Consider the following 115343-nt stretch of genomic DNA (forward strand, 5'->3'; position numbering starts at 1 on the left):
AACCACATCTAATTCACTATCAATTATCCCATTTTTGCTTGTGTACTGATTGCTTTGTATTTGCTTAAGTATGCGCGAGTCTACAGGGTCTAGATCTTTACCTGTGCGGGTGAGATTAGCACCTACGTCTTGGTTTTCAATCAAGCTTGTCCATGTTTGCTGTGCAGTAAGTTGCGCATCGCCTAATTTATCTATTTCATTCTGATGAAAAGGCGACGTTGAAAGGGAACGAGTGATTACGTCTTTTTCTTTCTTTGAACCGGTTTTGGCGCTCTTAACATCTATGCCTTTACTGTTGTCCTCAGACATGTCGCTATAGCCCTTCATCACGTTTTCAGCAACATACAGTCGAGTGAGTGATTCCTTATCGTCCCATAATTGGAAAAACCATAGCTTTTTCGTAGCGGGGCCTGGGGCATAAATATTCCCAACCAGATTTGCGGTGCCGTTTTCGCCGCCATAAGCTGAGTTTTTTTGCCAGTTGGCAATAACGTTATTTTTGATATCAACGAATTCTTGCTGCTGTGGGTAAGGCGGGTTCAGTCGCCATCCGTTAATGCGCGGGTTTCTACTCGTATGATTGGCCAATATATTGCGCAAAAAGCTAGCATTACTGCCACCCCAAATGCCGCCATAGCCATGGCTACCTTTGTGATGACCCGCGTTGTTTAAACTCTCTGATAGTATGCTGTATTGCAGTGTAAAGCGTTGGTTATTGTAGAAAGAGCCTACCTCGTCTTTTGACCAACTTAGCGAACAATGATCGATAATGACATCAGTGGTATTTCTAACGGTTACTGCATCGCCTTCTTCACTGCCTTTCCCCGGCCTAAAGCGCATGTGTCGAATAATGACCTGATTAGCTTCAACGCTTGTTGATGCGCCAGAAATTACAATTCCGTGGGGAGATGTCTGTCCTGCAATGGTGACGTTGCCATGTTTTATTTCTAAATCCTTTTCTAGCGCTATCACGCCAGACACATTAAAGACAATCAGTCTGGGATAGTCTTGCGCAATAGCCCATCGCAATGTTCCCTCTTGTGGGCTTTTGGCATTATCAGACAAAGAGCTAACAACTAACACTTTTCCTTGGTTTCCACCTTGTGTGTATTTTCCGAACCCCAGCGCGCCTTCAAACGCCAATGATTGTGCGTGACAGTTAGACAAAGCGAGAAACGCGACGAAAGCGACAATCAGTTGAATTGGAATATGTTTCATTACTGCATGTCCTGCTCGTAAGGGTGGGCACCGGTGGTTGGAAGGCGGGCGATGTCTTTGAGTTTAGCGCTCCATGCTTGGAGTACCTTAACGTCGTGGATCATACCTTCTAACTCTATTGCTAAAATTGATACAAGCTCTCCATCTCGCATGAAGACTGGCACGGCAACAAGCGTTACGTTGCGCGGTGCGAAGTGGCTGACGGCATAGCCTCTGGTACACGTTGTTGCTCGTAATTTCGCGGCTTGTTGTTCATCAAAGTTTGCAGGGTGTGTGCTGTCGTTCATGTTTTGATACTTGGGATGGTAGGCCAACATGACATGACCCGCAGCAGATTCAAATAAGGGCAGTTTTGTCCCTGGCCTAATTGTTGTTATTTGCTTTTCTCTGGCATCTAAAACGTCAATTACAAACGCGCAGTAGTCGCCTAATGTGCAGATGATTGCGCTAGCGTTGGTTGCAGCTATAAGTTTCGAAAGCGCAGGTGCAGTGATTCTCTGAACGTATCTGCTGCGCGAGTTAGCGGCGCTAATTTCGTAAATGCGTGTGCCATAGAAGTATTTTGTACCACGCTTTTCGACTACCCGTTCGCTGGTTAATGTTCTAAGTAATCTAAATACTGATGTGCGGGGAAGTTTAAGCGCTGACTCAATTTCAGAGGCACTTAAACCCGAGCGAGACTCGGCGATGGCTTGACATAGCTGCAGCGCCTGCATAACACTGGGAATAACATACCTTTCCATCTTTTTGCGGTCCCGAAATCAAGATAATATTGCTCGATATTAACACGAATTAAACAAAATGCTACCGGTGGCATTTTAAATTGTTGATGATTTTTAAATCAATTACATTGAGAAAAGAGAGAAAACTGTCGTGCAACTCATCGCATCTATAAGAAGGTTAACGCTTTATCAACCGCATCCGGTAAGCGGTTTAATTTTGTATATTTAAAACAAAAAATTAACATGTGTAGGTGCTACCGAGGTGCAAGTTGAAGACTCAGCGAGCGAAAAAGTGAATAAATGCGTGACATCTGTACTAAGGGCGACGATAAATCTGTGGAAGCAGAGTCTTACCTTCTGAATGTTAATAAAATAGTCATTTGTGTCTGGTGCTTTAATTACTAGGTCTTTTCAGCCCGTCGATAGGTGGCTTGTACTTGTCCTTATTTGAGATTACTCTGCCACGCCTGCTTTCTCATTCTCATTTGAAGCAGCGTTAAACTTAGAGCATTGTTCTTGTAAGGCATTACATTCTATATGGCACCACGTTCTTTCGTTTTTTTAGACGAACTGAATTCTTCGATTAGACCCGCAATAAACTACACCAGTGGTGTAGGCGCTATGCTGTGGTTGGCTAATCTGGTGTTACTGCTGAACATTGCGCTAGTTATCAGTGGTACCTTGGCTGACTCGGCAGAATTTGTCAGTGCGTTTAATGAAAGTTTGGTTGTAGAGCCTTTTTTCATTGCACTGGCCAATCACACGCTTTCGCAATTTATTGTTCCCACTATTGCATTAGTGTTAGTTGGTCTCTTGGTTAAAGCCACGGCTATAGCAAAGGCGCAAATAACAAAACAGCGCCGACCTATTCCTTACCTTTGCCCTACATTCCCCCAGCCTTTTGTTCAGACGGTTGGCAGTAGAGCGCCCCCACTTTTTAGTTAAACGTCTCCGATTTGATTATCTAACGCCGAAAGCGTTGCGCAGTATGTGTGACAAAGCTTTACCGGTGTGTTTTTCGATGCTGTAACGCTGCCATTCTCTATTAAGCGGCCCAGTCATCGCCGTTTAACTTGTGGGTTATAGGAACTTGTTTTGTCTATTCGTAACCTTTTTACTTTAATTGTTGCTGGTGCAGGGCTGACGTTGGCCGGTTGCAGCGGTGGCGTGCTTGACCCTAAAGGGCAAGTGGGTATGGATGAAAAGAATCTGATTATTCTTTGCACCATCCTCATGCTGATTGTTGTTGTTCCCGTTATTTTTCTTACGCTTTACTTTGCGTGGAAGTATCGCGCTAGTCGCGATTTCGAAATTTATACCCCTAAATGGGCACATTCGACCAAAATAGAAGCGGTGGTGTGGTCCATTCCAATTCTCATTGTCGTGTCGTTGAGTGTGATCACCTGGCGCTCTACTCACGCACTCGACCCTTATGCACCGCTAGAAGGTCAAGGAGAGCATCTTACTGTCGAAGTAGTCTCGCTCAACTGGAAGTGGCTGTTTATTTATCCTGAACAAGGTATCGCAACGGTCAATGAATTGGTGTTTCCAGCCAATAAACCCGTTGCGTTTAAGATTACTTCTGAAAGCACCATGAATTCGTTTTTTATTCCTCAGCTAGGAAGCCAGATTTATTCCATGGCGGGAATGGAAACCAAGCTTCATCTTATTGCCGACGAGCCAGGTACGTACAAAGGCATTTCTTCAAATTACAGCGGTGCGGGATTCACTGGAATGAAGTTTAACGCTATTGCCACGCCTACCGAGGATGACTTCGAGGCGTGGGTTGCCAGCGTTAAGCAGTCGCAAACATCGTTAACGTCAGGTGCCTACGAGCAGCTTGCTGAGCCAAGCGAAAACAATCCGGTGACCTATTTCAGCAAAGTCGATGACGGTTTATTTCATAACATTGTTATGAAATACATGAAAGATCACGGCTCTATGGATTTCTACAACAAGCCGGAAAATGCCGCCATGGGCGAACATCACGCCATGCCTGAAATGCAACACAGCCATCACCAAGAGGATGCACAATAACCATGTCTTTATTAGGTAAATTATCTATTGAGGCCGTACCCTATCACGAGCCGATTATTATGGTGACACTTGCTGTTGTGGCAGTGGTGGGTGTGGTCATTGCCATGCTTATCACCAAGCACAAACAGTGGGGAACCCTATGGTTTGATTGGATAACGTCTGTCGACCACAAACGTCTTGGTATTATGTACATTGTGTTGGCTATGATCATGCTGCTGCGTGGCTTCGCCGACGCTATTATGATGCGTACTCAGCTTGCAATGGCAACCAATGGTGCGCCCGGGTATCTACCGCCAGAGCACTACGACCAAATCTTCACAGCCCATGGCGTTATCATGATTATCTTCATGGCGATGCCGTTTATGATTGGGTTGATGAATATCATTTTGCCACTACAAATTGGTGCTCGCGATGTGGCGTTTCCATTTTTAAATAACTTAAGTTTTTGGCTGACCGCAGGTGGCGCAATTCTAGTAAATGTGTCTTTGGGGTTAGGTGAATTCGCAAAAACAGGGTGGGTTGCTTATCCGCCGCTAGCCGGGTTGGAGTTTAGTCCCGGGGTTGGCGTCGACTATTACATATGGGCCCTGCAGATATCCGGGCTCGGTACGCTGCTAACCGCCGTAAACTTCTTAGTTACCGTGTTTAAAATGCGTGCGCCTGGCATGAAGTTAATGCAAATGCCTATTTTCACATGGACCTGTACGTGGGCAAACATTCTGATTGCTGCTTCGTTCCCTATTCTTACGGCTGTGCTAGCCATGCTAACCCTAGACCGCTACATGGACTTCCACTTCTTCACGAATGAAGCCGGCGGTAACTCAATGATGTATATCAACCTGTTCTGGGCGTGGGGACACCCTGAGGTTTATATTCTGGTACTGCCTGCATTTGGTATTTTTTCAGAAGTTATATCTACGTTTACCGCTAAGCGCCTGTTTGGCTACAAGTCGATGGTGTATGCGTCGGGTGCCATTGCCATTCTTGGTTTCATTGTTTGGCTGCACCACTTCTTTACCATGGGGTCGAGCGCCAATGTGAATGCCTTCTTCGGCATTATGACCATGGTTATTGCCGTACCCACGGGCGTGAAACTGTTTAACTGGCTATTCACCATGTATCGCGGTCGCTTAATATTGAGTGTGCCTGTACTGTGGACGTTAGGCTTTATGGTGACCTTCACCATTGGCGGCATGACAGGGGTGTTACTTGCTATTCCAGGTGCTGACTACGTACTTCATAATAGCTTGTTTCTCATTGCGCACTTTCACAACACCATTATTGGTGGTGCGGTATTTGGTTATCTGGCTGGCTTTGCATTTTGGTTCCCGAAAGCCATGGGCTTTAAGCTTGACGAAAGAACCGGAAAAGCAGCCTTTTGGTGCTGGCAAATTGGTTTCCTTTTGGCGTTCATGCCCCTATATGTGCTTGGCTTTTTGGGTATGACACGCCGCTTAAATCACACCGACAATCCTGACTGGAATATCTGGTTATACATTGCTGCATTTGGTGCGTTTGTTATAGCAATTGGTATTTTCTTCCAGCTACTTCAGCTGTTTGTAAGCTTCAAAAACAAAGAGAAGCTTAACGATACAACGGGCGATCCGTGGAATGGTCACACGCTAGAGTGGTCAACGGCGTCACCGCCTCAATTTTACAATTTTGCCAAGATTCCTCACATCAAAGACATTGATGCATGGACGGATATGAAGGAGCGCGGCGAGTCGTATCAACGCCCTGAAAAATACACACCTATTCATATGCCAAAAAATACTTCAGCCGGAGTTTTCATGAGCATGAGCTTTACCCTAATGGGCTTTGCGCTTATCTGGCATATTTGGTGGCTTGCTGTTGTCGGTTTAGTGGCAGGAATAGGAGTATTTATTAAGCGTTGCTATACCTCGGATGTTGATTACTACGTGCAGGTAGATGAAGTTGAACGAGTTGAAGCTACGCACTTAAGTGCCAATACAGTGGGAGGTCGCTCATGAGTACTATTGCAACATCAAGCGCCGCATCAATGCCGCATGAACACGCACACGAAGAACATCATGAAAACAACACCGTGTTTGGTTTCTGGTTGTATTTAATGACCGACTGTTTGTTGTTTGCTTCTTTCTTTGCCACCTATGCCGTGCTGTTTATGAATACGGCGGGCGGTGTGTCTGGCAAAGATATTTTCGAGCTCAACTTTGTTGCAGTTGAAACAGCCGCTCTGCTTTTAAGCAGCATTACCTTTGGCTTTGCCATGATATGTGCTCACCGACAAAACAAGTCAGGCGCCCTTGCTTGGCTGGCAGTGACATGGGCACTGGGTGCGTGTTTTATTGGTATGGAAGTGTACGAATTCCACCACCTTATTGAGCATGGCAACGGGCCGCAGCAAAGTGCGTTTTTAACGGCGTTTTTCTCGTTAGTGGGGCTGCACGGACTGCACGTTTCAGCGGGCCTTATTTGGATGACAATCATGTTTATTGAAGTAACCCGCCGAGGTTTAGGTGAGCAAACCGTTACTCGACTTAGTTGCTTAAGTCTGTTTTGGCACTTCCTGGATATCGTATGGATATGTGTATTTACCGTAGTGTATTTAATGGGGGCAATGTAATGGCGTTACACGATGCAAAATTAGCTTCAAATACGGACGGTCACGCTTCATCGACCCACAATAGTGATGACGCACATGGCGATGTGAAGTCTTATATTATTGGCTTCATTCTATCTGTGGTACTCACCGCTATTCCGTTCACTCTAGTGATGAATGGCGACCTATCTAAAGTTACCACGATTTGGAGCGTGGTAACTTTGGGCTTGGTTCAAATTTGGGTGCACCTTAAATACTTTTTGCACCTTAACTTTGTTACTGAAGAAGGCAGAGCCAATACGTTTTCATTCTTATTCAGTGCGCTTATTATTTTCATGGTGGTTGGGTTATCCGTTTGGATCATCTACGAATCAAACGCCATGATGATGTATTAGCAAATCTCGGTATATGCGTGGTCAAGCCTGACGATCATGTCAGGCTTTTCAATGTGATTACTTCATCGCGGTCAGTACGTTAAGCCCTCATGTTTCGTCCTCCTATGGGTGCAACCTATTTTGGGGGAAACATTGGGGCTTCTCAGTACACCTTGATACGCGTCTAAATGGGCGCGTTCTAAATTTGGATTTTACCCATGACCTCTACTTATAAACGTTACCTCTCAGTCACCAAGCCCGGCATTATTATGGGCAATGCTATTTCGGTAACGGGCGGTTTCTTGCTCGCGTCCCGTGGCGATATAGATTATTGGCTATTGCTCGCAACGCTCATCGGTTTATCGCTGGTGGTGGCTTCAGGTTGTGTCATTAATAACTGCATTGACCGAGATATCGACGGCAAAATGCAGCGCACGGCTAACCGGGTTACGGTAACAGGCGAGTTACCATTACTTACTGCGATGTTGCACGGTGCTGTGCTGGGTATTGCAGGGTTTGGCTTGTTAGCGCTTTACACCAACCTTACTGCCGTATTTTTTGCCGCTTTTGGCTACGTCATTTATGTGGGTGTTTACAGCCTGTATATGAAGCGAAATTCTGTGTATGGCACCTTCGTTGGCAGTTTGTCGGGGGCCGTTCCGCCCGTAGTCGGTTATTGCGCCGCGAGCGGTCAGTTTGATATGGCTGCAGCTATTTTGCTGGGTATGTTCAGCATTTGGCAAATGCCCCATTCTTATGCCATCGCTATCTTTAGATATAACGACTATAAGGCGGCTGGCATTCCAGTATTGCCTGTATCGCAAGGTATCGCGAAAGCAAAACGCCATATTGTTCTTCATATTGCGTTATTTGCTTTAGTTGTAATGCTGCTTCCACTTAGCGGTTATACAGGTATTGGCTTTTTAACAGTAGCTTTCGCAACAAGCCTTTGGTGGCTGTTGATGGCGCTGCGCGGATACAGACCCGACATCAACGTAGAAGGCTGGGCAAAACGTGTTTTTGGTTTCTCCATTGTGAATATAACGCTGTTATCCGTCGCTATGTCACTGGACTATCATACGTCAGTAACGAGTCTGTTTGCGCTCTCGTTCTAATTGACGTGTTTCGACTCACTCGACGAGGTTGGCTTGAAAGCTTCCAATGCAGTGTGCGTATAGCAACGCATTCACTTTGGGCAATCAAGGCGTGTAGATTGGGAGCATAGTCTGGCATAGACTGGGAATCAGGCCTGACTGAGTGCTTTTTGCCCTCTGTACAAGCGAATAATGGTGAAGCTATTTACTGCCAGTAACGTAGCTTCAAGCAGGGTGCCGCCAATAGAGCCGACAATGATATTGTTGGTTAGCCAACATATAGCGCCGCACAGCAACGCTAAACGCATGCGTATTCCCGACAAACAAAACAAGGCATAAGTGCCTATGCTCGTGCCCAAAATAGGGAATAAGTCGTACCAAACTTCGGCCAAATACAGCCCGGCTGCTAGCGATATTAATATAAATAGATAGGCCACTCTGCGGGAGCGGGTTTTAATTGAAATGCCTGTTCTTACCACTGAAAGCAAGGCACTTAAGCATGCGGTTACGGCACCAAGTAGCGCAAAATGCAGGGCGTGATTTAAATTCATCACCACCATCATTATTCGCAGGTGCTGATCATCACGCTGATAAAAGCACAAAATGCCAAGCGCAAAACTCAACATTCCTATCGCTTGGGCCAAGTCGAATTCTGGTATTATTAACATTTTATTCGCGCTAGTGGCTTATTTAACATTCCTACAACTAAAATCTATCTCAAATTGAGCTACTTCAGCTTTTGAGTAGCGAATAAGACAAACTTCTGAGTCCTAAAGCAATTAACAGGATTGGAATTAGCATAATAATACTCCCTCCTCCTGTTCTACTCTCTTGTATTCCACCGTTATTTGTAGAGCCTCCGCCCTGAGCTTCGGAAAGAGTAATCCGTAATGCACTAGAGTTTGAAGTGAGTCCATCGGAAACAGTAAAATTTATGTCTGCTTGGTTTTGAGTAAATGAGGCAGGAATATCGAGATAATAAACAGGTCGTGCAATACTGATATTCTCGTCGATAGATAAATCATCGCTTTGAACCCTCAAGTAGAGCTTATCTTTATTAACATCATTCACAGTGTAGTTAATGGTTAATCTGCTGCCTTTTGAAGCTGTGATAGTTGTATGTAACAAACCGATCGTAGGTGCAACATTCACGGGCAAAACTTTAACGCTCAGTTGCTTTCTAACTGTCTTTTCGTGGTCTTTAGCAATGAACGCAAAGCTGATAAATTGAGCAGTATCCACTTCTGGTACCGTGAAACTAAAACCATTATTCTGTGCCTCGGTTGTTACGTCTGGGCCCATGAATTGGCGATAACTGACGCTTGAGGAAGCACTTCCATTCAATAGATCCCATGATGCAAAAAGCTTGTCTCCAGCATTTGCGAGGGGGCTTGATATCGATAAATCTAGGGATAGGTTATTCGATGTCTGTTCTTCAGGGAGTAGATATTGGTCTGCAGGTTTTCCGATGCTGTAAAAGCTAAATGTTCCTTGTTGATAGTCGGGGTTTTCGAGAGGCAGAGAGGCATTTGTGGATACTAAGTATTCAGATAAAATACTGTCTAATTCTATTAATTTATCTGGCCTCTCATTCGCTAGATTACGGGCTTCTTCTACATCACTTGCAACGTTATAAAGGGCGTACCTATGTTCTTCCTTGTCACCGTAAAAAAATGTCTTTATTAGTTTCCAACCGTCGTATAAGACTGTAGCGGAAGGAGGTAACCAATCGGGAACGCGAGGCATTGTGGGATAATATGTGAAAATAGGTCTGGGCGATAAGGTGTCACCACGCAATATTGGGCGAATATCTTCACCATCAACAATATGTCCTTTCGGCATTTCTGCGTTTAACCCACTCAATAAAGTAGGATAAAAGTCAGCAGATTGGATAGGTTGATTGGATAAGGTGTTTGACTGAGTGAGGCCTGGCCATATTATGAATGTAGGTACGCGACTGCCACCATCATATTGCGTCGCCTTACCGCTGCGAAGAGGAAAGTTACTTGTTGGATGAATCTCGCCCAGTACATCATACATATTCCCCCCATTATCCGAGGTAAACACGATGATAGTATCATCTATAATTCCAACCTCTTCTAACGCGTCATATAAAATAGCGATAGCATCGTCGAAGTGTTTTACCATTCCTGCGTAAGTTGCACTTCGTTGGCTGTTAAAAGGGGAACGCTTGTTAATGAAGTGCTCCACAACATCCTGCTTGGCGTTAAAGGGAGCATGTACCGAAAATGGCCAGAAATTTACATAAAAAGGACCTCGACTGTGATTGTTTAAAATCCACTTTTTTGCCTCTTTAGCTAAACGGATATCTATATGTTCCTCTTCTGTTTCGGGCGTTAAATTCGGAGCGAAAGACCAAGGTGCAAGATAACCTCCGTAAGGGCCAGAGCCGCTGAAGTGCGGAATATCTATATCGAAACCATGTTCGAGAGGGCTATATGGCGAAGAGCCTAAATGCCATTTTCCAAAATGCGCCGTGTGATACCCCTCGTTCTTTAAAACCTTGACCAGAGTAGGAAGTGATGTGTCAAGACGAGTGGCTGTGAGGGGAACGGTTGATAATTGATTTCGGGGACCACTGCTACGTTCAGATGAAGTAAGCCTAACTGTAGGCGTCTCGATATTCGGATTTAAAATACCATGTCGAGCAGGTGTCTGGCCCGTGAGGATAGAAGCTCTAGTCGGGGAACATAATGGACTATTACTAAATGCCTGAGTAAATGTCATTCCTTTTTGTGCTAGAGCATCTATATTCGGCGTTTCGTAGAACTTATTATGTTGATAGATTGACGTGTCGTTCCAGCCCAAGTCGTCAGCGAGGATAAAAATCACATTTTTTGGCTGATCAGCCTCCGCCGCAAATGTGAGATGTAAAAAACAAAGTAATATTACAAGCTGGCGCATACCACTCCATTGATATAATAATGTTGAAACATCCAAGATGTGTCGCATTATACGGTATACTGCAATAATTAATACTTCAATATTGGAAGAGGCATGGCAACGGCATCCGCACTTCACATTTTGGTTAAAACAGAGAAAGAAGCGCTTTCTATTTTAGAGCAGCTTAAAAAGGGTAAGGATTTTGCGACATTAGCAAAGCGTCATTCTAAATGCCCGTCGGGCAAGCGTGGCGGCGATCTTGGTGAATTTCGTAGAGGCCAAATGGTAAAAGCCTTCGACGATGTGGTATTTAAAAAAGACGTGCTCAAAGTACACGGGCCGGTGAAGACCCGTTTCGGCTACCACCTTATTAAAACGCTTTATCGTAGTAATTAAAAACAGAGCCTTTTTAAACCAAAGTCGCTTAAAACCAAAGCCGCTATAGCCGAAGCAACTCCGGTCCATTCAACAAGCGTTTAAAGTATGTCCTAGCTAATTACCTTGTTAATTGCCGGGCTCCCACTTTTCACCGCATACTGAATTTTTGGTAAATATGGCGTACGGGCTGTTGGTGTCGTGCAGTGAATTGCGTAGCGCTGCGCCGTGATCTACCGTAATAAAAGCTGTGTCAGAGGCCTTACCTTGTTCATCCAGCATAAAGTAATCGCTGGAGTAGCTTGTTAGCATCATGCGATTGTCGTAACCCATATCGCTTAAGCGAACCCGGGTAATGGCTTTAAATTTAGCATCGGGGTTAGAAAGGCCTACGATTTTCTTAAAAAAGTAGCCTTTATCAGACTGCAGCTGGGAAAAACCATTTAACGTGTTTATCAGGGTTTTTAAATCTATTGCTTCGCGCTGCAGCATGAAGTCGTGCTGGATGACATTGCCATCTTTTCTAAGGCTGTCTTTCGACGGTGCTTTACCAGCAGTATAGGCCTGCTCTGCTTCCATTGAAGAAAGGTGCGCTTGCCCTTCCTCTGTATAGTGAATCAGTGCGCTCGTATTCATGTTTACGTAGTAGTCGCTGATCCCCGCAGGTACCACTTCAAATAGCATAACATCTGGGGTTACGGCGCCTCGCTCTTCGGGCGTTTGAGGGCCTTTAGCCACGCACTTGTCAGAAATGAAATAGTAATATTGGCCAGCTTCAATGGCGAAAGCTGTATTAGATAGCACCGCGCAGGTGGCCAGAAATAGTAGCCTGGAAGTGAGCTGCTTAATTGCCGTTAAAGTACTGCCTATTTGCATATCAAAGACGCCTTATTGTTTGATGCATTTATCTATCATACCAATGCATGCAGACTGATATAAGACGTCATTGTAAGGGGGAGTAGGTAAAAGCGCGAGTTAAGCTTTAGAACGCGCTTTGTGTTTAGTTTGTAGCTCAATAATGCTAAGTAATAACTTATGAGCAAACCCACCGTTAACGGGGGCGAAGGACAATAGTGTCGCTAGAGTAGTCTGTAGATATCTGTAAATTGTCGGCAAGGGCGGCAATAAGCGCGTCTACATCATTGGTGTTGAATAGCCCTGCTACTTGCATGTTAGCAAGCGCAGCATCACCTAAAACGACCGTTTTATCCGTATATCGGCTTACTTCTTCAATCACGTCAATTAATGGCTCGCCGCGAAATACAATCTTGCCCTCACGCCAGCTTAAATCATTCGCGATATCTTCATCTGACACGGTCTCAACGGTGCTGTTAGGCAAAGATAAAAGCGATTTTTCACCTTGAACTAACGTCAGTGGCTGAGCCTGCGGTTTAATAATTGGATCAATAATGCTTTCGCCATTCGCTTTGTTAAGTGTATAACTGGCGACTTCTACCACGCCTTCGGTAACTACCAGTTCAAGGTCGCCGCGGTGATATTGCACATTAAAAGCAGTACCAACCGCCTGTATGGCTTTACCGGCTGCAAGTACATTGAGCGGGCGGGATTTGTCTTTCGCCACTTCGATATGAAGCTCACCTTTGACAAGCTGAATAATCCGTGAGGTTTCAGTAAAAGCGATGTTCACTTGAGAGTTGGTATTAAGCCATAGTGTACTGCCGTCCTCTAAGCTAATGCTCTTGTGCTCGCCCGGTTTGGTCGAAGCTTGTAACGAGTAGCTTGCCATTTGTGCAACAGGTTCGGTTTGGTTAGACGGCGAGAATAAATTTAGCCCCTGATAACTTAACAGCCCGACCATTAAAATCGAGGCAGCAATGGCCAGCGGGCGCTTCCAATTCACGGTGTGGTTTGCTTTGTGTTTGACGCTAGGCTCAGGTGTATGAGGTACGATCTCAGCCAGTTCGCTAAGCACCGACATCTTGTCCCACAAGGCTACCATTTCGAGGAAGGTGTCTCGATGCAAAGGCGTTGCAAGCCATGTTTTTAACGCTTGCATTTCTTCGGCATCAAGCCCTTCGTCGAGTTTCACAAGCCATTCGCTGGCGGCATCAAGCACACGCTCATCGCTATTAAACTGTACAACATTGCTATTGGTGCCTGACTTAGCGTTTTTTGTTTCGTTTGTTGAACTATTCATGGGCGTCTCTCTTTACATCCGCCGTACTGTGTTGCCCACCACTTTGATAAGCATTCGGCCGTGTATGCGACGTCGTTTGTCGTCGCATAAACAAAGTGCATCTTTTTATCCCTTCAGCAATATGCTTTTCCACGGTTTTTTCGCTTATCTCTAATTCTTGGGCAATCTCTTTAAGAGAGTAGCCATACACTTTCTTCAATACAAATGCGCGCCTGCATTGCTTGGGAAGGGCGCGCACTGCGTCACAAAACAACTTAAACTCTTGCTGGGTGGCGTTGTTGTGAAATGTTTCATCTTCAACACCGCTAATTGCGCTTTCCAGTGCTGCCGCAACCTCTACGCTGTCGTCGACCATGCGTGTTTCTGCACGCTTCAAGTGATCGTAGGCCAAGTTTTTTGCGGTTTTAAATAAAAACGACTTGGGCTCTTTAATATGCTCGGTAGATTTCGCCTGACACAAGCGAACATACGTATCCTGCAGTATGTCATCTACTTCTTTAGGCGGCACAAGGCGCGATAGCATTTTGGCCATCGAGCCGCGCGCCGACATATAGGCATTATGTATGGCTGTTTCTATGGGCATATTGTTATTTTTTATCGTTGTTACTTACTAAGACGACAGCCACGCTATTTTCCCCCAGTATTTTCAACATTATCGCTCAAAAATTAAATTTGTTAATGGGTTGTATATAATGCGACGCTAGTTTAAAACAACACCAACAATAACGTGTAGGGTGACGCATACGCATCACACACTCTAATAATCAATAATAACAATAGCGTAAAACCGAATATGCCTGTGGCAAATGAACCATTCGACACAATAATCATGCTGCCTTTTAAGCCTAAAGCTTTAACGGTTGCACTGTGCATGATGTCGTTCGGCGCAAGTCACACTGTTATCGCACAGTCAGTGCTGCCCCACCAACAAGCAGAAGTGATTACACAGAATACATCGCCGCTCTCCGCAATAAATTTCGCTATTCCTGCACAAAGTGCAGACGAGGCAATCATCGCGTTTGCCAATCAAGCCGAGCTGACCGTAGTCTTTCCCTTCAACAAAGTCAGGCATATTTTTGCAAATGAAGTAAGTGGTAACTATACGCCACAAGTAGCAATAGAAAAGCTTTTGGCTGGTACAGGCCTGAGTGCTGATATTGTCGATAACACTCGAATAAAAATAGTGCCTGCTAGCGATAGTGATGAAAACAATCACTTGCTTGGTCGTCTTTTTAACGCCATTACCGCACAAGACGATAGCTTGGTAACCGTACCTGACGAGCAAGGTAGTTACGATATTGAATACATTGAAGTAAGGGGATTACGAGCGCGTGTTGCTCAATCGGTGGGGATTAAACGCAACGCGAACGTCATCATTGATACTATTCAGTCGGTGGATATGGGCAAGTTTCCCGATCAAAACCTCGCAGAAGCGCTGCAGCGTGTCTCTGGCGTATCTATCGACCGTGCAGAAGGTGAAGGTCAACTTGTTACAGTGAGGGGGTTTGGGCCGGAATTTAATCGGGTGTTATTAAACGGCAGGCCTATGGCAACCGATAAGCTCGGGCGCGAATTCAGCTTTGATACACTGGCCTCTGAGATTGTCAGCAGTGTTACCGTGCACAAACAAAGCCAGGCGACTATGCAGTCAGGTGGCATCGGCGCTACGATCGATGTTCACACCGCTAAACCTCTTTCTTTCAAGGGAATGCGGGCGGCTGGCAGCATCAAAATGCAGTACGATACTAACTCGCAACAATATGCGCCTTCTACCTCTGCTATGTTCAGCAACACTTATTTGAATAACTCGTTTGGCATTCTAGCCTCTTTTACTCAACACAAGCGTCAAGCGCGACTAGAAGAAGCGCAAATTGATGGTTGGTTGGTAAATACTAACGTACCTGAAAGTGAGCTTTCTGAAGACGTTTCTACTCTATATGTACCCAGGAATTACGATCAAAGAGTACGCTTTGACGATAGAACCCGTACGGGGTCTGCGCTCGTTTTACAATATCGACCTAACAACAAGCTTGAGCTTACGGCTGATTATCTGGGGTCAACATTTGATGTTGAAACCTCGGCAACCTCAATGGGACATTGGTTTACATCGAGCAACCTTGAAGATGTTACGGTGGATGAAAACGGCACGGCGGTGGCTTTTTCACAAAATAGCGGGCATGCCACCGACTTTCACGCGCGCACATTTAACCGTTCATCGACCTTGAGAAGCTTCGGTTTTGCAGCGAACTACATCGCAAGCGATAGCGTAATTGTTGATGCTGATCTGTCTTACTCAATGGCCAATGTCGATGACAACAATGGAGAGGGGAATTCTCTCTCGCTTATCGGTTATCTAAATCGCTCTTCATTCGATCATCGTCAGTCGAATATATTGCCCGCAATATCGGGCTTTGAACAAGCCAACCCCCGTCAGGTAAATGCCTTGGGGGAGCCGGTTGGCGTGTCCCATTACTTAGATCCAGCCAACGGCCGTTCCCACGTGATGTTGCGCAGAGGGTGGAGTATTGATGACGATATAGGGCAAGCAAAAATCAATGTAAGTGTGCTTGGGGATGAAAACTGGTTTAGCAAAATTGACGTTGGTGGAGCATTAACTCAGCGCGAAAAAGCCAACGAAAGAAGAGACAACGAAGCAGACGCAAGACACTGCAGTTTTTGCGGCTATTTTGATGCACCAGATATTCCCGATAGCTTCCAAACCATATTTGACGCAGGCGACGATTTTCTAGGCTCAATTAGCGGGCATGAGAACATACCTCATCAGTGGCTGCGCCACGACGGTGATACATTATTTCGTTACTTAGAAAACGCTGGGGATGTCAGTCTAGCCGCTGAAACACGGGGAAGCTCTTTCGCTGTTAAAGAAACAGTGTATGCGGGGTATATTCAAACCGCTATTGAGAAGGACTACGCGCCTTGGTTTATCGATGTGCATGCAGGGCTACGTGCTGAGTACACTGACGTAAAGGTAAGCGGTGTCGATGAGCAGTTATCGGCGTTAGTTATTTTAGACCAAACCGAACTGGGGCAAGAGTTTGGCGCCTCGGTAAATATTGATAAATCGTCAAGCTACACCAATCTTTTACCCAGCGTGAGCGTTAAAGCCAGCTGGTTAGATAGTTGGGTATTTCGCGCGGCTTATAATCACAGTATCACCCGCCCAACCTTAGAACAGATGGCACCAGGTGTAACTTACACCACCACGCGACAAGGTGGCGACCTGCGGGCGCGTATCGGAAACGCACAGCTATTGCCCTTTGAGGCAAAAAACATTGATTTGGCCATTGAGCATTACTACCAGGAAAATAGCTATATATCGGCAGGTTACTTTAGAAAAACGGTAGATAATTTCATTGTTAATGAAAGCAGTACACAAACCTTTAATAACGTGACTGACCCTAGCACCGGCACAGATCCAAATGCGGTTGACGATGCTGATGCGTTAGCACGATTTTCCGTAATATCTCCCAGCAACGGCGAGTCTGCAACGGTTGAAGGGGTCGAGATAGCAGTGCAGCATTTATTTGGCGAATCAGGGTGGGGAGTTCAGGCCAATGCGAGCTTTGTAGACAGCAACGCTGAATTAGACACCGCCAATATCCGTTCAACGTTCGCACTTACAGGGTTGTCGGGTGCCAAAAACATGGTGCTGTTTTATGAAAAAAATGCGCTGCAATGGCGGGTGGCCTGGAACCAGCGAGAAGGGTTCTTGCAATCGCTGAACCAAACCCAAAGCACCGAGCCTACTTTTGTTAGCCCCTACAAGCAGTGGGATATGAGCCTTTCATACCAATTTAGCCCGAGGGTTTCTGTATTTTTTGAAGGTATCAATATTACTAACGAAACCGTTCATAAGCGCGGCCGATTCAGCAATCATCTCTTGCTTGTGCAAGACGCGGGGGCGCGCTACGCCTTGGGTGTAAACGTCACGTATTAGTATACGGTCACACGCAATGTGCAAGCGCCTAGCATTTATGTTCCTTGTGTGTTCTTCTCCAGTGTTTCTATTTCTTTCCACAGTTTTTCTGATTGGGCGGTAAGCAATGAATAAGTCTTTATGTCACCGTTTCTTTGCGCGTGCATGGCTTTTTCAAGAAGGGCGTCATACTGCTTTCGCATTTTTTTGGTTGGATTGCTTTTAAAAAGTCCAAACATAGTGAAAGTCCTAAAAAGAGAGATAGCGAGAAAACGTTTGAACAGGAACTTTCGATCACCCATTTTCGTGAACAAACTTTCATAAACATTCATGGGAGAATACTTGAGTGAATAGCAGGCCACTTGGCTAAGTTGAGCTAAGTCTGGCCTGCACTTTGGTTACATTAGAACTGGTAAGTGACGTAGGCACTAATACTTCTGCCCGGCTCTGAGTAGCGCTGGTACCCATTACCGCTCACGCCGCCAAAGAAACCACCAGTACCGTCTCTTACGCTATTAAGTACTTCCCAGCGGTAATACTCTTTGTCTGTAAGGTTGTAGATCGCCGTGGTAAAGCGCAGGTTTTCAGTAATGTCGTAGTAGGCGAGCAGGTCGAAAACAGCATAGCCTGCAGGCGTATGCGATGGACCTGCGCCGTTGTTCAACGAGGTGTAGCTAAGTTGAGTACTTTCTTCTACCCCTTTACTCAAAATTGCGACAAGTTCTGCGCCCCAATCACCTTCATCAGATACGTAGCCTAGCCCAACTGTTGCGGTATCTGGCGATACGGTTTCTAAGTCGTCGCCCGCATTGTTAAAAGCAGATGCGGTGTCGTAGGTACCGTCCAATGCCGTATAAGCAAAACGACCTGATACATTATCGGTAAAATGGTAATTGGCCGTAACTTCAAAACCGTCAACAGTCAGTTCGCCCGTATTTTGTGGCTGCGTGAATACATCATCAGTATTCACTACGGTTTCACAACCGAAGCGACCGCACTGTACGGTAGTTACTTCAGTGCCATAAGGCGTTGAATAAGTCTCGTCTTGAATCATGTTAGTGTATTCAGTTCTAAACACCGACACGCTGACATTTCCGTTCTCGAAATCACCAATATAGGTGAGTTCAAAGTTAGTCGATTCTTGAGCATCGAGTTCACTGTTGGCAATACGATCAAGGTCAATAAACGTGTTACCAGTTATGATATCGGTGACTTCATCGCCTGAGTTTGTACCAAAATACAAGCTTTGGAGCGTAGGCGCTTGGTAGCCCTGAGCAATTCGAGCATTTATAGAGTGGCCTTTTACAAATTCGTAGGTAGCACCAATCTCTCCTACCACCGCACTAAATTCGCTGTCTGTGATACTTAACCCTGTGGGGTCTGAAAATGTGCTGTCTACAGTAGGCGTATATTCCGTAGAATCGTAGCGAAGTCCAAGGTTTACGCTTAATTGCTCGCTCAGTTCAACCGTGTCAGCTAGGTAGGCTGTAATTAACGCTTTTTCGGTTTCTGGAACGAAGCTTTGGTCGCGAATAGGGTAGCCGTCTAATATAGGCGAGTCCGCGGTTTGTCCAGCAAACCTGCGGTCAAACATCACCGCTTCAGCGTCCACCTGTTGAAAACTAAAACCATAAATAATCTCATGGTTAAATTCTCCGGTGATTGATTTGGCTAAATCAACATTGAAACTCAATGAGTCCTGGCTGAAATTGCGGTCTTCGGTACGCAATATAGCGTCGCCGTCTGCACTGCCGTAAAGAAAGCTGGTTACACCCGATGAAAACAGCTCTTGATAGTTCAATGTCACATCTATGCTGTCAGCAAACGCTAGGCCTAGGTTTTCGTTGTTAAAGAAAAGCCCAATTCGCTCGCGGTTATTTTCATCCGCTGAGGTGAAGTCAAAATAAGTGTCACTTTGGCGAGAAAGAGGTATGCCGTTCGTTTCTCTGTCTGTCTTTTCGTAAACAAAGCCTAGTTGCTGGTGCTCGGAAAAGTTATAAGCAAGTTTAAGTAAAACTGCATCGACTTGATTATCCATCGGGTCAGCCTGACCACGTGCTGAGCCAGAGATATTCTCACCATGGCTGTGGGCTTCTGTTTCACTACTGTCGCGCATTGTGTATTGCAATAGCGAGTCGAAGTTACCCGTTCTGTTAGCGACGGTGCCGTGTACTAGCCATTCGTCAGAGCGTGCATCAAAACCGGTTTTCAATTTAACGCCTGTGGCATCACCTGTGGCAGGTAAAAAGTCGCTCGCTTCATTGGTCACGTAGGTAACTGAGCCAGCGAGGGAGCCTGGTCCTTGCGCGACAGCGCTTGGGCCTTTAGTGATGTTGACGGCTTTTACGTGTTCCAATTCAATTTCGCCGCGGCTCGATCCATACATTCCATAAGCGGCAAATGAGCTTGGGTTTAGCGTTTCGCCTTGACCGACGCCATCTACAGTTACTGCTACAGCGTCTCCTTCCAAGCCGCGAATGTTGAAGCCATCGTTACCGAAACGGTTACCCGTATCATTAGTTTGTACCCCTGGGATATAGCGAGCGGTATCTTCAATATTTGTAATTGAGCGCTTTGACAGAGTTTGTGCATCCAGCACGGTTTCGACAGTCGTTGTCAGGGTTTCTTCACTTTTGGCCTTTGTAACTGCCAATTCTGATTGTTGAGCTAGGGCAGGAAGTGTTAGCGCACAGCCAAGCGAAATAGCTACCGTTGAGCGTTTAAATTTCATTGTTCTTTTCCAATTTTTAATAAAAGTGCAAATAATTAGTATTTCGTATCAACGCTAAGCCTCCTGTTTGCGTCGGTTGATATCATTTTTATTTTTCTTAAATCGCGCCTGTCAAAGCGATTTCTTGACACTTCGTGCGTCAAAAATCGATCGTAATACTATTGATAACAATTATCATTTGCAATAGTATGATTTCACTTTTACACAACTAGAAAATAAAAAACCATGAAAAAACACACGCTCATCAGTTTACCCTTGCTTATTGCAAGCTGCTTCAGTGGCGCTGCTCTAGCCCACGTGGCTTACCTAAAACCGCTTCAGTTTGAACCGGTTAGAGGCGGTAAAGTCACGCTGGATGCATCTTTTGCAGAACAATTTTTTGTACCAGAAGCGGCAATTACGAATGCATCGTTTGAAGTGGTTACCCCTAGCGGCAAGCTAGTGAGTGTGGAGAAGGTTGTCGATCTTTCTACCCGTAATGTTCTTGAGCACACTTTAGAGGAAGAAGGGACTTACCAGTTTTCAACCGGAAAACGCATGGGGGCAATTTTTCGCGTGTATGAAAAGGACGGTGAGCGTGGCTCTATGCGAGGTAATGAAAAGCCTCTACCTGAAGGTGCGATATTAAAAGAGCACTTTCAATCAGTTACGTTTGCAACAACGTACGTAACGAAGAAAGGGCCAAGTGAACAGGCGTTAGCGCCAAGAAACGACGGCTTAGAGATCGTGGCAATTAATCACCCTAACAGTTTGTTTGCCAACGAGAGTTTTAATTTCAAAGTTCTGTTTAACGGTAAGCCTGTTACCGATCATGAAATCTCGGTGTACCAAGGAAAAGATCAGTTCGCCGAAGAATCTGATGTAGAAAAATTAACGACAAATGCCAATGGGCAAGCGTCATTTACTCCTTCAGCACAAGATGTCTATTTGATGCAAGTAAGACTGCGTACCGACGCGCCTGATGGTGCAGACGTGCCCACTTATAGCTACACCACCACACTATCATTCGAAGCCTATTAATCATTGAGGGTACAAGGAGATAATTATGTTTAAAACAGTAAGTTTAGCCGTTGTATCTGCGCTTTGTATTAGCGCTTCGGCAGTAGCTGCACCACATAGCGCCAGCGGCATTATATTGACCTATGACTTAAACAAAGACGAGTCACTTCCATTAGAAGAGTTCGTTGATGCCAGACGCGCTCGCTTCAATGCGTCTGATACCAACAAAGACGGTGTACTTGATGAAAGTGAATATGTTTATGAGTGGGAAGGCAAAGTAGAAAAACGGTTAGCTGAAGACAGAAAAGCATCGGTAAAACAAACTCACATACGTTTCCATGCTGTTGACAGCAACGATGACGAGTTCATTACTATTGATGAAGTAAACGCGGTGGGTGAGCGAAGTTTCTCACGTATGGACAGTGATAATGATGGTGTAGTTGCACTGGGCGACCCTGAACCAGCGCCCCGTCGCTCGGCGTCACAGGAAAAAGACGACAAACCTGAGCTAGTACAGCGCCCTATGTTGCGCATGCCGACCAGCCACAATATTGAAGGCTTTGTCACCTTATACGACCAAAACGGTGACGAAAAGGTAACAAAAGAAGAGTTTCACGCCGTTCGCAAAGCGCAATTCCAGCGTACAGACGAAAACAGTGATGACAAGCTTACAGAGCAAGAATACGTGCTTGAGTTTGAAGACAGGCTGGATGCACAGATTGAGAAAACCCATGAAGGGCAAATTAAACAAACTTACGTTCGCTTTGAAGTTCTTGATACAGACGAGAATGGCAAAATGACATTTTCAGAGTACATGGTGTCTGGGTTTAATGCCTTTCATCGCTACGACACTAATGGTGATGGCTACTTAACGTTAGCTGATCCAGCGCCTGCGCCACGTCAGCAGGAGCAAAGTGACACCACCACTGCACAAGTCAGCGAATAATGGTTGGGCGTTTCCTTTTATATCTGGCGGTATTTACCGCCAGCTATGCTGTTAAGGCCGAGTTGTATGTGTTTCCTGTACCATCACCAGAAGCAACCTCCCACACGCTTAACACAGAAATAACCCTGTACGAAGAGCAGACACTTAGCGCCATTGAGCAAAAGAATATTGATCTACTGATTAAAGACACCTATCAAACGCTAGTTAAATCAAACGCAACGAGTGCGCTTAGCGAAATTAATCAACGTTACGAAGGTACACTTGTGGCGTGGCTGTACAGTGCCATTAAGCGGTGCGAGGATTGGTTTAATCGGACTGAAGGTAACATAAGCTGCCGCAACGGTGCGCTTTATGACTATTGGACCGAATATGTTCAAGGTAAGCATGGCCTTTCGCGTCGCGAAGTGAGACGTCTTGCTCGTGTGGCGCGCATTGCTGAGGTCAATTTTAATGACGATAACAGCGTGGCATTTGCGTCACCTATCCAGTGGGATTTATCCGAGTTCACAGCTTCTCTTGCCGTAGATCGCATTGCTCACTACCTGACATCAATTAATATTCGTTCTTACCACATTAGCGCGCAAGGGCTAGAAACCCACGCGTCGAACCAAGGTTTTAGTTGGCAGGGGACCGTGGCGCAAGAGGCTGTAATTCAAAATGGCCGCGCAACGGACGCTGTTAGTAATCCAAGCACCATCGCATACATCAGGCCGTGGCAACGCCCAGTACTTTCTACTTCAAAGCTGGCGTCTTTAGAAAAGGGCGTGTTAAGCCACAGTGACGGTTGGCCAAGCGCCAAGTTTCAAGCCATATCAGTGGCGGATAACGCATTTGAAGCCATGTTGTTAGCACACTTTTCGGCAACCAAAACAGCGCAGCAAGCCATGGAGTTAGTTAACGCGAACCCATCACTAGCGCTGAAGTTAATTGATGAAAATGGCAGGGTATTTACCAGCAACACCTATACAGCTCGCACGTCGGGTGAAAACAAGGCTGAAAAAAATGGCCACGCCATCTCAATTGATATCACCTTACCGCTATTTGACATTGCAGATTATCGCGGTCCTTACGTAAGCGTGTGGTTAAGCGACGAAAAGAACCGGCTAGTAAAAAGCTTGGCGCTTCGCGGCACCAGCGAAAGATGGCTAGGCGAGCTGCGCACATGGTGGCGAAGAGTGGGTCGGAAAAATGAAGGTTTAGTCGATGGGTTTGCCGGGGCTACAAAGAAAAACGCACCCTTGCACATAGAGTGGGATGGATTGGATGATTTTGGAAAAAGCGCAAACTCTTCGTCGTTAATACTTCACGTTGAAGTGGCTAGAGAACACGGCGGTCGAAGCTATGAGAAAATTCCATTTACCTTTGATAGCCTGACTTCACCAATAACCGTAACGGGCACGGATGAAATCGCGTCTATTACACTCTCACTAATGAATTAGTCGTCAATCTTAAAATTGCAGTAACGAGCACTACCAAAGGCAGCTATCGCAAATCGCTATCTGAAGTTTTCATAGCCCTCATTATTAGGGCTGAGCGTTTTACCCTTTAAACGTGATACTGGCGTTTGCGGTTAGCCTGCCTTCTTTCACATCAGCATAATCCGAAATATCGTTAGGTAAACAGCCGCTGTGCAGCAAGTTGGCTGGATACAACACAGCGCGATTAAACATAGGCTCAATACGGGCGATTTGGGTGAACATGGCGGTATCACCGTTTATGTACGCTTTAGGTGGTAACCCTACGCTGGTGGCTTGACGTTTTAAGGTTTTAAAATAGCCTTCGTATTGCGCGGCATTAACCCGCTCTAACCCCGTTTCAATATGTCGATAGAATGCAGTACCGCCCAAAGGCGCGCTAAACAGATAGTGCACCAATGCCCATTCATTATCCTTTTGCGTATCGATGTGCGGAATACATTGAATGGGCGATAAACTTTTCGGCGCTTGATTGGCTATGGAAAGTTGCACTAGGGGTATTTGAAGCGGCTTTTCCACGCCAAAATCTTGTAGCCCATTATGCGAAGCAAGTTGGCTAAACAACAACGGAAGCGAGGTATGTAGGTGTTTGACATACTCCTGGGGCGGGTGACTTCTCACCCCCGGATAAAAGTCGCCATCTTGTTTTGTAAATGGGTGGTGTTGAGCAATTGTTTCTACCAAACTCAGCGGGTCTGGTATGAAACCATCGATAACAACAATCGGTGTGGCTTGCTCACCAACCTTAATCAATTCGTAGTTTGAAACCATGCGTCTGCGTTTTTATTCGCCTTGTTCTTTTTGTCGATAAGGGCATAGATTTGTGCGTTTGACGCTATGAGCGTGTAAATGCTTTGCAGCATGTGTTGTGCATGCAAATCAGCAATCGCGTCAGCACTAAGCGCCGCAAGCTTATCTTCATCAATGGTATATAACCCTGTTATAGACGTTTTGCTTTCGTTTTCAAAGGTAATATCTAGGGTGAATGGTGTGATAAGGTTGTGCTGTTGCAGCGCGGCAATAAAACGTTGATTTTGCGTTTCACCGTCAAGAAGCTGAGCAAGGATCTGCTGCTTTTCTAACAGGTAGTTACTGGGCTCTCCCGTGTTATCAAAAAGCGGTGTGCCTTTTTCTTCGCTTACTGAAGCGTTATCCATATCAATGCACAGCACCCGGTTGCTGCAGTCAGCGCTTTGTGCTTCCGTTCCTACATAAAAAGGCAGGCGTTCAAACTGTGCGGGAATATAAACCGCCTCCCATTCACCTTGTTGCCAAAATAGGTTTTCTTTTTCTTCAAAACCTAGCAAGGCAGATAAGCCAAATTGTCCAGAATCGTCAAACTTGGTGATCACCACGGGGTAATGTACCACAAGCTTGTTGAGTTCAGAGACCACCACAGGAACAAGGTGCTGATTGGCACTGAGTGACAATGCATCGTCGGTTACTTTCAAATCTGCATGTTGTTTATTATTAATGGCAACCATGTGAGTCATACGTAGGCCCTGCTTATTGATTTACGTTAAACGGCCTGCAGGCCGAATTGGTGAATTTTATTAATAAGTTCGCGATGTTTAGGCAGTTTCTCAACCGCCATGCCGCGAGCTTTTCTGTTCTGCATCAACTGTTGCTTAGCAAAGTCGGCGTTAACCCATTGCTGATGCGCGCCTAAATCTGAGGTGAACCCCATACCGTACAGGACATACTGATAGCTTGCCGCGGGGAATACCTCGTTGTTGCTGGTAAAGTCTTTGTCACTAGGTGGGTGGTATTGCCACAACGCGAGTAATTCTTTTAATGATTCCGGAATAGTATGACTATCGCGATTGTCCCGCCAAAATGCGCTGTCTTCTCGCTTACTCAACATGTAATGCAGCTTTAAGAAGTCGATAATTCGCTGCCAACGGTAAGAAAAGGTGTCATTAAAGCGCTTTGCCACAATATCCATTACGGCTCGATTTGCTGGCAACTGTTCGGCGATCATTGAGGCAGACAGCTCCACCAGTACAAGCGCTGAAGCTTCTAACGGCTCTAGAAAGCCCGCCGCTAGCCCAACAGCCACGCAGTTATTTTGCCAAAAGTACTGCCTGTGTCCGCTTCGAATAGTAATGTCTTTTACGTTTATCCCATCTATGCCGTTTAACGTGCTGGTTTGGCGAACGTATGTGTCTAAGCGAGCATAGGCGTCATCTTTACTCTGATGCCTACTGGAATAGACGTGGCCTACACCTCGGCGTGACTGCAAACCGATATCCCAAACCCAACCGGCGTCTTGTGCGGTGGAGATAGTGTGGGAAGCAATAGGACTTTGCGGGGTGTCATAAGGCACGTGTACTGCTAATGCTCGGTCGATAAAAAGTACATCGTCACAGGGAATAAACGGCACCTTGTAGTGTTCGCCGAGCAGCATAGATTTGAAGCCGGTACAGTCAACAAAGAGGTCGCCTTCTACTGTTACCCCTTGCTCGGTATGAAGGGCTTTGATATCGCCGTTATTGCTGCTTTCGATGCGGTTAACGTCGGCCAGCACATGGTGTACACCTAGTTTTTCAGTGCAGTGTTTGGTTAAAAAGGCGGTAAATTTTCCTGCATCTAGGTGATAAGCATAGTTTGCGGTGCCTGCAAACTCTGCGTGGCGTATGCTTTTAGGTGCACAACCTGCTTCGCATATCGCTTCCTGAACACATACTGCATGGGAAAAAGACTCGTTTAATTCTGGTGCTACAGTCTGCCAGTAAGGACCTAAATTTGTTTGCGAAAACCCTTGGGGCAGCATGAGAGGGTGGTAGTAAAAATCGTGCTCTTCACCAGTGGTCCACTTAGCAAACTTTGCTCCTTGCTTGAATGTGGCGTCGCATTCTTTGATGAAAGTGGTTTCGCTAATACCCAATGCAATTAGTGTTGAGCGCATGGTTGGCCAGGTGCCTTCGCCCACGCCAATGATAGGCACATTGGGGCTTTCTATTAAGGTTACTTTAATGTCTTTGCGGGTAGCGCATTGATGTTGCGCTGCAATACGACCAGCCGTTAGCCACCCTGCGCTACCGCCACCAACTACTACAATGTGCGTTATGGGAGTTGCTGTTGTCATACTGATTTCCTGAATAAAAACTGTGGCTACCAAATGGTAGCCACGAATGTGGGACCAACAAATGTCGGCCCCAATTACGCGAAACTAAAAGTTTCCGCGCACACCGAAGGCCCAACGTCTGCCGCTGTCTTCAACCAACAGCAAGTGATTAGAGAAGCGACCGCGTTTATGTACAAACTCTTCTGTAAGGTTAATACCTTCAAAGAAGATTTCTACATTGTCTGTCACGCTGTAGCTACCGCTAATGTCAAGCTGTTGATAAGACTCAACAATGGTTGGGCCGTCACCCTGCCCTTGTGTTAACGACTGAACAAACTCATCACGCCAGTTATAGGCAAGGCGAATTTGATAATCGTCAGTTTCATAAAATGCCACCAAGTTGTAAGAATCACTTAACCCGGTTAGTGCAAATACCTGATTAATATCGAATGGATCGAGTTCGGCGTCACTGTCAACGATAGTTCCGTTGGCAAGCACCCCAAAGCCATTATCGAAAGTGTGCTGAAGCGCAAGCTCGAAGCCGTCTACCGTCGCGTCTTCACCGTTATTTGGCAGAGTATTGGTAAACACAGCAACGTCGTCACTCGCATCTGGCGCGCTAGCGTTAGTGCCTGTAGAAGGGTCGGTTAGCAGGCTGCCGTCAGCAAGCTCGAAGGTTTTGTCTTCTTGGCTATTAACAATAAAGTTCGATACCAACTTTCTGAAGTAACCAATTGATGCATAACTTGCTTCGTCATAGTAATACTCTAGTGACAAGTCCAAGTTGTCCGATTTGAATGGCTCTAGTGCAGGGTTACCACTGGTAGACGTTAAGTCACCACCTTGGCGGGTGGTCGTAATTACGGTTACCGGCGACATGCTGTTAAGCGTAGGGCGAGTAATGGTAGAGCTCGCCGCAAAGCGCGCAATTAAATCGTCGGTAATTTCTAAACGTACGCTGAAGTTAGGTAATAGCACGTCGTAATCAGACTCAGTGGCAATACTTTGCGCATCGCCAAAACCAGCCAGCATTTCGGTTTGATCCAGAATCGTTAAGCCCGTTATTGGCGCTTGCGTTCCGTTAACCGTCACATCCGTCATTTCATAACGCACACCAGCGGTTGCGCTTAAGAACATGTCTGCAACTTCGCCTTCAAAGTCGAATTCCATATAGGTAGAGATAATATCTTCTTCAACTTCAAAGCTGTTGTTACGGCGCACCGCATCAAAACTAATCGAATCACCATTTACGCTTTGATAGTAAGATTCTAAAAACGCAAAGTTGGCTTCGCCATCGTGGGCAAGCCAAGAGGTGGGCATACGACCGCTACCACTTACGTCAGAAAGAAAATCGCTGCCTGCGTCAAAAACGTATTGGCTGCCTGCTGGGATCTCAGGCAAGTCTGGGTAACCACAGTAAGTACAGTGAATACCTACACCTTCATTGTCCCAACGGGTAAGTGATTTGGTTTCGGTGCTGTACTGTGCGCCAAAGCGAATTTCAGTTAGGCCGCTGCCATCTGTTACGTATTCGCCGTCAAAACGCAGCTGGCTCACTTCATCTTCTACCGCCCAGCCTCGACGCAGCATTACGTGAGCTCGGCTGTTAGCTTCATCAAGATGATTGCTCACACCATCAGGTGTCAGTGCAGGGTTGTATATAGGGAATCCGTCAGGACCCGTAACAATCGCGCCATCTAGTTCTTGTTGTCCGCTATAAATATTGTCATTAGGCGAAGCGAACATGCTGGCAACAGGTAAAATATTGTCATCTACCTGGAATCGTACGCGGTTGGCATAACCAATAAGTGAAAGCTGATCGCCGCCACCATTATTGGCTTCGCGCTCGGCTTCTGAATGACTTAAATCAAACGATAAATTCAGATTATCAGAGTACTGGTAATCAAAGTTAAGGCCTATGGCATAGGTATCAGTTAAACGGTCGAACGTTTTGGCGTGCATATCGGTCGCCAAACCTACCTCTTGGTATAAATCGACAATAGTACCGTTTGCATCAACCGTTGGGCTGCGGCGATTGCCGTTTTCATCAAACAGGCTGCCGTCATCACCTACACCCTGAATGTTAGGTGCGGTAAACCAGTGGCCGTATGACGTTGCTTCAGACTCTACGTCAAAATCTGAATACAGTGCGTCAGCAGTTACAACCAGTTTGTCGTTAGGTGCATATTGGAATACAAGATTAGCGTTTGTACGGGTACGCTCTTCAAAGGTCACTTTGTGATCGTAGTTTCGCGGTGAAAATACATTGCCTGTCCAAGCGTCGCCTGACTGCGTAACAGGGTTTGGCACGCCAACGTTTTCTAGCCAACCGTCCATCTGAGCCTGGTTTAAGCGAGTCTCACGCTCTTGGTGTGAAACGGCAAGTAATACACCGAAGGTGTCGTCATTGAACGTGTTGCTAATAAGGCCAGAAAATTGCGGCGTAGTTTCTTCGCTATTTTCGTCGTACACGCCTTTTACCGAGCCCGCCATTTTAAAACCGTTTAATGCGAACGGGCGCGCGGTATTAATATTAATGGTAGAGCCTACACCACCAGACTGCATTGTGGCCGTTGACGTTTTATGCACATCAAGGCTGCTTACTAACTCAGAAGCAATCGTGTCGAAACTGAACGCACGCGAATCGTTTTCAGACGCCATTTGACGGCCATTTACCAACACGGTGTTAAACTGTGGTCCAAAACCACGTACGGTAATTAGCTGGCCTTCACCGCCTGAACGGTCGATAGATACGCCGGTAATACGCTGTAGTGATTCAGCTAAGTTGGTATCGGGAAAATCACCGATGTCTTCTGCGCTAATGGCGTCGACTACGCCAGCAGAGCTGCGTTTAACATCCATCGATTTTGCAACCGATGAGCGGATACCACTTACCTCAATCACTTCTACGTCTTTATTGGGTTGCGCGTCTTGGGCAAATGCACTATTCGCAGAAATAGCCGACGCTAAAACTGCTGCCACTGAGCATGCAAGCTTGGTTTTCCTATACATGATGGTGTGTGTCCTAATCGTTAATTTTAATGCGCCTTATGGTGTGCACCCCACTTGGCTTTCTCTCACAGCATTTCGCTGTTAATTCATCAAGACGACACGCTTTGTAAAATCCCCCAAATTTTTTTAACAATTTTTTAAATTAATTGAATCACCTTATTTAAAAGGCGTGATTTCTTCGACATCGATTATCGTATTTCACCTTTACGTGTGTTTAAAAAGTGCACAATTATTAATGTATTCACAGAATAAATGCTTCTTTATCCACTTCATTTATCGCCTGTATGCCATTTCTATATAAATATTAGTTATGACTCGTAAGTAAATGATACTAGTGATGTATGCCCATATAGCGTAGCTTTGCCGCAGTTTCGCTTGAAAAATAAGCGGAATGAGGGGTGCTATTCGAAGCAAAATAAATACAGAAATTGCCTGTTCTGTTTTTGATTTCGCTAGAGAATGCTAGGCATAAGTGAATAAAATGGCTTAGTACTGTTTAAAGGGTGTCATTCTCGGATAGCCGGAATGTGAGGAGAAGCGTGTGAAAATCATAATATTAAATGAGTCAAAAGCGCCAGATCCGCTAAATAATGTGGAGAAGCGATGTGCGGCTACACCTAGTAGTGCACAGCGTCTGGTGAAAAAAGGGGCGACCTTACTGCTAGAAGCGGGGGCGGGCGTACACTCAGGGTATTCAGATAAAGAATACAAAGATGTAGGCGTGACTGTCATCGATGATGTGAATGATGCATTATCAACAGCAGATATGCTGGTGGCGGTGAACAAACCCACCGATGCACAGCTAGCGTTGATGAAAAAAGGGGCCATTGTGGTAGGCCATCTCGACCCTTTCTTTCAGCAATCGCTTGTTGAGTCTATTGCAGAAAAGGGGCTAACCGCTATTTCTGTAGAGATGATCCCTCGTTCTTCTCGTGCACAAAAAATGGACGCATTGAGCTCGCAAGCGAGTCTTGCGGGTTACGTAATGGTGATGCAGGCGGCGAATCAGTTGCCATCAATATTACCTATGATGATGACACCGTCAGGAACAATAAAACCAGCAAAGGTATTTATTATTGGAGCTGGCGTAGCGGGTCTTCAAGCCATAGCAACCGCGAAACGCTTAGGCGCAAACGTACTTGCTTATGACACCCGCCCTGTGGTGGCTGAGCAAGTAGAATCGCTAGGTGGCAAATTCCTTAAGATCGACATTGGGGAAACAGGCCAAACGAAGGACGGTTATGCAAAAGAACTGACCGATGAACAAAAAGCGAAGCAGCAAGAAGCGCAACGCGACGCGATTGCCGACTCTGACATTGTTATTACGACAGCGCAGTTATTTGGTCGCAAACCACCAGTGCTCATATCAAAAGATACATTAGCACTCATGAAGCCGGGCAGTGTGGTTGTAGATATGGCCGCAACATCAGGTGGTAATGTTGAAGGTTCGGTTGCTGGCGAAACCGTTGAAGTTAACGGTGTAAAGGTAATTGGTAATGGTTACTGGAGCCAGTATGTGGCTAAAGCCGCCACCGACATGTACGCCAATAACATCTACAACCTTGTGGATGAGTTCTTTGACGATGAAACCAAAACCTTTGGGCTGAATTTAGAAGACGACATTCTGGCCGGCTGTGTTATTACCCACGACGGTAGCATCACCAACGACATGCTTAACAACGCATACAAAGGAGCCTAATCATGGAAATCATTTACCTACTTTTCATCGTGCTACTGGCTGCTTTTTTGGGTTTTGAGTTAATTCGAAAAGTCCCAGCAACCTTACATACACCCTTAATGTCAGGCTCTAACGCGATATCGGGTATTACGTTAGTGGGAGCATTGGTAGCCTCGGGTAGCGACAACAACTTGCTAACGACCATTCTTGGTACCGCAGCGGTGGCGCTGGCCAGCATCAACGTGGTGGGTGGTTATCTCGTTACTGATCGCATGCTTGGCATGTTCAAGAAAAAAGATAAATAAGGAGTACGCAAGTGAGTGATATCGTAACCGTAATAAACCTTGCGTACGTAGTAGCTGCGGCACTATTTATACTAGGACTTAAGTTACTTAGCCATCCAGATACCGCGAAAAAAGGTAACTTTATTTCTGCCATTGGTATGCTGGTTGCTGTCGTCGTCACCCTGCTTGACCAGCAGATCATTAGCTATCATTACATCCTGCTAGGTTTTGTTATTGGTGGCGCCTTTGGTGCGTGGAAAGCCAAGACCGTTGAAATGACGGCAATGCCAGAAATGGTGTCGTTATTTAATGGCTTTGGTGGCGCAGCGTCATTGCTTCTGGGTTGGGCAACATTAGCCGGAATGAGCCTAATTACTCTTAAAACTGAAAGTGCGTTTACTTTTATTACCCTGTTTTTCACAATTTTAGTTGGGGGCATTACGTTCTCTGGCTCGGTGGTAGCCTGGGGTAAGTTGTCAGGAAAAATGAGCTCTAAAGCCGTTATTTTCACAGGGCTTCGCGAGCTAAGCATCTTGCATCTAATTGGCATGGTGGTGATTGGTTATTTCTTTACTACCGACCCAAGCAACCCACTTTGGATATACTGTGCTATTGCGTTGTCACTAAGTTTCGGCTTGTGGGCTACCATTTCAATTGGTGGTGCAGATATGCCGGTGGTTATTGCGCTGTTAAATAGTTACTCAGGTGTAGCAGCGTCGGCGGCAGGTCTTGCTACAGGCAACACAATATTGATTGTTACCGGCTTATTAGTAGGCGCGTCAGGCTTAATTCTTACCAATATTATGTGTAAGGCCATGAACCGTTCATTGATGAATGTGTTGTTGTCTGGCTTTGCCAAGCCAGTCGAGGCCGGCGAAAAAATAGAAGGCGAGATTAAAGTACTGTCGGCGCAAGATGCATTTTATGTATTAGAAGCAGCGCAAGCAGTACTGGTGGTGCCTGGTTATGGTATGGCGGTTGCGCAAGCGCAGCATGCGGTACGTGAACTTCAGTCGTTGCTAGAGGAAAATGGCTGTACGGTTGATTACGCCATTCACGCTGTAGCGGGGCGTATGCCGGGCCACATGAACGTGTTATTGGCAGAAGCTGACGTGCCTTATGACCAACTATACGAGATGGATGACGTTAACCCTCGTATGGAAAACTATGACGTGGTTATTGTTATCGGTGCAAACGATGTTGTTAACCCAGCAGCCAAAGAGATGAAAGGCAGCCCTATTTACGGAATGCCAGTTATCGAAGCACATCGTGCGAAAACGGTCTTTGTACTTAAGCGTTCTGCGAATGCCGGTTTTGCCGGTGTAGACAACCCACTGTTTTTCAAAGACAACACGCGCATGGTTCTGGGTGACGCTAAAGACACTATTAACAGCATTATTCGCGAGTTCGGAGACGACTAATACAGCGTATCTCTTTGAGACATCTTCTATAAAGGCCTGTTTAAAACACAGGCCTTTTTATTGGGTATTAAACTTAATTATAAAGTACTCAACTATAGTTGTAGTTGATGCTTATCAGCTCTAGTATGTGAATGCTATAGATGTTGAGTTAGCTATTCATATAGTCGCATAGAGATGTACGAGTAAATGTCTACGACCCCTTTTCATATTGAGCCGTTTAGAAATTGTATTTTGGTCACGCTTCGCGGTAAGTGGGATATGTCCACGAACATTCAGTACCTTGCTAAGCTTTCTGATTGCTTGAAAACCCGTAAAGGCCGACCCTTTCACTTATTTGTAGACATGCGTAGTTGGCAAATCCCCAATTCTGATACCTTCAATCAAATAAAAGCACCCATCAAATTAGATAGGCGAAGTCAGCTCAGCGAGACATGGCTAGAAGATGAAGCAACTGATGCTGATCACATTGCAGAAAAGTTTTTTAGCGCGCCATCAATTAAACTGGGATTTGAACTTGAACGTACTCAAAGCATCTCAGAGTTTATAACCCATTGTGAAGAAAAAGCAGATAACGTTGTTATAGATTATGTTCGAACTTGGATAGGCTAAAAAAGCCCGCGTTCGATAAACAAAATTCGTCGCGACAATAGATATTTTATATCGCAACAACTATCGCGTTCAGTCTTACGTTGACTATAATACGCTGCTTATTTTCGCACTTTCTATGCTAGGTATTGGCCTAGCCCACTTACAAATAGGTGAATAAATTGTCAGATTGGAGCATCGAAGAAGCGGAGCGCGTCTATGGCGTGTCTCAATGGGGTGGCGGCTATTTTCAAATTGGTGAAAACGGCAACGTCCATATTACCCCTGTTCCTGAAGATCCTAGCATTCGAATCGACTTTAATTCGGTAATTGAAGATATCCGCAAAGAAGGCGTACAGTTTCCTGTTGTAGTGCGCTTCCACGATATTCTGCGCTCGCAAGTTGCAGGCTTGAACAAAGCATTTAGAAGCTCCATCGAAGAAGCCGAATACCAAGGCCAGTACCAAGGTGTGTATCCGGTAAAAGTAAACCAAATGCGCGAAGTCGTTGAGGAAATTGTCGATGCGGGCAAGCCATTTAACTATGGCTTAGAAGCGGGGTCAAAAGCCGAGCTTCTGACTGTGCTTGCCATGAATACTAACGAAGAGTCTCTGACTATCCTAAATGGTTATAAAGACGACGAAGTTATGCGTCTTGCGCTGTTAGGAAGAAAGCTGGGTCGCCGCGTTGTGGTAGTAGTTGAAAAATACACCGAGCTTCTTCTTCTGGTAAAAATAGCCAAAGAGCTGGATATCGATCCTATCATTGGTGTGCGCTCAAAAATGACGGTGAAAGGTCGTGGTAAGTGGGAAAGCTCTGGTGGTGAACGTGCGAAATTCGGTTTAACCATTACTGAGATCATTAACGCAGCCCGCTACCTTGAAGAGCAAGGCATGGCGCACTGCTTAAAGCTGCTGCATTTCCATATTGGTAGCCAATTAACAGACATTCGTGCGGTTAAAGAAGCGGTAACCGAAGGCGCGCGTATTTACGCAGACCTTCACAAAATGGGCTTCGAGCTAGATTATGTTGATGTAGGTGGTGGCCTTGGTATCGATTACGACGGCAGTAATTCAACTAATGAATCGTCGCGTAACTACAGCATGCAAGAGTATGTTGCTGACGTTGTCTATGGCATGAAGGAAATGTGCGACCTTGAAGGCGTACCGCATCCGCATCTGGTTAGTGAAAGTGGACGTGCAATCACTGCGCATCACAGCTGTGTTATCACGGAAATTGTGGGCGAAATTAAGTCGAATGCGTCGCAAATGGATACATCAGCAAAAGCGGGTGAACACTTCTTCCTTAAGAATATGCGCGAACTTGCAGACACGTTTGATGAACAAACGAACATGCATGAAATTTACAACGATGCGTCGCAGTATAAAGAGCAAGCGCTAGATGCATTTAAATTACGCGTGTTGTCACTTGAAGAGCTGGGCAAAATCGAAACGCTGTACTGGCAAATTATGGGTCGCTTACAGCAGTGGTATCGCAACGAAGAATATGTTCCAGAAGAGCTTCAAGAGCTAGATTACAGTTTGTCGTCTCAGTACCTTTGTAACTTCTCTGTATTCCAGTCGGCTGCTGATACATGGGCCATCGACCAGCTGCTGCCGGTAGTGCCTCTTATTCGTATGAATGAAGAGCCAACGGTCAATTGCTCGCTAGTGGATATTACCTGTGATAGCGACGGTAAAATTGATCAGTTCACTATTGGCCGTGAAATTACTGACGTACTGCCAATGCACCCACTTAAGAAAGATGAGCCGTACTACATTGGTTTGTTCTTAACGGGCGCTTATCAAGACGTTATGGGCGACATGCACAACTTGTTTGGTCGCTTAAATGAAGTGCATATTTACAGCTATGACGACGATCCTGAAGACTTTTACATTGAAGAAGTGGTGAAGGGGTCATCGGTAGAAGATGTACTTAACGTTATGCAGTATAACCCGCGCGCAATGGCATCAGACGTAAAACGCATGATAGACAAGCAAGTGTGGGACGGAAAATTGAACCCTCGTGAAGGGGTTCGCTGGACTGATTTTTACGAAAACTGTTTGGCAGGTTATACCTATCTAAAACAGTAGCGTTTAATATCTGAATGAAAGTACCTAAAAGCCGATGCCGATATTACTTATCTGCGTCGGCTTTTTTCAAGTAACGCTTCCAAAACTCGGCTGTCGTTGAATTAATCATATTCGACTCTGCGTTCATCAGCATCACATAGCCAACTTTGTGTTCAGGCAAAAACGCCACGTCAGCGCGATAGCCTTTTACCCAACCCCCATGATAGTTAAGCTGTAATCCATTTAAGTCGTAAATACGCCAACCCAAACCATAGTGAGCATCGTCAATCATGCCGCGCCAACCTCTGCGGTAGGTTTCACGCTTCGTTTTCACGCGCTCTGTAGTGACATAGTCCACCATTTCATCGGATATGACCGTGGGGAACTCGCCTAGCAGCGCTTGCAGATAAATCGTCATATCTGAAATGCTAGCGTTAACGCCAGCAGCTGGAGAGAACCGGTAGTAGTTGCTTTCTACCTTTCCTTCGCGCCATTTATTTCTGGCGATAGCAATATGAGGTTGAGCCCATGATTCTGATGCAAGCAATCCGCCTTTTCCAACACTGGCTGTTTTCATACCTAGTGGTGCAAACAGGTTGGCCTGAAGCTGTCGTGAGTAAGAGGTATTATTGTTGCTGAAGTAGTATTCCAGCGCACCAAAGAGTGCATTTTGATAGGTATAGCATTCACCCGGCGCACACAGTGGTTCAAGCTCGCCCAGGGATTTAAGCACGCGCTCCAGCGAGTAGTCAGCTTCAATAAGGTTGTCGTAAGCGTTGGGCATAAAGCCACTAGATTGGCCAACGATATGTTGCAGTTGCAGCGCATTCATTCCTTTGCCTTTAAAAGGAATGTCGGGTAATAAGGTGGTTATCGGCGTTTCCCAGCTAAGCTGGTTTTTTTCTACAAGTTTAGCTGACAACAACGCAGTAAAGGTTTTTGAAACAGAAGCTAGCCTGAATACTGTGTTCTCTGTAACTTTCTCTCCGCCGCGTTTGCGGGTACTTCCATATACGTAAACCCTTGGCGCTTTGCCCTGTTCATAAAACACAAACGCATAACCAGGCACGTTGTATTTTGAGGCTTCCTTTTGAACGTAACTAGCATAGTCATCAAGCCAATCCGCAAAAGCGCTTTGTGTAATGACTATTAGCATCGCTATCAGCCAAATTTTAGACAGGCGCAGCTTGAAGGTGCGCAAAGAGTTCAGCATACAGTCAGCTCGTTAAGCCCGTGGTTTTCTGATACATCCATCAGGCGCTCATTATTATTATCGCATTATTATGCGTTTAGCTGCTCCAATGATCAAATGTCGCTAATTATGCTCACTATCTCTTCAATGATTTGATTTATTCTAGCGGTAAGCGAACCGTTGTAAGAATATGCAAGAAAGGAAGAAAAGTTCGACTAGCAAGATTTGTAATTATTGAGTTCTGATTTTGTCGCACCAACAGGGCAAATGCACGATACACTAGATAAAGGTGATAAACGACAGGTGGGAAGCGCATTCTAATGCCAGACAATCTTTTTGTCTCAGACATGGGGGCTTCAGAAAATTCGACAACTGCTGAGTCAGTGCTTTCAAAAGCAAGACTTAGCAGAGATCCGCGCTTTGACGGACGATTTTTTGTGGCGGTAAAAACAACCGGTATTTTCTGTAGGCCAAGCTGTCCAGCGCGACTTCCTAAAGAAGAGAATGTGACTTACTTTCAACACGCCACACAGGCAATGGCACATGGTTATCGTCCATGTTTTCGCTGCAGACCAGACAGTGCACCTCGTTCAGCGGCGTGGAAAGGCGTGGGCGCAACGATTAACCGAGCGTTGTCGCTGCTATCTGTTATTCCCATTGAGCGGGTTGCGGATATTGCTATGCGGTTGGGTATTAGTGAGCGTTACCTTAATAAGTTGGTCGTCAATGCTGTGGGCATACCGCCTAAGCAGTTTCAAAATATGCAGCGCACTTTGTTTGCAAAGCAGCTTATTCAACAAACTCATTTATCTATGACAGATATCGCAATTACGGCAGGCTATCAATCACTGAGACAACTGCAGCGTGCCATAGAGCAATATTGCGCTACGTCTCCTACCCAGCTTAGAAAAAAAGAGCCGGTTCAACAAAAGGCTATCTCTTTATTTCTTTCTTATCGGCCGCCGTACAATTGGCCCTATGTACGAGATTTCTTGGCAACTCGCGCTATTGAAGGCATGGAACGAGTAACGGACGAGAGCTATGAGCGATACTTTTCATGCAATGAAAGTGTAGGCTTTTTTAAAGCCATTCACGACGAGGCGCGCCACGGATTCAAACTTCTCATCGACATGCCTGATTTAGGTCGTCTTCATACGATAATTGAGAACATAAAGCAGGTACTAGATCTTCACGCTGACCCGCTTTTAATTGAACAAAGCCTATTGCAGTCTGGGTTACCGCCGAGCAAGTTAACGCCTGGGCTACGCCTTCCCAGTGCATGGAGCGTATTTGAAAGCGGCTGCCGGGCTATTGTAGGCCAGCAAGTTAGTGTAAAAGCGGCTATTGGCCAGGTGACTTTACTGGTACATCAGCTGGGCGAAACGGTATCTGATGCGCTCCCGTCAAACGGTCTTGAATCTATAACGAGTGAACGCTACAGCTTTCCCTCGCCTGAAAGTGTGGCCGAAAACAGTCTTGAATTCTTACGTATGCCACAGGCGAGAAAAGAGGCAGTACGTCATTTTGCTCGTTTATTCATAAACGGTAACATGCCAAGCCATGAAGACATACTCGCCATTAAAGGCGTGGGCCCGTGGACGCTCGACTATTTAAAAATGCGGGGGGAGAGAAATCCTGACGTCTATCTTGGCGGTGATTTGATCGTTCGTAAAATGGCGCAGCAGTACCCCATAGCGCCCGAAAAAGCGGCACCTTGGCGCAGCTATTTAACCCTTCAATTGTGGCATTTAAGCAATCAGTAAAGAGAGTCGTAAGTATGAAATATACAGATTTCGTGAACAGCATACAGGGGCTTGTTAAAGTTGAAGCCACTGATGAAGGCATAACGGCTATCGAGTTCGTGAGTGCCGCTGAATCAGGTAATACGGCCAACGCGAAGCAGGGTGGCATAGGCAGAAAAACTGCAGCGCAAGAAAGCGCGCTAAGCAAGGACCTTCATTCGCAAAAAAACGCCATCACCGAAGCAGCGTGCAGTCAATTACAGGCATACTTTGACGGTACGTTACGCGAGTTTGACCTACCGCTTTGCCCTAAAGGTACGGCGTTTCAGAATCAGGTGTGGGATGCTTTGCAGCACGTTAAATACGGCGAAACCGCTAGCTATTTAGATATCGCAAAAGCCATTGGCAAGCCAAAAGCTGTCCGCGCCGTGGGTATGGCAAATGGTCGTAACCCTATTGCTATTGTTGTACCTTGCCATCGTATAATCGGAAGTAATAAAACCCTAACGGGCTACGCAGGTGGTTTACCGCGTAAGCAGTATTTACTTAATTTAGAAGGAGCCCAAGGGGTGCTGGGGCTATAAAAGAATGGGTGATAAGAAAATGGTGATAAAAGAATGGCAATAAGAGACATTATCTCGCTGCTGGTGTTAGCCGGTATCTGGGGCGGTTCATTTATATTCATGCGTGTTGCCGCACCAGAATTTGGCATTTATGTATTAGTAGCCATTCGTACCGTGCTTGCTACAGCGGTATTGCTACCATTGCTGTTAATACGAGGGTCGGTAAAAGACATAAAGCGCCACTGGTTGGCCATTGCGCTAGTGGGCATGGCTAACACGGCGGTTCCTTTCGTCCTGTTTAATTACAGCAGCCTGCATTTAGAGGCAGGAGTGAATGCCATTTTAAATGCCACGGCTCCCATGTTTGGCGCCATTGTCGCTTGGCTGTGGTTAGGTGACAAACTAACAAAGTCAGCAGTAGCGGGGCTTTTTGTAGGCTTTGTAGGTGTAACCGTTATTAGTCAGCAAAAGCTCGGCGAGGGCGATATTAGTTTTCTTCCTATTTTGACTGCATTATTGGCCACCACTGGCTACGGCATAGCCGCGTGTATGATGAAGAAATGGTTGCAGGGGGTTAAACCTCTGGTTGTCGCTACAGGTAGTCAGGCTATGGCCAGCGTGATGCTAGCACCATTCGCGCTTGCGACCTTGCCAGAAACAATGCCAAGCGTTAATGCATGGGTAAATGCGGTAGCGCTGGCTGTCGGTGGCACGGGCATAGCGTATATCTTGTATTTCAAACTCATAGCTGACATCGGCCCAGCCAAAGCCATTACTGTAGCTTACCTGGTACCACTATTTGGCATTATTTGGGGTGTACTATTCTTGCAAGAGCACTTATCAATTCAAACCATTGTGGGTGGTTTAATGATTTTATTCGGTGTGGCGTTAACCACAGACGTTCTCAAAAGAAAACGCCTTAAGGTTAAACCTGCTTAAATTGAATCAAACCTGGGCTAGTCTATTAGCTGCATTCTTACTAAGTTGCTGCCGTCGCGCTTGGCTTGATAAAGCGCGTCTTCCGCGTGCGCGGTTACTTCGTGCATAGCGCGCGGTGACGCGGTGTAAGATATACCAATAGACGCTGTAATAAGCAGTTCTGGTAACTCTTGTAGCGGCGGCAAGGTAGCGATGCCGTGACGAAGATTTTGTGCCATATCAAAAGCCACATGCGGGCCGGTATGTGGCAATAGAATAATGAATTCTGCACTGCTCCAGCGTCCCAATACATCCTGCTCGCGCAAGTGCTCAGCCAAGTAGGCCACAACTTTATCTAATAAGTCGTCGCCTGCGTTTCTGCCGTGAGCGTCGACAATGTCAGAAAACTCATCAATGCTAATCAGCATCACGCTTAATGACTTATGTTCAGCCAGCAACGTTTTGTAGATAAGCTGTAAATTCTCTTTTTCTGGAAGACGGTTGGTATGGCGAACAACCAGATCTGGCTGCATGTCTTTTCTGAAGTAATACAACAGATTGTAGATAAGCAAAAACAGTGAGAATACAACAACCAGTAGTGTTACAACGCTGAATATAAATGCTTGTGAAATTTCAGCCTGGCGTTCTTCAAGTGGACTGAGTAAAAACACCGTCCAACCAAATTGATTAAGTTTTACTTCGGCAATAAGGTAATCATTCTGGTCGATAGTCACTAATTTATTGTTGAGTGCCTGCTCGTTCTGGATAGTAAGGGGAAGGCTGGCATACCAAGGCAATTCTGACAAATTAGTAAAATCAGAGTAAGACGCAATAAGATTAGGATCAGAAGACAGCATAATGTCACCCTCACCATCTACAAACAAAAAGTCGTAGCCGTACTCTTGCTTATAGGTATCGAAAACCTCGATAAAACTGCGCAGACTCTTTCCAACACCAAAGAATCCCAAGAAGCGGCCATCTTCATCGTGGATCTTTATATCAATATAGAAATGGGTGTCTTCCCATTTACCGATATCTGCCACGGCATCGGTAGGGTAGTCCTTGTACTTGAAATACCAGCTTACTTCCCCTTCAATCAGGTTAATTATGCTGCCATCAGAATTATATTGTTTTCTGTCTGCCTCGCTGGCAATAAAGAAAGACAACCCAAACTCGTTTTCAAGACGATCCAATGTTTTGAAAACAGCCTCTTGGTCAATCGTTTCTCCATCCATCAAGTCTACTAACTCGGTGGAATGCCCTAAAGCTTCTGAAATATGGAGTGGTTTTAAAAGTTGCTCCACAATAAGTGAGATTGCGGGCGAAAGTGACTGTTGTTGCGCGCGACTCTGCTCGGCAACAATCTTGGAAATACTAAAATGTACCAGTGTAACGATAGCGATAACCACTACCGCGAATAACACTAAAATGCTTCTATGCAGTGTTCTAAATGTGTTCACAGACTGCGCATGCTCCCTTGCCTGACTGAACTTTACCTATAATGGTAAGTATACCTGTTGCAATATTGAACTACTAGGTGACTATCATTAACTTTAGACTAAATAACAATGAAGGAAAACACCTAGTTTTCGCACTCCTGCAAATAGCTTTTTATCACGAATGAACCGCTGACATATGCTATTCCCTTGGTTACACTATGCTCCGATTTTCATTCTCTTTGCGAAATAAAGGAATTATATGGCTTTCTCAGTGGTTGTTTTAGCGGCGGGTAAAGGTACTCGTATGAAATCGTCGTTACCCAAGGTGTTACACAAAGTAGGTGGTGTGCCTATGGTGCAGCGAATTATCAACACAGTAAAATCACTGGGTGCTGACAATATTCATTTGGTCTACGGTCATGGCGGCGACCAACTAAAGGCAACGGTTGTTGAAGACAATCTAAACTGGTGCTTACAGGCCGAACAGTTAGGTACAGGCCACGCTGTTCAGCAAGCGGCACCCCATATTAAAGACAATGAAGACGTGCTTGTTCTGGTTGGCGACGCGCCACTTATTCGCGAAGAGACACTAAGTGCGTTAAAAGCTGCAAAGGAAAGCTGTGATTTAGCACTGCTCACTGTAAATCTAGACGACCCCACAGGCATGGGCCGTATTATTCGTGAGAATGACAACATTACCGCGATAGTCGAGCACAAAGACGCCACTGATACTCAGCGTGAAATTAAAGAAATTAACACCGGTATGATGATGATGTCTGGTGCTGATCTTAAGCGCTGGTTGGGCGAGTTAAGCAATGATAACGCACAAGGTGAGTATTACCTTACCGACGTTATTGCCATGGCAGCGGCCGAAGGCAAACGAATTCAGTCAGCACAGCCACAGTCTGCGGTAGAAGTGGAAGGCGTTAATAATCGTTTGCAGTTAGCTAACCTGGAGCGCGCGCTTCAGCGTCGCCAAGCCGAGGAGCTAATGACCAATGGCGTGACCTTACTGGATCCTGCTCGTTTTGACTTACGCGGCCAGCTTGAAACCGGTAACGACGTAATTATCGACGTTAACGTTATTGTTGAAGGTAAGGTGACACTTGGTAGCAACGTCAACATTGGTGCAAACTGTATTCTGCGCAACTGTACTATTGCCGATAACGCTGTAATTGAAGCTAATTCTATTGTTGAAGAAGCCAGTGTAGGTGAAGCCTGTACGGTCGGGCCTTTCGCTCGACTACGCCCTGGTGCAGTAATGCAGAAAAATGCCAAAGTGGGTAACTTCGTGGAAATGAAGAAGGCTATTTTAGGCGAGGGCGCCAAAGCGAATCACTTAACCTACCTAGGCGATGCAGAAGTGGGTGCCAAAGCGAACATTGGCGCAGGCACTATTACCTGTAACTACGACGGTGTGAACAAGTCCAAAACTGTCATCGGCGACAATGCCTTTATCGGCTCAAACTCGTCGCTTGTCGCGCCTGTAAACATTGGCAAAGGGGCTACTGTAGGTGCTGGTTCCGTGATCACGTCAACCGTAGACGAAGACGCGCTAGCCGTTGCCCGCGGTAAGCAGCGCAATATTCCAAATTGGCCGCGCCCGACAAAAAAATAAAGACGTATCCTTATTAAAGTTCGCTAACGGGTTACATGGTGAGATAGGGCTGGCAAACACAAATAGTGATTAGCTAGCCCAGTTTCTTCTTCAGTCCCATCAAACTATCGCCCAGTCAGAAAGATGACAAAATCAGAGGGCTTAAATTAACGTCTACTGTGTCGCTGTAAACGCAACTCATTCAGCTATCTGTCTTCTAAATAATGAACTATCTAAGGTTTCCCCTATCTATCATTACTGATAGTGTGTGTTTACTTACCTCTTAATTCTCGTTACACAAGGATATGCGATGATATCTACACTTCTGGTTGGCTTTGGATTTTCCGCCACAACCTTTCATTTGCCATTTCTAAATTATCTACCGCAGTTCTCTGTCGATGTGGTTATCTCTTCAAAACCTGATGTGGTTAACGCAGTTTTACCCCATGCTGAAGTGTATGGCTCGTTGGAAGAAGCGCTTAAAATTCACGATGTAGATTTGGTGGTTATTACAACCCCAAATCACCTTCATGGGCCACAGGCGAAACTGGCATTAGAGCACAGCTGTCACGTATTGGTAGAAAAGCCATTTACATTAGATAGTGAAGAAGCAGAAGCTTTAGTAGAGCTTGCACATTCTCAAAATAAACAGCTTTGTGTTTATCACAACAGACGTTTTGATGGCGATTTTCTTACGATTAAGCAGCTAATTAACGATGAAAAACTTGGCGACATTAAACGTTTGGAAAGCCGCTTCGATCGATTTCGCCCAGTACCACGAGACAGGTGGCGTGAAAATGCAGGGCCAGGAAGCGGTATCTTCTGGGATTTAGGTCCCCACTTAATCGACCAAGCGCTACAGCTTTTCGGCGAGCCGGAAGAAGTGTCGGCAAGCATACAGGCCTTGCGTGAAAATGGGCAGTCAGATGACACGTTCGATGTAACACTTCACTATGTTGATAAAGTTGTAAAGCTAGGTAGTTCAGCTTTTCAGGCAGGAGCAACATTGCGCTACGACTTGCAAGGCACAAAAGGCAGCTTTCGAAAGTTCTATTTAGATCCGCAAGAAGATCAATTGCGTGCAGAGCTATCCTTTGATGATGAACACTGGGCGATTACAAAAGACAACGAGCATGGCGTGCTAGCTGTGGTCAATGAAAGCGGCCAGCTAGTTGAAGAGACGGTGACAACATTGAAGGGTGAATATCTCACGTTTTTCAATCGGCTTGCTCACGCTATTGAAGACGGTAAATTCTCGCCGGCTGACGCGAGTACGGTCGTACCTGTTATCAAAGTCATTGAGCTAGCCATAAAAGCGAGTGCTCAAAAGAAATCGCTGACGTTTAATTAAACAATTACCTTGATCGTCGTTTCAATTTAACTTACGATGCTTTCACTTTAAAACTAATGACTTTCGTTTTGAAAGTTATGATTGAATGTTGAAGATGTGTTTGCGGACTGTTTTGCTGACTTTTCATGGCATGTTCTCAATTGGAACAATGCGTACATAAAGGTTTAGCGAGAGGGCGGTAAGAGCATGAGGTTATATTGAAAAGTAGTAAATCGGTTGAACAGCGCCGCCAGCAGATAGTGGCGTGGGTGAAAGAGCATGGTCAATCACAAGTTGAAGATTTGGCCGTGCGTTTTGCTACGTCTGAAGTCACCATTAGAAAAGATCTCGCAGCCCTTTCGCAGCAAGGTTTACTGATTCGACAGTTTGGTGGCGCAGTGCCTGTACCATCATCTACCAACTCAAATGCTGGGCCATCTCAGTTTATTACCAATGACCCTTTCACCAATTCAACTACTAGCCCAGCAATTAACGCTATAGGCCAACTTGCAGCGAGCTTGGTCAAACCGGGCAATAAGCTCGTTATAGACTGCGGGTCTACCACCGCATCCATCTTACCCCATTTATCACATATCGATGATTTAGTGGTAATGACCAACACGTTATCAACCGCCAATTACCTTACCCAAAGTGAAAAAGAGCCGACGGTGTTAATGGTAGGGGGCACATGGGATGCCCAATCTCAGTCGTTTCAAGGCGCTATGGCTGAACAATTGGTTAGTGCCTATAGTTTTGACATTGCGTTTATAGGTGCGGCGGGCATTGATGTGAATAGAGGCACCACCACTTTTAACGAGCTTATTGGTGTAACCCGCGCCATGGCTGTGGCGGCCAGTAAGGTAGTGATAGTAGCCAGCTCAAAGAAATTAACGCATAAAATGCCTAACCTAGAGCTAAGCTGGAAAAACATTTCTGTTTTGATCACTGATGAAGGCATTAGTGAACAAGACAAACTTAATATTGAAAATCAGGGCGTGACAGTACTTATTGCAGCGCCGAGTGGAGAATAATTATGTGTGGAATAGTTGGCGCTGTAGCTGAGCGTAACGTGGTTGAAATCCTATTAGAAGGTTTAAAAAGACTGGAGTATCGCGGCTATGATTCAGCTGGAGTGGCGCTATTGCAAGGCGACGGCACGCTTACGCGTATTCGCCGTACAGGCAAAGTACAAGAGCTTGCTGATGCGGTGGCAGAAGGTGAAGCTTTGGGTACAACTGGAATTGCTCATACCCGCTGGGCAACGCACGGTGGTGTGACTGAAGCGAATGCGCACCCACACTTTTCAACTGAACGTGTAGCTGTTGTTCACAACGGTATTATTGAAAACTATGTTAACTTAAAAGCACAGTTAAAAGAGCAGGGCTATACCTTTACCAGCGACACCGACACAGAAACCATTGCCCACACCGTACACGAAGAGCTTAAGTCAGGTAAGACTTTACTAGACGCTGTACAAAGTGCCGTTAAAACCTTCCACGGTGCGTATGGCACCGTCATCATGGATAAAGAAGATCCTAGTCGCGTAGTGGTTGCACGTTCGGGCAGCCCGCTTGTAATTGGTTTAGGCCTTGGCGAGAACTTCATTGCGTCAGATCAAATGGCATTATTGCCAGTGACACGCCGCTTTATCTTTTTAGAAGAAGGCGATGTGGCAGAGATTACTCGTCGCGACGTTAAAATCTTCGATAAAGACGGCAATGCCGTTGAACGCGAAGTGATTGAGTCGAATATCGAGCACGACGCGGGTGACAAAGCGGGTTACCGCCACTACATGCTGAAGGAAATTCACGAGCAGCCAACCGTTGTGCGTAATGCGCTTAAAGATCGTATTGACGAAAACGGTCTTACCGCTGATATATTTGGTAAAGGTGCTGACGAGATATTCAAAAAAGTACAGCATGTACAAATTATTGCCTGTGGTACCAGCTACCATGCGGGTATGACGGCGCGCTATTGGCTAGAACAATATGCAAATGTGTCGTGCAACGTAGAAATTGCATCAGAATTCCGTTACCGCAAGTCAGTGGTTCACCCAAACAGCCTGCTTATTACCATCTCTCAATCAGGTGAGACAGCCGATACGTTAGCTGCCCTTCGCTTAGCAAAAGAGCTGGGCTACATGTCTAGTTTGACTATCTGTAACGTTCAGGGTTCGTCATTAGTACGCGAGTCAGACCTTGCATTTATGACCCGTGCTGGCGCGGAAATTGGCGTTGCGTCTACCAAAGCTTTCACTACTCAGCTCACTGCGTTCTTAATGCTTACCCTAGCGCTGGGCAAAGAAAACGGCATGACAGAGGCTGACAGCAAAGCTATTGTCTCTGCGCTTCATAGTCTACCTGCAAAGCTTGAAGAGACCTTAGCGATAACTGGTGGCATTGAAGATTTAGCTGAAGAATTTGCAGATAAGAACCACAGCTTGTTCCTAGGTCGTGGCGATCAATACCCTATTGCCATGGAAGGAGCGCTAAAGCTTAAAGAGATTTCTTATATTCATGCGGAAGCGTATGCGTCTGGTGAATTGAAACACGGCCCACTTGCGCTTATTGATGACGAAATGCCCGTTATTGTGGTTGCACCGAACAACGAACTCCTCGAGAAGCTAAAGTCGAACGTTGAAGAAGTACGTGCCCGTGGCGGCATCATGTACGTATTTGCGGATAAGGATGCGGCGTTTGAAGGTGATGAAACCATGCGCGTTATCAACGTACCGCACTGCGACGAACCAATCGCACCTATCATTTATACCTTGCCACTACAGCTATTGAGCTACTACGTAGCGCTAATTAAGGGCACCGACGTTGACCAGCCGCGTAACTTGGCGAAGTCGGTTACGGTGGAATAAGAAGCGCTGTTTGAGTAGTAATCAACGCTAATGTGACAAGTGATTTTGCCACATTAGCTGATTGCTTGGCTTAAAAAGGCGCGTCTTGACCTTGGCTTAACAGTAAGGCAGCTTGGCGAGTTGCTAGACGAACCGTTTCAGTTCGTAAGTAAAGTAGAGAAAGGACAAAGAAATTTGTCTGTGCATGAGTATGTGCAGTATTGTGAGGCTTTGGGGGAAAACTCCCAGACTGGATTAGACTTATTATGTGGCAATAAGCAGCGATAAGTTAATGAGTTTTATGGACACACCGTCAAAGTAAAGAATTTGAAGTACGGCTAATAATCATGGAGTTGATACATGTTCAAGGAAAAGTCCAAGCGTGCCCGTATTTGTTTAAAAAAGCGCTACATGTTTATTATGCGTAAATTAAAGACAAGGTGGCAGATATTCAAAGCTTTCAAGCAGCTTACATTAACTCCCAATCAGGACTTCCCCGATCTTGCTCCTAATGAAAATGCAGAACTAGTCCGAGACTATATCGAGAGATTGGACAACCTTATTTTTTCGCGAGCTGAAAAAGTAAAAGAAATTGCAGTTACTGCGCCATTTTCGGGAGGGAAAAGTTCATTTTTACGCACTTACATGAAGCAACGCCCATCACTTCTTATTGAGGTAATCTCTCTTGCAGCTTTTAAAGACGAGAATCAAAATACTATAGCGAGTGAAGCTAACGACCAAGAAACGGAATCAAATAGGAGTGAGATAAATACTACAAGCCGCGAAAATAAGATCGAGAAGAGCATATTGCAGCAATTGCTTTATAGAACAAGTTCTAATAAGGCTACATACTCCAGATTTAGAAGAATCTTCCCTAGACCCGCTAGAGGCGTGAGGAGCACTCTTTTTTCATGTTGGCTACTAACTGTAGTCGCCTTTCTGTACATTCTTCTACGAGGACAGATAAATTTAAATGATGTTATTCAGACACTTCTGAAATATGACGCGTTTTCTTGGAAGCGGTATCTGACTTTAGAGTTCATCTGTATTGTTTCCACAATATCATTACCAATTTTGGTCATCAAAGATGTAATTCAGTTTTCACGTTCTTACTCATTAACAAAACTAAATCCCCTGAAAGGGGAGTTTGCATTTTCAGAGAAGTCTAATGATTCAGTTTTCAATAAGTACTTAGAGGAAATTATTTATTATTTTGCCGTGCAGGAAACAGACATTGTAGTTTTCGAGGATTTAGACCGCTTTGGCTCAACAGAAATATTTGTAAGTCTTAAAGAGCTAAATAAATTGATAAACGATAGCGCTGACGTTAAGCAGTCAGTCAGATTCATTTACGCCCTCAAAGATGATGTTTTCAAAGGAAAAACCAGAACAAAATTCTTTGACGCAATCATCCCGATAGTCCCATATGCGAGTAGCTCAAACTCTTATCCACAATTAGAAAAGCTGCTAAAAAGGTGTGGGTTTGATAATGAGCTTAGTGAAGAGCTTATCCGTGATGTATCAGTGTTCTTAGACGATATGCGGATGATTAATAATATCGTTGCAGAGTATGGTATTTATAAAGATGTATTAGCTCGTTCCTCCGATAAAAGAGACTTAGAAAAAATCTTCGCGTTCGTCGTATATAAAAACAACTATAGCGATGATTTTGCGCTTCTCAATGAAGGTTCTGGAAAGCTGGCGGATTTTTTCAATTCCATACAAGAATTTAAAGATAGTGCTAGAAAGAAAATAGCAGAAGAAATTAAGCAGTTAGAAGGCCAAATTAAGGAAATTGAAAACGAAAAGATAGAGAGCGAAGAAGAGCTTATTTCCTTGTGTTTTAAAAATGTCTTTGATCAATATTACAACAAACAACTGAAGCGTGTCAGTCAGATTATACAAAATTTAGATATATCTGATTTATTTAGATATGAGACGTTTATGAAACACTATGAAAATGACAAAAAATATAGTTTCCCACCTTCTCAGACGAACAATTTTAATCAGAACATATCATTTAAAGACTATATCTTATCCATATTCCCTGATTTCGAAAAAAGGCTAGGGTTAATAAGAGATAAGACGTCTGGCAGACGACAGACTCTTGAAACTAAAATTACTGAACGTAAGAGAGAGGATTCAAAGATTTACCAAGATAGTATCTTTGAGCTTTGCGAAGTTCACGGTAGAGATTTTATTTTCGAGGCTTTTGAGCTTGACGAAGACATCAAAAAAGAGAAGTTCAACTTATTAATTCATATGATAGAGAAGGGGTATGTCGACCAGCACTATGATTTGTACATATACCATCACAGGGATGGGATACTTACCTCAGAGGATATGGCCTACTTAAGGGTTGTAAAGCGCGATGAAAAGGTACTGGCGGATTATCTACCTACGAATATCTCAGAGTTCATAAAGTACTTCGACAATCACGACTACTCTCAGAAAGCATTTTTTAACACAGAAATAATCAATTACCTGTTATTGAAACCTAATGGAGAGAATATAGTTAGACTTCACTTTAACTCAGCTTATGAAGATGAGTCAGAGTTGCTTTCGCTCTTCATAAATTATCGCGACAAGTTTCAAAACCCGCAACGCATTGCGTGGATAATATTTACAGAAGTAGAAAGTTTTATCACAAAAGCCTTTAGCTCGAACACCATCGATGCACATATCTCTGTATTTATTAATGATCTAGTCATGTACTCATGCAAATCCGACCTTCAATTCACCGAAGAAAAATCACTGTTATCTAAATACATATCAGCGAATCAGTCTTTCATAACTTACGTTTCGCAATATGAGCAGCCACACGTCTACTTAAGGAAGCTCAAGGAATTAGATGTTCACTTTGAAAACCTAGATAACAGCAAGCACCTTAAAAATGAGATGAAGCGTATTCTCAAAGATAAATTGTTTCAGCTCAACTACCCTAACTTTAGTGCATTGTTGACAGTTTGTTTCGGCATAGAGCAGGATAACGACGGCGCTTTGATACTCGATGATCTGTTCAATATAGAGAATGAAACGGTCAAACGTATACTAGAAAATGAAGACGAGTTTCTTGCTAGCTGTGTCATTAATAGGCAACTCATAGTCAATACAGAGAAGGTTTTGTCAAAGTTACTAAACAGCGATGTAATTGACTTAGAGATGAAAAAGTTATTGATTAAAACAATTGCTGTAGACATATCAGATCTAGAAAACATCAAGTATTCAGGCAATTTAGAAACTGATTACTTCGAAGATATCGTCCAAAGCCTCATAGCAGAGCAAAAACTAGCATTTAACTGTAAGAATCAAATTGACCTTCTAGGCACGAAAATTGAAGTTGATGAAAGTTATCTGGCAGGCTATTTTGAGAAAGCAATCGATAGCAAAAGTCTTTGTAAAGATCTTGACCTCAGTAACATCCAACGTTTAGTAAGCATTCTTTTTAACAATGAAGCTGTAAGCTTCGCAGAAAAAGTTATTGATCTTTTTAAACTTGAATTTGATGATTTCCTTATTAACCTAGCTCCTGTTGAGACATTATCAAAGTACATAAAAACCGATCGTGTTGATATGAGTGTTTCAAATTATCGGTTGCTTTACTCGCACGATGATCACTTAGCTTATATGTTACTAAATAAACATTATGAAACAGCAGATTTTAGCTCTGAAGGAATTAATTTTACTGAGGATGACTTCTACGAAGTAATGAGTGGAGACTTTTCGGCAGATTTCAAAAAATTCTTGTTAGAAAACTATGGCCACCTTCTATCTGAGAAAGAAGACAATGAAGAAATAGCAGAGTGGGTCTTAAAGTTTACTAAAGATGGTAACGAAAAGATAAAAATTGGCTATGAGATTCTAAAGTTGCTAATTCAATCGATTAGCTCAAAAGAGGTAGAAGTGAGAATCGAACTGTTTCTCCAGCAGCTTGAAGGTTTAGACTCGGAAGAGGTAATAGCGCTATTACCGTATATTAATGAAGATATCTACCGTTCTATTGTCGATAACAAAAGACCTGTAGTGAATCAAACCCCAATAATGAAAAGAATGCTAGACCTTTTGCAGGGACATAACCTTATTTCGTCTTATACGAAAGTCTTCGGAGGGTTTAGAGTTAATCCCAAGAAAAAGTAGTCATTCAAAATTAACTAACTAAAACGAGTGGGTAAGGTGTAGCAGCTCATATCTGCCCCTACAGTTTTTATGAACAGTTTTAGGCCTCATCTGACACGCAGTTATGAGGCGTAAAGCGAACATTAGACATAATTTTTGCGTAAATCCGCTTCAGACAAGCAAAAGACATTCATTACCTTGCTCATGGGCGGAGTGAGCGGAAGCAATATATGCTAAACCATATATTGCTGGAGCGTAATTTTGTCCCTTGTAGTTAATTGTTAGGGGCTTTTATAAGCTCTCAGATATAATTTTGCTTTCATTCTCCAACAGTGAGAATTCTAACGAACTGTCAATGATTTCGTTAATCTGACGATATAAGTTACCAGCTTGACGTAAAGAAATATCCTCGAGGCCACTATTCTCAAGCAACATAAGAAACAAATTCAGTGGTTTTCCGCTATCTTCTTCTATTTTTGGCTCTAACTTTCTAACGTTACCTAACAAAGTGTTTCCGTAGATTCTTGAACCATCAGGCGCGAACAGCTGCATTTCAAGACCCCGAGCTTCTACGTCAGTTGATAATAGTGCTCTTGCCTCATCCAGAAAGTCTCTTACATTCCACGAATCTTTGAACACCTCGATATTCTTCGAGTTAATGCCCTTTCTTTTTACAGTCAAATCAGACCTGACTCTTCTTTCCGTTTTTTTTCGGTACAATCTAATTTCCGTGCCATTAGGTAACTTATGAAATCTTACTAACTTAGTTGAAAAGTCAGCCAAAGAACTGGATTTGAGTTTTCGGGCCATTATTATTCTCCGTATTGGGGTTACATAATTACAATATACCCACCCCGGTATATTGTAAAGTGGGTGGGGTTTATTTTTATCTGGGCAGCTTTCTACTGCGAATTCATAGTGACGCTCGTTACTACTGAAAAATCACACTTTGTGCTTTTATTAGAAAGAACATGAAATGTCTGATTCATGTACGCAGGTGCCGCTGACAATGTGAGTTTCCAACGGCAACTATTGGCACATATGCGACTGTCAGATTTGATTGAGTTATTTTATTCGAATATGGAGCTCGAGCTGAGACTAACTCAAGTAGCGATATGGCAAACCAAATATAATATACATTTGTGAACCTAAATTAATGCTCGTCTACAATTCGTGCTCACAAACAAAGCCTACGACTGACAAAAGCGCAGGCTTTTTAATTTTTCAATAGGCGAGTATTGGCTGCAAATTAAGCGGCTTTCCTGCAAGTTCATGCCTCACTTTTATTTCACTTCTCTTTCCACCACTCTCACTTCATCGATAAACCTTCTCCATCCGTCTTACTTTGTCAGGTAAGGCAGTTGTAAAACGAGGAGTAGGTCATACCTATAAGTCATACCAAGTTTCAACATTGCGAGGCAACATGGCGATACCTTATTCACTGCTAGATTTAGCGCCGATATCAGAAGGGTTTGGCGTAAAAGACGCGCTGAATAATTCAAAGCTAATGGCTATGGAGGCAGAGCGCAGTGGCTATGAACGTGTGTGGTTAGCCGAGCATCACGGCATGCATGGTGTTGCCAGTTCTGCCACCTCAGTAGTGTTAACGCACATTGCTAACGCCACCGCTACCATTAAAGTTGGTGCGGGCGGTATTATGCTGCCTAACCATGCACCTTTGGTCATTGCTGAACAGTTTGGCACCTTGGCTGAATTATTTCCCAATCGCATAGAGCTTGGACTTGGCCGTGCACCAGGCACTGATATGGCAACCGCACGCGCGCTTCGTCGTAATTTGCAAAGCGATGTGGACAGTTACCCAGAAGATATTCAGGAACTTCAGCACTACTTGGGTACACCGCAAGACGGGCAGCCGATTGTTGCAGTTCCAGGGGCGAATACCCACGTGCCCTTGTGGTTACTTGGTTCTAGCTTGTACAGTGCACAGGTGGCGGCAAAGATGGGGCTGCCATATTCGTTCGCCTCGCATTTTGCGCCCGATGCGCTATTCGATGCGCTTCATGTGTACCGCAATATGTTCAAACCGTCGCCTCAGTTATCAGCGCCAAAAGCAATGGCTGGTGTAATGGTGGTGATTGCTGAAACCGATGAAGAGGCTGAACTCCTATTCACGTCAGTGAAGCAGCAATTTATGAACATGCGACGTGGTCTTAACAGGCCTTTCGCTAAGCCTATGCCTGACTTTGAAGAATATTGTACGGCGACTGACGAAGCAATGTTATCGAATGTATTGAGGTATGCGTTGGTAGGGTCGAAAGAAACAGTGCAAAACAAGCTAGCTCAGTTTGTTGAAGCGACGGGTGTTGATGAAATTATCGTGTCGATGCCGATTTACGATATAGAAGCGCGCCTGTTTAGTGTTAACGCATTTGCGGAAATCGCATCTTAGTTTTTAGAAAGCTATTCCCAGTATTGAATATTTGGTTATAACTTCCACTATGAATGACCTTCGAATAACTTTATGATACGTCTATATGTGCGTATTTTCAGTTAGTTGTGTTAGGTTCACAGTCATGACAAAGGTCTGGTTTTCCCTTCTTTTAGCTTTATCTTCTTTGATGTGGGGCGCTAGTGCTGCTTTTGCGAAAGAAACCCTGGACCTAATTGTTCTTGAAACACTGCCTGTTCCAATTGTCGCTGATTCGCGGGCCGAGTTCGAAAAGGAACTTGCGCGGATTATGCCCGATCACGAGATTAACGTAACATCGTATAACGCCGAAGGCTCTGAAGTTCGTGCTAAGGAGATACTTACCGAGCTTGCACAAAACCCAGCGCCTGACCTTATTGTATCGGTGGCGACCCTTGCCACCAGAGCGCTGAATGCGTCTGAAGCGTTTGTTGATGTACCTAAGCTGTTTATGGCGGTCTCAGCACCGGTTGAAGAAGGAATAGTTTCTGCTATTGGTGCGGTTAGTGACCGCAACATGACGGGCGAGTCACACGTGCTAGACGCAAAGGTGAAGCTAGATATGTTAGAGGGCGTGCTCAGAGCGTCTAAGCCCTCATCGCTTTTTACCATCGGTCTAGTCCATTCTACATACCCATCGTCAAGTAACTTGGTTAATCAACTTCTGGCACTGAATGGTGACTACGAGAACATAAATCTTGTTGCTGTTAGTACACCGTATATAGAAGGCGATGATGGACTGGTTGAAATGACTGACAGCATCATCAACAGCTTGCAGCAAAAAACAAACGAGCTGGATGGTTACTGGCTTTCATCTGGGCCGCTCGCGGAATCGAATGGCTTAGTAACAAAGGTAAAAGAAGCTACGGGACTGCTTCCTTTATTCGCAGAAAGCATTTCCTCTGTGAAAGAAGGTGCGCTTCTTGGCGTAGTATCTGAGCCAGCGAGTATTGGCAAATCAGCTGCAAGAAAAGCCAAGCTAATTCTTGAGAAAAAATCGGCGAGGGACATTCCCGTTGATAAAATGGATACGTACACTGTAGCGGTAAATGTGTCTACAGCAATCAAACTGCAGTTGCCCATTCCTTCAAATTACTTGAAGCTGTCGAAAAAACATGTGTATCAATAAGGCCTAATTAGAAGTAAGTATGCGGATTAAATCGAAACTGCTGGTTATCTACATTCCAATTTTATTAATTGGTATGGCACTTACTGGGTATTGGGCTTATTTGACGGCGTACGATTCAGTACGCGAAAGAGAATATCAGCTCCTCACTCAGACGCTTACATTAAACGTTTTAGAGATCATTGACGAAAGACGTGAACTGCTTATTGAGTCGGGCCTAGAGAATGTGCCTGTGTTTCGCGAGGCCTATCAAAAGGAAGTGTTTGAAGAGCTAAAGTCGTTGCAGCAAGCCACCGACCGCCACTTTGCGATCAGTGACAAGAGTGCCGATACCGTGGTGTTTAGTACGATGGAGCACACTGTGGTTCCTGATGTCGAAGATGCGACAATCGCAACCATTGCCAGTCGTAAGGTCGCCTTCGGTGAGTCGAATATTAACGATGCTGACGTGTTATTTGCATGTGCGGAATTTGCGCCATGGAATTGGAAAGTTACCGTATTGCAGCCTGCTGACGCACTGCAATCTTCCCTATCTACTATTGCGTGGCTAACGTCATTAGTGACGCTATTTGCTGTCGTTATTGTCAGTTTGCTTATGGGAAGAGTCACACAGGTGTTTGTTGTTTCTCCTATCGAAAAAATAAAATCAGCAGCAAGTCGTATTGCGGTTGACCATAAGAAGGTCAGTATAGACTTACAGCAAAACGACGAGTTAGGTAGTTTAGCGCGAGACGTTGAGGCAATGTCTGGTGAAATAGAGCAATACGTTGCTCAAGCTCAGCAAGCAAACCGCGCAAAAACGGATTTTCTTGCAGTAATGAGTCACGAAATTCGCACCCCACTGAACGGTATTCAGGGATTAGCAACGCTACTTCTTGATACGCAACTGTCCGACAAACAGCATCAGTATGCCAGCGATTTGAAATCATCGGCGTCTATTCTAGCGACCGTTATCAACGATGTTCTGGATCTTTCAAAAATTGAATCAGGTATGTCAGAGGTTGACGTTACAGAGTTCGATCTTGACGCAATGCTGAATGACCTTATTACGCTACTGGGTACCAATGCCAGCGCCAATAGTACGCGTTTGGTTTATAAAAGTAAGAACATGGAATCGGTGGCAGTAACCAGTGATATTACGAAGTTACGCCAGATAATCATTAACTTGGTGAGTAACGCAATTAAGTTTACTCATAAGGGCACTGTGGCTATTTCCGCCAAGCTCAAACAGCCTTCCCAGGATACCGTGAGCGAGAACCATTTGGTAATTGCGGTTAAAGATACCGGTATTGGCATTGAGCCAGACAGACTCGAGCATATTTTTGATAAGTTTACGCAGTCCGATTCATCAATTACGCGTAAATACGGTGGCACTGGGCTAGGTCTTGCTATTGCAAAGCAGCTTGCACAAATATTAGGTGGTGATATTAAGGTGGTGAGCAAAGTAGGTGAAGGTTCATGTTTCACCGTTACCGCCAAGGTGCAGAGTCGTCGCGTGGTGGAGTCGTCGGCCGATTCGGATTCCGCGCGACAAGCAGAGCGCGCTAGCTTACCAGAAGGTATTAAAGTTCTGTTGGCTGAAGATAATGCCATTAATGCTGTGGTAGCACAGGCACTCTTAGAACAGCTGAAATGTGATGTTGAGCACGTTGATAATGGACTGAAAGCCGCTGCACGAGTAGAAGAGGGCGGTATTGATGTTGTTTTCATGGATGTGCACATGCCAGTGATGGACGGCATTGAAGCGACAAAACGCATTCGAAAGCTTGATGGAGAGCTTTGCAAAATCCCGGTTATAGGGCTTACCGCCGAAGCATTCAAAGAGCGGCACGTGTCATTTAAAGAAGCAGGGATGGACGACATCGTTACCAAACCAGTCACCGTTGAGGCACTGCAAGAAAGTTTGTCGAAACTGGCGCTTAATCAAGAAGTCACTGATAATAGTTAAAGTGATGCAGCTTCAGTAATTTGAAGTTGTAAGAGCCCGTGGGTGATTTCACCATGGGCTAATATATAGATGCTTTAACAGTAAATTATTGCTTAAGGTGGCGTGTGCAAATCAATAAACCCCGCGAGCTACTTCGGCTGAGAATTGCGCTGATCATTGGTGCTGTACTTGTGCTTGCCTTTATGGCTGCTGACTTGATGCTACTACCAAGCAGCATGTACGAGCTGTACATATTCGATCGCTTACTTCTTCAATTCCCTATTATACTCGTCGTTGTTGTACTCTCCTTCTGGCGCAGGTTCATTCAGCATCGAGCCTACATTTTCGCTGGGTTACTTATTGCGCTTTCTTACAGCAACTACTGGTTAATATGGGTTTGCTGGGAAGAGCACAGCTTCATTTTCCCCTACGAGGGCACCATTTTATATGCTTTCTTCTGTGTGTTTGCGCTGGGTATTGCCTTTAAATTAGCGCTAGCAGCCAACGTCATCAACATTCTGGGTTTCTTGGGGTTAATGTGGGTTGCGCCGGTTTATGGTGACAGAGTTCCAATTTCAATGGCATTTGTATCTGGGTCTTTGTTTATTTGTGTCTATGCCCGCTATCGGTTAGATCGCAGCGTACGCATGTTAAAAGAAACCAATGACAGGCTACTTAAACTTAGCAAATTTGACCCCTTATCTGATTTATTGAATCGGCGTGCGTTACGAGAGCAGAGTGAAAAACTGTTGGCGTTGAGTAAGCGTCATAAAGTGTCGATGGCCGTGATGATGCTCGACTTAGACGACTTTAAAAAATATAACGACTGTTTTGGTCATCAGCAGGGTGATGAAGCCATAAAAATACAAGCCCGCATTATGAAGCAGGTCTTTAAGCGAGAGACAGACATATTAGGTCGGTACGGTGGCGAAGAGTTTATTGTTGTATTGAGCGACATTCAGAAAGAACAAGTTGAGAAGCACTGTGATGCACTTTTGAATAAGTGGACAGAAGCAGCATTAGAACATGCACAAGATGCAAAGCATCCTTTAATGAGTTGTTCCATTGGTGTGGTGTTTGCCAAGTCGGCCGAGAATATGTCAATCGATTGCCTTATTGACGAAGCAGATAAAGCACTTTACGAAGCAAAAGAAAAAGGTAAAGCCCAGTTTGTATTAAATCAGGCGCAGTGCTTAGAATAACACTGCGCTTTTTCACGATTGGCTTACAGCTTCACAATCATCTTGCCGGTGTTCTTGCCTTCAAACAACATATTTAGGCCCTTCTCGGCGTTCTCTAAGCCTTCCACAGTGTGTGCACGGTACTTGATTTTACCTTGTTGAACATAAGGCGAAAGCTTTTGCAGTAGTTGTGGAATTTCACCCCAGTGATCAGGCATAGCAAAACCGCGAATGTTAATTCGTTTTTTAATCAGCGGGATCCAGTTCGGGCCCGGTGACGGCTTTTCAGACTGGTAATCGGCAATCATTCCACATACCACAATTCGGCCATGGGCATTCATTCTGTTGAAAATGTGCTGCTGAATAGGACCGCCCGTATTTTCAAAGAAGACGTCTATTTTATTTGGTGTTAGTTCGGCTAACTTTTCTTCTAAATTGTCAGTTTTGTAGTTTATAGCGCCATCAAACCCAAGCTCGTTAACAATCCAATCGGCTTTGTCTTCGCTTCCTACTACGCCAATTACACGCAGCCCGTCTGCTTTAGCAAGCTGACCTACAATTGAGCCTACAGAACCTGCTGCACCCGTAACAATAAGTGTCTCACCTTCTTTGGGCTCGCCAAAGTTATATAAACCTGTTGTGGCCGTTAGGCCTGGTAGTGCAAAAATACAAAGAGCCATTTCCTCAGTAATGCCAGGCTGAAGTTTGTTAAAACCAGAACCGTCACTGAGCACATATTCACTCCAGCCAGTCATTCCCATAACTTTGTCGCCAACCGAAAAATTAGGGTTGTTAGACTCAACCACTTCGCCCACACCGCTTGAGCGCATTACATCGCCAAGCTCCACAGGTGGAATATAGCTCTCTCTGTCTTCACTCATCCAACCTAACATCGCAGGGTCTAAAGACATGTGAGTTTGCTTTATCAAAATTTGACCGTCTTTAGGCGTGGGAATTTCGAGCTCTTTGCTTTCAAATAAATGTGGCCCAATTTTTCTGTCATGGGGGCGATTAACGAGTGTAATAGCTTTGTATGTTGACATGGTGTCCTCCTGTTACAAGCACAAATAGTCGACGTCTTATCGAATGTAAAAGCGCATCGCTAAACACGGTTACATCTGCGCTGTTTAAAATAGGGTGGGGGTTATAGACATAAACACAACCTATAACACAGCCTGTTTATAAATTTGAGTGAAACCTTTTTGCATTTCCAATAGGTGTTAGTGATAGTTAATTAAAATAGTGTTAACAATATTGAGATCTTTCGTTAACTCTGTTTTATCAAAGTTGCTTATAAATGCGTCGAAGTTGTAGCTATAATTGTAAAAAATGCGATAAAAGTGCGTAAATGGCGTTTACTTGCATTGAACAAAAGTACTCAGATCCGTAGAATGCCCGATGCAATTTTCCCCTTTTACAATGAGTATCTTATGAAGCAACAGTTTTCTTTACGTGCCTCAGTTTGCTTAGCGCTTGCTACCTTAGCCTCTTCTTCAGCGCTGGCAGCTGGTTTCCAAGTTAATGAACACAGTGCAAACGGTCTAGGCCGTGCCATGGCTGGTCAAGCGGCTAAGCCAGAGAATGCCTCCATTTTAGCAACTAACCCTGCAGCGATTGGTGTATTTAAAGAAGCTGAGTTCAGTGCATCAGTAAGCTTTATCGATCCGAATGTAGATATCGATGGTGATGTTAGCTATGCGTTAGGCGAAGCCCCAGTTGGCCAACCTAGGCCAGCAGCAGAAGACAACATTGCAGATACTGCTTTTGTTCCAGGATTCTTTTATGTAAGCCCAATTAATGAAAAGCTATCTGCTGGTGTAGGTGTATTCACAACCTACGGTCTTCGTTCAGATTACTCTGATGATTTTGGTGCGCTGCATTTTGCTGACACAGCTGAAGTAAAAACGGTAACCCTAAACCCTGCTGTATCTTATAAAGTGAATAAGCAGCTTATGGTAGGTTTTGGTTTAAACATCACTTACGCTGAAGCTGAAATTGGTTCTGGTGTATCAAACACGCTAGCGGGCACTGTTGCAGGCCTAGCGCCAACAGCAGAAGCATTAGGTATTACATTGCCTACGCTTACTCCTGGCAATTCACTGTTTAGCATGGAAGGTGACGATTGGGGCTATGGTTGGAACGCCGGTATTTTCTGGCAACCAACTGATATGACTAATGTTGCGCTTTCATACCGTGCAGAAACGAAACTAGAACTAGAAGGCGCGGTATCTTCAGAGACGCCAGTGTTTCCTATCAACTTAAACCAGCCTGGTAGTCTAGATTTGAACCTTGCTGCGATTACAGAGCTAGCGATTGATCAAAAAGTTGACAATCAGTGGTCTGTACAAGCAAGTGTTACTTTCACTGACTGGAGTACGTTTGAGAAGCTTGAAGCTAACCTAGAAGACGGCATCGATTTCCTAATTAAAGAAGAGAATTTCGACGACTCATGGCGTGCAGCGCTTGGTGTAACTTACATCCTAAACGATGAAATTACCCTTCGTGCTGGCTATGCTTATGATGACGGTGTGGTATCGGTAGAAAACCGCTCACTTAGTATCCCAGATACAGATCGTCATTGGTTCTCTGGTGGTATGACTTACACGGTAAGCGAAGATACATCAATTGACGTGGCTTACGTATTCATTGATGGCCGTGAAGCGAATATTGACAAAGATAGAACGATTCTAAGTAATGTTCTTCCTGGTACTGACTTTACCACTAACTTCTCTGGTACACAGTCAGCTACTGCGCACATTCTAAGTGTTCAAATGAACACTCGCTTCTAATTTCAAAGAAGCCAAGTCAAATAAGAAAGGCAGCGTATTTACGCTGCCTTTTTGGTAATGACCTTTGCACACTGGTATAACGTCGCATTTTTTATGTGCGATGGGGTTCTTGTGCGCTGTTTAACGACTAAATTTGCGCAAATAAATCTTGCAGACATGTAATTGCTGCGCCGATTTTTGCAGGCATTAGCTCCCTTTTCGGTGTGACCGCATAAACCGTATAATCTGGTAACTCCCAGTCAGTGAAGAGCTGCTTCATTTCACCAGACTTCAATAGATGTCTCACTTCTGGTTCGGGAAGAACCGCATAGCCAACACTATCTTGGGTAAGTTTAATCAATGTCTGCATTGAATTGACATCAATGCGTTGTGTATCCAATTCATACTCGCCTTCACTTTCGTGCTTCATGACGTATTCTTCAATATGTCTGTGAGCAATGTATGTATGCGCGTTAAGCGCTTCAGGCGAAGTCAGAGTTTCGTTTGCAAGTGGATGGTCTGCAGAGACACATAAAATGCGCTTCCAGGTCGCGAGTACCAAACTGCTGAAATTTGTATCTGAGACTGGGGCGAAGCAAAGAACAAGATCGGCACTGGAAGCGATAATGTCTTTAGGCTCGTCTGTTACGGTTAAAGAAATAGTTATTTTAGGAAATTCTTCACAAAGCTTTTTCAGTGGCTCGCTTAACAGTCCTCCGCCAAAACCCTCCGGCGCGATGATGTTTATTTTACCTGTGGGATCATCCTGCAGACTTTCAATTTTTTGCTGGGCAAGTTCTGCGGTTTGCAGCATTTGCTTACTGGTTTCGTAATAGATGCGCCCTGCTTCCGTTAGGCTCAAGCTTCGGGTATTTCGGTTAAAAAGGCTAAGGCCGATATCGTGTTCTAGCTTTCTTAACTGCTGACTAATAGCAGAGACAGTCATGTGCAGCTCTCTCGCAGCTACACTCATGCTACCGCTATCTGTTACTGCAACAAAAACCTGAAGAGAGCGAAGTAATTTAGTATTCATGGCGCTTAGTTAATCCTTTTTATTGGCCGCAGTATTTTGACTGTTCATTTGTAGCAAATTAACGACGTAAATAGTCGAATTCTACCGTATTTTAACGTTGATGAACGCTTTTGAAGCAGGTCTTTACGCAATGCTTACATTGGAAAGTTATGCATTCTCTTCGCATTTGTAGCTAAAAGTAATTTTAGGGCTCACCTTGTTTTAAAGATGTTTTCTTTATGTTTTTAAATGGTAAATTATTGAAATCCAGCGTTTCTTTGCCCGATTAAAGTGCTAGTTTAATTATTCACTAACTATGCAGCTGAGAATCGCGAATGAAACAGTTTACTTTGATGATTATTGTTCTGCTCTCCACCTCGTGGATGGGCGGTTGTACTTCTACTAAAACGTCCGATGGCGCTTCATACGGGCCCGCCGCGTTCTCACAGCCTGCGTTTACTGCTGTTACCGTAGCCTACGCTCCCGAAATGCAGGGTATCCTTAATCGTATTGAGCAAGATCCCAATGCATCCATTCACACAACCACAACCATCAAAGGCGTTACGTATCGCATAGGTACCTATCACGACGAGCCAATATTGATATTCGCGACGGGAATGAGCATTGCAAACGCTGCTATGACTATGCAGATGGCGTTGGATTACTTTCCGGTTAAGCAAGTGGTTTACATGGGGATTGCAGGAGCGGTTAACCCAAAATGGCAACCGGGTGACGTCATTGTTCCGGCGCGTTGGTACTACCATGATGAGAGTGTGTACACCAATGAAGATCCGAATGCTCCGGGGGAATACATACTGCCTGAATATTATGCAAAGTTCATTGAAGAGCAAGATGAACGCCGCGCTAAAGATCCTCACACACCAAAATATAAGCCCTTTCACTTCATTCATCCTGACGAAGTGCTTATTGTGAAAGAGGGGATGGATAAACCACAAGACACCGCCTATTTCAGCGCGACACCGCGTCTTTTAAATGCGGCGAAACAAGCAATGAGCACTATGCCAACGCAGCGTGTGCTTGGAGAGCGGGATGCCGAGCTCTTTGTAGGCGGAAATGGTATTACCGGGTCTGTCTTTATGGATAACCGCGAGTATCGAAAGTGGACAAGAGACGTGTTCAATGCCGAAGTAACTGAGATGGAGTCAGCCGCAATAGGTCAAGTATGTACCGTTAACGACGTTGACTGGATTATTGTTCGAGCTATTAGTGATTTGGCTGGCGGTCAAGAAGGCGTTAACGTAGAGAACAAGTACGACGATGAAGTGTCGCGAATTGGCGCTAACGTTCTGTTTTCTGTATTAGATACACTCGCTGAGGACGAGTGGTAGATAGTATGGCAAACATTGAGGCAACGTTGCTTCTTTGCATATGAATGTTAGTTTCAAAACTAAGCCAATCGCGACAGCCTAAAAATAAGTAGGCGGATAGAGAAGGTAAACATTACGCGCTATCCGCCTTTTTGGTGTGTCGCTGATGGGATCAATTGAACGCCAGCGAGTAAGCCGTTGTCGATACGTGGCTAACGAATGGTTCTGACCATATTTATGGTATTTGTCGCAAGTTTTACTTCAACCAGAAAAACAATGAGCGCACTGATTAGAAACATCATAGCCAGTATGAACAATACGATGACTGGTGTTTTTAAATCGACAACCCATAGCGACCCAGAAAACAGCGCCATAATGACGGTACACACCATTAGTCCAGCGGCGACACACAGCCCAATCGCCCAGTTAATCACTTTTACCCTGCGCCATAGCACCTTAATTTCTTTCTTTGAGCGATCGACAATATGCGGGTCTGAAAGGGTATGAATCTGTCTTTCTGCCACCCTCACCCTGTCTGATATTCGGCCCAGCCGAGACGACATAACATTGAGGAAGCCCGCAATACCGGTAAGTAAAAATACGGGGGCAACAGCGAATTCGATAAGCTGTGAAAGACTAGGAATAAGTGTGTCCAATGGTTCCTCCAGCGAACAAAGTTTGGTGTTCTTACTTCAGGCAAAGAGTGGTTAACCCATTGCTGCAATCTACTAACGTACTGCCAGTCTATATGCGTTAGATACACGTAAATTAGAAATAGTGTATAAAACTAAGACTTGTGTTGTGACAGTAAAGTCTGCGAACTGCAAAGTCTACGCCAACGCTTAAATCAGAGATATGACGTAATTGTCAAAATGCCGCAACAGTTTAGCGAGTTTTAACCCATTCTTGCCTAAATTAACGATACACTAGCATCAGTTGCTAAAAAAAAACATTTTGTCATCATAAGGATAGATAATGCGCTTTGCCCCAAGCTTTCCTCTGTCGTTGCTAGCTGTGTCTCTGCTATCGCATTCAGCCATCGCTCAACAAACCAATGAAATAGAAAGAATTGAGACCACGTCTTCTCGTATACAGGGAAATATGAATGCTTCCGGTTATGCAGTGTCGTCTATTTCAGAAGAAACGCTTTCGCTGCTTTCATTTCAACATATCCAAGAGTCGCTGAATTACATTGCGGGTGCCGGCGTACAGCGGGGCAATGGGCAAGAGTATTTACCTGCCCTTCGTTCGCCAGTGTTAACCGGCGCTGGCGCGTGCGGCGGAATTTTAGCAGCAGAAGACGGTATTGCGTTGCGCGCAGCAGGTTTTTGCAATATTAATGAGCTGTTTGAAGCACACGGTGAAATTGCACAGCGTATTGACGTGATAAAAGGCCCTGCGTCAGCGCTTTATGGCTCTAATGCGATACATGGTGTGATTAATGTGATTACCCCTGACACAACTCAAGGCAACGGAGAGCTTGGCGTTGATTACGGGTCTTATGGGTTTCATCGCGTAAAGCTTAAAGAAGGGAAAGACTTTGGTCGCAGCGGCGTAGGTATCGCCGCCAGTGTTACCAGAGATACAGGATATCGAAATGAAGAGGGCGTTGACCAAGAGAAAGTCTCGCTTCGCCACAGGCTAGAGTGGGACAGCACGGTTATCACGAGCGGCCTTACCTATACCCATCTGGACCAAGAAACTGCCGGCTACATCGAAGGGTTTGAAAGCTACAAAAATACACAAATAGCCAAAAGCAACCCAAACCCCGAAGCGTTTCGAAAAGCAGAAAGTTTTAGGCTATGGAGCAAGTTCGATACAAGCTTTAGCGGTGGTCATGCACTGTCGATTACACCTTACGTACGCAACCAGGACATGCGTTTTAGAATGCATTTTCTTCCAGGCAAACCCCTTGAAACGAATGCCCAAAAAGGTGTGGGTGTGCTTTCTCAGTTCAATTACGTCTTCAATGACAACTTAAATGCGGATATAGGGCTAGACGTAGAATACACCGAAGGTGAATTAACCCAGTCACAAGACAGCGCCACAGAAGGGTCAGCCTTTTTGGTTGAAACCATTCCTGCAGGTAAACACTATGATTATGATGTAGATGCCACGCTATTTGCGCCTTTCTTTACCTTTAATTGGCAAGCTGAGCGTTGGGCTATTTCTGTCGGCGGGCGCTTTGAGTCTATGCAATACGACTACACCAACAATATGAATGTTGGTCGTGTACGCGAGGATGGCACACAGTGCGGTTTTGGCGGCTGCAGATATTCCAGACCAGCAGACAGCGAAAATGATTTTAATAACTTTAGTCCGAAGTTTTCACTTCGTTATCAACTTAATCCTCAAACACAGTTATTTGGCGGCATCGCAAGAGGCTATCGCGCGCCTCAGGCTACAGAGCTGTATCGTTTGCAGCGTGCACAGACTGTTACTGATCTTGACTCGGTAACGGCCGATAATGTCGAGATGGGCGTTACAGGTACACTATTTGACGGCAGCTATACGCTTAGCCTTTACAGCCTACAAAAAGACAATGTGATTTACCGCGACAGCGACTTTTTCAACGTAAGCAACGGCGAAACGTGGCATAGAGGCGTAGAGCTTACTTTTGACCAATCGTTAAGCGATATACTGCGCTTAGATTTTGCTGGTACATACGCAAGGCATACCTACGAGCACAGTCAGCTCTCAAGTGAACAAGACATTAAAGGTAATGATATTGATACTGCGCCAAAGCTTCAGTTTAACGCTCGTTTAAGCTTTGAGATGTCGAGCAAAGTACAAACGCAGCTAGAGTGGCAGCATGTTTCGAGCTATTTCACCGACGCTGAAAATCTCAACGAGTACGAGGGGCATGACTTGGTACATGCGCGTGTACGCTACAGCGTGAACGAAGACGTTACATTGTATGCGCGGGTTAACAACGTATTTGATACGGACTACGCTGAACGCGCAGACTTTACTAGCTTCACAGGCCCTCGATATTTTCCTGGGCGGCCTCGAAACTTCATGATAACGGCATCGTTCACGTTATAGCTTCAAATAAGCAGCCGTAATAGATAATTATTAATCTTGAAAATGCAGACTATTGCCGTGATTTGCTTGTACCGCAGCGGCATCAGGCGTAGTCTGTAGGAATCAGCATGGGTCTCAGTCACGCCATGTATAGCGCTTGGAAAGGTCAGGCGACATACGTGGAATGATTGTTAATAGGTATACCCATGCAAAAAATAGTAATTGTTGGTGGCGGTGCTGGTGGTCTTGAATTAGCCAGTCGCTTAAGCCGCACCCTCGGGAGAAAGAAACAAGCCGAAATTACCCTCGTCGACCGCAGTCGAACCCATATCTGGAAGCCGCTATTACACGAAGTGGCCGCCGGTGTAATTGATAAGCATTCAGACGGTGTGGACTACGCCATCCACGCTGCAGCTCACCACTACCGCTTTCAATTAGGTGAAATGTGCTCGCTTAACGCGCAAGCGCAAACCATAACCTTGTCGCCTTTAATCGATGAAGAAGGGACTCAGGTTTTGCCTGAACGAGAGATTCATTATGACCAGTTAGTGCTGGCGGTTGGCAGCGTGAGTAACGACTTTGGCACACCTGGCGTTGCTGAGCATTGCTACTTTCTTGACTCGTTAAAGCAAGCTGAACGTTTTCACAGAGCGCTTCTTAATCAGCTAATCCGCATCAATCAGCAAGAAGATAAAGACGCCAGAATTGATGTCGCTATTGTCGGGGCAGGAGCAACAGGTACTGAGCTAGCCGCTCAACTTCACCATGTGGCGAATTTGTCCAAGGCGTACGGAATGCCAGACATGTCAGCTTCTCGTCTTAAGATTACGATCGTAGAAGCGGGAGAGCGTATATTGCCTGCGCTACCTGAGCGTATAGCAAACTCTGCAAGAAAAGCGCTGCATAAGTTGGGCGTAGACATTAAAGAGCAAACCATGGTGGCAGAAGCCGACGCGAAAGGGCTGATCACAAAAGACGGTGGTCGGATTGACGCTGATTTAATGGTGTGGGCTGCGGGGGTGAAAGCACCGGACTTCATAACAAAGCTTGCGCTTTTTGAAACGAACAAAGCCAATCAAATTCTTGTTGATAAGCAGCTTCGCAGTTCATCTCATAAGAATATTTGGGTGCTAGGCGATTGCTGTGGTTTCCAGCAGGAAAATGGGAAGTGGGTGCCGCCTCGAGCGCAGTCTGCCCACCAAATGGCGGATATTGTTGCGCATAATATAACGTCGTTATTTACTCAAAAAGACACGAAAGATTTTACTTACAAGGACTATGGATCCTTGGTTCACTTAAGTAAATACAGCACTGTTGGAAGCTTAATGGGGTCACTGTCAAACAGCAGTATGTTCATTGAAGGGCGTCTAGCTAAGTTGGTTTACGTTTCTTTGTATAATATGCACCAGTTTGCAGTACACGGAAAAATTAAAGGTGCTCTAAAGCTCCTTGTGAAGAAGTTAAGTCAGGCCATCAGCCCTAAGCTGAAGCTTCACTAACCACATGTAAAAAAAGCCCCATGTTTGGGGCTTTCTTAAATCATAAATTTAGTTCGCTGGGACTAAATGTAAATAGCTATTGTTTCACGCCTTCAACGTGAAGCTCTAATTCTACCGTCTGCGATGCTGGGCCTAAATCATAGTCGATGCCATAATCTTTAAGTGCAATCGTCGTTGTGCCCATAAAGCCTGCACGATAGCCGCCCCATGGGTCTTTGCCTTCGCCAATCTTTTTGGCTTCAATTGTAATAGGCTTTGTCACACCATGAAGCGTGAAGTCACCCATTACATCCATCATGCCATTGCCTTTATCGACAATTTTTGTGCTGACAAACTTCGCCTCTGGAAAGTCGTCAACGTTTAAGAAATCGTCGCTCTTAAGGTGCTTGTCACGCTCTGCGTGGTTTGAGTCGATACTGTCGGTATCGATAGTCACCATAATTTTTGCTGCACTAGGTGCTGCGTCGTCGTAACTAAAAGTACCTTTAAAATCGTTGAAGCGACCAGTAAGCCACGAGTAGCCCAAGTGTTGAATTTTAAAGTTGATAGACGCGTGGGCGCCTTTGCTATCAATCACATAATCTGCGGCGTTAGCGGTGCTTAAAGACAGCGCAGCGGCCAAGGCAAGTGTTAACTTCTTCATCATTTCTCCTTTTTCCTCAATATCATCGAAGCCGTAACATCTGCTTCAGTGTGTCATCGTTACTAATAAAGTGGTGTTTCAGCGCAGCAAGCGCGTGAATGATTGCCAATACAATCACTGACCACGCAATATAAAAATGGGCCTCTCCTGCAATGTCTTCTTGATTTTCAAAGAACTCGCCCATTGCAGGTACAGAAAACCAATTAAATACGTCGATGCTTCTTCCATCGGCCGTTGAAATTAAATAGCCGCTCGCGAATAGCATGATAATCAAGGTGTACAGAAGCCCATGACCTATGCGACTTAACCTTTTTTCTAACGGGGTGCCATGTGACGGCGGCCGTGAAGTAACAACGCGCGTGACTAAGCGAATAACAGTGATGGCAAGCAAAATTAATCCAACACTCTTGTGCCAATGCGGTGCCGTCTTATACCAGTCGCTGTAATATGTGAGGTCGACCATCCACAGCCCTGAAGCAAACATGCCGACAATGGCAATGGCAGATATCCAATGCAAAATAACTATAGGTCTGGACCATCTTGATTTCATATCACTTCCGTTATTATTTACTTGCAATCAGGTTGTTTAGACCTTCAGTTAATGCGTTATCTCAAACGCTAAATGACCGCTGAAAAAACACCTCATGCATCAATTGAATCTAGTGTATTTCTAATTACGTTGGCTAAACATCACATTTAATGGGAGTGTTCGTTCTTGTTTTTAGAACGAATGTACAGCAAACAACCCACCAAACCTGAGTCGCTACACGATTAGTTTTCGAAGACGCGTCGTTTAATGGTCGATAAAATGCGCTAAACACCTCTATTAAACGCGCTAAATACTCTTATAGTTTAAATAGGCAGTAACAAAAGTGGCTGCTTTGTTTCAATGTTGTTTAGTTCAGTAGAGGTTGTACGCTTTGCGCGTTTCGTACGTTTTGTTGGCCGTTATTCTGCCAGCGTTATTTTCATCACTAGTATCCGTCTCCGTATTGGGAGAGGGAAGAAGTGTGCAAAATATTGCGGGGCAGTCGAACAGTGCAAATACGCTCTCAACCCTCATTAGCGAATGGGAAAGCTCCGCTTTTGAAGTATCTGACGACGACATTGATGATGGCATTTCGTTTGTCGACATCACCAGCGGCTTGGAAAAATACCGGTTTTCGGCTGGAAAAACGATTGATGCAAAAGCCTTTACTAGGCAGCGCGATAACATCATTCGAGGGCCACCTTCTTTCACTTAATCATTAAAAAACTGAATTTTTTATTTTTTGATTAGGAGAAAGGTATGCACGCCTTAAATCTATATAAAACCGAAGCTATCGATACATTGGCATGGCCGGTTGTTGAAAACACCATTACTGTAAAATCATCTGCTATGGCGGTCTTCACTGACTTTAAGCAGCACTTACCACACGTTATTGATGCTCGAACTCCAGCGACGAAAATAGAGTCGATTATGCGTCAGTCTCATGTTCGTATGATGCTGGTGGTAAACAGTGAGAACCGTTTCATTGGTATTGTGACCAGTCACGATGTCGGTGAACAGCAAATCATTCAGCGTGTGAGCGAGCTTAAGGTTAAGCGAGAAGAGCTCACTGTTCATGATTTCATGCGTCCTAAAACCTCGCTCATGTCGTTCGATTTCAGTGAGCTAATACGTTCATCAGTGGGGGACGTGATAGAAACACTCAAAGACTACGGGCAGCACCATTGCCTTGTCATGGACAGAGACAGCCATGAAATTCGTGGCGTAATCAGCGTGAGTGACATTGCTAGAGAGCTGCGTTTGCCGCTTGATATACAGGGCCGCCCTACGTTTGCTGAGCTGATCAACATTCTTGCCGCTTAATTTTCAATTTTCTCAATACTGAACCATACTTTGACTACGTGTTGTTTCAAAACAACTCGTAGTCAAAGGCATATATCGCCTTAACGGTATTTGCTAGCTTAATATTTTATCGAAGTAGTTAGGTGGTTATATGCAGTATGCTCATGGCGAATTTATTATTACACGCTGTGGTGATGCGGTGCTAACGCAAGCTTATGGGCCGTGGAACAGAGAGTGTGTAAATAGCTTTGCCAGTGAGTATCGCACGCTTTCCGAGTGCTTACATGGGAAAGCTTGGTGCGATATTGTTAGTGTTGTTGGCGAATCACTACTCATTCCTGATGCTGAAGCGCTGCTTCACGAACGTGTGGCTTCGGTAAATCCCATAGGGCTCACTCATGTGGCATTAGTGATGGGAGAGTCAAGCGTTCGAGCAACCACGCAGGCGCAACTTAAACGCGTGTATCGCGATACCAATATTGATTATATTTTTGTGGATTCCATAGAAGATGCTGTTGGTTGGTTGTCTTCAAAAGGATTTTCCGTCGATAAAGATGGCATCGATTTGCATCGTGAGAAAGTAGCAATGAAGCTGTAGATAAAACTTGGTACGCATTTCGCAACGTTTCATAACATCTGTATAACATTGTTCGATGAAACGAGGCGATATTATGAATAGATCACTATTTCCTACCAGCGTTGTTACGAAAGCCTTCACATGGGCATACCAAGAACTCGGTTTAAATATCAAGCAAGCTTCTGAAATATTGGGTATTTCTCCATCTTCTTTGGCGCAGACTACGCTACTTGGGTTTGAGAGTGGCACATCAGAGTACAGAAAGCAGCTCGCTTTTATTCGTATGTATCATTTACTCATTTCATTGTCAGATGGGGACAGTGAGCAAATGAAGGCGTGGTTTAGCAGTTACAATATAACGTTGGGCGCGACCCCTTTTGAAATGTGCAAAGCGTATGACGGCATTGAGAGAGTCGCCGATCAGCTTCGCAAACTGAAGCAGTCGACTTATGGTCGAGAGCGCACACTCGCCGTTGTTGAGTTTTCTCATAAAGATCACGTTGAAAAGGCAGGTGCAAGGCTTCACTAAGTCCTTACTTAAGCGCTTTCGTCAATCGATATTATAAAGTCTGCGCACGCTTGCACCTGAGTAACGGGGATCATGTGGCCTGCGCCAGAAATAATTTTGTGTACCGCACTTCCTATTGCCTTTGTTACCGCGGTGATGTGCTCATCGGGCCTCAAGATAGTATCTTTTTCACCATACAATACCCCAACAGGGCATTGAATCTCTTCATAACGAGTTTGCTGACGGTGCAGACTGCCCTGCGCAGATACTGTATCTCTGCTACCTTCATAAAAGCTTCGAGAGTGAAGCGCTAACAAACCACCGCCTTCAGTTGAAAAGGACGGGGGGACAGGTTCGGGGTGAAAAATTTGTGCGACTTGTTTTCTACCTAACTTTGCACGCAGTGGACTGGCAATGGTTTTTGCAACACTGCTGCGTACCCATTCATTGGGTATGTAAAGCACCGAAAGAGGCCCGGCACCACCTTTTAGTGGTGTAGTTAACGGGCATAGAAGCGAAACCGATTTTATTTTGTCAGGTGCATCGATTGCCATCCTCAGTGCAATTCCTCCTCCCATTGAATGCCCAGCGATGCTCGCACTACCTATTCCCTCTTTTTGCATCCACTCGAGTATCATTTTACTTTGCTGTTCGAAGCTGGCGGATGTGCTTTTGTAGCGGCTCGAAAATCCGCTGCCTGGACGATCAACGGTATAGACCGTGTAGCGGAAAGCGAGGGTTTTTGCTAATTCGCTAAAATTGTTACTATTGCCAAGTAAACCATGAATCAGCACAAGCGCCGGACCGTTTCCTTGCTTTTGCCAGTGAATAATTCCACCATCAACAGGCGTAAGTTTTCCTGATGGTGTGAATGAAGCTTCGATATTGCTGTCCATTTTGGCGGTAAACCAAATAAGCGCTACAACGATACAAATAATGATGAGCAATGCGATGATCATGTTTTATGTCCAAAATAAGGATAAAAAACAACCTATCGGTTAACGCAAAAATGGTCAAGTAAGCAGTAATGATAGTGACCTATAGATGTAGGGCCGCTAGTGCTGCAACGTTAACGTGGTTACGCCATGACGTATTAGGATTTGAGATGGAATTAATAATAACCCCTTCTATCGCGATAGATGAAAGCGAAGCTGAATTGCAAGCTATTCGAGCACAAGGTAGCGGTGGGCAGAATGTGAACAAAGTAAGTAGCGCCATACATTTACGCTTCGACATAAATGGATCATCGCTGCCTGAAAAGCTGAAAGAAAAGCTACTTCAGCTTAAAGATAGTCGCGTAACCAACGACGGTGTTTTTGTGCTTAAAGCGCAAAATTATCGAACGCAAGAACAAAACAGAGAAGATGCGCTAGCGCGACTTGTTGCGTGGATAAAGGCTGCGACAATTGAACAAAAACCGCGCATAAAAACAAAGGTGAGCCGTGCGGCAAAAGCACGTCGTGTAGATGTAAAAAAACAACAAGGTGCTAAAAAATCTATGCGTAAGAAAGTGGAATTTTAAACAAAACTAATCTAAAGTATAAAGCCTTATAGATGTCATTTCGCAAGACAACGGAAAATTCTTACAATAATAAATGAATGTGTCTTGTGCTTATGCTAATTATTGGAACTTAGGGAAGCATACAAAGTGACGCGTTCGAACGTTATTCCTATGGTGCTATTTGCAGCCATAGTGGTTTCGCTTGGGATTAATACACCGCAAGCCGCAAACGAGATTATTGCTCGTTTGTTCAACAAATCTATTTCTAATACTGAACTACAGCCTTCACAGGCTGATGTTGACCGTTTTCAGTCTATTTTAACTGACAAGTCTGAGAAAGAAGTACGAGCTATTTTAGCTCAGCGTGCACTTGGTAATAAAATTACCGAGTCTGTTCTTTCAGATTTTGCCGATAAAAATGCGATAGAGCCAAATGAAAGCGAAATTCAATCTGCGTATTCTGTAATAAAATTATGGACCGTTGATTTGGACAGCGATGGCGCCTATCAAGATGAAGAGCTAGAGCGTTATCGTTTGGCAATGGCGGAAGGCATGGCAAAAAGCTGGAAAGTATCGAAAGCCCTTTACGAAGCGTACGGCGGAGATGTGGTTTTTCAACAGGATAACCCGTTAACACCAGTAGGAGCTTATCAAAAACTGTTTGAACAGTATCGCGAAAAGGGTGAGTTTGTTATTTACGACCCTGCTTTCAAAGCTGCGTTTTGGAGTTCAGTTAAAATGAAATATGCCAAAACTTACGACCCAGATAATATAGATTTTTCACTTCCCTGGTGGGAAAAGAGCATGACTGCTTCAGAAAAATAGTTCGAAAAGCCCTGTTTTTACAGGGCTTTTTTAATTCTTTTAAAAAAATCAAACTCAGTGCGGAATAAAAACTTCTCTTCAATCGTTATCTCAGTGTCCTTTATGAAAAACGGAGATAAACGGATGAAAAAGTTAAATACTGCAATTGCACTGGCTTTAGGTATCGCGTCAACGTCTGTGTTGGCTCAAGAAACCACGTTCTCTGCTAACACATCAGCTAATGCGTCGACTTCTGCATCACTTTCACTAACAAGCGGTGCAACTACACAGTCTGCAAATCAGGTTAATACGCAGACTTCTGCCGAAGGCGAAGCATCTACGCAGAGCCAAATGTCCACCGAGACCTCAGCCGATACCGGTGAACAATTATCCGCAAACCAAACAAGCAACGATCTATCTGCCGATCAGGGAGTGAGTCAAGTTTCTGCAACATCAGATATGGCGAACTCGATAACTTCGCCAGTGGCAGGCGCACTGGCAAGTAGTGTGTCTGGGTCATTATCTGTACTGTCATCAGCGTCTGGAAATGCAGAACAAGTCGATGGAGCAGAAAGTGAAGCAGAAAGTACAGCGCAGACAGCGCCAAGCTTGGCATTGAACCAAATCGGTTCACTAACAAACAATGGTGCGGAAAATACCCCAGGAGGTTCGCTAACTGGCAGTGTAAGTGGTGCACTAAACAATACTGCAGAAACAGCAGCAGGCAGTACCTTATCGAACACGGCTGCAGGCACCATCGAAAGTGCGGTAAACGGCGGCGTAGCTAATACAGCAGCCAGCACCGTAGCAAGCTCAGTGACCAGTTCTGTAACCGGAACGATTGGCACCGCTGTCGAAGGAACAATTACTGACACGGTAGGAAATACGGTAGAAAGCACGGTAGAAGGCACGGTAGCAAGTACGGTGGATAGCTCTGTTGAAGGCGCAGTTTCAAATACAGTCGAGCAAACTGTGTCAGCAACAGTCGCAAATACGGTAGGAAATACGGTAGGAAATACGGTAGAAGGTACGGTAGAAGGCACGGTAGCAAGTACGGTGGATAGCACCGTAGCAAGCACGGTAAATAATACCGTGGCGAGTTCGGTTGAAAGCGCCGTAACAAGCACTGTAAACGACAACGTAGCTTCAAGTATTTCAGGTGCGCTTGGCCTTTAATATAAAGGCCTAAACCACTAGGTGGGCGCAGAGCAACCTTGAGCTAGCACGTTAAATAGCCACCTTAAAGTCTGAGTGCGGCTTGTCTAAATAGAAAGGCAAGCCGCTATTTAAGGTCTAGGCTGCTGGTGCGAATACACTGCCTCGCTATCGTGCATTCCTTAAAGCGAGCACCTCAAGTCAAATCTCACGTCTCTCCTTAAAATCAGCAATCGCTAAGTTTCACTTTCTCTGTGGTAGGTAACAACAATGAATACGCAAATACTTCAACACTCATCAACAACAAACAACCTTATTCGTGGCGGCCGCAAATGCCTATCGCTGTCCGTGGCAGCTGTTTTACTCGGTAGTAGCGCTGCTTATGCGGGCTCTGACAGTCACTCGCACAATGATGAAGATGCGAATCATACAAACGCAAAACACCAAACGATTTCATTCTCAGGGTCTGGCTATCTAGGGTACCGCTCTGATAGCAATGTGAGCGTTAGCGAGCTCGATACGAATTCAGATGTGGCCGACGGCGCGGTACAGTCAGAAGCTCAGCTAAAGGTGCTGGTGAAGCCCACAGCGAAATGGGAAAATGTACTGTCGGTAAGTCAGGCGAATACCAACTATCAAACGCTAAGCGAGTTCGATCTTGGCCTTACCACACTGTCCGCTAGCACCAGCTATGCGTTTGACTTCGCCAAACTAGGAGCGCACTACTATCACGCTAGCGCTGAGCTAGACGGGCGTGACTTCCTCACCTATCAACAATCTGGATTATCTGTCGGAAAATTGTTGGGGCAGCGCACTTACTTGCGTGTTAGTAGCGACCTTATCGATAAACAATTCGAGAACACGCCTGAAGGTGCGCCAATTCGAGATAGTGAAGCAGCTGCTGTGCGCAGTGACCTATTTTACTTCTTCGAAGAGGAAGACTTCTTCCAAATCGCACTTAAGTATCAAAATGAAGATGCCCAAAATAATGTGTTCGATTACACCAGTATTGGGATGGATCTAGCGTACACCTATCCTCTAGCGGTGTTTAGTAAACCCTTGAAGCTTACGGTTGCCTATCAATTAGATGTAAGAGATTACGCCTCAGAACAAGATGGAGGCATAGGCAGGGAAGACGACAGACACGTTGTTGAGATGAGTGCCGATTACGCCATTCACAACAATGTTGATATTAAACTGTCTACGCAATATGGAGACTTTGCTTCTAGTGTCGATGGTGCAAATTACCAAGAAACCATTGCTGAGTTAGGCATTAACGTTCATTTTTAGTGGGCGTTAATATAAATTCTATAATGAACAGCACGCTTAATTTAAGGCAGCACACCAAAACCGAATACGCTGTCTCGTCCGGGAGCCCCTGCATCTAAAGCTAGCTGCTGAAGTTTCAACAAGGCAGCGTTCCTTTCTTGTTTTTCGCGCAAAAAGCATGCATACAAAGCGGTGGCGCGCGGTGAAGCCATAGAGGTTCCCGTTTGCCTGATCGTTTTTCCATTAGGATGTGCGGCATCTACCGACACGCCAAACGCAGCAAAATCGACGTAATCCCCTTGGTTTGCCCACCTATAAATTACATTAGATTTATCAACGGCCGTAATGCCTAATGTTTCTGTATAAGCCGCGGGGTACAAGGGTAAAGAGGCTGGTCCCTCGTTGCCCACCGCAGCAATGATTTGAATACCGCTCTTATCCAATTGATTTATGACCCGCGCTAAAATAGGGTTGTCGGGACCTGCAAGACTCATGTTTATGGCGTCTACCTGCTGTGATGCAAGATAGTTTAAACCTTCAATCAACGACATCAGCGTAGCGCCTTGGCTAACACTATTACGCGAATAAAACACACTGGCGTTAAACACCTGGCTAGACTTTGGCAACGACGCCGCCAATAGGCTGGCTACTGCGGTACCGTGGTCTGACGAAAAGGCAACGTCAGTTTCGCTGTCCGCATTGCCATCTTGCTCCTGATTTCGATCTTGATTATGACCAACAATAAAAGACGCTTGCGTTAGATTAACGTGTGAGAGCAGTGGGTGATTGGACGCTACATGAGTATCAACCATTCCAATGCGCAGTGGGGTTGGACAGGTTTCCAGCTTTTCACTGCTTATCTCTTGAAAAGACCCGTTCGAAGTGGGCTTGGTCTGTGATAAATAAATATGATTTCGACCAATTTGAGACTGCAAATTATGGGGCAAACTGTTGCGAATAGACGACACATCATCCTCATCTCCTGTGACTTTAACTTTAAAAAGCCACTGAGAGAGCGCGGGCAAAAACTGAGCTTTTTGTATTTCAATATTGGCACCTTGAAAATGTACTTTGTCGGCTTCTTCCCCTAGGAATAGCCACTCCTTTTCGACAGCCAGAAAGCCATTTTCAACCGTTACTTCATTAACAACTACCTGGCCTGAAGTCGATAAAATAGTGGTTGCTGCAGGAGCGATAAATTGGGGGGCAGGAATGTCGCCTAGTACGCCCGACGCCACTGTTGATAAGTCTCTGGCGCCTTCGATAGATGATTGCGCTTTTCGTCTTGCTTCCTCGCGAATGGCGTTTAGGTCGGAGGAGGTTCGATCAATTATCGGACGCACGGGAGACACCACTTGATTCAATGTTCCTGCTAGTTGGGCTTGTGATGTTGGTGCCGCAATCAAACTCAAAATCGCCACAATGAGTGTGTACTTCATTTTACTACCTTTACGTTAACGTTGGGGCAGATCGGTGCCTAAAGAAGGAATGGCATAAATTGTGCCATAGCCTCTATTAGAAGCCTGTGTCCATTGTGCACAAACGTTGTTCTAAATGTGCGCTAAAGGCGAACAGGCATTTACCACTACCTTACAGTGTAGTGACGATTAGACAGAAGAAAAATTCCAATGCGACCCTTTAGACTGTTAAACATTCGCTTTGTCTAGATGGCTCACAGACCGTTGCAATACAGTGCAGTAAAAAAATAGTTCTTAGAACGTGGAATAAAAACAAAAGTGGCTCGTTAACAGGGTAGAGATAACGGGAAACCTCACAAAGGTACATGAAAATGAAAGATGAGTTGACTGAACTCGTCCCGTCATTGCGAAAGTTTGCATATTCGTTGACGGGTAACATGCATGATGCTGATGATTTACTTCAGAACACGCTTGAACGGCTATTGAGTAAACCGCTTCCTGAGCAAGTTACATTAATGGCTTGGGCATTTAGAGTGTGCCGCAACTGTTGGATAGACGAATACAGAGCGAAGAAAGTTAGAACCAATGCGACTGATGCCCTTTCCTATGAAGCGCAATCGGCGAATAGCTGTAACGACATAGATGACGCTATAACGCAGACAATTACGCTTAAACAAGTCTCAAGCGCTATGGATGAGTTACCCTGTGAGCAAAGAGAAACCCTTTCTTTGGTTGCTGTACAAGGGATGAGTTACGCGGATGCTTCTGAAGTGTTGCAGGTACCGACGGGCACTATTATGAGCCGTCTTGCCAGAGCGAGAGCAAAAATATCAAACTTACTAAATGGTCAAAACGAGGTGCTATCGTGATCTTAACTGACGAAAAACTCTCAGCATTTTTAGATGGAGAGTTAGATACCGCTGAGATGGATCTGGTTCGTGAAGCGATAGCGCACGATGTTACCGTTTCTGACCGACTCGCCGCACTTGCAGAAGTGGATAGAGTTGTGAAAGTTGCTGCAGAAAAAGCGACAGCAGTGGCGCTGCCTAAAGAAATCGTGGCACTTTTGAGTGATGAAAAGCCGTTAAGCCAGGCAAGCGGCGTACAGGCATCTGATGCAAGCTTAGCCAGCGCAAGCGCTGCAAAGCAAGGCTCTGTAAATCAAAGCCCTGCGGAAAACGTTAAGCCGTTTCCAAAGAAAGCGAATTCAACTAATAATGCGCTACATAAACAAGCGAAGTGGAAGGAGCCTTTTGCAATAGCTGCGAGTGTGGCGGTATTAGCGGGCTTAGTGCTCTTTAATCAACAGGGCGCTGAAACAACGCAGCCTTCTCATTGGGCGAGAGTATCATCGGTACTCGACAGTAACCTAACTGGCGAAGCAACAACTTTTGATTCGGGCGTGACGGTTACGCCACAGTTGTCTTTCGTAAATACGGAGTTTAACTACTGTAGACAGGCTGAAGTCGCATCGAAAGATGAACTAAATGTAATGATTGCTTGTAAAGATAAGCAAGGTGCGTGGCAGCTTGCCGCTAGCAAATTGGACGAGCTAGGTGAGAATGCAGGTCAATATCAAACCGCCACTAGCGCTAAAGTAATGGAAGAAGAGTTAGACAAAATGATGGCGTCTGCGCCATTAAACCGAGAGCAAGAGAAAAACGCAATTGAAGCAACTTGGCTAGCTGACAAGGCCGAAGGAGTAAATGATGAAAACTAAAATTATGTTAGTACTTGCGGTATTAATTATGGCGGGCTGCGCCAGTCAACCCGATTATAGACAGGCCAAAAAAGGCGGCTTTGGCTACACGGAAAGTAAGTTGAGTGATACCCAATATCGCGTGCATTTTAAAGCGAAGGGGTCTGATAAAGGCAAGGCGATGGATTACGCCATGCTCCGTGCTGCCGAACTTACGTTATTAGAAGGTTACGACTGGTTTGTAGTGACTGACCGAGAGACCTTAGTAGATAAGGAGACTGTGCAAACCACACCTACCGCAGGCTTTAGCCAGCGATATGCACGGGTTACCGAGTGCGGTGTGCTCACCTGCAGAACGTCCTACCACCCTACTACCCAATTCGAAACGGGTGTATTTGTAGGGGGCTCTCAGCAAAGTGAGATCGAAAGTATCTTGAGTATTGAGATAGGCAAAGGTTCGCGTCCAACGTCGGCAACGAGCTTTGACGCAAGAGAAGTTCGCGATAACTTACAGCCTAAGACGGAAGAGTGATAAAAAATCAAAGGGCATAACCTCCCTTGACTACGACACAAATAAAAAGGGCCGCTGCATTATGCAGCGGCCCTTTTAGTAGCAGTAAAGATTAACAATATGGTGATACCAGATTGTTATACTGCCAGTGTTTTAATTCATATATTGGAGACGGCGATTAATTAAAATAACCATCGACCTCTTTTTCAGCTTCGTCACGGCTTTTGCCATAAGCTTGTTGAATCTTACCTACTAGTTCTTCACGTCGACCGTCAATTACATCTAGGTCGTCATCGGTAAGTTTGCCCCACTTTTGCTGCACCTTACCTTTCATTTCTTTCCAATTACCTTCAATACGATCACTGTTCATAACTTGCTCTCCTTATCCAAACAATTGGTTGAAAAAACTGGCGGAATAATTGGCCAGTTATTTTCTTAGCAGCAAATGCTGTTCCATTGTGTAGGTGCATGAAAGTATTGAATTTATTGTTTATGAAAATTCTGCCGTACAGTTGTTTTTTATGCAGAATTTACAAGTTCTTGCAAAGCCTACAGGAAGCATAGTCATCGACTAGGCCAATGTTTTAGCATACGCTTCACTGTCCTGCCTTTTTTCTATTTTATGTTGATCTTCGCTGCGGCCTTTCTTCCAGTAGCTGCTAATGTAAATATTCTCGTGCGCCACGGATTTTTCGTCCTTGAGCCATGCCCGAATCGCCCGCATATCAGAAAATTCACACGCCACCCAAACTGTGGGGTTTCCGTCGAGCCAAGTTAACTGGTCAAGGCGGGAAGGTAAAGATTGCTCATGTTCCCATATCACCGTTACTCCTTCGGGCTTCTTAAGTGTAACCGCATCCTTTTCGTCTTCAATTTTAATCACGGCGTAGCCTTTGGTTTGCACAGGAAGCTCGGCGAGGTGATTTCTAATACTAGGAAGCGCTGTCATGTCGCCAGCCAACAGTATCCAATCATATTGCTCGCTGAGTCCCTTACTAGAACCGGGCCCTGCGAGCGTGATGATGTCGCCAGGCTTTGTACTTGTCGCCCATGCCGACGCAGGGCCAGTTTTACCACCATCGGCATGGATAACCATATCCAGAATCATTTCAGGCTTCTCTGCGTCAAAGTGCGCAACCGTATAGGTGCGCATTGCCACTTGGCTCGTATCTGTGGGGCGTTTCAGCGGGTTTCCTTCTAGGTCGAACATAAGTTTAATGTACGCACCTGCAGTAACCGAGGGAAAGGTAAGAAGGTCTTCCCCACTAAGGTGTACACGCTGCATATTTGGGGTAATTCGGACTGATTGGGTGACAATAGCTCTGCGAGGTTGCGGTTTAGACATTAGCTTACTCCTGTGATCTTGAGTAGCTATTCTATTTAGAAATAATTCTCATTTCCATTTCTAAAGGTGAAATGATCAGGATTGTTTAGTTCTATTTTTTAGATTAACTGACCGGTCTTGAGAGAAACTAATACAAATAAAATAGATAGGTTTACGTTGGATTAGTACTATAACAATAAGCGAGGAATACGCACTGGAAAAGGAAAGACTAGAGCAAAAGAAAAGGGGCTAAAAAGCCCCTTAAAAAAACCACAACATAACTTGGAAAACACATTTACACACCACAAAGACGCACACTCAACGACTTCATGTATAATTTAAGATAGCCTAATTATAAAAAGGTTCCGCTTTTTTAAAAATAAAAGGTAAAAAAATAAATACCTTTGAAATAGGCGTATTCCTGTCACCTGTCAGGCTGGCATTAATTCGCTAAGGCCTGTTTAGCTTTGATGGCGAATTGGGCCAAATGTATAGCAACGGTTAACAGGCACTAGCCAACGTGTCTTATTCTTCGCAATGTTATGTAGACGACGCACGTGGTTGCTGCGATGAGCGCTGACGCGATAGCGAACGGAAGCGCGATATCCAGTTGGTAAATTAAAGCTGCCAGTGGCGGACCTATTACGTAGCCCATGGCAGTCGTTGCTGTAATTAACCCAGTGATCGTGGCTTGTTGAGAGGGGGCACAGTAGGTCGTTGCTGCAGCAGCCAAAGATGGGTAGGCCATTCCCATACCTAAACCCATTAATGTCATGGCCGCATAAAGCATAAATAACGAATGTTGAAGAAAGAGCAGTAAGTAGGCTAAGCCCAATAGCGGAAGCGCGATAGTGATCATCGCTTCTTTGCTTATTCGGCCTTTTTGTACCCACCCAAATTGGGCTGTGAGAGACGCGGCAGCACTGACCATCATCGCGAAACCCACTTGCCGAGCAGCGTCTACGGGTGAATAGTCGTAAAAATCGATAAAAAAGAAACCCAGTGATTGCTGCATCATCGCCATTGCGCAAAATACACAAATACATGCAGCGACGAATACATAAGGCACTTTGCTAGGCGCTTGGTTATTGTCGCTAGTCTGCTGAGCGCTTTTTTGCTGAGACAAAGGCGGCAGAACAGGTAGCTTAAAATATACCAATGTAAGCGCCAGTAGGGTTAGCAACACGATGCTGTACAACGGTGCCAATAAGCCAAAACCGACTAAAAGCCCAGCGTAGGCGGGCCCCACAATTTGCCCTACGTTGCTTGCAGAGGTGACTTTGCTGATTGCACTTACTCTACTTTGGGGCGTACTGATGGCGACGGCGTAACCTACCGCAGAAGGCGGAGTTGCAGACATAATGGTTGATTGCAGACTTCGGCTTATCAACAATGCCAAAAACAAATTGGTGCCGCTTATAATGCCAGAAAATCCTGCCATCCATGCACTAGCGAAGGCAAATGTGCCCAAGCTATAACCCGACAGACCAACTATTAAAATACGTTTAAAGCCCGCACGCTTAGCGACCTTGCTCCACACATTCGTACCGAACGCAAAGATAAGTGCAGAGCTAGACATAATAGTGGCAATGTGGAATTCAGAAAGGTTCGCCTGTCGCCCCATAGAAGGGAGTGTGGTAAGCATTACGCTTTGGCCAACAGACGTAGCGAGCAACGCACAAAAAAGAACTCTAAAAACGATAGTAGATGCAGACGGCGAAAGCACGCAGGTAGCCCTTTTGGTAGGCGATAAAGAAACAACGCAATTTTATCACAAATGAAGACAAAAAAATGCCCGCCAAAGGCGGGCCAAAATCAGAGGTATGTAAAGGCCGGGATGGGCCTTTGAGGGGAGAGGGTAGTCGTCGGATGACAACTCACTAATAACATCGACGACATTACCAGTGTCCTCACTATGGTCTCGCTGAAGCAACACACACGTACATTCAACGAATCCAAATTGGGTCAACAATCCCTTGCTGCACGAGACATCACTGTCGGTGCTTGCGATGTAGGTACTCAGAGCTTGTTTGCAATCCTTATGAAACAAGTGCCTTGCATCCTGCGAGTTTAATTAGGTTGTCTTTTACCTAACCTCATCATCGACCAGCAATTTAACGAATCTTCTACAGGCATCCATTAGCTACAATACTGACACATCCGTTTTTCCTTGGTGACACACTCCATGCACTTCCCATGTCGTCACCTTCAGTATTAGTCATCTACGCAATTTGGCCTCTCCGTCGCTAAAGCTGTCCTAGCTACAAACTGCGTTCTGTATTTATCCGTTAGTCTAATGTATGCGTGATCTGTGCCAAACCTTAAATTCAATTTAGAATAATTTTAAATTGCTGATTTTTATTGATTATTTTTATTTTTGGACAGCGGGTAGCTCGTATTTGAAAAACTAAGGTTGAGTAGGTATGTAGTTTTTTCTCGGTGGTGTGTAGCGTTTTACAAACACTTTTCTTTTCTCTGTGTTACTCGTCGCATTGCTCTTGATCTTTTCTAAAAATACATTAGATTATTTGTATATTAGAATAATCTAATTTAATGCTGTGTCCCATAAACGCTGTGGCCCATAAATGTACCCATTGTTTTTGCTAACGCAGGTAGGCGTTGTGAAATGTTCTGCAGAGCAAAGGTCATGGTTTGTGAAAGTGAAGCGCCACTCAACACGTCAAGGAAACACAGTGGATGGAGTTAACCCAGTCGTATCACGATTAGAGGGAATCAATGTATTTCCTAGTAGGAGTTCATAGCTATGTTCACGGCAGTTATTGAAAAATTACTGTTCCTATCTACCCAGAAAGGTAAGTGGGTTTATGCCGCTTTACTGTTGGCTGTTGTCTTTTGCGCTTATCAAATGCGGCTAATTACGATAGATACCGACCCAGAGAATATGCTTGAAGCCAATCACCCTGCTCGCGTTTTTCATAAAGATGTGAAGCATACTTTTGCTATGCACGACGCGATAGTGGTGGGGGTTATAGCATCACCGGCCAATGAAACAGCCACTCAAAATGCTGCTTTAAGTACCAATAAAGGCATCTATACACCAAACAACCTGCAAGCAATAGACGGTGTTACCCAGCAAATATTAAACACTGAGGGTGTTATTGCTAGAGATGTCATGTCGTTTTCAACAGTGGACAATATCACTCAAGGTGACAACGGTGAGCTCAAGTTCTCTTGGATGATGTCACCAGCCCCATCATCGCAAGAGGAAGCAGATTACATTGCTGATGCTATTGCACGCCTTCCAATGTTACAGGGGAGCCTGGCTTCTTCATCACACAATGCTGCGGCTATCTATGTGCCCATTAAAGATAAAAATGAGAGCTTTCGTATTGCGGAAGACATTCGTGCCTATATTGGCGCGAATACAATTAACGAAACATTGCAGTGGCACATAACAGGACTCCCTGTTGCTGAAGATCAGTTCGGCGTTGAAATGTTTATTCAAATGGCAATTTCAGCGCCAGCTGCGGGACTAATGATTTTTATCCTCCTCTTTGTCTTTTTCCGCAATTTTACGCTGATTACCGCCCCGATGGTGGTGGCAATGGCAACGGTAATTATCACAATGGGGGCGCTAATCGGCTTAGGTTTCACTGTGCACATCATGTCATCCATGATTGCCATATTTTTGATGCCTATCGCTGTTGTTGACTCGGTGCACATATTGTCTGAGTTTTCAGACCGCTATAAACCAGGTCAAAAGGCCGATCAAGTGATTACCACAGTGGTTGAACACCTATTTCAGCCGATGCTGTTTACGTCGCTGACCTCTGCGGCAGGGTTCTATTCACTTATGCTAACTCCCATTCCACCCGTACAGATTTTCGGTGCTTTCATTGGCTCAGGTATTCTGTTGGCTTTCGCTATTACGCTTACCTTTATACCTGCTTATATATCAAGAATGTCGCCAGAGGCGCTCGCAAAATTGCAGTCTGCACTGCACGCCGATGCCAATACCTCATCAATGAAAACAACATATTTACAGCGATTTGTGTACGGCATTCGCACCCTGGCGCTAAATTATAAAAGGGCATTACTCGTAGCATTCATGGTGATTTCAGCGGTGTCAGTGTGGGGTATTTTCCAAATACAAATTAACGACAACCCTGTGCGCTGGTTTAAAGAAAATCATGAAATTCGCGTAGCCGATAAGGCGCTTAATAAGGAGTTTGCGGGTACGTATAACGCATACATTGTTATTGAAGATACCCGCAAGCTGAAAAGTGCAGGTGAAATACTGCAAAGTGCAGTGTTGCCCTCTTCGTTAGATGAATGGCGTAAAACAACCCTCGATACACTAAACAATGAAAATGCCGGCAATAATTTTGAGACTCTCGCATTTGCCGTCGATGATGCATTATTTGGTGATCTTGATAGCGACGAATATGACGCTTTAAATCGATTGCTTTCAAGCATTGATGAAATTAAAGGCACAAGCAAAACGTTTCAACAGCCCGATAATGTAGCGCTGCTTTCAGACCTGCAAAATTACCTAAGCACTCAAACGCTGGTGGGTAAAACTCAGTCCCTCAGTGATGTGATTAAAGTGGTTAACCGAGAGCTGCATTCGGGCAATGACAGCGACTACGAGTTACCTAATACTCAACCGGCGATAGCACAGACGCTCTTGCAATATCAGTCCTCTCATAGGCCTCAAGACTTGTGGCATTTCGTGACACCAGACTATCGTAAAACCTTGGTGTGGCTACAACTATCCAGTGGTGACAACCAAGATATGACCGAGGTAATTGAGTTAGTCGATGACTACTTCGCTCAACATCCACTGCCTGATGGCCTGACATATCAATGGGCAGGTAAGGCATACCTAAATGTGGTATGGCAGGACAACATGGTTGCAGGCATGTTAGACAGCTTACTTAGCGCCTTCATTATTGTTTTTGTGATGATGGTATTGCTGCTGCGCTCACTGATATTCGGTGTATTAGCCATGCTGCCCCTTACTATAACTATCACCTTTATTTACGGTGCTATTGGCATTGTAGGTAAAGATTACGATATGCCTATTGCCGTGCTTTCAGCCCTGACATTGGGTTTGTCGGTAGACTTTGCCATTCACTTTCTGGCTAGAGCCAAAGAGATTTACAAGCAAACGGGTAACGTGAGTAAAACGTTTGATGCCATGTTTGAAGAGCCTGCTAGCGCTATTACTCGTAATGCGCTGGTCATCGCGCTTGGCTTTACGCCGCTGCTTTTAGCACCACTTGTGCCTTACATCACCGTGGGCATTTTTCTGGCAAGTATCATGTTTATTTCAGCACTCGTTACGCTGCTGGTGTTGCCAGCTGCTATGACATTGCTTAAACGTTGGGTTTTCAAGGAGGCCTAAAATGCGTATTTCCATATTATCAGTGTTCATATGGCGTCGACCAAAAATACGAAACCTTCGAAGCATGTTCAGGGGCCTTGTTGCGCTATTACTTATATCGGGTAATGGATTCGCTCAAGCCTTGGCAACCCAAAGCGACGAAAGCAGCAGTAGTATAGATGTTGCTAAAATCGTTAATAAGGCTGAGCAGGCGGCGTACTACGCGGGCAATGACGGACGTTCAATGGCGAGAATGCTCATTGTAGATGAGCAAGGTCGAAAGCAAATGCGTCAGTTTACTATTCTGCGCAAAGATGTGCTGAATGAGGCAGGCGCCGACACCGGCGATCAACGTATGCTGGTTTTCTTTAGCCGTCCTACTGAGGTTGAAGGCACGGTATTTCGCGTTGAGAAGCATGCGGCGCTTAATTCTGATGACGACCGTTGGCTATATTTGCCGGCCTTAGATTTGGTAAAGCGGATAGCGGCTGGCGATAAACGTACATCGTTTGTTGGTTCTCATTTCTTCTATGAAGATGTTTCCGGCCGCGCAACGGCCCAGGACAGTTTTGAACTGCTTGAGCAAACTGAAACTCATTACCGCTTAAAAGCGACAGCTAAGGACACAGCGCTCGTAGAGTTCAGCCACTATGTAGTAGAGATAGACAAAAACACTTACTTGCCCACCTTAATCAACTTTTATAAGGGTGACAATAACTACCGCCGCGTTGAAGCTGTAACTATTGAGACTATACAGGGCAATCCTACTGTGGTGAGAAGTAAGGTGACGGACCTTGCATCAGGTGGCTATACCCTTATGGAATTCAGAGGGATTGAATACGACATAGGTCTTCCAGATAGCATATTTAGTGAGCGTAGCCTACGTGTGCCACCGCAACGCTATATTAAATAACACAATCTTGAAAAAGGAATTTAGCACGGTGCGCTTGCCTAAATTACTAGCTCCATCCATATGGATAACGCTGCCTAGCCAAGCCTATGGTCTTTCTGAGTGGGTTAAAAAGCAATGGAGGGCGCACGCTTTGCTCGCGCCGATTATTTTCATTTTTGCATCAATGGCAGTAGTAAGTTTACCGTTAAGCGCTCAGACGTTAAATGTTGAAAGCCAGAACCCAAAAGACCCGTTAAAAATCGGCACACAAGAGTACAAAGCTAACGTAAACGACGAGTGGGACAGCGTGTGGCCTGAGGAGGATAATGTCGAATCAGGTGACGATTGGAGCGATAAGTGGGATGACGAATGGGGCACTGACAGCAAAAGTAAGCTTCGTATTTCTGGTTTCGCCGAGCTCGCCGTAGGAAACCGTTTTTCCCGTGACATGGCTACCGCGTTTGGCAGTCAGAATTCACAAATGAACGAGAGTTTTCAAGCTGCTAACGCGCCATCTGTGTTAAATAACAGCACATTGCGCGACGCCAGAGTTCAACTTCGCGCAGACTATGCATTAGACAGTTCCTCCATTTCCAGTAAAGCCGACGTTTGGTATGACGGCGTAACGTCGTCGTGGGAATCACAACTTCGCGAACTGGCATGGCAAGGTAGCTTAAGCAGTATTCTTCCCAGCGCTTTAGTCGGCGCAGGGGACTGGGCAAATGCATTTGACATTAAAGTCGGTAAGCAAGTGCTGACCTGGGGGACAGGGGATTACTTGTTTTTAAATGATCTCTTCCCTAAAGATTATCAGTCGTTCTTTGCAGGAAGAGAAGACGAATACCTTAAAGCGCCGAGTAATGCATTAAAGGTGTCGGGCTACACGGATTTTGCCAATGTAGATTTAGTCGTCACACCTGAATTTGAGCCTGATATTGGTATTACAGGCGAAATATTTTCTTTTTACAGCCCGCAATTGGATGAAAACATTGCCCCTTCGTTTTCTGTTGAACGTGATAATCGCCCACGAGGAAGTGAGCTTGCCTTAAGGGTGTATAAATCTGTTAAGGGGATGGAGATTGCAGGCTATGGTTACACCGGTTATACAAGGCAGCCCACCGCGACAGATTCTCTTGGAAGACCGCGCTACAGTAAAATGAATGCCTATGGCGCAAGTGTTGTCGCGCCTCTGGGGCGGGGGATAGCAAATGCGGAATACGTTTTCTACAACAGCCTTGAAGACATGGATGGAAGTGACGGGCAAATAGCGAATGATCAAAGTCGTTTCTTACTAGGCTATAGCCAAGAAATTGCCGCAAATCTTACCGGTGGTTTCCAGTGGTACACCGAGTACTTACACAATGGGGATGGCCTAAATAGAACAGTCTCGTCTTCTGAGCGAGTTCAAGAAAAATACCGCCATTGGGTGACGACCCGTTTAACGTGGTTAGCACTTCGTCAAACACTGACGTTAAATACTTTTCTGTTTTATTCACCCAGCGATAGCGACGGATACCTAAAGACTACAGTGGCTTATTCGCCCACCGACAAGTGGCAAGTGCGAGCGGGGGTGAATGTCTTTTCAGGTAAGGATAACTATACGTTTTGGGGGCAGTTTGAAGACGCAAGTAATACGTTTATTGCCTATCGATTTTATTTTTAATCTCTTCCAATATTTAAGGATTACGCTATGTCTCAGGAAAAAGCATTAACCGCCTTCGCAGGGCTCATGGTGTTGTTGTCTGTATTACTAACCCAGTTTGTTCATGCAAACTTTATGTGGTTTACCGTGTTTATTGGCGCAAACTTGTTCCAACAGAGCTTCACTGGCTTTTGCCCAGCAACGCTATTTTTTAAACACGTGCTTGGGCTTAAAAGTGAACGGGAGCTAGCGTAATTAACTGATGCTTCACAAATGCGCTAGCAAAGCATTTTCTATTGAGTAATTGGCGCTAAGTAACATTTTGCAAAGATAAACGCTTATCGCAATTTACTACGTTGTGATATGTTATAACGTGATTGTTAAATAGTATGTTAGGTCATCTTTGTGAAATTTTCTGTCACGCTTTCTAGCGTTAAATTCGGTTTAATTGCGGCACTATTGGTTTTATTTAGCACGTTAAACCCAACCCAAGCCGCCAATTACGAGGAAATTGACTGGGTAGCTCTTATGCCCGAGGACGATTTGAGCGCGCTTTTAAATAGGCCTGAGTTTTTAAACGATATTGCCGATGGCTCTGCCGCCGACTCTGTCGATGACTTTGCTTCAAAGCAGCTAGAAGATGAACAAGCACAGCGATACCAACAAGCGTTAGTGTCGACGCGAGTGATAGAAGCGTTTGACGGGAAGGCTATCCGCATCCCTGGATTTATAGTGCCTTTAGAACAAAACGATGAGCAAAAAGCGACGGCTTTTTTCGTCGTTCCTTATTTTGGGGCTTGCTTACACATGCCACCACCGCCGCCAAATCAAATTTTGTATGTTGAATACAAAGAAGGCATTGCAGTTGAGAACTTGTACGACCCTTATTGGTTTGAAGGCACGGTAAAAATAGACAACCACGAAAGCGCACTAGGTACATCTGCCTATTCGTTAGTGCTAGACAGCTTCGCGCTTTACGAGGAGTAACTGATATGAAAAAAACAGTCGTTGCAGCTACCGTTTTATCAAGTCTTATAGCCTTTCATAGTACTGCGTGTGAACTACACGCAGGTATGGGAAACATGCAGTTTGGCTTTCAGCACCCCATGATGCAACAGCACTTAGCGGCAGCTAAGGAGCCGCTCATTTCGCTCAATATCGACAGAAAGCGAGAAGTGGCTAAGCTTGAGGCGTCAACCGTTCCGCTGCGATTTACCATTCCTTCGAACTATAAAGAAGTTAGCGTAGATGTGATGGCAAGTGATGGCGTAACGCTACTTTCACCGCAGCGCTTTTCTCTGCCGTCTACAAAGGGCGAACAAGCCATTAACTTTCAGGCACAAGAAGAAGGCACGCACGAACTTGTTCTAAAAGTCTATGCGCTTAAAAAGAATGTGCCGGTAACTTACACCCGCAAAGTCAAAATTTTAGCAAGTTAAAAGCTAGGATAATGTATGAAGCGCGCCACGTACGTTTTACTGGCTTCTCTTATTGCTTTGATTGCATTGGGCGCGCTGGTGGGGCTCGGCCTGAGGGGTAAGCTTGATAGCGTAATTGAGCGCTTTTTCGAGAATAACACGGCGATTTATCAAGACAGCCACAGGTTAACTACCGTTCAACAGTTCCAACCCTTATCGTGGGACGCGCTGTTACCTGACGCCGAAAAGGCGCTGTTGGGCCAGACCCAATCGACTCAAAATCCTCAGCAGAATTTACCCCTTCATGAACAGGTATTTCAGTCTATTCAACGCACGTTTGACGATGAATACCAGCAAGCGCTAATCTCAGTAAATACGGTTGATACATTTAACGGCAAGTACGTCGAGCTCAGCGGGTTTATTGTGCCTGTAGAAGCCAATGCACAGCGAGAAATAACGGCGTTCTTCATTGTGCCTTATTTCGGCGCGTGTATTCATTACCCACCACCGCCACCGAATCAAATTGTGTTTGTTTCGTTGAATAATGCCCACGAGCAAGGCGGTATTAGAGGAATAGACATCCAGCAGGCGTATACGTTCTCGGGTGAGTTTTCTACCGGGTTGTATGAAGACCCTCAGGGCACATCCGCTTACTTACTGGATGTGGTAGAAATAAAGCCCTATTCAGGGCTGGGAAATGGCATTAACGATGACAACGCTAATTTAACGAACGGCGCTTTCCATATAGAAAGCGACATTCGTTGATTTTACTTTATCAATGGTCTACCAAGAACCATACATGGGGTTTGGCAGAATAAAAATCTCTGTGCCCACTCGTGGCATGAGCAACTCAACGTTGGCAGATTCTTGGGTTACGCCGCCCACATCTTCAATGTTGTCGCCAATTTGCATGATAATAGTGTGAGGCACAGCCCACGTAGACGTCGCGTCTTTAGACGTATTCGAACACGCGATCTTGCCCAGAGTAAGCTGCATTCTGCGCAAGTCTTTGTCATTAACCATACCTTCCTGGCCTACCGCTTCTTTGTCTTCAGCAGTGCGGCCAACAACACAGGTATTACTCGTGGTAAGCGGCAAACCTTGCGCCAAAAGGTTATTCCAAGTGTGACTATCAAGCGCTTTATTGCGATTTGTAATAAGCGCCACCTTGCCATTTCGTGCAAAAATTTCATCGATGAAAGCGGCTACACCAGGCACAAGTGTGGCTTCTTCACGTTTTACCCATTCGGCCCAGCTTTGTGAAGAATATCCCAAGCCTGCACTTTCCCGTTCTTTTTGATAGGTGCTATTGTCTAGCACGGTTTCATCAACATCCATCACCACAACATCGCCATTAGCAAAACGCGTAGGCAGCGCTGAAATAGCTTGGCCATACACAAAGCTTGAGAGAACAGGGTACTCTTTGCTGCTGGTTTGGTATATCACGGCATTTGATAGAGTGTGTGATTTTACACCAGCAAGCGGGGTTGATGGCGCAGACGAGCACGCCGCAATAGCTGATACTGCAGCGCCTATGCACGCTGCTTTGCTGATGTAAGAGAGCTTGTTAAGAGATAACAATGTTATTTTCCTTTTATTGTTTCTTCTGCCTACCGGTTTCAACACCCAAATTATGTCTGAATTTATCGATGAACTGGGCCTGATAATTCAGCAATGGCGTCGTGTGCATGCAGACTTTCTTGATGTTCTACTTTTACACGAAAATAGGTAGCTTGGTAATACGTACTTAACGCTTCATGCAGTCGCCTTACCGAATCTTCTACAAACATTAGGTTTTCAGCATTACGCTTGGCAAACGCCTGTTCATCTTCACGCTTAACTGCGGTTTGAAGCGGTGTGCCTAACGCGTTTTCTATCAGGTCAATAATACCAATAAAATCGGGGATCTCGTTGTCGCTTAAATCTAGGGTTATATCGGCAAAGGAACGCTGTGCATGCGCCGTGGCGATGCTGGCTTGTTTAGAAGCGAGCCAAGCGCCCATTTCTTCTACGGATAAACCTTTTCCTTCGAATTGCTGCACAAACACTTCTGATAACGCCTTGCGAGAGAGGGAGGCCGAACAAGGACAAGTACTAGAGTACGGTACTCTTAACTTAAGCTGTGCCTCATAACGTTCAGGTGATCGTCTTACGCAAAGTGAAGCAGGGTACGATTGATATCCTGACATCCTACTTATGAGCGCCGGACGCGACACGGTGAGGTCAAAGTGTAAATTAAGCTGGGCGCTGTTGCTCAGCCCATCTTGAGACTCGATAAGCGCGTTCATCAACGACACAAGTGCCGACTTATGTAAGTCTTGGTTGCTCAAATATCGCTGCAGCAAGCTGTACAATCGAGACATGTGAATGCCTTTAGCATTGGGGTGATCTAAACTCACTGTTACATCGACTTTTGCTTGGCTGGCTAATCGCTCACCGCGCTTACCTAGCACGTGCAGAGGGATAGCGATGCCCTGCATGCCTACACTATCAATAACAGGAAGTTGCGCAGTGGAATGCTCTTTAGTGACATCGGGAAGTACCGTGTCGGAATGATTAAAACTAGACAAAATAACCTCTGAATGAGACCTCAAAAACGACTTACACCACTAATATTGCGAGCGTCGCTCGATAAGAATTACCCGCTTTTGAGATTATGATGAAACTAATAGGGTTGTGATTGGGTGGTCTCGCGCTCTTCGCAAATAGGCTCCTGCACGCTCGACCTAAGCCGATAGTTAATCAGGTGCGCACCAACGATAATAAACGACGCGATTACCGTGATTGTTACTTCACCATATTCACCTAGTACTTCGTGTCCTAAGCCTACCCATTCAACCAGCAGCGGACTACTTAAAAGTGTTAGGCCAAAAACGCCAGCAAATACTACCCACTTATTTTTGTGATGTAGGTAGCCTAGTGAGAGCGCAAAAACACCGATGGGCAGCACAAAGAACAGCAATATTTGATGGAAGGTTTCATCATTGAGAATTGACACACCTGCCAATGCAGGTATGGAAATCAATAAAATAGGCGTTAATAAACAATGTATTACGCAAAGGGATGAAAGGAGCATAGCGAGCCTGTCTGAAATGAACTGCACTTTTGGCATTGCGCTGCTTCCTTGAGATATCGAATTCATAGTATGTCCGAAAATTGCTATGGCGCACGCACAATGAGTGAAGCTTGCGCCTGAGAGAATAAAAAATCTAACTAGCTGCTTATCAGTAAGGTTGGCTGACTTGGAGTTATCTCTAGTGCGCCTTGTCCTTTGTTGGTTACCCAAATTGCATTAACGTGCTGCAGGCTTGGCCAATGGGGAAACCCTGTCATCTCAATACGCTTTACGGGGCCTTGGCAACTAAGCAAATATGCGACACGAAAATCAGAGTGGGTGTTGCGATGGGCATGGTCTTCGTGTTCACTTTCATGCTCGTCATGCTCGTCATGCTCGTCATGCTCGTCATGCTCGTCATGCTCGTCATGCTCGTCATGCTCGTCATGCTCGTCATGCTCGTCATGCTCGTCATGCTCGTCATGCTCGTTAGCTACCTCCCATGGGCTTTCAAGTGTGGTATCGAGTAATTCACACGTATTGCTTAGGGTAAAAATGTCGTCAAAGCGCTGAAAAACCTTTTGCGTTTCTTTATAACGTTTTTTCTCGCTAGCCGTGGATGGCGCGTATTCAAACCCCAGAACATCAGCAGCAGGCAGCTGCAGCACAAACTGCCACTCACTTCCCGCTTGTAGGATTTGTAGTTTGCCTTCGCCGTGAGTATGAGGCGCAGCATGAACAGCGTTGATACCCATCCCAGCCAAATTCAATCCGACAAAAGTACCTACCTTAAGAAAAGTTGAAGAGGCGCGTAGCGCTTTTTGTGAATTCTTCCACGTAATAGAAATAGTTTTCATTTTTACCTCTTGCGTAAACGTTACAATATAACATACCATAAAAATAAATATGATACATTATCACATTACACAAATTCAGAGGTTAGAATAATGAAACTGTCTCGATTGGCGTTAGGCTTATCGCTTTCAGCGCCTGCGTTGCTATTAGCATCTCCGTCAGCGCTGGCACAAACACTTTCTGGCACGGTAACTAATGCAGCCGGAAAGCCGCTCGCCAATGCCACTGTTGAAATTGAGGCGCTAAAGCGCGTTACCAGTACTAACGAGCTGGGCGAGTTTACTTTCTCTAACGTAAAGGAAGGCGACTATACGCTTCACATATTCGCCTCTGGCTTCGCTCACTTACATGAGCATGCGCAAGTTCAATCTGACAACGCAGAAGGCGCTAACTTTGTCTTGGCGCGCAGTGCTATCGAAGTGATTGACGTGCACGCCACGCCTATGCATTTATCGGTGATGGAATCGGCCACACCAGTGAGCGTGTTATCTGGCGAAACCTTACGTCGGCAACAAGCGGCCACGCTGGGCGATACGCTAGAAAAATTACCCGGCGTACAGTCTAACTTCCATGGCAATGTTGCGAGCACGCCAATTATTCGTGGCCTTAGCGGACCACGGGTACTGATTACTCAAAATGGCTTGGATGTGAGCGACGTTTCCCGTGTTGGCCCCGACCACGCAGTAGCAAGTGAAGCCTCAACCGCTAAACAAATTGAAGTGCTGCGTGGGCCAGCAACCCTGTTCTTCGGAAGCGGTGCGATAGGCGGTGTGGTGAACGTAGTTGACCAACGTGTGCCCACGTCCACTGAAACGCGCGGTGAATTTGTATTAGAAACGCAAACCGTTAACGACCAGAAACTTGGAACGTTTAACGTGACTACTGGGGTGGACAACATAGCCTTTTACGCTGACGGTTTTTATCGCGATTCAAATGATTATGAAACACCTGTTGCCCCTGACATTGATGACCCAGATGGCGCCCATGTGGTTGAAAACAGTAACGAAGAATCGAATGGGTTTACGTTAGGGACCAGCTATTTATTCGACCAAGGCTATGTTGGCGTAGCGGTAGAGCGATTTGAGCGAGAGTATGGCGTGCCTGGGCACAGCCATGGCGGAGATACTTCGGTATTCGCTGATCTTGAGCAAACTAAGTATCAGCTTTTAGGTGAGTACAACTTTACCAATGACTTTTTTCAAAGTGTTCACTTTAGAGCGGGCTATACCGATTATGAACATGCTGAAGTTGAGGGCGGTTTAGTAGGTACCACTTTTAGTAATGAAACCGAAGAACTTCGCGTAGAGTTATTGCATAAACCCATGGCTGGCTGGCGCGGTGGTATCAGCCTTCATTACAAAGGGAGCGATGTATTTGCTCAAGGCGAAGAAGCCTTTACACCGCCTTCAGAAATGGAGATGTTTGCTGTAGCACTCATGGAAGAGCGTCACTTTGGTGATTTTCTGGTTCAACTAGGAGCGCGAGCGGAAAGCGTAACATTAGACGCATCAAGTGTGCTGTTGCCTGAGCTTGACGCTCACGAGCACGACGATGAACATGATCATGATGAGCATGCTCACGACGAACATGAACATGAAGGCAGCGAGTTCGTACGACAGTTCGCGGTAGATCAAGAGTTTACACCTATATCGCTATCAGCGGGTGTAGTTTATACCATTAATGAAAGCTATAACGTGGGCGTTTCACTTTCCCGTTCAGAGCGCGCCCCTTCTGCCTCTGAGCTTCTTTCTTTTGGCCCGCATATTGGCACCCGTACCTATGAAATTGGCGCCCTTTTTGATTTGTCAGAGGAAGGCGAGTTTGTGCTTTCTCAAACGGCAATCGATCTTGAGACAGCAAATAACATCGACCTAACGTTCAGAAAAACACAGGGTGACGTTGGCTTTGTATTTAATGCTTTTTATAACCAAGTAGATAACTACTACTTCCAAGAAGAAACCGGCTTATTCGCTGAAAGTGGTCATGACCATGATCATGGCGAAGAGGGGCACGGTGAAGAAGGGCATGATGAACACAGCGATGAACTACCTGTTTACCTGTTTGGTTCAGCTGACGCCATCCTTCATGGTTTTGAGTTACAAGTTGCCTGGCAAACCACTGACAACCTAAAACTCGATTTCTTCGCCGACTACGTTAAAGCCCGCCTTAAAGATGGTGGCGCACTGCCTCGCACTTCGCCCATGCGAGTGGGCTCACACGTTGCCTACACGTTAGATAACATTCGCGCAGATTTAGACATCACATATTTTGCAAAACAAGACGATATCTCGACGTTCGAGACTGAAACGGACGGCTACACCCTTGTTGATGCTTCAATCACGTACGACATTCCTTTGGGAGATATTGATTTATCGGTTTACCTGAGCGGTGAAAACCTAACCGACGAAGAAGCGCGCGTTCACACCTCATTTTTGAAAGATATTGCACCACGTCCGGGTAGAAACTTTGCTTTCGGCGTACGCGGTTATTTCTAAGATCAGCTTATAAAAAAGAATTATTGATAGGGATACACACATGAAAAATAGACTAGTACTAAGCGCCATAGCCAGCGCACTTTTGCTCGCAGGCTGTGGTGATGCAGAAACCAATATTGTAGAGCTGGATCCTATTGAGGTGCCAGAGGATGATCACGACCACGACGATCACGACTCAGATTATGAAATTGAAAGTGAAGGCAGATTGGTTGTTGCCGATGCTGCATCAAATACGCTCACTGTCTTTGATCTAGATGATAATTCAGTACTTGATACGTTTTCTGCAACCTTTGATGGAAGTAGTGTAAGCGCCTCTGCAGACTATCGCTTTGCAGTCATCAACAGCCGAGCAAACGGATTAACTGAGTTTCTTGATGGTGGATTATGGAGAGAAGATCACGTAGAGCACCTGCACGACTATGAAGAAGCCCCAAGTCTGTCTAGTTTCACACTTGAAGGTAGTCAACCGACTCATGTAGTAACACACGACGGTCAGCTTGCTGTGTTTTACGACGGAAATGCCGATACCAGCATGCCGGCAGCGGTAAAAGTAGTAACCGATACCCAAATTGCCAGTGAAATTACAGAAGTTCCTACTTTGGAATTTACTGTAAATATGCACGGTGTCGCGGAACCGCGTGGAGACATGCTAATTAGTACTGTACGTCGTGATGATGCAGAGTCTCGTTCTGCTAATCCAATCTTGCCAGACAGTGTTGCGGTATATCACTGGCATGATGGCGAGTACGAAGAAGAGCAACGCTTTGATGGCGAGTGTGCTGATTTACATGGCGCCGCTCAAAACGAAGTAGCTGTGGCATTTGGCTGTAGCGACGGCGTATTAATTCTCAACGAAGATGATGAGGTATTTACCAGCGCGTTTATTGACAACATTGATGGGCTTGGCGATTTGCGCATTGGCACAATGTATGGACATGAACACGCTGAAGCGTTTATTGGTATTGCTTCACGGCACGGCGGTGGCAGCGCCATCTTGGCCAATGTGTCGCCTGTAACTAGCACAATGAGCGTGATTGACTGGCAGCCAGAGACTGACGCTCATGCAGTGTCATACGGCTTCTCAATGGGCGGTGAATTCTTTGTTATTTTAGATGACAAAGGTTTTGTAACACTGCTAGAAGCGCATGAAGAAGACGGTGACACGCACTGGGAATTTTCGCACAAAATTGATGTGGCCAGTGCCAGCGCCGCAAACCTAGCAGAAGGTCAGTCATTTAGCATGGCGGCATCGCAACACGAAGAAGCCTTGTTTGTTGTTGACCCTGTTGCGCAAGCTATCCTCGCTGTTGATTTGGAAACCGAGACCACGGAAACCTTGCTTGAACTGGATTTTGAGCCTGCAGGTGCAGTTTGGCTAGGTATTGCAGAAGAACACGAGCACGACGATCACGACCATTAATACGTAGTGGTATTACGCTAATGAAAGAGCAGGCTATAAGCCTGCTCTTTTCGGTTTTAATGTATTTTGTGCTTAAAGCCATTAGTTTGTTGCTAGAGCTGCTTACAACAACAGCTTTATTTAGGCAGCGGAATAAACTCGCGGTCGTCACCCGGAATAGTTGGGAATAACCCGTTTGCCCAACGAGCCTCAGCGTCTTCTATTTTCTCTTGAGAGTACGCCAAAAAGTTCCAACGTAAAATGGGTTGTTTCTCCATTTTCTCTCCACCTAAAAGGAAGTAGCGACTATTCTCCATGGTTTCAATTTCACTTTCATCGTCCAATAGCACAAATTCGCCTGCGCTGAATACTGCATCTCCTAGTTTTACTTTTCCGGAAATAACGTAACAGGCCGTTTGAGATTTGCCACACGGACGCTCAATAACCGCTCCTGCCTCTGTTATAACATCTAAATAAAACATGGGTGAGTACGTCTTAACCGGTGACGTATAGCCGTACGCTTCTCCTGCAATTAGTCGCATCAGCACTTTTTCGCGATGTATATAAGGCAGTTTAGCTTTGTTTACATGTATAAAGCTGGGCTCCATATCTGCCTTTTCTTCGGGTAATGCAACCCAGCACTGTAGACCGTTTAGCACATGGTCACTGCCTCGGGTTTCAATGGTCTCTCTCTCAGAGTGAACAATGCCTTTACCCGCTGTCATCCAGTTTACGTCACCAGGCTGTATTTCCTGAATAGTGCCTAAGCTATCCCTATGCAGCATACTACCTTCCATTAAATAACTAATGGTGGCCAGTCCTATATGCGGGTGGGGCCTAACGTTAATGCCGCTGCCTGCTGGGAAATGTGCAGGTCCCATATGGTCAACAAAAACAAATGGGCCAATGCTCCTTGCGTCAACGTGGGGAATAATGCGACTTACTGAGAAGCCACCTAAATCTTTTTTGTGAGATGAAATTCGTTTTGCCATGATCTTTCTCAATTAACGTTGTTGGGAGAAGTTAACCGGTGACCACGCGGGCTCGGCTGATTCTATTGGTGTTGCGAGTTCTGGGTACTGCTGTCTATCGGCAAAAACGACGTTGCCGTCTACGACAGTTAACTGTGCTTGTGTGTTTAGCAATGCCTTTTCACTTACTGTTAAGATATCGTGGTTAAGAATAGCAAAGTCAGCGTAAAAGCCAGGTTGCAATCTACCCTTAACGTTTTCTTCTCCAGATAGTGCAGCACTCCCTTGAGTAAATAGCTTTAGGGCTGTCAGTCTGTCTACATGCTTTGTACCTATATCAAAACCACCCACGGTTTTTCCGCTCACTGCCCAGTAATAGGTTGCCCATGGATTAAAACTTGAAACGCGGGTACCGTCTGTGCCTAAGCCCACTGTGATACCAGCACTAAGCATTTGCGTTATAGGGGGCGTGCGCTTGGCTTGCTCGGCGCCATATCGCTCAACGAAATCCTCACCGGCAAAGGCCATACGACCTTGCACCGCAATCGCGCCACCTAACGTTTTAATGCGCGAAAGATTTTCATCAGACACCGTCTCGGCGTGGTCGATAATCCAGCGCACGCTATCAACGGGCTGTGTTGAGTGAATATGTTCAAGTACGTTTAAAATACGTGTTATAGATTGGTCATAAGTGGCATGGAGCCTAAACGGCCACTGCTGTAACAGATGAAGCCTAATCACTTCTTCCAGCGCATCTTCGGCTTCGCCTGGAAGTTCAGGGCGTGGCGCACGAAAGTTTTCATAGTCTGACGCTTTATAAGTGAGTAGCTCGCCACCGCCTTCAATTACATAGCCATTGTCTAAATGAATATGCTGGTTTTGATTTGCTTCATACTTACTCATCCATGTAGCAAAACTCACCATTTCTTTATTAGGCACTTGCGGGAACAAGTAATTAGAAACCCGTATCGGTAACTCACCGAGCTTGGCAAGGGTTTCACTGGCTGTATAGTCTTCAGGAAAGGTATGGCCACCGCCGCCTGCGTCTACTACGCTGGTTACGCCTAAGCTAAGTAGCTTGCGATAAAACTGTCGACTGGAATTTAACTGCTCATTTGCGCTTAGCTGAGGCAGCGCTGCAATGGTTTTATACAAAATCATTGGGTTGGGTTGAGCAAGCAAAACACCTGTAGGGTTTCCGGTAGCATCTCGCTCTATCACGCTTCCCTTTGGCGCTTGGGTGTCTTTGTCTATTCCCAGTGCTTCAAGGCCTTTTTTATTGAGCACACCACCTGAGTAAAGATGAAGCACAAATACCGGTGTGTTTGGCGCGATGTCGGTAAGCTCTTGTGGTGTAGGTAAGCGCTTCTCTTCAAATTGATAAGGGCTGAAACCTCCAATGACTCTTACCCATTGCCCCTTGGGCGTGCGTTTGGCTTGTGCTTCTAGCATGGCTAAGCCTTCTTTCAAGCTTGTAATACCTTCCCAGCGAGTTTCTAAATTATAAAAACGTCCTCCTCGCGTTACGTGCATATGCGAGTCATTAATACCTGGAATGAGCCGCTGTCCTTTTGCATCGATTACTTGAGTGGCACTATCTGCGTCTGCTAGCAGCTGTTGGGCATCTTGCGAAAAGGCGCTAAATTTACCTTTTTCTACGCTAAGAGCCGTATAGGTTTGGCCGCTCGAGTTTGTGATTTTTGCATTTACAACGACCAGATCTGGGGCAGCCATTGCCTGGCTAGCGCCAAACAATAGAGCAACAATCGAAAAACGTGACAATAATAAATTCATGGGATAGCTCCTAGTTATTGCTGCTTTGGCTAGTGGTTTGTTTACCTGACTGGGCTGCAAAATAAGTGGCTAGGGCGTCAATATCGTCATCGCTAAGCCCTGATGCATTGGGGCGCATGATGCTGGCCATACCGCCTTTCCTGATGCCGTCGCGATAAGCTTTAAGTGCATAAACTAGGTACGGTTTGTTTTGACCTGCCAAATTAGGGTTACTTTCAATGTTGGCAATGCCTGTTTCACCGTGACACCCCATACAGTATTGTGAAAGTGTTTGGCCTTTTTCGTATTGCGCGCTATCGGTATTAGCGCTAACGCTGAAAGAAAGTGTTGCGATTTGAAGCGCGATCAATAGTGCTACAAGTGGGTGCAAAGCTCTCATGTTAAACTCCTCGTGCAGTAACGATACAAGTGCGACAGGTCACGGTGACCTGTCGCATCAAAGGCTACTGGCCTTCTTTGGCGTTAAACATTTCGGTTGCGTAAATAAGGCCTAAACCGTATCCCCCAGCATGTTCTTTTGCGATGTTTGTCACGTCCACATAGCTTTCAGTGCGAGCCCAATCACGTTGAAGTTCTAGAAGGTACTGCAACCAAGTAATGGGTTGAGCACCTGCCTGAATCATACGCTGAACCGCCATGTCGTGAGCTTCTTTAGATACACCGCCAGACGCATCGGTTACAAAATACACGTCATAGCCTTCTTCAATGGCAGACAGCACTGGCCCTACACCGCAAACTTCTGTCCAAAGCGCTGCAATAACAATTTTGTTCTTTTTAAATTTCTTAACCTTGTCGGTGACTCGCTTATCTTCCCAGGTGTTCATCGTTGTGCGGTCAATAGGTGTTTGGTCGGGGAATACTGCTTTTAATTCCGGGAAAAGCGGGCCGCTGAATGACTTTTCAGCTACGGTTGTCAGAATGGTGGGTACATTAAATGCCTTTGCAGATTTTGCTAGACCTGTAACGTTGTTGCGCACACCTTCGATTGAATGTGAGCGTGTTGCAAACGCCATTTGAGGCTGGTGGTCGATAAGAATGACCGTGTGGTTGTCGGGTGTCAGAAGGCTCTTGGCTGGCTCTCCCGCTTGCACAGAAGGAACAAGAAAGGTTAAGCCAGTAACAAGTGCTGCCATTGATTTTTTAATATTGAACATTGTGATTTCCTCTTGGATTAAGTTTGTCGTGAGTACTTCGTAAACCTCGAGATAAATCTTATGTTCGTTTTTATTAATTTTAAATGCGTAAAAATTCATCAAATTATTCTAATTTTTAGAATCAAATGCCTGGATTTGAGAGAATCACGCAAAATCTAACAAATCAGTACCGAAGAAGTTATCGATGACACAGCGCCATTCACCACTTGCATCCCTTTGCAGAACATAAACGGCGCGCTTACCCTCGCAGGGTAGGGCGTTGGGTGTTGTTTTAGGAACAAGGTAAAGCTTAGCGACGACTAGCGCTACGTCACCTGCTTGTATAACCCGTTCATCTCCGGTTGTAACAAAATGATCGGGCATGAATTTCTTTTGAAATTTAAGCAGGGCATCAACGCAGTCTCGCTGCGTGGCATGTTCTTCAGCGGCTTGGTTTTGCGTTGAGCTGGACATAGGGGTCGCGACCACTGTTGCATCGCTAGCATAACATTGGGATAAGGCGTCTTGATCGCCGCGGTTTACTGCGTCATGCAACTGTTGTAACACGTGAGATATTGGATTGTTCATGGCTGTCGTTCCGTTATTTTTACCGCAAGACGAGCCAATAAAAAACCCGCCTTTGCGGCGGGTTTAGTGAATTCTATTTACGCACTAGCTAACCCGCCCATTCCTTAGAATAGCGAGAATAATAATCAGCGCAGACGCTGAGTAAGCAGTATGTGTATTCGTGTTTTTAGGCATAGTATTTAAAAACAGTGCGCTGCTAGTGAGTATTTAATGACCCGAGTATCCTGTGCACAATGAAGAAAGTCAATGGGTTTTTAGGTATAGAAATTAGACCCATGCGAGTGGGTGGGCAAGCGGTAAGTGTAAGGTATAAGATGTAACGCTACCCTAGGCTTCAAATATGGTAATGCGAATAATCGTGCCCTGCTTTAAACAATCATAAATATCTTTATCAGTGAACCCGCTATTGCGGAGAAGTTGCCTGGCAACTAGCTTAGCGCCTTTTGTACACTGCTTGTCACGTATTATTCGAAGTGCTTTGTTTAAATAACTAATAGAAGGCATGATAAATAACCTTACGCGTTAGGCGTGAGTTTTGTATGATATTTAAACGATATGTTTTGGTGTAATGATCACTCAAACCATACAAACTGTGTTACGAATTAAGGTGGAATTTGACCCTTGGAGTTACTTTATAGCTGGTTAACGGCCAATGATGCGATGTCGATGTCATCATCAGTAGTACTTGTTGTTACCTCCTTCTTTACGTCGATGATAACAGCAACGCTGGGTATTGGTGGCGGGGTCTTACTACTGGCAGTAATGGCCGGTACTATGCCAGTCAGTGCGCTGATCCCGGTTCACGGTTTAGTACAGCTTGGTTCAAACGGTAACCGTGCACTGATGACGGCAAGGCATATCGACTGGAATATGCTGAAGTATTTTTCTTTAGGCGCAATCGTTGGCGCTTTTTTGGCCTCGTTTGTTGTGGTTCAGCTGCCGTTGGTTATTATTCAATTTGCGGTTGCCGCATTTATTTTATTTCTGGTGTGGGGGAGTAAACCCAAAGCACAAGAAATGAACCCCGCGGGAAGAACATTGGCAGGGTTGGTAACCACGCTGGTTTCAATGTTTGTAGGTGCCACAGGGCCTCTGGTGGCGGCATTTGTACACCGAAATAATTACAGCAAAATGCAGATTACCGGCACGTTTGCCAGCTGTATGACACTGCAACACGGCCTTAAAGCGTTTGTTTTTACCTTTGTAGGGTTTTCTTTTGCCCAGTGGGCCGGGCTAATCATTATTATGATTGCCAGTGGTGCGCTCGGCACATTCATCGGCTTGAAAGTATTAAAGCGTGTCCCCGCTGATAAATTTATGCTGGCGTTCAAGATAGTGGTGACACTGTTGGCCCTGCGGCTCTTGTGGCAGGCATTCTCAACCTTATTTCCCGCTGTAATCTGACACAGTTCTTTACCTTCAAAATACTTACGTTAGTGCGCAAGTTTTCATTTCTAGCGTTTAAAACGGCATGTGTATCAGACATTAAGAGAAGATAAACCAGCGAAGGAGAATCACTGGTTTATCTTTATGCCTTTTGGAGTTTGAGTTTTAAACGGTTAGAACCTGTAGCTCAGCGATAGATGCCACTCTCGTCCCGCTGCGGGTACTCGCTCACCTACTGCAACATCAGTATTCCTCACGCGGTTAATTCCCGCTGTGTGTGGGGCGTAATGCTTATCAAATAGGTTATGAATGGTGGCCGTAATCTGAAGATTTGACCGCGCATTATCTATAAGGGTGAAAAGCCCCGTAATGTGTACTAATCCATATCCTGCAGTAGTGGTTTCATTTTGTAGCGCTGAAACGTGGTTTTGTGCTCCTGCCAATTCTGACGTTAGTTGCAGCGCCATTGGCGCATTAAGTAGCTGTGTATCCCACCGAATGGTGGTGATTAGCTGTTCGGGGGCGATACGAAACAAAGCATCGTCTATATCGTCGCGATTACCGTGCTGAACACTTGCTACTGCGTTAAGCTTCACGTTATCAAACACATTACCCGAAACAGTCAGATCTGCCCCTTTGATTACGGCGTCTGTATTAGTCCATTGAAATGGTGTTGTGCCTGCCATCATGGTGGAGACCATATTGGCAGCCATATTCGTGCTGGGAGAACCAGTAATATAGTCTTCAATATCTTGATAAAAGAGGCGAGGAGAAACTGACCAGCTTTTGAAACGGTAATCAATACCCACATCTATCTGGCGTGCAGTTTCGTTGTCTAGAGCCAAGTTACCAATGTAGTTAAATCCGTCTGCCATTCCCCCAGAAATACCAAGAGGTAGCCACGTATAGCGCTCGAAGTAAGTAGGGGCACGGTTTTTCTGCGATACGCCAAGGACAACATCGACATTGTCGCTGGCGTGATATCGCGTGCTAGCGGCAATATCTAACATGTTATAGCTCTTACTGCGTTCTGCCGCGTTGAAATCATCAACGAGTGAAGCAATGGCAGGGTTCATCATAACCATATTAGAACCGGCTAGCCCGGCATCCATGTCAACACGTGTATATCGGGTACCAATTGTTGTTGAAAAAGATGCTTTATCTCGCTGCCATTCTGCGTATACGCTGGCTGTGTCTTTTTCTACGTTGGTAAAGTTATCAACGAAGAACATGCCGTTATTAGGGTTGGTGATGGTCGAGTTATTCCTGCTGTGGTGCAGATAGGCACCCAGTTTGAGGTCGCCTTTATAAAATGGCGTCACATAGGTGGCATCTACACCTTGAGCAATAGCATCAGCGTTATTCTCTCTCGCCATGTCGGCAGACATCACCATGCGCTGTGAGAAGTTGTCCATGGCATGTTGGTTGCTGTTGCCAAACCAGCTTAACGTGAAGAACTCCCTATCGTTTGCGTTATAGCGATAGCCCAGTCGATACCAAGCGGCATCAATAAAACCAATGTCCATGGCTAAAGCAGGCGTGCCGCTTTCGTTAGTATTAAGTTGCTGATAACTCACATCGACTTGGTGATTGCCCCACTCGACGCCCGCCCTGAACTTACCGCCATTTCTTTGGTAATGGCTGTTTGGTATAACGCTGTTATCTCCCGACTCTTGTTCGTCGCGCTGCTGATGAGTGAAGGCGCCGCTAACAAAAGCCTGGCCACTCTTATAAAACAGATTGCCTTGGTATTGCTGACCGCTCCCCGGAGATATTGCGCCGGCACTTACGCTACCGCTAAAGCCTGTATTCAAGTCAAAAAGTGCTGAGGCATCAGAGTGAATGCGAAGCTTTCCGCCTAGCGTCTGCACACCTGTACTTACTGGTACAATCCCCCGGTAAAGGGTGGCGGTCAGTCCTGGTTCTGGCAGCACATGAGAAAGGGGCGAGTCCATGGCGTTTGGTCCTGCTCCAGCAATATCAACGCCATCAATGCTTACGCCAACTCGGTCACCATAAAGTCCTCTATACTGAATAAGTCCGGTGACTGGGCCGTTTCGAGATATCGACACGCCAGGTAATGTGGCAAGCTGATCGCCAAAGTCAGCGTCAATATTGCTGGCAGCACTAACAGACTCTTGCTCTATATTTTGCGTGCTAAGGGAAAGCGGTGTGCCAATAACGGTGACCACTTCTGTCGAAGTGTTATCGGCTAAGTCGATGGTGTTTGCGTAAATGTGTACGGGCGCGCACGCAGTGAATACGGCAAGCGCAATGATAGATTGCTTCATAACAATTCCATTTTAAAAAACGAGTGTTGTGCATGGTGAAAGCATGCATGTTCAGTGTGTTTGGGAGGTTGTTATGCGTGTGGTGGGGCACGACTTAGCGGCGCCGCGTAAGCAAAATCTGTAAAGGGCTTAGCCGCTAAACGCGCGACTAAAGCGCGATAGCGAACCAGCGATAGTAAAGGTAATGTGGCATGTAGTGGCTCGTCAACCTGAGGTAAGTCGGCTAACGTGCCATTGGTACAGTCAACGTGCTCGGCGGGTGCTTTGAGCAGTTCGGGGCTAACAAAAACGAACTCACCTTCAAACTCAGTGGCGCTAATTGAAATGTAGCGCATGGTCTTGCCAGTACAAATAAGTTCAATATCTTCACCTACAAACGCACGTGCTTGCTGCATAGTATGGGCAGCAAGGCCAAGTGCTAATGCATTTTGCAAAAGCATACAAAGGCAAAGTGTTAGTGTAAGTAGGCGTCTTAAAGTCATTTTTCTTTATCTGGTTAGCGCCTTTTTATCATAGCCTGCGTTTTGGTAATTTTTCTACCTATTATTTTTTACGTATCTCCAACCCCCGCTTTTTTCAGCTTTCTGTAAAGTGTACGGGTACTCACTCCCAGCGCTTGTGCAAGTTGCTGGGTATCGCCTTCAAAAGACGTGTGAACCTGACGTAAGTATTGGCGTTCCAATTCGTCTAAGGTTACAACGTTACCGTGAGATGACGAGGCATCATTGATAGCATCAGAGCTTATGTTATCGAGCTCGGGTAAGTCTGTATCGTAAATAACGGTTTCATCAGCCAGTAAAATAGCTTGGTCTACAATGTTTTTTAGTTCGCGAATATTGCCTGGGAACGGGTAGTTGGTTAGTTTTTCTAGCGCGTTTTTATGAAACCGTTTTTTCTCTTTAGACATTGCCAAAAAGTGAGCGGCTATCAGTGCTATATCTGATTTTCTTTGTCGTAAAGAAGGGAGGTTGATAGGAAAACCGGCAATGCGGTAGTAGAGGTCCTGTCTGAATTCGCCCGTTTCCACCATATGCTTTAGATTTTTGTGTGATGCACACACTAAACGAAAATCAGCCTTTTTAGACACTGTGCTTCCTACAGGCCGATAAGTTTGAGACTCGAACAGCCGCAGAAGCTTTACTTGTGTTGAAAGTGGGATATCGCCGACTTCATCAAAAAACAATGTGCCGCCTTCCGCTGCTTCTACGAGCCCTTTCTTATTTGTGGTTGCGCCTGTAAATGCCCCTTTTTCATAACCGAATAGTTCGCTTTCAAGCAGCGTGTCAGACATGCCGGTACACTCGATGACAACAAATGGTTTGCCAGCACGGTGACTACTCGAGTGAAGTGCTTGGGACACCAGCTCTTTACCCGTGCCGGTTTCGCCAAACAATAGTACTGAAATATCTGAGTTAGCGGCGCGATTTATTTTGTTTAGCATTGCTTTAAATGCCTCTGATTCGCCGACCATCTTTCCTGCTGAAGGTCGGTTTGAGGCAAACGAAAGCTTATCAAGTATTTCCAAGAAACCTAATAATTCTCCGCTACCGTCGAAGATCGGGCGCATGAGGATGTCGCAGTAGCTTTGACCCTCACTGGTGGTATGAACGTGTACTACGCTAGCCGCTCGTCCTGTGGCTTTACTCTCTTGCATTGGGCAATGCTCGCCGCACTTATCGCAAGGTTTGTTGTTGCGGTGAGAGACTTGATAGCAGGTACTAAAGCCAAGCTTTATATCCACAGGGTAGGTATCTCTGTAGGGCTGGTTGACAGCTTCAATAACGTAGCTTGGGTTAATGAAGATTGCGGGTTTATCTATCGCATCTATCATCGCTTGTACTATGGATATATTCATGGGTGGCTGAATATTAGTTTGTTCTAATTTAATTTTGGCAATTTATCATATTGGCATAGAGCTTGTTCACTGTTTGAGACAAACGACAATACTTCGGTAGCAACTCATTCAGTTCCAAAGAGAGTTTTATAATGAAAAATAGCGTAATGCTGGTGGCGATAAGCTTATTGGCAAGTAGTGCTCATTCATTGGCAGATACAGTGACTGCCAATGAGAAAAAAAGTGAAAACAGTGTACAGGAAAAAGTCAAAGAAGCGCGATTACACGCAAAAGCACTGGGAGGCGCGCTAAAGTCACGACTACAGCAAGCAATTCAATCCGGAGGGCTAGAGGCTGGCGTTAACGAATGCCAGATTGCAGCGGCTCCTATTGCTCTGGCGCTTAGTCAAAACGGGTGGGAGGTTGGGCGTACCGCGCTGAAAGTAAGGAACCCAAACAATGCGGCAGATCAATGGGAGCGTGAGCAGTTAGCGTGGTTTTCACAATTACTGACCAAAGCTAAGCAAGACAATTTGGCCCCTAAAAGACCTATTGAAACTTATCAATACGATAGCGAAAGCGGTGAGTTTAGGTACATGATGGCGATTGAACAAGGTCAGGTGTGCATGGCATGCCACGGAGCCAATGTGGCACCTTCAGTAAAACAATCCATTCTAAAGCACTATCCCAATGATCAAGCTACAGGGTTTGAATTGGGTGATTTACGGGGTGCATTCACAATCACATATACACCCTAACGCGCCCTATTCTCTACCTCTCAATGTTCACCTACGTGACCTTTCTCTTGTGCCATATTTGTCACCTAAATGACAAATATGGCGAATGCATCGCCATGAATTGTTGCGTTGGATCAATAAGCCACACGCTCGGTCGTGGAATAATTTATCTGCACAGTACGAAAATACCGCCGTTTATCGGTAATTGCGCTTAAGCAGCCAAATTACTGATGTATGGCATAAACCGTGCTCTTGCCATGCGGCATATTCACGTGTTCATCACTGAATTTTAAACCACTTTTCTGCTAAGCGTTTAACGCGCACACGAAATACAAGGGAGATAACCCATGAGCGATACGTTAATAGAACTATCGCGGTGGCAATTTGCATTAACTGCAATGTTCCACTTTATATTTGTACCCTTAACTTTGGGGCTTAGTTTCTTACTTGCCATTATGGAATCGGTATACGTAATGACGGGTAAAGAAATTTATAAGCAGATGACCCAATTCTGGGGAAAGCTGTTTGGAATTAACTTTGCCATTGGTGTAGCCACAGGCTTAACCATGGAATTCCAGTTCGGAATGAATTGGTCTTACTATTCTCACTATGTAGGCGATATCTTCGGTGCGCCACTTGCCATCGAAGGCCTAATGGCCTTTTTCCTGGAATCTACCTTCGTGGGTTTGTTCTTCTTTGGCTGGGACAAAATGTCAAAGGTGAAGCATTTGATGGCGACTTGGCTGGTGGCCATTGGTTCAAACTTCTCTGCACTGTGGATCTTGATTGCTAACGGCTGGATGCAATACCCGGTAGGCGCTGAATTTAATTTTGAAGCCATGCGTATGGAAATGACCAGCTTTGCTGAGGTTATTTTTAACCCCGTAGCACAGGTCAAATTTGTTCACACTGTATCAGCAGGTTACGTGACCGGCGCAATGTTTGTGTTGGCAATTTCAAGTTACTACCTGCTTAATCATAAGCATATCGCCTTTGCGCGCCGTTCGTTCGCCATAGCTGCTAGCTTCGGCCTAGCCTCAACGCTTTCTGTGATCGTGTTAGGTGATGAAAGTGGTTATGAGCTTGGTGATGTACAAAAAGTGAAGCTGGCAGCAGTTGAAGCTGAGTACGAAACCCATCCTGCACCTGCGCCGTTTACTGTGTTTGGTATTCCAAACGACGAAAAGCAGGAAACCGAGTACGCCCTTCAAATTCCTTGGGCAATGGGCATTATTGCTACCCGTTCGTTAACCGAAGAAGTAAAAGGTATTAAGGATCTTAAAGAAGAGAATCGCGAGCGTATTCTAAGCGGAATTAAAGCCTATGAAGTACTTGAAGATGTAAGAAACGGCACCGCGACAGCTGAGCAACGTACTGCCTTCGACCAAAATAAAGACAGTTTGGGCTACGCTATGTTGCTAGAGCCTTTCACTGAGAACGTTTCAAATCCTTCTGATGCCGCGCTTCAACAGGCAGTAGATTACAGCATTCCGCCGGTTGCCCCATTGTTTTGGAGTTTCCGCCTTATGGTTGTGGCTGGCTTTATTATGCTTGCGCTATTTGTGTGCGCCTTTTACTACAGCACTAAACACAAGATTACTAAGCCACGCTGGTTATTAAAAAGCGCGCTCTATGGTTTGCCGCTTCCTTGGATTGCCTGTGAGGCTGGCTGGTTTGTCGCTGAATATGGTCGCCAGCCATGGTCAATTGCAGAGGTGCTTCCGGTGCATACGTCGGTATCTAATCTCGCCGTAAGCGACGTGGTAATAACCCTTGTAGCCTACAGTGCTTTCTACACCGGCATGTTCATTATTGGTTTTTACTTAATGAAGAAGTTTGCCAAAAAAGGGCCGATTCCCCCTGCAGATAAGCAGCCTGACACTGAATTTGATCTTATTGACCTTGATGAGCAAGGAGCAAAAGCATGATTGATTATGAACTACTGAGAGTCATTTGGTGGTGCTTGGTTGGCGTTCTGCTAATTGGCTTCGCGGTTACTGATGGCTTCGATTTGGGCGTTGGAGCTCTGCTCACGCTTATTGGTAAAAATGACAAAGAACGTCGCGTAATGATAAACACGGTAGGACCGCATTGGGATGGCAACCAAGTTTGGTTTATCACCGCAGGTGGCGCTATTTTCGCCGCGTGGCCGATGATTTACGCCACTGCGTTTTCTGGGTTTTACCTAGCATTGGCCCTTACCTTAATTGCCCTTTGGATGCGCCCGATAGGCTTTGACTACCGCAGTAAACTACCAAACCCTCAGTGGCGTAAAGCGTGGGATTGGGCGCTATTTGCTGGCGGTATTATCCCAGCCCTTATCTTTGGTGTGGCGTTTGGTAACCTGCTGTTGGGCGTACCGTTTGAAATGGACAGCACGCTTAAATCAACCTATACAGGCTCGTTCTTTGGCCTTTTAACACCGTTTGCGCTGGTGGCAGGACTGCTTTCTGTGGCTATGTTGCTGAACCACGGTGCAACCTGGCTACAAATGAAAACCGATGGCTTCATTGAAGTTCGCGCACGTGCAGTATCGGTTGTGTTAAGCCTGACTGGTGTAACGCTATTTGTACTTGCAGGTCTGTGGGTAGCATTTGGATTAGACGGCTTCGTGATTACCTCGGCAATTGACACCATTGCTACGTCAAATCCACTTAAGAAAGAGGTTGCCATTGAAGCTGGGGCTTGGATGAGCAACTACAGCAAATACCCCCTTATGATGGCAGCACCTGTGCTGGGCATTATTGCGGGTTTGGCCTGTGCGCTTTTCTCTAAGAAGGGTAATGCAGGTATGGCGTTTGTATCGAGTGCGCTATTTATAGCAGGCGTTATTTTAACGGCAGGCTTTTCAATGTTCCCATTTCTAATGCCAAGCATCACTATGCCAGAGGCGAGCTTAACGGTTTGGGACGCTACGTCTAGCCATATGACGCTAAACGTAATGTTTATTGTTGCCTGTATCTTTGTGCCTATTGTACTTAGCTACACGGCTTATAGCTTTTACGTAATGCGCGGGCGTATTAAAAATGAAGACCTCGACCAGTCTCACACCATTTATTAAGGAGAACGCTATGTGGTATTTCGCTTGGATTTTAGGAGTTTTGCTGGCGTGCTCTTTTGGCATTATCAACGCCATGTGGTTGGAGTCGACGGAAAATATGGATAGACCCGAAGACCAAGAGTAGAAGTAGGCTGGCCGCAAGGACACGTCGTGAACTCGTCCATGGGGGCTCTTCGGCAGCGTCCCTGCCGCTGAGGGTTCTTGCAGCCAGCCCACCACTTCGAAAAGAATGAAAAAGAAATGCGAGATTTGCTCTCGTTACTAAGTAACGAAAAAGATGAGTCAAAACCACAGTGATCAAAGAAAAAGTTCCCAACCGGCAAACGCTCAACGCGTGGTCCAATAAGATAGATAAGGCGCAGTCGCTTGGCTTGCGTACCTCTCTTACGGCCCAAGTAATGGTTAAGTGTTTGTCGCTTTTTTCTTTGATTATTGGGTTCTATTATTTTTCACATATTGCTCATGACTGGGTAGTAAATCAGACTCCTGCAACAGCGAGTGATGTCACAGGACTTGCCGTTTCTCTGGGGCTTAGCTGGCTGCTACAAGGCGCATTCAATGCTTTATCTAGTAGCGCAAGAATGCAGGTGTTAAACAAGCTCGAACAGCACCTACAACACGTATTCATTGAGCGTCAACATGCGCTTATTCGACAGCACTCGGTTTACTATTGGCAAACGGTGTGGCTACAGCGCTTACAGGCTTTTGCTGACTGGGCACTTGAATATCGAGTGCAGCAATTGATTGCAGTTGTTGTCCCATTATTTGCTTTAGCCGTTATCTTTTATGTGAACCCCGTTATAGGAATTGGCCTATTACTGACATTGCCGGTAGTGCCGCTTTTTATGATCATTGTGGGCAAGGGAGCCGCTGCCCTACATCGAAAGCATTTTATCGCCCTTGAACGTTTGGGAAGTTTATTTACTGATAGGTTAGCCGCGCTGCCGATGCTGGCAAATTATCAGGCGCATCAAAAACAAACAGCCCTGCTTAAAGATGCCAGTGAAAATTTGAATGCGCGTACTATGAAAGTAGTGAGCGTAGCGTTTTTGTCCAACAGCGTGCTCGACTTCTTCGCAACACTCGCGGTTGCACTAACGGCAGTATTTATTGGTTTTTCACTGTTAGGTGAATTGAGTATTGGGCCGGAAATAACGCTCCAGCAAGGCTTATGGATATTGCTGACCGTACCTTTGCTGCTAAGTGAAATGAAAAAGTTGGGGCAGGTATACCATCAGAAGGCGCAAGCAGAAGCAGCCAAAACTGAACTCGCGCCGTTATTCTCGTGCTTCACGCAAAACCTTGCTTGTAGTGCAGTGAATCCGGCTAACACTGCCACATCCCACTATCATTTATCAGAAACCGGTGTATTGCTAACAGCTAACAATCTTAAGGTCTATGACATTAACGCCGGGCAAACTCACTCGCAAAGCTCTCACGCTACAACGGATGTTGATGAGCCGTCTGTGCTTTTGCACGCTGAATCTCTAGAAGTATCAAAGGGCGACAAAATACTTATTAGCGGGCGCTCAGGTTCGGGTAAAACACTGTTATTAGAAGCCCTAGGTGGTCAAAGACCTAGCACTCATACATTCAGTGAACCGGTAATTTGGATAACCCAGCACCCCGTGATCACGCCAGGTACCGTGCGTGAAAATTTGTGCTTAAACGACAACTATACAGACGACGCGCTTATGAAAGCACTAGAAACAGTAGAACTTGACGCGTGGCTGTCGTTATTGCCTTGCGGGCTTGATACGGTAATGACTGATTATCCGCTGCTTTCAGGTGGAGAAGCGCAACGGCTGTCGCTAGCGAGAGCGCTGTTGCGCAAAGACGATATATGGTTACTAGACGAGCCTACAGCCCATTTGCCAGATCCCCAGCATGCAAGATTGGCACAGTTAATTGAACGTTTGGGTAGAGACAAAACACTGATTTGGGCTTCTCACAAAGCACTCCCTGCAAACTGGTTTAACCGCTTTTGGACGGTATCGCGCAGTACGAATGAACAAAACGTTATTTCCAACGCAAACTTCAACTCAATGTCAAAATCAGAGGCAGGGCTTAAAAGCAAAATAGGCGTTGTACAAGACGAGCACCTACAAGGCTGTAGCAGCGTGACGGCAACGAGCTTTAAGGCGAATGCCAATCAAAAGGAGTGTGGCCTTGATGAAAAGTAAACCGACTTATCTCACGCTACTGCTTGCTCTTTTACACGGTGTGGCAGGAATAACCATTCTTGTTATTTCTTCGTGGTTTATCGCTATCAGCGCTATTGCACCTGTAGGTTTTAATTACGTTATTCCGGCGGTGGTTATTCGCGCGCTAGCACTACTTCGCATTGCTTCGGGATATGCCAGTATGTGGGTGGGTCATAACGATTTGCTTACCCGTATCGCAGAGGGGCGCTTGCTTGTATTCAGTCAACTTGAAAACAGTAAAATTACCGACAAAGCATTCACAACAGAAGCATTAGCCCAGCATACCGAAACGCTTGCCAGTCGGTGGATTGCTTGGATAGCTCCGCTTTCTAACATCACATTTATATTCACAAATCTTTGCGTTGTTGCAGTATGGTTTAATCTTCCCGGCACCTCGTTTTTACTTACACTTTTTGTTATTTGGCTCTTCATCGTTGTGCTGCAAGGCTTTAGTGGTTTAAACGTTGCGAAAAAAGCGACAAAGGAAAATAAAGTGTTTCGCCAAGAGTCAGCCGACTTTCTTAACTGCAGCGCTTTATGGCACTTAAATAAAGCAATGACAGATAAGCCACAGGAAGAGGGTGGGCATGTGATCAATAGCATGCCGAGTGCTCATAGTGTTTGGCAACAACAAACTACGCAGAAAGACAAAGCGCTACGCGCGAGCTGGTGGTTTCAGGGCGCGGCATTTTTTGCCGTAGTGTTAGTTATGTCGGGCGCAGTTAGCCCAATATCTGACTTTTCGTATATGCCTATTGCTATTGTTGTGCCCATGATATTGATGGCTGCGCCTGATTGGGCTGGTGCAGCTTTTCACAGCATTACCAAGTTTGCACAGCACAAACAAAGCGCGAAAGCCCTTAAGAAGCTCAAAACCTCACCCATTAAAGTACTTGAACGCACCGAACTGCACCATTCACTTACGTTATCTGATTATACTGCCAAAAATAGACGCTTACCTTTGGTCAATGCTAGATTCCCAGCCACTGGCATCGTATGTATATCCGGGCCGTCAGGCTGTGGTAAGTCATCTTTGCTTCAGTCAATTGCGGGGGTAGTGCCTTCTACTGGACTTAAAGAAGTGGATGGCATGCGTATAGCCGATGGCTTAATTAAAAACTGGCGCTATGTGGAACAAGAGCCAATAGTGCTTTCTGGCAGTGTCTCTTCAAATTTAGACCCTGCCGGAATGGGTATTCCCCTTGATGACATGACTAACCTGTTAGCTCAATTAGGGCTAGAGGCACTGTTGCCGTTGTCTATGTGGGTTGGCAAGGCGGGAAGGGCGCTTTCTGG

At 45.2% G+C, this 115343-nt stretch carries 98 protein-coding genes (2 of these 98 cut by a window edge); 60 read left to right on the forward strand and 38 right to left on the reverse strand.

Going from position 1 to position 115343, the window contains the following annotated elements; translation table 11 throughout:
* Together AWH61_RS12400 and AWH61_RS12405 are read right to left on the reverse strand one after the other, a co-directional pair.
* Nucleotides 1-1218: the 5' portion of a pectate lyase family protein gene (locus tag AWH61_RS12400; protein WP_075177204.1), read on the reverse strand. It extends 105 nt beyond the left edge of the window; the window shows 1218 of its 1323 coding nt (coding positions 1-1218); the start codon lies at nucleotides 1216-1218; the stop codon falls past the left edge of the window.
* Nucleotides 1218-1961 (reverse strand): IclR family transcriptional regulator, encoded by a 744-nt coding sequence (locus AWH61_RS12405; protein ID WP_231513126.1) that lies wholly within the window; start codon nucleotides 1959-1961, stop codon nucleotides 1218-1220. The genes AWH61_RS12400 and AWH61_RS12405 overlap by 1 nt, the downstream gene beginning before the upstream one ends.
* 516 nt (nucleotides 1962-2477) lie before the next feature.
* Here AWH61_RS12405 and AWH61_RS12410 point away from each other — a divergent pair.
* The 6 genes from AWH61_RS12410 (at nucleotide 2478) to cyoE (ending at nucleotide 8047) form a co-directional block, all read left to right on the forward strand.
* Nucleotides 2478-2885 (forward strand): hypothetical protein, encoded by a 408-nt coding sequence (locus tag AWH61_RS12410; protein ID WP_014951265.1) that lies wholly within the window; start codon nucleotides 2478-2480, stop codon nucleotides 2883-2885.
* Between the two features lie 150 nt (nucleotides 2886-3035).
* A complete protein-coding gene (gene cyoA / locus AWH61_RS12415; protein WP_014951264.1) occupies nucleotides 3036-3977 on the forward strand; it encodes a ubiquinol oxidase subunit II in 942 nt (313 codons plus the stop codon).
* A 2-nt stretch (nucleotides 3978-3979) separates the two neighbouring features.
* Complete coding sequence (gene cyoB, locus AWH61_RS12420) at nucleotides 3980-5968, forward strand: cytochrome o ubiquinol oxidase subunit I (protein ID WP_075177206.1); 1989 nt, start codon at nucleotides 3980-3982, stop codon at nucleotides 5966-5968.
* Nucleotides 5965-6582: a cytochrome o ubiquinol oxidase subunit III gene (cyoC, locus tag AWH61_RS12425; RefSeq protein ID WP_075177207.1), complete on the forward strand. Its 618-nt coding sequence runs from the start codon at nucleotides 5965-5967 to the stop codon at nucleotides 6580-6582. Before cyoB ends, cyoC begins: the two co-directional genes overlap by 4 nt.
* Nucleotides 6582-6953, forward strand: a complete 372-nt coding sequence (cyoD, locus tag AWH61_RS12430) for a cytochrome o ubiquinol oxidase subunit IV (RefSeq protein ID WP_012520077.1) — start codon at nucleotides 6582-6584, stop codon at nucleotides 6951-6953. The genes cyoC and cyoD overlap by 1 nt, the downstream gene beginning before the upstream one ends.
* 197 nt (nucleotides 6954-7150) lie before the next feature.
* The gene (gene cyoE, locus AWH61_RS12435) at nucleotides 7151-8047 is read left to right on the forward strand and encodes a heme o synthase (RefSeq protein ID WP_075177208.1); all 897 of its coding nucleotides are present in this window, start codon (nucleotides 7151-7153) and stop codon (nucleotides 8045-8047) included.
* A gap of 128 nt (nucleotides 8048-8175) precedes the next feature.
* Here the strand turns inward: cyoE and AWH61_RS12440 are convergent, their stop codons facing one another.
* Together AWH61_RS12440 and AWH61_RS12445 are read right to left on the reverse strand one after the other, a co-directional pair.
* Nucleotides 8176-8694 (reverse strand): YgjV family protein, encoded by a 519-nt coding sequence (locus AWH61_RS12440; protein WP_075177209.1) that lies wholly within the window; start codon nucleotides 8692-8694, stop codon nucleotides 8176-8178.
* Nucleotides 8695-8758: 64 nt separating this feature from the next.
* The gene (locus tag AWH61_RS12445) at nucleotides 8759-10951 is read right to left on the reverse strand and encodes a sulfatase (protein WP_075177210.1); all 2193 of its coding nucleotides are present in this window, start codon (nucleotides 10949-10951) and stop codon (nucleotides 8759-8761) included.
* 93 nt (nucleotides 10952-11044) lie between these two features.
* On the opposite strand from AWH61_RS12445, the gene ppiC reads away from it, so the two are divergent.
* Entirely contained in the window at nucleotides 11045-11326 is a 282-nt protein-coding gene (gene ppiC / locus AWH61_RS12450; protein WP_012520075.1) for a peptidylprolyl isomerase PpiC, read from the forward strand.
* Nucleotides 11327-11434: 108 nt separating this feature from the next.
* On the opposite strand, the gene AWH61_RS12455 is transcribed toward ppiC, so the two are convergent.
* From AWH61_RS12455 to AWH61_RS12465, 3 genes are all read right to left on the reverse strand, one after another.
* Nucleotides 11435-12181: a hypothetical protein gene (locus AWH61_RS12455; protein WP_075177211.1), complete on the reverse strand. Its 747-nt coding sequence runs from the start codon at nucleotides 12179-12181 to the stop codon at nucleotides 11435-11437.
* A 175-nt stretch (nucleotides 12182-12356) separates the two neighbouring features.
* The gene (locus tag AWH61_RS12460; RefSeq protein ID WP_075177212.1) at nucleotides 12357-13463 is read right to left on the reverse strand and encodes a FecR family protein; all 1107 of its coding nucleotides are present in this window, start codon (nucleotides 13461-13463) and stop codon (nucleotides 12357-12359) included.
* Nucleotides 13456-14046, reverse strand: coding sequence for a sigma-70 family RNA polymerase sigma factor (locus AWH61_RS12465; protein ID WP_039229032.1), 591 nt, complete (start codon nucleotides 14044-14046; stop codon nucleotides 13456-13458). Before AWH61_RS12465 ends, AWH61_RS12460 begins: the two co-directional genes overlap by 8 nt.
* 210 nt (nucleotides 14047-14256) lie before the next feature.
* On the opposite strand from AWH61_RS12465, the gene AWH61_RS12470 reads away from it, so the two are divergent.
* Nucleotides 14257-17421 (forward strand): TonB-dependent receptor, encoded by a 3165-nt coding sequence (locus AWH61_RS12470; RefSeq protein WP_231513125.1) that lies wholly within the window; start codon nucleotides 14257-14259, stop codon nucleotides 17419-17421.
* A gap of 35 nt (nucleotides 17422-17456) precedes the next feature.
* Here AWH61_RS12470 and AWH61_RS12475 read toward each other — a convergent pair whose 3' ends face one another.
* Nucleotides 17457-17639, reverse strand: a complete 183-nt coding sequence (locus AWH61_RS12475) for a DUF6435 family protein (protein WP_039229326.1) — start codon at nucleotides 17637-17639, stop codon at nucleotides 17457-17459.
* A 164-nt stretch (nucleotides 17640-17803) separates the two neighbouring features.
* Nucleotides 17804-20131, reverse strand: coding sequence for a TonB-dependent hemoglobin/transferrin/lactoferrin family receptor (locus tag AWH61_RS12480; protein ID WP_075177213.1), 2328 nt, complete (start codon nucleotides 20129-20131; stop codon nucleotides 17804-17806).
* Nucleotides 20132-20356: 225 nt separating this feature from the next.
* Between AWH61_RS12480 and AWH61_RS12485 the strand changes: the two genes are divergently transcribed.
* Genes AWH61_RS12485 through AWH61_RS12495 form a run of 3 tightly spaced genes read left to right on the forward strand, consistent with a single transcriptional unit; the run spans nucleotide 20357 to nucleotide 23515 of the window.
* On the forward strand, nucleotides 20357-21151 hold the full coding sequence (locus AWH61_RS12485) for a DUF4198 domain-containing protein (protein ID WP_075177214.1): 795 nt from the start codon (nucleotides 20357-20359) through the stop codon (nucleotides 21149-21151).
* Nucleotides 21152-21176: 25 nt separating this feature from the next.
* A complete protein-coding gene (locus AWH61_RS12490; protein ID WP_061486789.1) occupies nucleotides 21177-22076 on the forward strand; it encodes an EF-hand domain-containing protein in 900 nt (299 codons plus the stop codon).
* On the forward strand, nucleotides 22076-23515 hold the full coding sequence (locus AWH61_RS12495) for a DUF2271 domain-containing protein (protein ID WP_075177215.1): 1440 nt from the start codon (nucleotides 22076-22078) through the stop codon (nucleotides 23513-23515). Before AWH61_RS12490 ends, AWH61_RS12495 begins: the two co-directional genes overlap by 1 nt.
* A 99-nt stretch (nucleotides 23516-23614) precedes the next feature.
* Here AWH61_RS12495 and AWH61_RS12500 read toward each other — a convergent pair whose 3' ends face one another.
* From AWH61_RS12500 to AWH61_RS12515, 4 genes are all read right to left on the reverse strand, one after another.
* Nucleotides 23615-24322: a DUF6445 family protein gene (locus AWH61_RS12500; RefSeq protein ID WP_075177216.1), complete on the reverse strand. Its 708-nt coding sequence runs from the start codon at nucleotides 24320-24322 to the stop codon at nucleotides 23615-23617.
* Nucleotides 24301-25044: a SapC family protein gene (locus AWH61_RS12505; protein WP_075177217.1), complete on the reverse strand. Its 744-nt coding sequence runs from the start codon at nucleotides 25042-25044 to the stop codon at nucleotides 24301-24303. Before AWH61_RS12505 ends, AWH61_RS12500 begins: the two co-directional genes overlap by 22 nt.
* Nucleotides 25045-25070: 26 nt before the next feature.
* Entirely contained in the window at nucleotides 25071-26639 is a 1569-nt protein-coding gene (locus AWH61_RS12510) for a tryptophan halogenase family protein (RefSeq protein ID WP_075177218.1), read from the reverse strand.
* An 84-nt stretch (nucleotides 26640-26723) separates the two neighbouring features.
* Nucleotides 26724-29630, reverse strand: a complete 2907-nt coding sequence (locus AWH61_RS12515) for a TonB-dependent receptor (RefSeq protein ID WP_075177219.1) — start codon at nucleotides 29628-29630, stop codon at nucleotides 26724-26726.
* 541 nt (nucleotides 29631-30171) lie between these two features.
* Here AWH61_RS12515 and AWH61_RS12520 point away from each other — a divergent pair.
* From AWH61_RS12520 to speA, 5 genes are all read left to right on the forward strand, one after another.
* Complete coding sequence (locus AWH61_RS12520) at nucleotides 30172-31329, forward strand: NAD(P) transhydrogenase subunit alpha (RefSeq protein ID WP_039229059.1); 1158 nt, start codon at nucleotides 30172-30174, stop codon at nucleotides 31327-31329.
* Between the two features lie 2 nt (nucleotides 31330-31331).
* Complete coding sequence (locus AWH61_RS12525) at nucleotides 31332-31613, forward strand: NAD(P) transhydrogenase subunit alpha part 2 (RefSeq protein WP_014951245.1); 282 nt, start codon at nucleotides 31332-31334, stop codon at nucleotides 31611-31613.
* An 11-nt stretch (nucleotides 31614-31624) separates the two neighbouring features.
* Nucleotides 31625-33013, forward strand: a complete 1389-nt coding sequence (locus AWH61_RS12530) for an NAD(P)(+) transhydrogenase (Re/Si-specific) subunit beta (protein ID WP_014951244.1) — start codon at nucleotides 31625-31627, stop codon at nucleotides 33011-33013.
* Nucleotides 33014-33199: 186 nt separating this feature from the next.
* The gene (locus AWH61_RS12535; protein ID WP_039229060.1) at nucleotides 33200-33622 is read left to right on the forward strand and encodes a hypothetical protein; all 423 of its coding nucleotides are present in this window, start codon (nucleotides 33200-33202) and stop codon (nucleotides 33620-33622) included.
* 158 nt (nucleotides 33623-33780) lie between these two features.
* Nucleotides 33781-35691, forward strand: a complete 1911-nt coding sequence (gene speA / locus AWH61_RS12540; protein WP_014951242.1) for a biosynthetic arginine decarboxylase — start codon at nucleotides 33781-33783, stop codon at nucleotides 35689-35691.
* A 43-nt stretch (nucleotides 35692-35734) separates the two neighbouring features.
* Here the strand turns inward: speA and AWH61_RS12545 are convergent, their stop codons facing one another.
* A complete protein-coding gene (locus AWH61_RS12545) occupies nucleotides 35735-36883 on the reverse strand; it encodes a serine hydrolase domain-containing protein (RefSeq protein ID WP_075177220.1) in 1149 nt (382 codons plus the stop codon).
* Between the two features lie 299 nt (nucleotides 36884-37182).
* On the opposite strand from AWH61_RS12545, the gene AWH61_RS12550 reads away from it, so the two are divergent.
* The 3 genes from AWH61_RS12550 to AWH61_RS12560 are packed head-to-tail and all read left to right on the forward strand — an operon-like array spanning nucleotide 37183 to nucleotide 40106.
* Nucleotides 37183-38625: a DNA-3-methyladenine glycosylase 2 family protein gene (locus AWH61_RS12550; RefSeq protein ID WP_083605933.1), complete on the forward strand. Its 1443-nt coding sequence runs from the start codon at nucleotides 37183-37185 to the stop codon at nucleotides 38623-38625.
* 14 nt (nucleotides 38626-38639) lie between these two features.
* Nucleotides 38640-39188, forward strand: coding sequence for a methylated-DNA--[protein]-cysteine S-methyltransferase (locus AWH61_RS12555; RefSeq protein ID WP_075177221.1), 549 nt, complete (start codon nucleotides 38640-38642; stop codon nucleotides 39186-39188).
* A 33-nt stretch (nucleotides 39189-39221) separates the two neighbouring features.
* Nucleotides 39222-40106, forward strand: a complete 885-nt coding sequence (locus AWH61_RS12560) for a DMT family transporter (RefSeq protein ID WP_075177222.1) — start codon at nucleotides 39222-39224, stop codon at nucleotides 40104-40106.
* Between the two features lie 17 nt (nucleotides 40107-40123).
* On the opposite strand, the gene AWH61_RS12565 is transcribed toward AWH61_RS12560, so the two are convergent.
* Nucleotides 40124-41545: a sensor domain-containing diguanylate cyclase gene (locus AWH61_RS12565; protein WP_014977725.1), complete on the reverse strand. Its 1422-nt coding sequence runs from the start codon at nucleotides 41543-41545 to the stop codon at nucleotides 40124-40126.
* A 238-nt stretch (nucleotides 41546-41783) separates the two neighbouring features.
* On the opposite strand from AWH61_RS12565, the gene glmU reads away from it, so the two are divergent.
* From glmU to AWH61_RS12595, 6 genes are all read left to right on the forward strand, one after another.
* Nucleotides 41784-43142, forward strand: a complete 1359-nt coding sequence (gene glmU, locus AWH61_RS12570) for a bifunctional UDP-N-acetylglucosamine diphosphorylase/glucosamine-1-phosphate N-acetyltransferase GlmU (protein ID WP_075177223.1) — start codon at nucleotides 41784-41786, stop codon at nucleotides 43140-43142.
* 289 nt (nucleotides 43143-43431) lie between these two features.
* Complete coding sequence (locus tag AWH61_RS12575) at nucleotides 43432-44472, forward strand: Gfo/Idh/MocA family oxidoreductase (RefSeq protein WP_075177224.1); 1041 nt, start codon at nucleotides 43432-43434, stop codon at nucleotides 44470-44472.
* 197 nt (nucleotides 44473-44669) lie between these two features.
* On the forward strand, nucleotides 44670-45482 hold the full coding sequence (locus tag AWH61_RS12580; RefSeq protein ID WP_075177225.1) for a DeoR/GlpR family DNA-binding transcription regulator: 813 nt from the start codon (nucleotides 44670-44672) through the stop codon (nucleotides 45480-45482).
* Nucleotides 45483-45484: 2 nt separating this feature from the next.
* Complete coding sequence (gene glmS / locus AWH61_RS12585; protein WP_075177226.1) at nucleotides 45485-47317, forward strand: glutamine--fructose-6-phosphate transaminase (isomerizing); 1833 nt, start codon at nucleotides 45485-45487, stop codon at nucleotides 47315-47317.
* Nucleotides 47318-47377: 60 nt separating this feature from the next.
* Nucleotides 47378-47584, forward strand: coding sequence for a helix-turn-helix domain-containing protein (locus AWH61_RS12590; RefSeq protein WP_283932786.1), 207 nt, complete (start codon nucleotides 47378-47380; stop codon nucleotides 47582-47584).
* Between the two features lie 72 nt (nucleotides 47585-47656).
* A complete protein-coding gene (locus AWH61_RS12595) occupies nucleotides 47657-51433 on the forward strand; it encodes a YobI family P-loop NTPase (protein WP_075177228.1) in 3777 nt (1258 codons plus the stop codon).
* 270 nt (nucleotides 51434-51703) lie between these two features.
* On the opposite strand, the gene AWH61_RS12600 is transcribed toward AWH61_RS12595, so the two are convergent.
* Nucleotides 51704-52093, reverse strand: coding sequence for a hypothetical protein (locus AWH61_RS12600; protein ID WP_041693610.1), 390 nt, complete (start codon nucleotides 52091-52093; stop codon nucleotides 51704-51706).
* Nucleotides 52094-52835: 742 nt separating this feature from the next.
* On the opposite strand from AWH61_RS12600, the gene AWH61_RS12605 reads away from it, so the two are divergent.
* The 4 genes from AWH61_RS12605 (at nucleotide 52836) to AWH61_RS12620 (ending at nucleotide 58095) form a co-directional block, all read left to right on the forward strand.
* The gene (locus AWH61_RS12605) at nucleotides 52836-53822 is read left to right on the forward strand and encodes an LLM class flavin-dependent oxidoreductase (protein WP_075177229.1); all 987 of its coding nucleotides are present in this window, start codon (nucleotides 52836-52838) and stop codon (nucleotides 53820-53822) included.
* Between the two features lie 124 nt (nucleotides 53823-53946).
* Nucleotides 53947-54969: an ABC transporter substrate-binding protein gene (locus tag AWH61_RS12610; RefSeq protein WP_075177230.1), complete on the forward strand. Its 1023-nt coding sequence runs from the start codon at nucleotides 53947-53949 to the stop codon at nucleotides 54967-54969.
* Between the two features lie 19 nt (nucleotides 54970-54988).
* On the forward strand, nucleotides 54989-56914 hold the full coding sequence (locus tag AWH61_RS12615; protein ID WP_075177231.1) for an ATP-binding protein: 1926 nt from the start codon (nucleotides 54989-54991) through the stop codon (nucleotides 56912-56914).
* A 104-nt stretch (nucleotides 56915-57018) separates the two neighbouring features.
* Nucleotides 57019-58095 (forward strand): GGDEF domain-containing protein, encoded by a 1077-nt coding sequence (locus AWH61_RS12620; protein ID WP_049585581.1) that lies wholly within the window; start codon nucleotides 57019-57021, stop codon nucleotides 58093-58095.
* 23 nt (nucleotides 58096-58118) lie between these two features.
* Here AWH61_RS12620 and AWH61_RS12625 read toward each other — a convergent pair whose 3' ends face one another.
* Complete coding sequence (locus AWH61_RS12625; RefSeq protein ID WP_075177232.1) at nucleotides 58119-59117, reverse strand: NADP-dependent oxidoreductase; 999 nt, start codon at nucleotides 59115-59117, stop codon at nucleotides 58119-58121.
* Nucleotides 59118-59504: 387 nt separating this feature from the next.
* On the opposite strand from AWH61_RS12625, the gene AWH61_RS12630 reads away from it, so the two are divergent.
* Nucleotides 59505-60863: an OmpP1/FadL family transporter gene (locus AWH61_RS12630; RefSeq protein WP_075177322.1), complete on the forward strand. Its 1359-nt coding sequence runs from the start codon at nucleotides 59505-59507 to the stop codon at nucleotides 60861-60863.
* A gap of 127 nt (nucleotides 60864-60990) precedes the next feature.
* Here the strand turns inward: AWH61_RS12630 and AWH61_RS12635 are convergent, their stop codons facing one another.
* On the reverse strand, nucleotides 60991-61875 hold the full coding sequence (locus AWH61_RS12635) for a LysR family transcriptional regulator (protein ID WP_014951197.1): 885 nt from the start codon (nucleotides 61873-61875) through the stop codon (nucleotides 60991-60993).
* A gap of 314 nt (nucleotides 61876-62189) precedes the next feature.
* On the opposite strand from AWH61_RS12635, the gene AWH61_RS12640 reads away from it, so the two are divergent.
* On the forward strand, nucleotides 62190-63203 hold the full coding sequence (locus AWH61_RS12640) for a 5'-methylthioadenosine/S-adenosylhomocysteine nucleosidase (protein ID WP_075177233.1): 1014 nt from the start codon (nucleotides 62190-62192) through the stop codon (nucleotides 63201-63203).
* A gap of 191 nt (nucleotides 63204-63394) precedes the next feature.
* On the opposite strand, the gene AWH61_RS12645 is transcribed toward AWH61_RS12640, so the two are convergent.
* Nucleotides 63395-63838 (reverse strand): DUF2721 domain-containing protein, encoded by a 444-nt coding sequence (locus AWH61_RS12645; protein ID WP_014951195.1) that lies wholly within the window; start codon nucleotides 63836-63838, stop codon nucleotides 63395-63397.
* A 319-nt stretch (nucleotides 63839-64157) separates the two neighbouring features.
* Between AWH61_RS12645 and AWH61_RS12650 the strand changes: the two genes are divergently transcribed.
* Both AWH61_RS12650 and AWH61_RS12655 read left to right on the forward strand, forming a co-directional pair.
* On the forward strand, nucleotides 64158-66227 hold the full coding sequence (locus AWH61_RS12650) for a TonB-dependent receptor (protein ID WP_075177234.1): 2070 nt from the start codon (nucleotides 64158-64160) through the stop codon (nucleotides 66225-66227).
* Nucleotides 66228-66412: 185 nt separating this feature from the next.
* A complete protein-coding gene (locus AWH61_RS12655; protein WP_075177235.1) occupies nucleotides 66413-67705 on the forward strand; it encodes an NAD(P)/FAD-dependent oxidoreductase in 1293 nt (430 codons plus the stop codon).
* A gap of 76 nt (nucleotides 67706-67781) precedes the next feature.
* Here AWH61_RS12655 and AWH61_RS12660 read toward each other — a convergent pair whose 3' ends face one another.
* The gene (locus tag AWH61_RS12660; RefSeq protein WP_014951192.1) at nucleotides 67782-68348 is read right to left on the reverse strand and encodes a YceI family protein; all 567 of its coding nucleotides are present in this window, start codon (nucleotides 68346-68348) and stop codon (nucleotides 67782-67784) included.
* 22 nt (nucleotides 68349-68370) lie between these two features.
* Nucleotides 68371-68898, reverse strand: coding sequence for a cytochrome b (locus AWH61_RS12665; RefSeq protein WP_075177236.1), 528 nt, complete (start codon nucleotides 68896-68898; stop codon nucleotides 68371-68373).
* Nucleotides 68899-69358: 460 nt separating this feature from the next.
* Here AWH61_RS12665 and AWH61_RS12670 point away from each other — a divergent pair, with 460 nt between their 5' ends.
* The 4 genes from AWH61_RS12670 to AWH61_RS12685 all read left to right on the forward strand — a co-directional run bounded on the left by AWH61_RS12670 (nucleotide 69359) and on the right by AWH61_RS12685 (nucleotide 71285).
* A complete protein-coding gene (locus AWH61_RS12670; protein ID WP_014977718.1) occupies nucleotides 69359-69592 on the forward strand; it encodes a hypothetical protein in 234 nt (77 codons plus the stop codon).
* A 44-nt stretch (nucleotides 69593-69636) separates the two neighbouring features.
* Nucleotides 69637-70200: a CBS domain-containing protein gene (locus AWH61_RS12675; RefSeq protein ID WP_039221649.1), complete on the forward strand. Its 564-nt coding sequence runs from the start codon at nucleotides 69637-69639 to the stop codon at nucleotides 70198-70200.
* Between the two features lie 130 nt (nucleotides 70201-70330).
* On the forward strand, nucleotides 70331-70777 hold the full coding sequence (locus AWH61_RS12680) for a hypothetical protein (RefSeq protein ID WP_075177237.1): 447 nt from the start codon (nucleotides 70331-70333) through the stop codon (nucleotides 70775-70777).
* Nucleotides 70778-70850: 73 nt separating this feature from the next.
* Nucleotides 70851-71285 carry a hypothetical protein gene (locus AWH61_RS12685; RefSeq protein WP_075177238.1) on the forward strand — a complete coding sequence of 145 codons (435 nt, stop codon included), beginning with the start codon at nucleotides 70851-70853 and terminating at the stop codon, nucleotides 71283-71285.
* An 8-nt stretch (nucleotides 71286-71293) separates the two neighbouring features.
* On the opposite strand, the gene AWH61_RS12690 is transcribed toward AWH61_RS12685, so the two are convergent.
* Complete coding sequence (locus AWH61_RS12690; protein WP_075177239.1) at nucleotides 71294-72223, reverse strand: alpha/beta fold hydrolase; 930 nt, start codon at nucleotides 72221-72223, stop codon at nucleotides 71294-71296.
* A 146-nt stretch (nucleotides 72224-72369) separates the two neighbouring features.
* On the opposite strand from AWH61_RS12690, the gene arfB reads away from it, so the two are divergent.
* The 4 genes from arfB (at nucleotide 72370) to AWH61_RS12710 (ending at nucleotide 76014) form a co-directional block, all read left to right on the forward strand.
* A complete protein-coding gene (gene arfB, locus AWH61_RS12695) occupies nucleotides 72370-72786 on the forward strand; it encodes an alternative ribosome rescue aminoacyl-tRNA hydrolase ArfB (protein ID WP_014951185.1) in 417 nt (138 codons plus the stop codon).
* A gap of 126 nt (nucleotides 72787-72912) precedes the next feature.
* Entirely contained in the window at nucleotides 72913-73590 is a 678-nt protein-coding gene (locus AWH61_RS12700) for a hypothetical protein (RefSeq protein ID WP_039229119.1), read from the forward strand.
* A 123-nt stretch (nucleotides 73591-73713) separates the two neighbouring features.
* A complete protein-coding gene (locus tag AWH61_RS12705; protein WP_075177240.1) occupies nucleotides 73714-74745 on the forward strand; it encodes a hypothetical protein in 1032 nt (343 codons plus the stop codon).
* A gap of 249 nt (nucleotides 74746-74994) precedes the next feature.
* Nucleotides 74995-76014 carry an outer membrane beta-barrel protein gene (locus AWH61_RS12710; RefSeq protein ID WP_039229125.1) on the forward strand — a complete coding sequence of 340 codons (1020 nt, stop codon included), beginning with the start codon at nucleotides 74995-74997 and terminating at the stop codon, nucleotides 76012-76014.
* A 41-nt stretch (nucleotides 76015-76055) separates the two neighbouring features.
* On the opposite strand, the gene AWH61_RS12715 is transcribed toward AWH61_RS12710, so the two are convergent.
* Nucleotides 76056-77432, reverse strand: a complete 1377-nt coding sequence (locus AWH61_RS12715) for a S8 family serine peptidase (RefSeq protein WP_075177241.1) — start codon at nucleotides 77430-77432, stop codon at nucleotides 76056-76058.
* Nucleotides 77433-77782: 350 nt separating this feature from the next.
* Between AWH61_RS12715 and AWH61_RS12720 the strand changes: the two genes are divergently transcribed.
* Genes AWH61_RS12720 through AWH61_RS12730 form a run of 3 tightly spaced genes read left to right on the forward strand, consistent with a single transcriptional unit; the run spans nucleotide 77783 to nucleotide 79642 of the window.
* Entirely contained in the window at nucleotides 77783-78280 is a 498-nt protein-coding gene (locus tag AWH61_RS12720) for an RNA polymerase sigma factor (RefSeq protein WP_039229337.1), read from the forward strand.
* Entirely contained in the window at nucleotides 78277-79131 is an 855-nt protein-coding gene (locus AWH61_RS12725) for an RT0821/Lpp0805 family surface protein (protein ID WP_075177242.1), read from the forward strand. Before AWH61_RS12720 ends, AWH61_RS12725 begins: the two co-directional genes overlap by 4 nt.
* On the forward strand, nucleotides 79121-79642 hold the full coding sequence (locus AWH61_RS12730; RefSeq protein ID WP_075177243.1) for a CC0125/CC1285 family lipoprotein: 522 nt from the start codon (nucleotides 79121-79123) through the stop codon (nucleotides 79640-79642). The genes AWH61_RS12725 and AWH61_RS12730 overlap by 11 nt, the downstream gene beginning before the upstream one ends.
* A gap of 157 nt (nucleotides 79643-79799) precedes the next feature.
* Here AWH61_RS12730 and AWH61_RS12735 read toward each other — a convergent pair whose 3' ends face one another.
* The 3 genes from AWH61_RS12735 to AWH61_RS12745 form a co-directional block, all read right to left on the reverse strand.
* Nucleotides 79800-79991 carry a CsbD family protein gene (locus AWH61_RS12735; protein WP_014951177.1) on the reverse strand — a complete coding sequence of 64 codons (192 nt, stop codon included), beginning with the start codon at nucleotides 79989-79991 and terminating at the stop codon, nucleotides 79800-79802.
* Between the two features lie 201 nt (nucleotides 79992-80192).
* Nucleotides 80193-80966, reverse strand: coding sequence for a siderophore-interacting protein (locus AWH61_RS12740; protein ID WP_075177244.1), 774 nt, complete (start codon nucleotides 80964-80966; stop codon nucleotides 80193-80195).
* A 490-nt stretch (nucleotides 80967-81456) separates the two neighbouring features.
* Nucleotides 81457-82620, reverse strand: a complete 1164-nt coding sequence (locus AWH61_RS12745; RefSeq protein WP_502686371.1) for an MFS transporter — start codon at nucleotides 82618-82620, stop codon at nucleotides 81457-81459.
* 1089 nt (nucleotides 82621-83709) lie between these two features.
* Between AWH61_RS12745 and AWH61_RS12750 the strand changes: the two genes are divergently transcribed.
* The 7 genes from AWH61_RS12750 to AWH61_RS12780 all read left to right on the forward strand — a co-directional run bounded on the left by AWH61_RS12750 (nucleotide 83710) and on the right by AWH61_RS12780 (nucleotide 91009).
* Nucleotides 83710-86313, forward strand: a complete 2604-nt coding sequence (locus AWH61_RS12750) for an efflux RND transporter permease subunit (RefSeq protein ID WP_075177246.1) — start codon at nucleotides 83710-83712, stop codon at nucleotides 86311-86313.
* A gap of 1 nt (nucleotide 86314) precedes the next feature.
* Nucleotides 86315-87205 carry an outer membrane lipoprotein-sorting protein gene (locus AWH61_RS12755; RefSeq protein ID WP_075177247.1) on the forward strand — a complete coding sequence of 297 codons (891 nt, stop codon included), beginning with the start codon at nucleotides 86315-86317 and terminating at the stop codon, nucleotides 87203-87205.
* 28 nt (nucleotides 87206-87233) lie between these two features.
* The gene (locus AWH61_RS12760; RefSeq protein WP_075177248.1) at nucleotides 87234-88847 is read left to right on the forward strand and encodes a hypothetical protein; all 1614 of its coding nucleotides are present in this window, start codon (nucleotides 87234-87236) and stop codon (nucleotides 88845-88847) included.
* Between the two features lie 27 nt (nucleotides 88848-88874).
* Nucleotides 88875-89081 carry a YgaP family membrane protein gene (locus AWH61_RS12765; protein ID WP_014977706.1) on the forward strand — a complete coding sequence of 69 codons (207 nt, stop codon included), beginning with the start codon at nucleotides 88875-88877 and terminating at the stop codon, nucleotides 89079-89081.
* A 150-nt stretch (nucleotides 89082-89231) separates the two neighbouring features.
* A complete protein-coding gene (locus tag AWH61_RS12770; RefSeq protein WP_014951170.1) occupies nucleotides 89232-89813 on the forward strand; it encodes a DUF3299 domain-containing protein in 582 nt (193 codons plus the stop codon).
* A 5-nt stretch (nucleotides 89814-89818) separates the two neighbouring features.
* A complete protein-coding gene (locus AWH61_RS12775; protein WP_075177249.1) occupies nucleotides 89819-90265 on the forward strand; it encodes a hypothetical protein in 447 nt (148 codons plus the stop codon).
* A gap of 15 nt (nucleotides 90266-90280) precedes the next feature.
* Nucleotides 90281-91009, forward strand: a complete 729-nt coding sequence (locus AWH61_RS12780; RefSeq protein ID WP_075177250.1) for a DUF3299 domain-containing protein — start codon at nucleotides 90281-90283, stop codon at nucleotides 91007-91009.
* Between the two features lie 18 nt (nucleotides 91010-91027).
* Here AWH61_RS12780 and AWH61_RS12785 read toward each other — a convergent pair whose 3' ends face one another.
* From AWH61_RS12785 to AWH61_RS12800, 4 genes are all read right to left on the reverse strand, one after another.
* Nucleotides 91028-91825: an HAD family acid phosphatase gene (locus AWH61_RS12785; protein ID WP_075177251.1), complete on the reverse strand. Its 798-nt coding sequence runs from the start codon at nucleotides 91823-91825 to the stop codon at nucleotides 91028-91030.
* Nucleotides 91826-91887: 62 nt separating this feature from the next.
* Nucleotides 91888-92814 (reverse strand): GTP cyclohydrolase FolE2, encoded by a 927-nt coding sequence (folE2, locus tag AWH61_RS12790; RefSeq protein WP_075177252.1) that lies wholly within the window; start codon nucleotides 92812-92814, stop codon nucleotides 91888-91890.
* A gap of 95 nt (nucleotides 92815-92909) precedes the next feature.
* The gene (locus AWH61_RS12795) at nucleotides 92910-93386 is read right to left on the reverse strand and encodes a MerC domain-containing protein (protein WP_230633809.1); all 477 of its coding nucleotides are present in this window, start codon (nucleotides 93384-93386) and stop codon (nucleotides 92910-92912) included.
* A gap of 71 nt (nucleotides 93387-93457) precedes the next feature.
* Entirely contained in the window at nucleotides 93458-94156 is a 699-nt protein-coding gene (locus AWH61_RS12800; protein ID WP_249922645.1) for a ZrgA family zinc uptake protein, read from the reverse strand.
* 90 nt (nucleotides 94157-94246) lie between these two features.
* Here AWH61_RS12800 and AWH61_RS12805 point away from each other — a divergent pair, with 90 nt between their 5' ends.
* Nucleotides 94247-96649, forward strand: a complete 2403-nt coding sequence (locus AWH61_RS12805; protein ID WP_249922646.1) for a TonB-dependent receptor — start codon at nucleotides 94247-94249, stop codon at nucleotides 96647-96649.
* Between the two features lie 40 nt (nucleotides 96650-96689).
* Nucleotides 96690-98069, forward strand: coding sequence for a 5-methyltetrahydrofolate--homocysteine methyltransferase (locus AWH61_RS12810; RefSeq protein ID WP_075177253.1), 1380 nt, complete (start codon nucleotides 96690-96692; stop codon nucleotides 98067-98069).
* 116 nt (nucleotides 98070-98185) lie between these two features.
* Here AWH61_RS12810 and AWH61_RS12815 read toward each other — a convergent pair whose 3' ends face one another.
* From AWH61_RS12815 to AWH61_RS12835, 5 genes are all read right to left on the reverse strand, one after another.
* On the reverse strand, nucleotides 98186-99040 hold the full coding sequence (locus AWH61_RS12815; RefSeq protein WP_075177254.1) for a pirin family protein: 855 nt from the start codon (nucleotides 99038-99040) through the stop codon (nucleotides 98186-98188).
* A gap of 12 nt (nucleotides 99041-99052) precedes the next feature.
* Entirely contained in the window at nucleotides 99053-100813 is a 1761-nt protein-coding gene (locus AWH61_RS12820) for an amidohydrolase (protein ID WP_075177255.1), read from the reverse strand.
* A gap of 10 nt (nucleotides 100814-100823) precedes the next feature.
* On the reverse strand, nucleotides 100824-101192 hold the full coding sequence (locus AWH61_RS12825) for a c-type cytochrome (RefSeq protein WP_039229162.1): 369 nt from the start codon (nucleotides 101190-101192) through the stop codon (nucleotides 100824-100826).
* A gap of 64 nt (nucleotides 101193-101256) precedes the next feature.
* Nucleotides 101257-101967, reverse strand: coding sequence for a hydrolase (locus tag AWH61_RS12830; RefSeq protein ID WP_083605944.1), 711 nt, complete (start codon nucleotides 101965-101967; stop codon nucleotides 101257-101259).
* Nucleotides 101968-102111: 144 nt separating this feature from the next.
* Complete coding sequence (locus AWH61_RS12835) at nucleotides 102112-102534, reverse strand: YybH family protein (protein WP_039229165.1); 423 nt, start codon at nucleotides 102532-102534, stop codon at nucleotides 102112-102114.
* Nucleotides 102535-103155: 621 nt separating this feature from the next.
* On the opposite strand from AWH61_RS12835, the gene AWH61_RS12840 reads away from it, so the two are divergent.
* Nucleotides 103156-103938, forward strand: coding sequence for a sulfite exporter TauE/SafE family protein (locus AWH61_RS12840; protein ID WP_075177256.1), 783 nt, complete (start codon nucleotides 103156-103158; stop codon nucleotides 103936-103938).
* A gap of 155 nt (nucleotides 103939-104093) precedes the next feature.
* Here the strand turns inward: AWH61_RS12840 and AWH61_RS12845 are convergent, their stop codons facing one another.
* From AWH61_RS12845 to AWH61_RS12855, 3 genes are all read right to left on the reverse strand, one after another.
* Nucleotides 104094-106211: a TonB-dependent receptor plug domain-containing protein gene (locus AWH61_RS12845; RefSeq protein ID WP_075177257.1), complete on the reverse strand. Its 2118-nt coding sequence runs from the start codon at nucleotides 106209-106211 to the stop codon at nucleotides 104094-104096.
* A 71-nt stretch (nucleotides 106212-106282) separates the two neighbouring features.
* Nucleotides 106283-106651 (reverse strand): hypothetical protein, encoded by a 369-nt coding sequence (locus AWH61_RS12850; RefSeq protein WP_232379095.1) that lies wholly within the window; start codon nucleotides 106649-106651, stop codon nucleotides 106283-106285.
* Nucleotides 106652-106761: 110 nt separating this feature from the next.
* A complete protein-coding gene (locus AWH61_RS12855) occupies nucleotides 106762-108042 on the reverse strand; it encodes a sigma-54 interaction domain-containing protein (RefSeq protein ID WP_075177258.1) in 1281 nt (426 codons plus the stop codon).
* Nucleotides 108043-108197: 155 nt separating this feature from the next.
* Here AWH61_RS12855 and AWH61_RS12860 point away from each other — a divergent pair, with 155 nt between their 5' ends.
* The 6 genes from AWH61_RS12860 to AWH61_RS12885 form a co-directional block, all read left to right on the forward strand.
* Nucleotides 108198-108803, forward strand: a complete 606-nt coding sequence (locus AWH61_RS12860; protein WP_014977691.1) for a Tll0287-like domain-containing protein — start codon at nucleotides 108198-108200, stop codon at nucleotides 108801-108803.
* A gap of 326 nt (nucleotides 108804-109129) precedes the next feature.
* Nucleotides 109130-110710: a cytochrome ubiquinol oxidase subunit I gene (locus AWH61_RS12865; protein ID WP_014951151.1), complete on the forward strand. Its 1581-nt coding sequence runs from the start codon at nucleotides 109130-109132 to the stop codon at nucleotides 110708-110710.
* Nucleotides 110707-111843, forward strand: a complete 1137-nt coding sequence (gene cydB, locus AWH61_RS12870) for a cytochrome d ubiquinol oxidase subunit II (protein ID WP_075177259.1) — start codon at nucleotides 110707-110709, stop codon at nucleotides 111841-111843. Before AWH61_RS12865 ends, cydB begins: the two co-directional genes overlap by 4 nt.
* Before the next feature lie 10 nt (nucleotides 111844-111853).
* Nucleotides 111854-111967: a cytochrome bd-I oxidase subunit CydX gene (cydX, locus tag AWH61_RS12875; RefSeq protein ID WP_014951149.1), complete on the forward strand. Its 114-nt coding sequence runs from the start codon at nucleotides 111854-111856 to the stop codon at nucleotides 111965-111967.
* A 169-nt stretch (nucleotides 111968-112136) separates the two neighbouring features.
* The gene (locus AWH61_RS12880; protein ID WP_083605935.1) at nucleotides 112137-114026 is read left to right on the forward strand and encodes an ATP-binding cassette domain-containing protein; all 1890 of its coding nucleotides are present in this window, start codon (nucleotides 112137-112139) and stop codon (nucleotides 114024-114026) included.
* On the forward strand, nucleotides 114016-115343 hold the 5' portion of the coding sequence (locus AWH61_RS12885; RefSeq protein ID WP_075177260.1) for an ATP-binding cassette domain-containing protein. 262 nt of this gene lie beyond the right edge of the window; only the first 1328 of its 1590 coding nucleotides appear in the window; the start codon lies at nucleotides 114016-114018; its stop codon lies beyond the right edge, outside the window. The genes AWH61_RS12880 and AWH61_RS12885 overlap by 11 nt, the downstream gene beginning before the upstream one ends.

It is taken from the genome of Alteromonas sp. W12 (assembly GCF_001924945.1).
GTDB lineage: Bacteria > Pseudomonadota > Gammaproteobacteria > Enterobacterales > Alteromonadaceae > Alteromonas > Alteromonas macleodii.

Bases quoted from the DNA above. Each gene is read 5' to 3' on its own strand.
- AWH61_RS12850 (WP_232379095.1), bottom strand. From the start codon at position 106,651: ATGCTTTTGCAAAATGCATTAGCACTTGGCCTTGCTGCCCATACTATG.
- AWH61_RS12640 (WP_075177233.1), top strand. From the start codon at position 62,190: ATGAAACAGTTTACTTTGATGATTATTGTTCTGCTCTCCACCTCGTGG.
- AWH61_RS12705 (WP_075177240.1), top strand. From the start codon at position 73,714: ATGAAAAAGTTAAATACTGCAATTGCACTGGCTTTAGGTATCGCGTCA.
- AWH61_RS12780 (WP_075177250.1), top strand. From the start codon at position 90,281: ATGAAGCGCGCCACGTACGTTTTACTGGCTTCTCTTATTGCTTTGATT.
- AWH61_RS12650 (WP_075177234.1), top strand. From the start codon at position 64,158: ATGCGCTTTGCCCCAAGCTTTCCTCTGTCGTTGCTAGCTGTGTCTCTG.
- AWH61_RS12800 (WP_249922645.1), bottom strand. From the start codon at position 94,156: ATGAAAACTATTTCTATTACGTGGAAGAATTCACAAAAAGCGCTACGC.
- arfB (WP_014951185.1), top strand. From the start codon at position 72,370: ATGGAATTAATAATAACCCCTTCTATCGCGATAGATGAAAGCGAAGCT.
- AWH61_RS12795 (WP_230633809.1), bottom strand. From the start codon at position 93,386: ATGAATTCGATATCTCAAGGAAGCAGCGCAATGCCAAAAGTGCAGTTC.
- AWH61_RS12865 (WP_014951151.1), top strand. From the start codon at position 109,130: ATGAGCGATACGTTAATAGAACTATCGCGGTGGCAATTTGCATTAACT.
- AWH61_RS12610 (WP_075177230.1), top strand. From the start codon at position 53,947: ATGACAAAGGTCTGGTTTTCCCTTCTTTTAGCTTTATCTTCTTTGATG.
- AWH61_RS12810 (WP_075177253.1), top strand. From the start codon at position 96,690: ATGAAAAATAGACTAGTACTAAGCGCCATAGCCAGCGCACTTTTGCTC.
- AWH61_RS12825 (WP_039229162.1), bottom strand. From the start codon at position 101,192: ATGAGAGCTTTGCACCCACTTGTAGCACTATTGATCGCGCTTCAAATC.
- AWH61_RS12655 (WP_075177235.1), top strand. From the start codon at position 66,413: ATGCAAAAAATAGTAATTGTTGGTGGCGGTGCTGGTGGTCTTGAATTA.
- AWH61_RS12525 (WP_014951245.1), top strand. From the start codon at position 31,332: ATGGAAATCATTTACCTACTTTTCATCGTGCTACTGGCTGCTTTTTTG.
- AWH61_RS12605 (WP_075177229.1), top strand. From the start codon at position 52,836: ATGGCGATACCTTATTCACTGCTAGATTTAGCGCCGATATCAGAAGGG.
- AWH61_RS12625 (WP_075177232.1), bottom strand. From the start codon at position 59,117: ATGTCAACATACAAAGCTATTACACTCGTTAATCGCCCCCATGACAGA.
- cyoD (WP_012520077.1), top strand. From the start codon at position 6,582: ATGGCGTTACACGATGCAAAATTAGCTTCAAATACGGACGGTCACGCT.
- AWH61_RS12555 (WP_075177221.1), top strand. From the start codon at position 38,640: ATGAAATATACAGATTTCGTGAACAGCATACAGGGGCTTGTTAAAGTT.
- AWH61_RS12500 (WP_075177216.1), bottom strand. From the start codon at position 24,322: ATGGTTTCAAACTACGAATTGATTAAGGTTGGTGAGCAAGCCACACCG.
- cyoC (WP_075177207.1), top strand. From the start codon at position 5,965: ATGAGTACTATTGCAACATCAAGCGCCGCATCAATGCCGCATGAACAC.
- AWH61_RS12820 (WP_075177255.1), bottom strand. From the start codon at position 100,813: ATGAATTTATTATTGTCACGTTTTTCGATTGTTGCTCTATTGTTTGGC.
- AWH61_RS12535 (WP_039229060.1), top strand. From the start codon at position 33,200: ATGTCTACGACCCCTTTTCATATTGAGCCGTTTAGAAATTGTATTTTG.
- AWH61_RS12845 (WP_075177257.1), bottom strand. From the start codon at position 106,211: ATGAAGCAATCTATCATTGCGCTTGCCGTATTCACTGCGTGCGCGCCC.
- AWH61_RS12775 (WP_075177249.1), top strand. From the start codon at position 89,819: ATGAAAAAAACAGTCGTTGCAGCTACCGTTTTATCAAGTCTTATAGCC.
- AWH61_RS12660 (WP_014951192.1), bottom strand. From the start codon at position 68,348: ATGAAGAAGTTAACACTTGCCTTGGCCGCTGCGCTGTCTTTAAGCACC.
- AWH61_RS12765 (WP_014977706.1), top strand. From the start codon at position 88,875: ATGTCTCAGGAAAAAGCATTAACCGCCTTCGCAGGGCTCATGGTGTTG.
- glmS (WP_075177226.1), top strand. From the start codon at position 45,485: ATGTGTGGAATAGTTGGCGCTGTAGCTGAGCGTAACGTGGTTGAAATC.
- AWH61_RS12710 (WP_039229125.1), top strand. From the start codon at position 74,995: ATGAATACGCAAATACTTCAACACTCATCAACAACAAACAACCTTATT.
- AWH61_RS12830 (WP_083605944.1), bottom strand. From the start codon at position 101,967: ATGTTCAATATTAAAAAATCAATGGCAGCACTTGTTACTGGCTTAACC.
- AWH61_RS12720 (WP_039229337.1), top strand. From the start codon at position 77,783: ATGAAAGATGAGTTGACTGAACTCGTCCCGTCATTGCGAAAGTTTGCA.
- AWH61_RS12815 (WP_075177254.1), bottom strand. From the start codon at position 99,040: ATGGCAAAACGAATTTCATCTCACAAAAAAGATTTAGGTGGCTTCTCA.
- AWH61_RS12715 (WP_075177241.1), bottom strand. From the start codon at position 77,432: ATGAAGTACACACTCATTGTGGCGATTTTGAGTTTGATTGCGGCACCA.
- cyoE (WP_075177208.1), top strand. From the start codon at position 7,151: ATGACCTCTACTTATAAACGTTACCTCTCAGTCACCAAGCCCGGCATT.
- AWH61_RS12685 (WP_075177238.1), top strand. From the start codon at position 70,851: ATGAATAGATCACTATTTCCTACCAGCGTTGTTACGAAAGCCTTCACA.
- AWH61_RS12545 (WP_075177220.1), bottom strand. From the start codon at position 36,883: ATGCTGAACTCTTTGCGCACCTTCAAGCTGCGCCTGTCTAAAATTTGG.
- AWH61_RS12595 (WP_075177228.1), top strand. From the start codon at position 47,657: ATGTTCAAGGAAAAGTCCAAGCGTGCCCGTATTTGTTTAAAAAAGCGC.
- AWH61_RS12505 (WP_075177217.1), bottom strand. From the start codon at position 25,044: ATGACTCACATGGTTGCCATTAATAATAAACAACATGCAGATTTGAAA.
- AWH61_RS12690 (WP_075177239.1), bottom strand. From the start codon at position 72,223: ATGATCATCGCATTGCTCATCATTATTTGTATCGTTGTAGCGCTTATT.
- cydB (WP_075177259.1), top strand. From the start codon at position 110,707: ATGATTGATTATGAACTACTGAGAGTCATTTGGTGGTGCTTGGTTGGC.
- AWH61_RS12805 (WP_249922646.1), top strand. From the start codon at position 94,247: ATGAAACTGTCTCGATTGGCGTTAGGCTTATCGCTTTCAGCGCCTGCG.
- AWH61_RS12630 (WP_075177322.1), top strand. From the start codon at position 59,505: ATGAAGCAACAGTTTTCTTTACGTGCCTCAGTTTGCTTAGCGCTTGCT.
- cydX (WP_014951149.1), top strand. From the start codon at position 111,854: ATGTGGTATTTCGCTTGGATTTTAGGAGTTTTGCTGGCGTGCTCTTTT.
- AWH61_RS12490 (WP_061486789.1), top strand. From the start codon at position 21,177: ATGTTTAAAACAGTAAGTTTAGCCGTTGTATCTGCGCTTTGTATTAGC.
- cyoB (WP_075177206.1), top strand. From the start codon at position 3,980: ATGTCTTTATTAGGTAAATTATCTATTGAGGCCGTACCCTATCACGAG.
- AWH61_RS12575 (WP_075177224.1), top strand. From the start codon at position 43,432: ATGATATCTACACTTCTGGTTGGCTTTGGATTTTCCGCCACAACCTTT.
- AWH61_RS12860 (WP_014977691.1), top strand. From the start codon at position 108,198: ATGAAAAATAGCGTAATGCTGGTGGCGATAAGCTTATTGGCAAGTAGT.
- AWH61_RS12510 (WP_075177218.1), bottom strand. From the start codon at position 26,639: ATGACAACAGCAACTCCCATAACGCACATTGTAGTAGTTGGTGGCGGT.
- AWH61_RS12455 (WP_075177211.1), bottom strand. From the start codon at position 12,181: ATGCAAATAGGCAGTACTTTAACGGCAATTAAGCAGCTCACTTCCAGG.
- AWH61_RS12465 (WP_039229032.1), bottom strand. From the start codon at position 14,046: ATGCCCATAGAAACAGCCATACATAATGCCTATATGTCGGCGCGCGGC.
- AWH61_RS12615 (WP_075177231.1), top strand. From the start codon at position 54,989: ATGCGGATTAAATCGAAACTGCTGGTTATCTACATTCCAATTTTATTA.
- AWH61_RS12560 (WP_075177222.1), top strand. From the start codon at position 39,222: ATGGCAATAAGAGACATTATCTCGCTGCTGGTGTTAGCCGGTATCTGG.
- AWH61_RS12460 (WP_075177212.1), bottom strand. From the start codon at position 13,463: ATGAATAGTTCAACAAACGAAACAAAAAACGCTAAGTCAGGCACCAAT.
- AWH61_RS12750 (WP_075177246.1), top strand. From the start codon at position 83,710: ATGTTCACGGCAGTTATTGAAAAATTACTGTTCCTATCTACCCAGAAA.
- AWH61_RS12730 (WP_075177243.1), top strand. From the start codon at position 79,121: ATGAAAACTAAAATTATGTTAGTACTTGCGGTATTAATTATGGCGGGC.
- AWH61_RS12855 (WP_075177258.1), bottom strand. From the start codon at position 108,042: ATGATAGATGCGATAGATAAACCCGCAATCTTCATTAACCCAAGCTAC.
- AWH61_RS12680 (WP_075177237.1), top strand. From the start codon at position 70,331: ATGCAGTATGCTCATGGCGAATTTATTATTACACGCTGTGGTGATGCG.
- AWH61_RS12405 (WP_231513126.1), bottom strand. From the start codon at position 1,961: ATGGAAAGGTATGTTATTCCCAGTGTTATGCAGGCGCTGCAGCTATGT.
- AWH61_RS12835 (WP_039229165.1), bottom strand. From the start codon at position 102,534: ATGAACAATCCAATATCTCACGTGTTACAACAGTTGCATGACGCAGTA.
- AWH61_RS12665 (WP_075177236.1), bottom strand. From the start codon at position 68,898: ATGAAATCAAGATGGTCCAGACCTATAGTTATTTTGCATTGGATATCT.
- AWH61_RS12675 (WP_039221649.1), top strand. From the start codon at position 69,637: ATGCACGCCTTAAATCTATATAAAACCGAAGCTATCGATACATTGGCA.
- AWH61_RS12480 (WP_075177213.1), bottom strand. From the start codon at position 20,131: ATGAAATTTAAACGCTCAACGGTAGCTATTTCGCTTGGCTGTGCGCTA.
- AWH61_RS12740 (WP_075177244.1), bottom strand. From the start codon at position 80,966: ATGTCTAAACCGCAACCTCGCAGAGCTATTGTCACCCAATCAGTCCGA.
- glmU (WP_075177223.1), top strand. From the start codon at position 41,784: ATGGCTTTCTCAGTGGTTGTTTTAGCGGCGGGTAAAGGTACTCGTATG.
- AWH61_RS12485 (WP_075177214.1), top strand. From the start codon at position 20,357: ATGAAAAAACACACGCTCATCAGTTTACCCTTGCTTATTGCAAGCTGC.
- AWH61_RS12515 (WP_075177219.1), bottom strand. From the start codon at position 29,630: ATGTATAGGAAAACCAAGCTTGCATGCTCAGTGGCAGCAGTTTTAGCG.
- AWH61_RS12470 (WP_231513125.1), top strand. From the start codon at position 14,257: ATGCCTGTGGCAAATGAACCATTCGACACAATAATCATGCTGCCTTTT.
- AWH61_RS12410 (WP_014951265.1), top strand. From the start codon at position 2,478: ATGGCACCACGTTCTTTCGTTTTTTTAGACGAACTGAATTCTTCGATT.
- AWH61_RS12495 (WP_075177215.1), top strand. From the start codon at position 22,076: ATGGTTGGGCGTTTCCTTTTATATCTGGCGGTATTTACCGCCAGCTAT.
- AWH61_RS12440 (WP_075177209.1), bottom strand. From the start codon at position 8,694: ATGTTAATAATACCAGAATTCGACTTGGCCCAAGCGATAGGAATGTTG.
- ppiC (WP_012520075.1), top strand. From the start codon at position 11,045: ATGGCAACGGCATCCGCACTTCACATTTTGGTTAAAACAGAGAAAGAA.
- AWH61_RS12735 (WP_014951177.1), bottom strand. From the start codon at position 79,991: ATGAACAGTGATCGTATTGAAGGTAATTGGAAAGAAATGAAAGGTAAG.
- AWH61_RS12550 (WP_083605933.1), top strand. From the start codon at position 37,183: ATGCCAGACAATCTTTTTGTCTCAGACATGGGGGCTTCAGAAAATTCG.
- AWH61_RS12445 (WP_075177210.1), bottom strand. From the start codon at position 10,951: ATGCGCCAGCTTGTAATATTACTTTGTTTTTTACATCTCACATTTGCG.
- AWH61_RS12475 (WP_039229326.1), bottom strand. From the start codon at position 17,639: ATGTTTGGACTTTTTAAAAGCAATCCAACCAAAAAAATGCGAAAGCAG.
- AWH61_RS12635 (WP_014951197.1), bottom strand. From the start codon at position 61,875: ATGAATACTAAATTACTTCGCTCTCTTCAGGTTTTTGTTGCAGTAACA.
- AWH61_RS12755 (WP_075177247.1), top strand. From the start codon at position 86,315: ATGCGTATTTCCATATTATCAGTGTTCATATGGCGTCGACCAAAAATA.